The sequence below is a fragment of the Candidatus Kosakonia sp. 282A-S69 genome (genome assembly GCF_029433855.1).
Taxonomy (GTDB): Bacteria; Pseudomonadota; Gammaproteobacteria; order Enterobacterales; family Enterobacteriaceae; genus Kosakonia; species Kosakonia cowanii_A.
This window is the reverse complement of the sequence record NZ_JAROAU010000003.1, coordinates 1,929,735-2,042,291: the sequence shown is the minus strand read 5'-3', so window position 1 is coordinate 2,042,291 and position 112,557 is coordinate 1,929,735. Positions and strand designations below refer to the sequence as shown.

Here is a 112,557-nt window from a genome sequence, read left to right as displayed (position 1 = left end):
GCCGTGACTGGTAAAGCCGGGTCATCGCCAGCGAGGCGGAGTAGAGCGCGAAGCAGAGAAACTGATCGACGGTTACCGGCGCATCGCTCTGGGTTGGCAGATCATCTCGCTCATCACTGTCGTTATTTACGTCGATACACATAAGCAGTTCGGGCCTGTTGCAAAGATAGAGTTCTCTCTGAACAGCGGCAACGGATTCAGGGAGGCCGGCACGTTCACGTTCGGAGTAAAGAGGCGCAGGAGAAGAGGAAGAGACGGCCTGCGCGTCGGCTGTCAAGGCAAAGTATTGAGTCTAATTATGTTGACGTCAACATAATTAAGGCTGACGTATGAATCACAGGCAAAACCGCGCCGCCTTTACGCTCTTTTTCGGCGGCGCGCTGTACCACATTACAGGCGGAACGTGTCGACCATGCCGCGCAGCGCGTGCGCCTGGGCAGAGAGCGACTGCGACGCGCTGGATGACTCCTCCACCAGCGCGGCATTGTTCTGCGTGACGCCATCCATCTGGCTGACGGCCAGGCTGACCTGGCTGATCCCCTGCATCTGCTCAGAAGAGGAGAGGGAGATATCATCCATCGCGTCTGCCAGATCGCCCACCATGCCGACAACTTTCAGGATGTTGTCGCCGGTGTCGGCGGCTTCAGCTACGCCATCTTCCACCTGAGCGACCGCCTGTTCAATCAACGTTTTAATATCCGCTGCCGCACTGGCGCTGCGCTGCGCCAGGGTTCTCACTTCTCCGGCGACCACGGCAAACCCGCGCCCCTGCTCACCGGCGCGGGCCGCTTCAACCGCGGCGTTCAGTGCCAGAATGTTGGTCTGGAAGGCGATGCCCTCGATCACGCTGGTGATCTCGCGCACTTTTACCGCGCTCTGGGAGATGGCGTTCATCGTCTGCGACATGCGCCCAAGCTCCTCGCCGCCGCTGCGGGCAAGGTTAGCGGTGGTGCGGGCGGTATCGGCGGTCTGGCGTGCGCCCTCGGCATTGCTTTTCACCGTGGCGGTTAACTGCTCCATACTGGCGGCCGTCTCCTGCAGTGCAGCGGCCTGCTGCTCAGTACGGGAGGAGAGCTCAGTGTTGCCCTGCGAAATCTCATCTGCCGCGGAGGCTACCGAGACGGAAGCATCGCGGATGTCGGAGACCAGGCTGCGCAGATTGGACTGCATACCGGCAAGGGAGGCCAGCAGGCTGGTGGTATCGTTGCGTCGCAGCGTCACCGGCGAGCTGAGATCGCCCCCGGCGATGGCGGCGGCAATCGCCTGTGCCTGGGAGGGTTCGCCGCCAAGCTGGCGCATCAGCACACGCACCGTAAACATACAGGTTGCCACCGCCAGTAAAATTGACACCACCGCCAGCCCGATCAAGAGCTGCGACGTGAATGTAATATTTTCACCGTTCTCCGCCAGCGTATCGCGGCTTAACTTCATTTGCACATCAGTCAGATCGTTAATAGCATCCAGCAGCGCTTTTTGCGCCGGTCGGGCGGTGTTCATCAGGTAGGTGGTCGTCTCCTCCTGACGATTCGACAACCCGAGTTTGCCCGCCTCCATCAGCGTCGACAGGGCCGCAGGCTCTGCCGCAACAATGCGCCTGAGTACCGCTTTACCCTCGTCGGAGACGTTTGTTGCCATGCTCTGCTCAAGCATCTCACGTTTACGGATATAGAGCTCGCGCTGATCGTTCAGCCGCTTCCACTCCGGCTGCATCTGAGCCGGGTCCGTCAGCAGCGCCAGGTTACGCACGGCGATGGCCATATCGCGCACGCTGCCGCGCATGTCCAGCACCAGATCGTAGCGCTTCATCTTAGCGTTAACGGTGTCATTCATGCTGTCCCGCGCCTGCCATAACCCATGTAGGGAAACAGCCGCACAGAGGATAAATAACAGAATAAGCAGGCCAAAACCTGCGCTCAGACGTGCAGAAATTTTCATCGGTTTTCTCATCATATTTGTGGTGTCGAACACTATCGGCAGAGGGAAAAAGATCATTAGAGTTGAAAACAATCAAATTGTTTTCAATTGTGTCGTGCGTTAGTTAATTGCGGGGTTTGCTAATTCAGCGAGGGAATTTGTCACCTTTACGCAGTAGCGTAATTTTAAACAACTCGTCGGTGACATCGGCAATACGAGCATACCAGGACGAGGGTTTTCTCATCGAGCCCCTGCCACTGAGGAGAGACTGGGGAGGGCGAACGTCCGCATCCATCGCCCCGGAATGCGCATCTGCTTGCTGGCCATAAAGGAGTGAGAGCCACCACATACCTGCATTACGGTAAGTGTTTACTGCGCCTTCGCTCAAAGGTATCCGGTCAATCTGTGCCTTTATGATGGCACTCACTGCCCCGTACCGCTCCATACCAGACCGTCATACCCTTTGATCGCTTCGCGCAACCCGATCACTTTGGGAGCATCATCGGGCAGCGGCAAAAAACAGCCTGACCTTTATACCTGTCGCCATCAGCAGGCGAACCGCCTCTTTTGCGGCAAAACGGCTACAGGAACGTTCTCTTACCGGGCCAGAAAAAATAAGGGTGCATCGCGGCTTCTGTAGCTGGAGGTGATCAGCAATTTGCTGATCAAAACACGCACGGTTCTGGGCAGCAAAATCCTGCCTTTTTTTCTCCTGTGGGGGCGATGGTTTTAAACTTTTCACATATGATTTATCGTATGTGTGCGCTGAAATGAATGGAGTGGAAAATGTTACAGCCTGTTGAGCTTTTTAAGATCCTGTCGGATGAAACCCGCCTCGCTATTGTCATGCTTCTGCGGGAATCCGGTGAACTGTGCGTCTGTGATATCTCTGCCGCCACCAGGCAATCACAGCCTAAAGTATCGCGGCACATGGCAATTCTTCGTGAGTCCGCGCTGGTTCTTGACCGCAGGGAAGGCAAATGGATCCACTATCGTCTTTCACCGCACATTCCTGCCTGGGCTGCTGAGACGATCACCACCTCCTGGCAGTGTCTGCGTGAAGACGTGCGTCAGTGGCTGGAAAGAACAGCGTGCACCTCATGTTGATCTCTTTATTAATATCTGTTTAAGCGTATATATAGGAGTTCTGTATGTTACTGGCAGGGAGTATTTTTTTGCTGACGCTGGTACTGGTGATCTGGCAACCCAGAGGCCTCAGTATCGGATGGAGTGCAGGTATTGGTGCCGCGTTGGCACTGTTCACGGGAGTTATTCATATTGATGATATTCCGGTTGTCTGGAACATCGTCTGGAATGCAACAGCGGCATTTATCGCGGTCATCATTATCAGCCTGCTGCTTGATGAGTCCGGTTTCTTTGAATGGGCTGCGTTGCATGTTTCACGCTGGGGAAACGGACGTGGGCGGCTACTCTTCACCTGGATTGTGCTCCTTGGCGCTGCCGTAGCTGCGCTGTTTGCTAATGACGGTGCGGCCCTGATACTGACGCCGATCGTGATCGCCATGTTACTGGCGCTGGGTTTCAGCAGGAGTACAACCCTTGCCTTTATCATGGCGGCTGGATTTATTGCAGATACAGCAAGCCTTCCTCTTATTGTTTCTAACCTGGTCAATATCGTCTCGGCCGATTTTTTCCATCTTGGTTTTACGCAATACGCTTCAGTGATGGTGCCTGTGAATCTGGGTGCCATTGCGGCCACCCTTGTGATGTTGCATCTTTTCTTTCGTAAGGATATCCCGGCGACCTACGACGTCGCGCGTCTGAAACTGCCGGCTGACGCGATAAAGGATCCGGCGACATTCAGAGCTGGCTGGATTGTTCTCATACTACTTCTGGTTGGTTTCTTCATTCTGGAACCACACGGAATTCCCGTCAGCGCGATAGCCGCAACAGGTGCCATTGTGCTGTTGGTGGTGGCCAGAAGAGGTCACGCCATCAGCACCGGGAAAGTGCTGCGCGGGGCACCATGGCAGATCGTGGTTTTCTCTCTGGGTATGTACCTGGTGGTCTATGGGCTACGGAATGCGGGGCTGACGGAGTATTTATCAGGGGTGCTGAACTTGCTGGCCACAAAAGGAGTATGGGCCGCAACGTTCGGTACAGGTTTCCTGACGGCGTTTATGTCCTCGGTGATGAATAATATGCCCACCGTTCTGATTGGCGCGCTGTCTATTGATGGCAGTACAGCGACCGGCATCGTGAAGGAAGCGATGATCTATGCCAATGTGATTGGCTGCGATTTAGGCCCGAAGATTACCCCGATCGGCAGTCTGGCCACCCTGTTGTGGCTGCATGTCCTGGCACAAAAAAATATGACGATTACGTGGGGATATTACTTCCGCACCGGCATTATCATGACCCTGCCCGTGCTCTTTGTCACACTGGCAGTGCTGGCGTGGCGACTCTCTTTCACTGTGTAAGAAGAAACTGATATGAGCAACGTAACTATCTATCACAACCCGGCCTGCGGTATCTCCCGCAACACGCTGGAGATGATCCGTAACAGCGGCATCGAACCAACCATCGTTTATTATCTCGATACGCCACCGACCGGCGAAGAGCTTATTAAACTCATTGCAGATATGGGGATTACGGTATGCGCACTGCTGCGAAAAAACGTAGAACCCTATGAAAAGTTAGGTATTGGTGAAGAAGATTTTAATGATGAGCAGTTAATCGATTTGATGCTTCAGAATCCGATCCTGATCAACCGGCCAATCGTCGTAACCCCGCTTGGCACGCGTCTTTGCCGCCCCTCGGAAATCGTGCTGGATATTCTCCCTGAAGGGCAGAAAGGCGCCTTTACCAAAGAGGATGGTGAAAAGGTCATTGACGAGGAAGGAAAGCGGGTAACGTAATCTGCACACTTGATATTATTGGGCGCCTGTTTATTTCATGTGGCGCCCGCGCATCGCTCTCAGAGGGGGGGAAGGATTATTTTTACACAAACCCCTTCATACTCTTTTTAAAACATACACAGTCACTCTTTGAAAGAGCACGCTCGCTGGGTGAGTTAAGGTTATGAAAACTCACCACAACGCACTGTTTTTTCGAAGCGAAGCAACGGATTTAAAACGTCTTGTTTCTGTCAAAAAACCACTGCCCAAAACCAGATGTAACATCCTGAGCTTATCAGGCATTTTTTCACGCCAAAAAGACGTAAATCAGCCAGTGAAAATAAATTAACTGGCTGATTTATCATTCAAATTTATGTTAATTTGCATTCTGCTTGTGGAACAGCTCGCGGAACACCGGGTAGATATCATCCTGGTCGCGGATATGCTGGATAGCGAAGTTATCAAACATCGTTTGCAGGTGTTCGTACTCGCGCCACAGCGTCTGGTGCGCCCGACGGGTGATCTCAATATAGCTGTAGTAACGCACCACCGGCAGGATCTTCTTCGCCAGGATTTCGTGGCACAGGGGGGAGTCATCTGCCCAGTTATCGCCATCGGAGGCCTGCGCGGCGTAGATATTCCACTGCCCTGGGTCGTAGCGCTCCTTCACCACCTCATCCATCAGTTTCAGGGCGCTGGAGACAATGGTGCCGCCCGTCTCCTGCGAGTAGAAGAACTCATGTTCATCCACCTCTTTGGCCTGCGTGTGATGGCGGATATAGACCACTTCCACGTTTTTATAAGTCCGGCTCAGGAAGAGATAGAGCAGGATATAGAACCGTTTGGCCATATCTTTGGTGGCCTGATCCATCGAGCCTGAAACGTCCATCAGGCAGAACATCACCGCCTGGCTGGAGGGTTCCGGGCGTTTTTCATAGTTCTTGTAGCGTAAGTCGAAGGTGTCGATAAAGGGCACGCGCTCGATTTTCGCCCGCAGCTCGGCAATCTCCTTGCGCAGGCGCTCCTCCTCCAGCAGTTGCGCCGGCTCGCTTTTGGCGACGGTCTCAAGATTACTCTCCAGCTCGCGCAGTTCGCGGCGCTTGCCGGCCGTCATCGCGGTGCGGCGGGCCAGCGAGTTCTGCAGCGATCGCACGACGCTGATATTGGCCGGCACACCGTTGGCGGTATAGCCGGCGCGGTGCGTTTTGTACTCATTCATCTGCCGCTGCTGGTTTTTCTGCAGATTGGGCAGGGCGAGATCTTCAAACAGCAGATCGAGGTACTCATCTTTCGAGATCTGGAAAACAAACTCATCCTGGCCTTCACCATCCTGACTGGCGTCGCCCTGGCCGCTGCCACCACCGCCACCGCCACCCTGCGGGCGTTCAATGCGATCGTTGGGTACGAAATGGTCGTTCCCCGGGTGAACGCGATGGCGTAAACCGCCGCGCCCCTGGTGGAACATCGGTTCGCTAATATCTTCCGTCGGGATTGAGACAGACTCGCCGCTCTCGACATCCGTGACCGATCGTTTATTGATCGCCCCGGAGATGGACTGCTTTATTTGCGCTTTGTAACGGCGTAAGAAGCGCTGGCGGTTCACCGCGCTCTTGTTTTTGCCGTTCAGACGCCGGTCAATGAACCAGGTCATAGTTCCCTCCCGCTGCGTATGCCAACTTTGCAACAGACCGCGCACGTGGCGCGGCCGGGGTAGTGCTGTTATGAAGATTTACGAACCCGCAGATACCATTCGCAGAGCAGGCGCACCTGCTTACGGGTATACCCTTTCTCCATCATGCGGTCGACAAAGTCATCATGTTTTTTCTGCTCGTCAGTCGAGGTTTTGGCGTTAAACGAAATGACCGGCAGCAGCTCTTCGGTATTGGAGAACATCTTCTTCTCAATTACCGTGCGCAGTTTTTCGTAACTGGTCCAGTTCGGATTGCGGCCGCTATTATTGGCGCGGGCGCGCAGCACGAAGTTGACGATCTCGTTACGGAAATCTTTCGGGTTACTGATCCCGGCGGGTTTCTCAATCTTCTCCAGCTCCGCATTGAGGGATTCACGGTCAAATAGCTGGCCGGTATCAGGATCGCGATACTCCTGATCCTGAATCCAGAAATCGGCGTAGGTGACATAACGGTCGAAAATGTTCTGCCCGTACTCCGAGTAGGATTCGAGATAGGCCGTCTGGATCTCTTTGCCTATAAACTCGGCATATTTCGGGATCAGGTAGCCTTTCAGGAACTCGAGATAACGCTCGGCCTGCTCCTGCGGGAACTGTTCGCGCTCAATCTGCTGCTCCAGCACATAGAAGAGGTGTACCGGGTTGGCCGCCACTTCCACATGGTCGAAGTTGAAGACCCGCGAGAGGATCTTAAAGGCGAAACGCGTCGAAAGGCCGTTCATTCCTTCGTCCACCCCCGCGTAATCTCGATACTCCTGGTAGGATTTCGCTTTCGGATCGGTGTCTTTCAGGCTCTCGCCGTCATACACGCGCATTTTGGAGTAGATGCTGGAGTTTTCCGGCTCTTTCAGGCGCGACAGGATAGAGAAGCGCGCCAGCGTTTCCAGCGTTCCTGGCGCGCATGGCGCGTGGGAAAGCTCAGAGTGATTAAGCAGTTTTTCGTAAATCTTCATCTCTTCCGAGATGCGCAGGCAGTAAGGCACCTTGACGATGTAAACACGGTCGAGGAACGCCTCGTTGTTTTTGTTATTACGGAACTGCACCCATTCCGATTCGTTGGAGTGGGCAAGGATGATGCCGTTAAACGGCAGGGCGGAGATCCCCTCGGTGCCGTTGTAGTTCCCCTCCTGAGTAGCGGTCAGCAGCGGGTGCAGCACCTTGATCGGCGCTTTAAACATCTCGACGAACTCCATCACCCCCTGGTTGGCGCGGCAGAGCGCGCCGGAGTAACCGTAGGCGTCCGGGTCGTTCTGCGCGTGGTTCTCCAGTTTGCGGATGTCGACTTTACCCACCAGCGCAGAGATATCCTGGTTGTTCTCATCGCCTGGTTCGGTTTTAGCGATGGCGATCTGCTCAAGGATTGACGGCCACACTTTTACTACGCGGAATTTACTGATATCGCCGCCAAACTCATGCAGCCGTTTTGCTGCCCACGGCGACATAATGGTGCCGAGATAGCGGCGCGGCACGTTGTACTCTTTTTCGAGGATCTGCGCATCTTCCTGCGGATTAAACAGGCAGAGCGGATGGTCATTGACCGGGCTGCGCTCGCCGTTAGCGCTCAGGACGTAGATCGGCACGCGCTGCATTAAGGATTTCAGGCGTTCCGCCAGCGACGATTTACCCCCACCGACCGGACCGAGCAGATAGAGGATCTGTTTCTTCTCTTCAAGCCCCTGCGCGGCATGCTTGAGATAGGAGACAATCTGCTCGATAGCTTCTTCCATACCATAGAACTCTTCAAACGCCGGGTAGCGTCCGATAACCCGGTTCGAAAAGAGACGGGAAAGCCGTGGCTCCTGAGCGGTGTCAACCATCACGGGCTCACCAATGGCCATCAATAGCCGTTCTGCCGCGTTAGCATAGGCACTGCGATCCTGCTTACAGATGGCAAGAAACTCCTGCAGTGTGAACTCTTCGTCCTTGGCAGCTTCATAGCGCTGGCGATAGTGATCGAATATATTCATGGCATGCCGTCCTTTCGTTTTTTAGCACAGGTTAAGAGCCGTTCGTATGAGTAATGGAGGCTCCCGGAAGCGTTAGCTGAACGACGCTTTTAGTCACCGAGCAACCCTTATGCCAGGTTGCATGCCAACAACTGAGCGCGGATCAGGTAAATCATCTTCTTAATTTAAGCGTAGAAGGCTTTGCAAATCTTGCATGCGCCCCAAAACCAATTTCAATGGCATATCAATAACTCATCCTAAAAATCCTGTTTTTGTCATAAGCCGTGGTCAGCGCTTTCATCGTTGTTTCATAACGCTGTAATGGGAGTGTCATAACTCGGCTTCAGAGTGGAAAGTTAATTTTTTGTAATCTTCAGACAAAAAGAGTTGGGCAGGGTGCGCGGGGCGACTACACTTCATCCGCCAATTATTTGACGAACAGGAAAGAAAGGACTGTGACCAAATTCAAACTCCTGGCACTGGGCGTAGTGACGGCGATCTCTGCCTGCGCGGCCAATGCAGAAAGCAATTTTTCTCTCGGCGCGGGTGTGGGCGTGATGGAGTCTCCTTATAAGGAGTACGACACGCGCGTAACGCCGCTTCCGGTTGTAACTTATGAGAGCGATGACTTCTGGTTCCGCGGCATCGGCGGCGGCTACTACTTATGGAATGACGAAGCGGACAAACTGTCGGTGATGGCCTTCTATTCACCCTGGCAGTTCAAGCCGAAAGATAGCGACAACATCCAGCTGCGCCAGCTCGATCGCCGCAAATCAACGGCGATGGCGGGTTTAAGCTATATCCACAATACGCAGTATGGTTTCCTGCGCACCACCCTTGCCGGTGACGTGCTGGATAACAGCAACGGCGTGGTGTGGGATCTGGCCTGGCTCTACAACTACACCAACGGCGGTCTGACCGTGACGCCTGGTATCGGCGTCGAGTGGAGCAGCGATAACCAGAATGAATACTACTACGGCGTATCGCGTTCAGAATCTCGCCGCAGCGGGTTGCCGGGCTACGATCCGGACAGCAGCTGGGATCCTTACCTTGAGCTGACCGTCAGCTACCGTTTCGCGGACAACTGGAGCGTTTACGGCACCGGCCGCTACTCGCATCTCTCTGATGAGATTAAAGACAGCCCGATGGTGGATAAATCCTGGTCCGGTCTGCTCTCAACGGGTGTGACCTACCGCTTCTGATTGTGCACGTCTACAGTGCATGTTGTGCATTCCAACAGGGCCTATGGCCCTGTTTTGTTTTATGGTGGTGCGTTCAACGCAGGAGAAGAAGATGGCAGAGAAAACGGTACGCCTCGGCAACGCGCTACTGCCCGCTATCGGGCAGGGCACATGGTATATGGGTGAAACCCCCAACGCCCGGCAGCAGGAGGTTTCTGCCCTGCGGGCGGGAATCGAGCTGGGGCTGACGCTTATCGACACCGCAGAGATGTACGCCGATGGTGCAGCAGAAGAGGTGGTCGGCGAGGCGCTACAGGGCGGGCTGCGCGACAAGGTGTTTCTGGTGTCGAAGCTCTACCCGTGGAATGCGGGCGGTGAGAAAGCGATTGCCGCCTGCGAAGCGAGCCTGCGACGGCTCAAAACCGACGCGCTCGATCTCTATCTGCTGCACTGGCGCGGCAACTACTCGCTGGCAGAAACCGTTGAGGTGATGGAGAGACTTATCCAGCAGGGGAAAATTCGCTGCTGGGGTGTCTCCAATCTGGATTACAGCGATATGCAGGAGCTGATGCAGGTAAGCGGCGGTGATGCCTGCGCGACCAATCAGGTGCTCTATCATCTCGCTTCGCGCGGTATTGAATACGATCTGTTGCCGTGGTGTCAGCAGCAGGCGATGCCGGTGATGGCCTACTGCCCGCTGGCGCAGGCCGGGCGGCTGCGCGACGGGCTGATGGAAAACAGTGTAGTGCAGCAGGTTGCCGCGGCGCATGGTGCCAGCGCGGCACAAATCTTACTGGCGTGGGTGATTCATCATCAGGGCGTGATGGCGATTCCGAAAGCGTCGAGCGTGAAACATGTGGAGGAGAATGCCGCCGCGCTCACTATCGTGCTCAGTGATGAGGAGATGGGAAGACTTGACGCGGCGTTTCCGGCGCCGAAGGGGAGAACCCCGCTTGATGTGGTGTAAGAGAGGCAACTCCCTCTCCCGAAGGGAGAGGGAGGGCAGGGCAATCAGCGTTTAACGACACGGATGGTCTGTGCAAGGCGGGAAGGCTTCTCTTCGCTCGCTTTCTGCGCGACGGTCGCATTGACCGACTCGACGCAAACAAAGGTTTTGTAGCCATCATCAGGCATGTCCGCCATGCTGACGGAGAGTGCCGGACCCGGGTTCCAGGCAACGACGTTGGCGTTGTGGTGGTGGGTCACTTCAATCGCGCGCTTGAGCTTCGCGTCGTGGATCAGGCTGCAACCCTCGGCGTTGAGGTAGACACGGTCGACGCGATCCGGGAAAGTCTGCACACCGTCGGCCAGCACATCCTCTTTTGCGTCATTCACTTTATCAATAAAGCGATCGCCGAGGCCGCTCACTTTGACCTCGGCAATATCGCCCACGTTGAAGTAGGTGTGCAGGGCGGAGGTGGTTTCAAACTCGCCGTGCGCTTCCAGCTCCATTTCGCAGGTCGCCGCCAGTTTGAAGCGGGCAAAGAGGGTAAAGTCATGCGGCCAGTGCTTGTGCGACGCTTCGCTGCTCTGCAGTTCAAAGGTCAGCACTACGCTGCTCTCATCTTCGTTATGCGCCTGCAGCTCCCAGGGCAGGTTACGGGCAAAACCGTGCGCCGGCAGACCCTGCTCCTTCGCCGGGCCAAACCACGGCCAGCAAATCGGCACGCCGCCGCGGATCGCCACACCCTCTTTAAACGGTGTATTGCCGCTCAGCCATAGTACTTCTTCTTCACCCTGCGGTTTCCAGCACAGCAGATGCGCGCCCTGGTAAGCAAACGCGGCTTTCACCTGCGGATGGTCGACAACCAGCACGTCGAGGTCATCCAGCGTGCGGCGCGAGAGCGTTGGCGTGATTTGTTCGACTACCGGAAGTGCAAAAATTTTGTTAATCATTAACGCAATCCTCTGTCTTCAAAACAAAAAAAGAGCGACCGAAGTCGCCCTTTCAGAAAGCTTACCATCTCAATTTATTTGGAGATGTGAGCGATCAGATCCAGAACTTTGTTAGAGTAGCCGGTTTCGTTGTCGTACCAGGAGACCAGTTTCACGAAGTTGTCGTTCAGTGCGATACCTGCTTTAGCATCGAACACGGAGGTGCATACTTCGCCGTTGAAATCGGTAGAAACCACGTCGTCTTCGGTGTAACCCAGAACGCCTTTCATTTCGCCTTCAGAAGCGGCTTTGATGGCTTTCTTGATCTCTTCGTAGGACGCTGCTTTTTCCAGACGAACGGTCAGGTCAACAACGGATACGTTCGGAGTCGGAACGCGGAACGCCATACCGGTCAGTTTGCCGTTCAGTTCCGGCAGCACTTTACCTACTGCTTTAGCAGCGCCGGTAGAGGACGGGATGATGTTCTGAGCTGCGCCGCGGCCGCCGCGCCAGTCTTTGTGAGACGGGCCATCAACGGTTTTCTGAGTTGCGGTGGTCGCGTGAACGGTAGTCATCAGACCTTCGATAATGCCGAAGTTGTCGTTGATAACTTTCGCCAGCGGAGCCAGGCAGTTGGTGGTGCAGGATGCGTTGGAAACGATGTCCTGGCCAGCATATTTCTCGAAGTTAGCGCCACGCACAAACATCGGAGTGTTGTCTTTGGACGGACCGGTCAGTACAACTTTTTTCGCGCCGGCAGTGATGTGCTTACGAGCAGTTTCGTCGGTCAGGAAGATACCGGTAGCTTCAGCAACAACGTCAACGCCGATTTCGTTCCACTTCAGGTTAGCCGGGTCTTTCTCAGCAGTAACACGGATGGTTTTGCCGTTAACAACCAGGTGGCCGTCTTTCACTTCAACGGTGCCGTTGAAACGACCGTGAGTGGAGTCGTACTTCAGCATGTACGCCATGTAATCCGCATCTAACAGATCGTTGATACCAACGATTTCGATGTCAGAACGCTCTTGAGCAGCACGGAAAACAATGCGACCGATACGGCCAAAACCGTTGATACCTACTTTGATAGTCATATATTCCACCAGCTATTTGTTAGTGAATAAAAGGTTGGCTGTAAAATTACAAAAACCTTACGCAGCGTCAAGCGGAATCGTGTCAATCATTGCGACAAATCAATCATCCGCATGTCCGTGGTCAGACTGATTAATCTCACTTTCCCTTTGAGCATCTTCCCCATATGGGGTGTCGCCGGAAATTTTAAAGGCCACTCGAGATAAAAATGTGAGACTCATCACAATTCCCTGGCTGCTTTATCGCAACTGCTAAGTTTAGAACAAAAGTCGAACCCTGAGTGTTAATGTTTTGTTAGAATCATGCTGATAAGTTGTCGAATCATGACCGCGAGATGTAAATAAATGACCAACAATTCTTCCCACGACGATCTGAAAAACGATCTGACCGAAATGCAGTTCTACGTAACGCAAAATCATGGCACCGAGCCGCCGTTTAGCGGACGCCTGCTGCACAACAAGCGTGATGGTGTCTACCACTGCCTGGTGTGCGATGCCGCGCTCTTCAACGCCGAGACCAAGTATGATTCTGGCTGCGGCTGGCCGAGCTTCTATGAGCCGGTGAGCGAAGAGGCGATCCGTTATATCAATGACTACTCCCACGGCATGCAGCGTGTGGAGATCCGTTGCGGTAAGTGTGATGCGCATCTGGGACATGTGTTTCCGGACGGCCCACAGCCTACCGGTGAGCGCTATTGCGTTAACTCCGCATCGCTGAGCTTCACCGATCAAGAGAATGGCGACCAGACACGCGGTTGAAAAATCGATTCAGCTATTATTCCAGAGAGCAGAGTAAGATGAATATTGATGAGATCGTGAGCAGCATGACGCCGGAGATCTACCAGCGTCTGGCGACGGCAGTTGAACTGGGAAAATGGCCCGATGGCGTCGCGCTGACGCCCGAGCAGAAAGAGAACAGTCTGCAACTGGTGATGTTGTGGCAGGCGCGCAATAACGTGCAGGCGCAGCATATGACCATCGATACCAACGGCCAGATGGTGATGAAGAGCAAACAGCAGCTGAAAGAGGAGTTTGGCATTACGCCAAAACCGATCGCCACCTTCAAATCCTGACGATCTGCCGGATGGCGGCATAAATGCCTTATCCGGCCTACGGAGTTGCATGCCGTTGTAGGCCTGCTAAGCGCAGCATGATCAGGCAGGTATTCGGGACCGGAGCGAAGTGCCGGATGGCGGCATAAATGCCTTATCCGGCCTACGGGGCGGCACGCCTTTGTAGGCCTGCTAAGCGCAGCATGATCAGGCAGGTTTTCGTGCCCGGAGCAGAGTGCCGGATGGCGGCATAAATGCCTTATCCGGCCTACGGAGTGGCACGCTTTTATGCCGTTGTAGGCCTGATAAGACGTAGCCGCCATCAGGCAACGTTTACCCCTGCGTTTCCAGCCAGTCCGCCAACGTATAGAGCGTCGCGCCGCCGCTTGCCATCGCCATAAACGCCTGCGCGCTATCGTCGGCGTGCAGGTTTACGCCACGGCAACCATCGGTAATCACATTGACTTCATACCCCAGCTGCAGCGCATCCTGCACCGTAAACTTCACGCAATAATCGGTGGCTAACCCCATCACCATCAGTTCACGGATGCTGTGCGCCTGCAACCAGCCATGCAGCGCTGTCTGCTGACGGTGACCGTTATCAAAAAAAGCACTGTAGCTGTCGATAAGCGGGTTTTCTCCCTTATGGAACACCGCATCGATGGCCTGCTGATCGAGCAGCGGATGTAGCGCCGCCCCCTCGCTCCCTTGCACACAGTGATCGGGCCAGAAGGTTTGCGGCAACCCGTCCAGCTCACCGATGACAAAGGGCTCAACGCCGTGCTGACTGGCGAAACTGCCATGATTGACCGGATGCCAGTCCAGGCTGGTCAGTACCGGCTCGCCGCGGCTTTTAAACCAGGGTATTAGCCTGTTTGCCACATCCACGGTGCTGTCGCCGCCCGCGACGGCCAGCGCGCCACCGGCGCAGAAATCGTTCTGCAGATCGACCAGCAGCAGAGCGCGTGCTTTCATCATGAACTCCTTACTCATCCGGCGTCAGTTCACCGCGCAGGTTTTGCGTCATTGCGGTGCGGATCGCATTCGCGTCCAGATCCTGACTTAACAGATAGTGCAGTTTGGTCAGCGTCGCTTCGACCGTCATATCCGCACCGCCAATCACGCCTGCGTGGGCGAGGGCGTTACCGGTGGCATAACCGCCCATATTGACCTTACCGGACATACATTGTGTCAGGTTGACGACCACGATACCGCGCTCGCTCGCTTCCTGTAGCGCCTTAAGGAACGCACGGTTTTGCGGCGCGTTACCCACGCCATATGAACGCAGGATCAGCGCTTTTACCGGCTGGAGCAGGAAGTTACGTACCACATCGGCAGAAATGCCCGGGTAAATTGTCACGACGCCAATCGGTTGCGGGGTGATCGGATGCACGATCAATTCGCCCACGGTGCTTGGCGCAGGCGGTGTGCCGAGGCGGCGAATATGGATACCCGCTTCCAGCAACGGTGTGAGATTCGGTGACGCAAAAGCATCAAAGCCATCGGCATGTGCTTTAGTCGTGCGGTTACCGCGATAGAGGCGGTTGTTGAAGAAGAGGGTCACTTCGTTAATCGGGAAATTCGCCGCCACGTAGAGGGCGTTAAGCAGGTTGATCTGCCCGTCTGAGCGCAGCTCTGCCAGTGGAATTTGTGACCCTGTCACAATAACCGGCTTGCCGAGATTTTCAAGCATAAACGACAGCGCCGACGCGGTGTAGGCCATGGTATCGGTGCCGTGCAGGATCACGAAACCGTCATACTCGTCATAGTGCGCCTGCACATCATCAGCAATATGCTGCCAATCCTCTGGCGTCATATCGGAGGAGTCCATCAACGGGGCATATTCGTGGATGGTGAAGTCGGGCATCTCCGGGCGATGGAACTCTGGCATCAGCGCCAGCTGGCGTTGCAGATGACCGGAAACCGGCACATAGCCATGCTCTGAACGCTGCATGCCGATGGTGCCGCCCGTGTAGGCTACATAAATGGATTTTTTTTGCATGGTAAGTAGGTTCTGACTAAATCAAAAAAATCCCCTCCGGCGGAGGGGATGCGTAAGGAAAAATTAGCGAACGGTGGCGCAGTTCAGGCAGAGCGCATAACGGTTCTGCGGATCGTTAAACACCGCCAGTTTATCCGTCTCGGCTTTCACTTCCTGCGCCGCGCTGGCCAGCGGTGCCGGCAGGTAAGCCTGCAACGCCTGCGGCAACATCGCGTGCACCGAGCCGGTCATGCTGTCCACCACGCGGTCCAGTAAACCTGGCTCCTCTTCGTAGTAATCAACATGCCAATGTTTCAGCTTCGCCAGCTCTGCGGCCTTGGCAATCGCATCATCGAAGTCGCCCAGCGCATCGACCAGACCGTTGTTTTTCGCATCCTGACCGGTCCAGACGTGGCCCTGTGCGATTTTATCCACCTGCTCCGGCGTGCTATTGCGCGATTTCGCCACCAGCGTGATAAAGCGCTTATAGCCGTTCTCGATGCTCAACTGCATCATCTGCTGCACTTCATCAGGCAGCGCTTTGGTCATGCTCACATCCGCCAGCGGAGAGGTGGCAACGCCATCCGTATGCACCCCGATGCTGTCGAGGCTGTTCTCCAGCGTATTGATCACGCCGAAGATGCCGATGGAGCCAGTCAGCGTGCTCGGGTTAGCAATAATGTAGTTGGCTGGCGTCGAGATCCAGTACCCGCCGGACGCTGCCATACCACCCATCGAAACGACAACCGGTTTCCCTGCCGCGCGGGCAGCGGCCAGTTCGGCACGGATCACCTCGGAGGCGCTGACGCTGCCGCCAGGGCTGTTCACGCGCAGGACAATCGCTTTGACCTTATCATCCAGACGCGCATCGCGGATCTGCGCTGCGGTGGTATCACCGCCCACGTTCCCCGGCGTCTCTTCGCCATCCATAATGGCCCCATTAGCAAAGATCACCGCCACGGTGCCGCCGACATCGGCTGGCGTTTTGGTTGAGTAGTCATAGAAGCTGACGGCACGGAAGTTTTTATCTGCTTCACTCCAGCCAAACTGTTTCACCATCGCTTTTTCAGCGTCAGCCGCAGAGCCCAGCTCATCGACCAGCTTGTTATCCAGCGCATATTTCGCTGTATCACCGTCCACTTTACGCAGACCATCAAGCATCGCCTGCGCGCCAGGGAAGAGCTGCTGAGCGGTGATCTGGCGGTTAGCCGCCACGGTGTTGAGGTAGTTTTGCCACAGCTCGCCAATCCAGCGGCTGTCCGCTTCGCGCGCGGCAGGGGACATATCGTCGCGTATGAAAGGCTCAACGGCAGATTTGTAGGTGCCGACGCGGAAGACGTGGGTCGTCACTTTCAGTTTGTCGAGCAGCGCCTTGTAGTAGAGACCGTTGGTAGCAAAACCATGCAGATCGACTACGCCCTGTGGCGAGAGCCAGATTTTATTGGCAAAACTCGCAAGGTAATACTGACCCTGGCTGTAGTTATCGCCCACCGCGTAGACCGGTTTGCCGCTGTCACGGAATTCGCGCAGGGCTTTACCGATGTACTGCATTGAGGGCTGATCGGCCCCGGCGAAATTCTTCAGATCGAGCACAATGCCGGTAATGTTGCGATCCTGCTGCGCCTGACGGATGGTTTCGACGATATCGAAGAGTGAGTTCTCCTGCAGACGATCGGAGCTGGCGCCGAACAGCTGGCGACCCAGTGCGCCGAGGCGACCGCTGGCGGAGGTTTTATCGACCACCACGCCGGAGATATCCAGCAGCAGCGCGCCGCGCCCGCTGCGCTCCGCTTTGCTGTCGCTCATCTGCATCCAGACGCCGACTGCAACTAATATCAACACGATGAAGATAACGTTCATCACCAGGTTGCGGGTAAAGTTCAGCAGTCGCCAGCACCACTTAAAAAAACCGGCAATAATACGCCAAAGGGTTTGCATGTATTCTCCCTGCGAGTTAACGGCCACCGCTGCCCGAGCGGCAAAGTGTGGTTATCCTAATTATCCCGCTGCCTCTTGTCAGCAGGAATCGCCTCCGGCGCTGTAACAATTTCTACGCCCATGTTAATTTTATGAACAAATTTCACAACAAGAGGTTAACTAATGGACGCACTTGAACTTCTCGTCAACCGACGCAGTGCTTCTCGCCTGGCAGAACCGGCTCCGGCAGGCGAACAGCTGGATAACATTCTGCGCGCCGGCATGCGTGCGCCAGACCACGGCACACTCCAGCCGTGGCACTTTTTTGTGATTGAAGGGGAAGGGCGCGAGCGCTTCAGCCAGACGATGGAGCAGGCGGCGCGCGCCGCAGGCCAGGATGAGAAAGGCATTGAGAAAGCGCGTACTTCGCCGTTTCGTGCGCCGATGATCATCACCGTGGTGGCAAAATGTCAGCAGCACCACAAAGTGCCGCAGTGGGAGCAGCTGCTCTCTGCCGGGTGTGCGGTGATGGCGATGCAGATGGCGGCGCTGGCGCAGGGCTTTAACGGCATCTGGCGCACCGGCCCGCTGACCAACAGCCCCGAGGTTCGCCAGGCGTTTAACTGCGGTGAGCTGGATCAGGTTGTTGGCTTCCTCTACCTCGGTACGCCGCAACTGAAAGCCTCTACCACAGTGACTGTGCCGGATCATACGCCGTTTGTAACCCACTTCTGAGTGCTGCTTTCGCCGCATGGCGCTGAATGCTTATCCGGCCTGGGCAACCACTCTGGTTTTGCAGGCCGGATTAAACGCTGCCGTCATCCGGCAGCCAGGTTACTTATGACTCGCGGCAAACTCCTCTTTGGCTTTTTGCAGCTGCTGCTGGAAAGCCGGATTAGTGTGCAGCGTGGCGACAACCGCCGAGCCGACAACGCGTGCGGCATCAACGTCGCTCTGCCAGTGGTATCCACAAATTACGCGGCTTTGGCCCAAGTCGAAGCCGCGTTTCAGGATCTCATTCTGTCGCTGCGGGTTGATTTCAGCCAGCACCAGCGCCGTGGCCCAGCCAATCGAAGTATGGCCTGACGGGTAGGAGCCATTTTTCGACAGCTCATCCTGATCTTTGGTGTTGCAGGTCGGCACGTTGTAGAAGGCGAAAGGCCGGATACGCATATATTTCTGTTTTGCGCCGCGCGTCGCCAGATCGCCCGCGTCTTCAATCATATTGGTCAGCAGCTTGTGCAACTGCGGGGCATCTTTTTCTGTGATCGGCGAACCGAACGCGCCGGAGAAGGCGTTGGCCACGCCGCCGCTGCTCAGGTTAGCGTCCTCCGCGGCAAGCTTGCCGCGTTCGGTATTGCGCAACAAACGACCCTGCTCATACATCGCCTGATCGTTCAAAAAAGCGATGCTGCCCACTTCCGGCGGTGGTGGCAGCAGCGCCAGGCTATCTATCGCCTGATCGTTTTTCAGGTAGTAGAGATTGGGTTTGGTGGTGGCATCATTTCCCGCTGGTACAAGAGCAAAGGCATTGGCAGAAAGTAAACCCGCAAGACAAAGGGTGATAAGGCTTTTTTTCATTAGAGGTTCCTTAGATTTTTGACTGCAGCAGCCATGGGTGGCTGCTGTCATATTTCTGTCATAATCTGCGCGAAATAACATTGCGGTGAATCGCAAAACGCGTTCTGCACCGTTTCGAGCGGGTGTGGGCGCTCAAAATATAACCACGGATTATCACTCTTTCGCTCGCTTAGTGAGCAAGGGCGCGCGAAATCAGATTGTCGCACTTACCACCTTACGGTTTGGGCGCTACCATAGCGCCATTGCAATGACAGGAGATGTCCATGAGCGAGCAAACTATTCGTTTAACGCAATACAGCCACGGAGCCGGTTGCGGATGTAAAATTTCCCCCAAAGTGCTGGATACCATTCTGCACAGCGAGCAGGCCAGGTTCCTCGATCCCAACCTCCTGGTCGGCAATGAGACGCGTGACGACGCCGCGGTTTACGACCTTGGGAATGGCACCTGCGTTATCAGCACCACTGACTTTTTCATGCCTATCGTCGATAACCCCTTCGACTTTGGCCGCATCGCTGCGACAAACGCCATCAGCGACGTCTTCGCGATGGGTGGCAAACCGATCATGGCGATCGCCATCCTCGGCTGGCCGCTCGATAAGCTCCCCCCGGAGGTTGCCCGTGAAGTGATCGAAGGTGGTCGTTTTGCCTGCCAGCAGGCGGGCATTGCGCTGGCTGGGGGGCACTCGATTGATGCGCCAGAGCCTATTTTTGGCCTCGCCGTCACCGGTGTGGTGCCGACCGGGCGCGTGAAGAGGAACAGCACCGCGCAGGCGGGCTGCAAACTCTTCCTCACCAAACCTCTGGGCATTGGCGTACTCACCACCGCCGAGAAGAGATCCCTGCTCAAACCCGAGCATGTCGGGCTGGCGACGGAGGTGATGTGCCGGATGAACCTCGCCGGTGCGGCGTTTGCCGATATTGAAGGCGTGAAAGCGATGACCGACGTTACCGGCTTTGGTCTGCTGGGGCACCTGAGCGAGATATGCCAGGGCGCAGGCGTACAGGCGCAACTCACCTACGCTGATGTGCCGAAGCTGCCGGGCGTGGAAGAGTACATTGCTCAGGGCGCAGTACCGGGTGGCACGCAGCGTAACTTTGCCAGCTACGGCCACCTGATGGGCGAGATGCCTGACGCAGTGCGCAATCTGCTGTGCGATCCGCAAACCTCCGGCGGTCTGCTGCTGGCAGTGACGCCGGACGCCGAAGCGCAGGTAAAAGCCACGGCGGCGGAGTATGGCATTGAACTGAGCGCCATTGGCGAGCTGGTTACCGCCCGCGGCGGTCGCCCGATGATTGAGATCCGATAAGTCGATGCGGTTATTTATTGCCGAAAAGCCCAGTCTGGCGCGCGCTATAGCCGATGTGTTGCCCAAGCCACATCGCAAAGGCGACGGCTACATTGAGTGCGGTAATGGCCAGGTGGTGACCTGGTGTATCGGTCACCTGCTGGAGCAGGCGCAGCCGGATGCCTATGACAGCCGCTATGCGCGCTGGAACCTGGCGGACTTGCCTATTGTACCGGAGAAGTGGCAGCTGCAACCGCGCCCGTCAGTGCTCAAGCAGATCAATGTCATTAAGCGTCTGCTTGCCGATGCCGACGAAGTGGTGCATGCCGGTGACCCGGATCGCGAAGGGCAACTGCTGGTCGATGAGGTGATTGACTACCTGCAGCTGCCGGCGGAAAAGCGCCAGCACGTGCAGCGCTGCCTGATTAACGATCTCAACCCGCAGGCGGTGGAGAGAGCGATTGGACGGCTGCGCGCCAACAGCGAGTTTATTCCGCTCTGTGTGTCGGCGCTGGCCCGTGCTCGCGCTGACTGGCTGTACGGCATTAATATGACCCGCGCCTATACGCTCTTAGGCCGCAATGCCGGGTATCAGGGTGTGCTCTCCGTTGGGCGCGTCCAGACCCCGGTGCTGGGGCTGGTGGTGCGGCGTGATGAAGAGATTGAGAACTTCGTCGCGAAAGATTTCTTTGAAGTAAAAGCGCACATTGTGACGCCCGCCGGGGAGCGGTTCACCGCCCTCTGGCAGCCGAGCGATGCCTGCGAGCCTTATCAGGATGAAGAGGGGCGTCTGCTGCATCGCCCGCTGGCGGAGCACGTGGTTAACCGCATTAGCGGTCAACCGGCGATGGTCACCGCCTATAACGATAAACGGGAATCAGAACTGGCACCGCTGCCGTTCTCCCTCTCATCACTGCAGATTGAGGCAGCGAAGCGTTTTGGCCTGAGCGCGCAGAACGTGCTCGATATTTGCCAGAAGCTGTATGAAACCCACAAACTGATTACCTATCCACGCTCCGACAGCCGCTATCTGCCGGAGGAGCACTTCGCTGGTCGCCATGCGGTGATGAATGCGATTGGCGTGCACGCCGCCGATCTGCTGCCGCAGCCGGTGGTCAATCCTGATACACGCAACCGCTGCTGGGATGACAAGAAGGTGGATGCTCACCACGCCATCATTCCGACCGCGCGCAGCTCGAAGGTGAGCCTTAGCGATAACGAGGCCAAAGTCTACAACCTGATTGCGCGGCAATACCTGATGCAATTCTGCCCGGATGCTGTGTTCCGCAAATGTCAGATTGACCTGGATATCGCTAACGGCAAGTTTATCGCCAAAGCGCGTTTTCTTGCGGAAGCGGGCTGGCGTACGCTGCTCGGTGCGAAAGAGCGCGATGAAGATGATGACGGTACGCCGCTGCCGGTGGTGGCAAAAGGCGATGAGCTGTTGTGTGAAAAGGGCGAAGTGGTGGCGCGCCAGACGCAGCCGCCGCGTCACTTCACTGATGCGACGCTGCTCTCTGCGATGACGGGGATTGCGCGCTTTGTGCAGGATAAGGATCTGAAAAAGATCCTGCGTGCCACCGATGGATTAGGTACGGAAGCGACGCGCGCAGGCATTATCGAACTGCTGTTTAAGCGCGGCTTTCTGGTGAAGAAAGGGCGTTATATTCACTCATCGGAGGCTGGTCGGGCATTGATTCACTCGCTGCCGGAGATGGCGGCGCGACCGGATATGACCGCGCACTGGGAGTCGGTGCTGACGCAGATCAGCGAAAAAGAGTGCCGTTACCAGGATTTTATGCAGCCACTGGTCGGCACGTTGCATGAGTTGATCCACCAGGCGCGCAGCACGCCGGTACGGCAGTTCCGTGGGCTGGTCGCACCCGGCGGCGAGAAGAAAAAATCCTTCGCCAAAGGACGCAGTAAGAAACGCCCGCCCGCCGCGGAAGCGCCTGCCTCGTAATTCGGTTAGCAATGCCTGATGGCGCTGCGCTTATCAGGCCTACAAAGCGTGCAACTCGTAGGCCGGATAAGGGGCTTGCGCCGCCATCCGGCAGTGCGCTGGGGTTAAATCACCCCCTGGGCGATCATCGCATCGGCAACTTTGACAAAGCCCGCGATATTCGCGCCGCGCACATAATGCGTCTGCTTCTCGCCGCCGCCGTACTGCACGCAGGCCTGGTGAATATCCAGCATGATATGCTGTAAACGGGCATCCACCTCTTCGGCTTTCCAGCTTATGCGGCCTGCGTTCTGCGCCATCTCCAGACCGGAGGTAGCGACACCGCCGGCATTCGCCGCTTTGCCGGGGGCAAACAGCACGCCCGCGTCAAGGAGGAGATCCGTCGCGTCGATGGTGGTCGGCATATTGGCTCCTTCGGCCACCGCTTTGACACCGTTGGCGATAAGCGCCTGCGCGGCCTCAACGTCCAGCTCATTCTGCGTGGCGCAGGGCAGCGCAATATCGACCGGCACCGACCACGGCTGCTTCCCTTCCAGATAGGTCAGGCCAAACTCCCGCGCGTAATCAGCGATCCGGCCGTCGCGGCTCGCCTTGATCTCGCACAGGCGTGCCAGTTTCTCCGTCGTGAAGCCCGCTTCGTCAACCACGGTTCCCGCAGAGTCCGAGGCGGTAACGACGCGCGCGCCGAGGGACATCGCTTTTTCAATTGCAAACTGCGCAACGTTGCCGGAGCCGGAAACCGCCACGCGCATCCCTTCAAAGCCAAGGCCGTGGCGCTCCAGCATCGCCTGGGTGAAGTAGACCAGGCCGTAACCGGTCGCTTCCGGGCGGATCAGGCTGCCGCCAAAAGAGAGTCCCTTACCGGTAAAGACACAGGCGGTGTTGTTGGAGAGTTTCTTCATCATCCCGGCCATAAAGCCCACTTCGCGCCCGCCCACGCCGATATCACCCGCAGGCACATCGGTGTCTGCGCCGAGGTGGCGATAAAGCTCGGTGATCAGGGCCTGGCAGAAGCGCATCACTTCACCGTCGCTTTTGCCTTTAGGATTGAAATCGCTGCCGCCTTTACCGCCACCCATGGGGAGCGTAGTGAGGGCATTTTTGAAGGTCTGTTCGAAGCCGAGGAACTTGAGAATCGATAAGTTCACCGAGGGGTGAAAACGCATGCCGCCTTTATAGGGGCCGATAGCGGAGCTGAACTGCACGCGCCACGCGCGGTTGACCTGCACCTGGTTACGATCGTCCACCCAGGCGACACGGAACTGAATCACGCGCTCCGGCTCTACCAGACGCTCTAACAGTGAAAGCTGACGGTAGCGCGGGTTGGCTTCGAGAAAGGGCCAGAGGGTGCTCATCACTTCGCGAACGGCCTGGGAGAACTCCGGCTGGTGCGGATCGCGCTGATGAACAGTGTCGAGGAATGTTGCAAGAGAGGGGGTCTGATCCATAGATATAAGCGTCTCTTATTATGTTGATGAGTGTTGTTGTGTTTGCAATGCGCAAAAAACGGGCGCTTTTCGACTATAACATCGGCGCTACGCCACGCCGCAAGGGAAAATCACCCTCATCAGAGAAATTAAGAACCTGTTTACCGTCATAATAAAAAACGATGAGGCGGGAAACTAAAGTACCTGGAAATAGATCCGTTATAGTAATTAGTGCAGTCAATCAAAAAGGAGAGGCTATGAGCCGATTTACAGGCGTTGCCGCCGCGTTGTTGCTGGTCGCATCGGGCTGCGCGCTGGCGGATCGCTACCCGTCACCGGGTGTGGAAGTGAATGTGCCTGCCGAAGTGTTCAGCAGCGGCGGGCAGACGCAAACGACACAGCCCTGCATGCAGTGCTGTGTCTATGGCAATCAGAATTACAGCGAAGGGTCGGTGATAAAAATGGAAGGGGTTCTGCTGCAGTGTCAGCGCGATGAACGCACCATTTCCACTAATCCGCTGGTCTGGCGGCGCGTAAAACCGTAAACGCCTCCAGCAGGGGAATATCCGCCGGCGCCAGCGCAGAGTTGCGCGCCTCGGCGGGTGTCACCCACTTGAGCGCGCTGTGCCAGTGGCGCGTTGGCTCGCCTGCGAACGCCTGAACATGCCAGGCGTGGAGCGTGATCAGTCGCCCGGAAACTTCGCGCTGATGGCTGGCAACAAAGCGCGCCGGCAATGCCTCGATACCCAACTCTTCACGCAGTTCGCGCACCAGCGCCTGTGGCTGCGTTTCACCGGCTTCCACCTTACCACCCGCGAACTCCCATAGACCGGGTTGATCCGCGTGCGGCGGGCGCTGGGCGAGCAGAATATGGCCATCACGTTCAATGATGGCGGCGACCACATCGATGCTTTTTGGCGTCTGTGTCATCAGAGTTTAAACGTCGCCCAGACCGGCGCATGGTCAGAGGGTTTTTCCATGCCGCGGATATCGTAATCGATACCCGTCTCAATGCAGCGCTCTGCCAGCGGCTGGCTCGCCAGCAGCAGATCGATGCGCAGCCCACGGTTATCATCAAAACCTCTTGAGCGGTAATCAAACCACGAGAAGCGATCTGTGGTATCCGGGTTGGCTTCGCGGTAGGTATCCACCAGCCCCCAATTTTTCAGGCGCGCCATCCACTCACGCTCTTCCGGCAGGAATGAACACTTGCCGGTACGCAGCCAACGCTTACGATTCTCTTCCCCGATTCCGATATCAAGATCCGTCGGGCTGATATTCATATCACCCATGATCAGCACCGGGTTCTCGCGCTTCAGTTCGGTATCCAGAAAGTGTTGCAGATCCTGATAGAACTTCTCTTTTGCCGGGAACTTGGTCGGGTGGTCGCGACTCTCGCCCTGCGGGAAGTAGCCATTGATCACGGTGATGTTACCAACCGGAGAGGGGATCTCTGCCATGATGATGCGACGCTGTGCCTCTTCGCCATCTTCCGGGAAGCCGCGACGCACCAGAACAGGCGTCTCTTTGGTCAGCAACGCCACGCCGTAGTGGCCTTTTTGCCCGTGGTAGAAGACGTTGTAACCGAGACGTGCCACCTCTTCGAGAGGGAACATATCGTCATGGACTTTCGTCTCCTGCAAACCAATCACATCGGGCTGGTGTTGTTCGACGATAGCCTGAAGCTGGTGGGGTCTGGCACGCAGGCCGTTGATATTGAACGAGACAAATTTCATAGTCGCAGCCACTTAATGGAGTGAAAGATGCAGGAATGTTATCAGAGTTTACTTTCAATCACTGCCACTAATTCCCACGCCCGTTGCGTCTGCGCAAAAATCACGCCAGATGCCTCTTTTCAGGGCGCGTTGCGCCAAAATGGGGCGCTTTGGCAGAATTAATTTCGCGGACGATCACAGTTCCAGAATTAAATTTTATAAATGCATAAACTATCGCTAAATCCCGCCCAGCTTCGCCGCAACATCTAAAATTATTCACTTTTTATGCATGATAAGTGAATAGCGATCGGTTGTAAGTTATTGAAATAACGTTGATGCCCGCCGTTTATGCATTTTTCCCTCTGGCTGGCACGAAGCGTGCAATCTACATTAAGGGCGAAAACGTCATTTTTATTAACATTTATTCAACCATTTATTTACCGGTGAGGTCGCTATGTCTCTGTCTGTTACACGTGAAAATTTCGATCAATGGATGCTGCCGGTCTATGCGCCTGCACCGTTTATTCCGGTTCGCGGCGAGGGCTCACGTCTGTGGGATCAGCATGGCACCGAGTATATCGACTTCGCTGGCGGCATTGCGGTAAACGCACTGGGACACGCTAATCCGGTGCTGTGCAACGCGTTGAGCGAGCAGGCGGCGAAATTCTGGCATACCGGCAATGGCTACACCAACGAGCCGGCGCTGCGGCTGGCAAAACGGCTGATTGATGCCACTTTCGCCGATCGCGTCTTCTTTTGTAACTCCGGGGCGGAAGCCAACGAAGCTGCGCTGAAACTGGCGCGGAAGTATGCTCACGACACGTTTGGCGCGCAGAAGAGCGGCATTGTTGCCTTCAAAAATGCCTTCCATGGCCGCACGCTCTTTACCGTCAGCGCCGGTGGTCAACCCGCCTATTCACAGGATTTCGCGCCGCTGCCGCCGCAGATCCAGCATGCCACCTTTAACGATCTCGCCTCTGCCAGCGCTCTGATCAACGACGACACCTGTGCGGTGATTGTCGAGCCGATGCAGGGTGAGGGCGGCGTAGTACCGGCCGATGCGGCCTTTTTACAGGGGCTGCGCGAAATCTGCTCGCGTCACAATGCGCTGCTGATTTTTGATGAGGTACAGACCGGCGTCGGCCGCACCGGCGAACTCTATGCCTATATGCACTATGGCGTCACGCCGGATGTGTTAACCACCGCGAAAGCGCTGGGCGGTGGCTTCCCGATTGGCGCGATGCTCACCACCGAGACCTTTGGCAAGGTGATGAATGTGGGCACCCACGGCACCACCTATGGCGGTAACCCGCTGGCGGGCGCGGTAGCAGGCGCGCTGCTTGATAGCGTCAACACCCCGCAGATGCTGAACGGCGTGAAACAGCGTCATGAGTGGTTTACCGAGCAACTGACTGCCATCAACGCCCGCCACTCATTGTTCAGCGATATTCGCGGCCTTGGGCTGTTAATCGGTTGCCAGCTGGTGCCTGCCTTTAACGGTAAAGCGAAGCAGATTTCGCAGCTGGCGGCGGCGGAAGGGGTGATGGTGCTGATTGCCGGTGGCAACGTGCTGCGCTTTGCCCCGGCGCTGAACATCAGCGAAGAGGAGGTGCGCATCGGCCTTGAACGCTTTGCCCGCGCCTGTGAAAAATTCCTCCAGGAGAGCACAACATGATGGTGATTCGTCCGGTCGCGGCAAGCGATCTCGCAGCCCTGATGAAACTCGCCGGCAAAACCGGCGGTGGTTTAACCTCGTTGCCCGCTGATGAGGCAACGTTGGCTGCGCGTATTGAGCGCGCCCGCCAGACCTGGCAAGGCACTCTGCCGAAGGGTGAGCAGGGCTATGTGTTTGTGCTGGAAGATACGCAGAGCGGTGAAGTGGGTGGCATCTGCGCCATTGAGGTCGCCGTCGGGCTTAACGACCCGTGGTACAACTACCGCGTCGGCACCCAGGTGCATGCCTCTAAAGAGCTCAATGTCTACAACGCCCTGCCGACGCTGTTTCTCAGTAACGATCACACCGGCAGTAGCGAACTCTGCACGCTGTTTCTCGATCCCGCCTGGCGCAAAGCGGGCAATGGCTACCTGCTGTCGAAATCGCGTTTTATGTTTATGGCGGCGTTTCGGGATCGCTTCAATGAAAAAGTGGTCGCCGAGATGCGCGGGGTGATTGATGAGCATGGCTACTCTCCCTTCTGGGAGAGCCTCGGTAAGCGCTTCTTCTCAATGGCGTTCAGCCGCGCCGATTATCTCTGCGGCACCGGGCAGAAAGCCTTTATCGCCGAGCTGATGCCGAAACATCCAATCTATACCCACTTCCTCTCGGAGGAGGCGCAGTCGGTGATTGGTCACGTCCATCCGCAGACCGCGCCTGCGCGCGCAGTGCTGGAGAAAGAGGGGTTCCGCTACCGCAACTATGTCGACATCTTTGATGGCGGGCCGACGCTGGAGTGCGATATCGACCGCGTGCGGGCGATCCGCAAGAGCCGCCTGGTCGCGATTGGCGAAGGGCAGCGCGCGCCGGGCGAGTGGCCGGCCTGCATGGTGTCGAATGAACGCTATGACGATTTTCGCGCGATGCTGATCAACGTCGACCCGCAGACCGAACGGCTGCTGTTGTCGGCGGGCGAGCTGGATGCGCTCAAGTGTCAGCCCGGCGATAGCGTCCGGCTGGTGCGCCTGTGTGCGGAAGAGAAAAGTGGTGAGGAGAGAGCGCAATGAGTTTATGGATCAACGGTGAGTGGATAAAGGGGCAGGGTGCACGGCGGGAGAAAACCAACCCGGTGAACCATGAGGTGCTATGGCAGGGCAATGATGCGGACAGCGCACAGGTTGAGGCGGCTTACCAGGCCGCACGCGCGGCGTTCCCCACCTGGGCGCGCCACCCTTTCAGCGCCCGCCAGGCGATCGTGGAAAAATTTGCCGCGCTGCTGGAGAGCAATAAAGAGGCGTTAACGACCATCATCGCCCGCGAAACCGGCAAACCACGCTGGGAGGCTGCTACCGAAATTACCGCGATGATCAACAAAGCGGCAATCTCGGTGAAGGCGTATCACGTGCGCACCGGCGAGCAGCAGACTGCGATGGCGGACGGGGCAGCCACCCTACGTCATCGCCCGCACGGCGTGCTGGCGGTGTTTGGTCCCTACAACTTCCCCGGCCACCTGCCAAACGGGCATATCATCCCGGCACTGCTGGCGGGCAATACGCTGCTGTTTAAACCGAGCGAACTGACGCCGTGGATCGGTGAGGCAGTGGTGAAACTCTGGCAGCAGGCTGGCTTACCGGCTGGCGTGCTCAACCTGCTCCAGGGCGGGCGGGAAACCGGGCAGGCGCTGAGTGCGCTGCCAGGGCTGGACGGGCTACTGTTTACCGGCAGTGCCAATACCGGCTATCAGCTGCATCGCCAGCTCGCGGGTCAGCCAGAGAAGATCCTCGCGCTGGAGATGGGCGGCAATAACCCGCTGATTGTTGAAGATCCTGACGATATTGATGCGTCAGTTCATCTGGCGATCCAGTCTGCCTTTGTTACCGCTGGCCAGCGCTGCACCTGCGCGCGGCGGCTACTGGTGAAACGCTCAGCTTCGGGCGATGCCTTTCTGAAGCGGCTGGTGGAGGTTGCCAGCAAGCTGACACCGGCTGCCTGGGATGCCGAGCCGCAGCCCTTTTTCGGCGGGTTAATCTCGCCGCAGGCGGCAGAGCAGGTCTATCACGCCTGGCAAGAACATGAAGCGCGCGGCGGCAAAACGTTACTGGCTCCGCGTCTGCTGGCAGCGGGAACCTCTCTGCTGACGCCGGGCATTATTGAGATGACCGCAGTCGGCAATGTGCCCGACGAAGAGGTGTTTGGTCCGCTGCTCTGCGTCTGGCGCTACGATGAGTTTGACGATGCGATCACGCTTGCGAATAACACGCGCTATGGTCTGGCCTGCGGCCTGATTTCGCCGCAGCGGGAGAAGTTTGATCGCCTGCTGCTGGAGGCGCGCGCCGGGATCGTTAACTGGAATAAGCCGTTGACCGGCGCTGCGAGTACCGCGCCGTTCGGCGGCGTTGGGGCGTCCGGCAACCATCGCGCCAGCGCCTGGTATGCGGCCGATTACTGCGCCTGGCCGATGGCGAGCCTTGAAACAGCGGATCTCACCCTGCCGCAGAGTCTCAGCCCGGGTCTTGGCCATTTGCGTGAGGAGCAGCCATGAGCGCGCGTGAAGTGAACTTTGATGGCCTGGTCGGGCTGACGCACCACTATGCGGGCTTATCCTTCGGTAATGAAGCCTCGACCAAACACCGCTTTCAGCGCTCCAATCCGAAGCTGGCGGCGAAGCAGGGGCTTTTGAAGATGAAAGCGCTGGCGGATGCCGGTTTTCAGCAGGCGGTCATTCCGCCTCATGAGCGCCCGAACATTGCTGCACTACGTCAGTTAGGCTTTCGTGGCAGCGATGAGCAGGTGGTTGAAAAAGCCGCCACTCAGGCTCCGGAACTGCTCTCTGCCGCCAGCTCCGCCTCGGCGATGTGGGTAGCGAATGCCGCCACCGTCTGTCCATCAGCGGATGCCGGAGATGGCAAAGTCCACCTGACGGTGGCGAACCTGAATAACAAGTTCCATCGCTCAATCGAAGCGCCGACCACCGAAGCGCTGCTGCGGGCAATTTTCCGCGATCCGCACACCTTTAGCGTGCACGGCGCGCTGCCGCAGGTGGCGCGTTTTGGCGATGAGGGTGCCGCCAACCATAACCGCTTCGGCGGCAGCTATGGCGATGCGGGCGTGCAGCTCTTCGTTTATGGCCGCGAAGAGGGCAACGAACTGGCACCCGGGCGTTACCCGGCGCGCCAGACTCTGGAGGCGAGCCAGGCGGTTGCCCGCCTCAACCAGGTGCGCGCGCATCAGGTGGTCTATGCTCAGCAAAACCCGGCGGTTATCGATCAGGGCGTGTTTCATAATGATGTGATTGCGGTCTCCAACCGCCAGCTGCTCTTCTGTCACGAGCAGGCGTTTGCCGGACAGCCTCAGTTGCTGGCTACCCTTGCAGCAAAAGTGCCGGGCTTTATGGCGATCGAAGTGCCGCAACAGGCGGTATCGGTCACAGACGCGGTGGCAACTTATCTGTTTAATAGTCAATTACTGAGCCATGATGATGGCCGCATGACGCTGGTCTTGCCGCAGGAGTCGCAGGAGCATGCGGGCGTCTGGCGTTACCTCAACGACCTGCTGGCGCAGGATAACCCGATCAGCGCCCTGCAGGTCTTCGATCTGCGCGAAAGTATGGCGAACGGTGGCGGGCCAGCCTGCCTGCGTTTGCGGGTGGTGCTGAGCGAGGCGGAGCAGCAGGCGGTTAACCCGGCGGTGATGATGAACGATACGCTCTTTGCCGCGCTCAATGCGTGGGTGGATAAATACTATCGCGACCGTCTTACGCAGGCCGATTTAGCCGATCCGCAACTCCTGCGTGAAGGGCGTGAAGCGCTGGATCGCCTCACTCAACTGTTGGATCTCGGGTCAGTTTATCCTTTTCAGCGTTAAGCGGAGGCGGTATGGAGAACTTTCTGGCAGCAACCATTGCGGGCGATATTCCACGCAAGATGTCCGGTGAGGCGGGCGGGATTCACTGGTTGTGGCATGAGCAGGGGATCCTTGAACTGGTGCCGCCCCAGCCGACAGGACGTTCGCTGGTGGTCTCCTGCGCCATTCACGGCAATGAGACGGCACCGGTAGAGCTTATCGATCAGCTGCTGCACAACCTCTTCTCCGGTGAGCAGCCGCTGAGCTGGCGACTCCTGATTATTCTGGGCAATCCGCAGGCGCTGGCGCAGGGCAAGCGCTATATCAAAAGCGATCTTAACCGCATGTTTGGCGGGCGCTGGCAGCAGCTGCCGCCGAGTGATGAAACCATCCGCGCGGCGCAGCTTGAGCGGGCGGTGACGCACTTCTTCGCTGAGGGCGATGAGACGCGCTGGCATCTCGATCTGCATACTGCCATTCGCGGCTCGCACCACGTGCGCTTTGGTGTGCTGCCGCAGCGCGCTATGCCGTGGGATGAATCTTTCCTGACGTGGCTTGGCGCCGCCGGGCTTGAAGCGCTGGTGTTTCACCAGGCGCCCGGCGGGACCTTTACCCACTTCAGTTGTGAAAGCTTCGACGCGCTTGCCTGCACGCTGGAGCTGGGCAAAGCGTTGCCGTTTGGTGCTAACGATCTGAGCCAGTTTCAGCGCACCGCCTGGGCGCTGGCGGCACTGCTCGCCGGTGAAGCCGCGCCCGATAGTGAGCATCCTCCGCTGCGTTACCGGGTGGTGCAGCAACTCACCCGGCGCAGCGAGGCGTTTACCCTCTACATGGACAATGAGACGCTCAACTTTACCCCGTTCAGCGAGGGGACGCTGCTGGCGGAGGATCGCGGCGAGCGCTATGTGGTGACGCACCCGCAGGAGTATGTGCTATTTCCCAATCCCAATGTTGAGATTGGATTACGCGCCGGATTAATGCTGGAAAAAATAGCCTGACGTTAAGCCCTGCACCTGCAGGGCTTATTTTTAATCTTTAAATCTATTACGGAATTATCTTGTTGAGTGCTGAAAAAAATAGCATACTCAGTTTTTGCTTATCTCCATAAAAAACTTATATTTCAGTTGCTTGTTTATTTTTATTTCCACTCTTCACCGTTTATCCTTATTTCCTTCATATTTGATTAAATTCTCACTTTTACACTTTCACTGTTTTACTATCGCTCTGATTAATTGACGCTTGAAGCGCTAAAGTGATTAGCGTCAACACGGCAACCGCCGTATATAAAACTGAAGTAAGGAAGATGATTATGCGTAAATTGACTGCCCTGTTTGTTGCCTCTACCCTGGCGTTTGGTGCTGCAAGCGTTGCGCACGCTGCTGATGCTCCGGCTGCACCGGCCGATGCCAAACCGATGATGCATCATCACAAAGGAAAAGGGCCGCATGAGATGATGTTCCATGGCCTGAACCTGACCGATGCGCAGAAAGCACAGATCCGCGACATCATGAAGAGCCAGCGTGAAGAGATGAAGCGTCCGCCTGTCGAAGAACTGCGTGCGATGCACAACATTGTCGCCAGCGACAGCTTCGACAAGGCTAAAGCCGAAGCGCAAATCAATAAGATGGATGAGCAGCGCAAAGCCGACATGCTGAAACATATGGAAACGCAGAACAAGATTTACAACATTTTGACGCCGGAACAGAAAAAACAGTTCAATGCTAATTTTGAGAAGCGTCTGACAGAACGTCCTGCCGCAGGCGATAAAATGCCCCCTGCACCGGCTGAATAATGTAGCCAACCCCTCTTAAGACCGCCGGTTTTGCCCATCGCCAGTAGCACATGATGGGCAGAACCGGCGGTTTTTTCTCGCCTGCCTCTTGCCAGCCGCTACCGGCGCGGTATCCTCGTTGTTCCTGTGTGCCCGAAGTTGCTACTTATCTGAAGTTTATACTTTTTTACATCTCTGGTTACCTCGTAGCCTAAGGCATCGCTGCCTGGCTGCCGATAACCTGTTTATAGCAATGTGAACAAGAACAAGAATGCACGCTGTTTCAGAAGCAGCGGCGCAGCGTATTGCTGTGCTATTCAGGAGTGATGATGGAATTCTTTGATATTCGCAAAATGCCGGTCAATCTCTGGCGAAATGGCGCAGGCGAAACGCGAGAGATTTGCTGCTTTCCGCCCGCTACCCGCGAATTTAACTGGCGCGCCAGCATTGCCTCGCTGGCCGGAAACGGCGAGTTTACGCCATTCCCCGGCGTCGATCGCGTGATCACGCTGATAGAGGGCGGGGAGGTGACACTCAACGGCGGCAGCGTGCGCCATACGTTGAAGCGTCACCAGCCTTTCACCTTCTCAGGGGATCAGCCGGTTAAGGCCGAGCTTTGTGAAGGCCGTATGTCGATGGATTTTAATATCATGACCCGCCGCGATCGTTGCCAGGCGAAAGTGCGCATTGCCGATCGCACCTTCACCACCTTCGGCTCGCGCGGCGGTGTGGTGTTTGTGCTGAGCGGCGCGTGGCAACTGGGCGACAAACTGCTCACCGCCGATCAGGGGGCATGCTGGCAGGAGGGGAGACAGACCCTGCGGCTGCTTCGCGCCGAAGGGCAGTTACTCTTTAGCGAAATCACGTGGCTGGCCGGGCATTAAGCCAGCTCTACGATCTCGTGTTCGCCCGACAGCAGGGGTTTACAAAGAATTTTATAGCCATCGTGATCGAAGCCGGCGGGGGTGCGCAACAGGGCTGCCGCCTCGCCTGGCGTATTGACCGAACCCAGCCAGAGCCAGTTATGGATGATGTGGTACTGCGTCATCTCGCCAAAGCTCTCTTTTAAGCCGATCGGCCCCTGCCACGGCCAGCACACCAGTTGCATGCGCGCCATCGCGGTGAGAAAACGGCTGTTGTGCTCTTCAACGCTCTCTTTCCCGCAACAGGCACCGGCGCAGCGTTTTAACGCCGAGCGAAAACAGGGGCGACCGCGGCTCAGTGGCTCAAGACCGAGCAAGCCGTAACAGAGCTTCTCTTCATCGGCGATAGATTGCAGCGCCTGCAGCGCCGCACGCCGGTTGGCAAACAGGCCAAAAAGATGCGGCGATGAGGAGAAGTCCACTTCGCGGGCGTAAACCACCTGCGGTTTACCCCCCTCCACGCGCAGCGAGCAGAGCTGGCGATTACGACGCAGGCGTTTATTAAACAGCGGTTGCTGCTCTTTGATAAGCCTGGCTTCCAGTAGCAACGCGCCGATCTCACCAGCGGTGCAGATCCAGCTAACGCGCCGGGACTGGCGCAGCATGGAAGCTTCATCCGGGGTACGGAAATGGGACATCACCCGGCTGCGGATATTGACGCTTTTGCCGATATAGAGCGGCATTGCCTCGCTGTCACCGTGAAAAATATAGACGCCAGGGTGCCTGGGCATGGCCTCAAGCCACTGACGCAGATGCTCTGGGTATTCATAGATTGCCGCCGCCTCAAATGAAAGACGCGGGGCGGATTGACGCCTTGCCACACGGAACTCCTGATACTGGTTACTTGTACAGTGTAGCAGGGTGTTTAAGGTTAAAAAAGAAACATTTGGAAAGATCAGATAAGTGTGGTTGGAAGAGAGAGGCTGACACCGCTTCGCTTAGCAGGCCTACAACTTATCTGTAGGCCTGGAAGGGCGTCACAATTTACTGTTTTTTCCAGAAATCGTCGAAAACGGTGATCGGTGGACGGCGCTTGTGCTCGGTCTTCACATACCAGCCCTCGATAATGCGGGCGGTTGCTTCATCCAGCGTTTTACCTTCCAGATAATCGTCGATATTTTCGTAGGTTACGCCGAGTGCGGCTTCATCAGGCAGGGAAGGGCGATCGTCTTCCAGATCGGCGGTCGGCGCTTTCTTATAGAGATGTTCCGGGCAGCCAAGGTGGGCCAGCAGCTGCTTGCCCTGACGCTTATTGAGGCGAAAGAGCGGGTTAATGTCGGTGCCGCCATCGCCATACTTAGTGTAGAAACCGGTGACCGCTTCGGCAGCATGGTCGGTTCCGACGACAATCCCTTTGCACATCCCGGCGATGCTGTACTGCGCTTTCATACGCTCGCGCGCTTTCTCATTCCCACGCACAAAGTCGCTTAGCTCAATGCCGGTATCGCGCAGCGCCTGCTCGCTTGCCAGCACCGACGCTTTGATATTCACGGTCAGGACGCGGTCAGGCTTGATAAACGCAATCGCATCCTGGCAATCCTGCTCATCTGCCTGCGCGCCGTAAGGCAGGCGCACAGCGATAAACTGTAACTCGCTGTCGCCGTTCTCTTCACGCAGTTCCGAGATAGCTAACTGGGAGATTTTCCCCGCCAGCGTCGAGTCCTGACCACCGCTGATGCCGAGCACCAGTGATTTGATAAAGGGATAGGTTTTCAGATACGTTTTCAGAAAGTCCACGCTGCGGCGAACTTCTTCTTCGGCATTGATGGTTGGCTTGACGCCCAGTGCCTGAATAATCTCTTGTTGCAGAGCCATTAACCCCTCCGTTGTTGAATCCTGCTGTACAGGTTGCAAATTGTTATCCATTAAAGCTAACCCCTTCGTGAGAAAACGACAAGGTTCACAGTTTTACGTGCCGTAATTTACGTCGATTCAGGTCGTTTACGCACTTTTATTAGATTTTTCTGAAAGATATATCATTTTCTGTCCCGAGTTGAAAAATCCAATATTATATTCCAGGCTTAGTTAACACGCTGATACAGAAGCGGATACTAAAGAGGATGGAATATGAATAAGAACATCGCAGGAATTCTGGGCGCCGCAGCAGTACTGACTATGCTGGCTGGTTGTACCGCTTACGATCGCGCGAAAGATCAGGTTAGTCAGCCAGTCGTTAAAGATGTGAAAAAAGGGATGAGCCGCCAGCAGGTGATGCAGATTGCAGGCCGTCCTTCTTCAGAAGTGAGCATGGTTCATGCCCGTGGTACTTGCCAGACCTATATCCTGGGTCAGCGTAATGGCAAAACTGAAACCTACTTCGTTGCCCTGGATGACACCGGTCACGTGCTGAACTCGGGTTATCAGACCTGTGCCGAATACGACACCGACCCGCAAGCACCGCAGCAGCAGTCTCAGCAGAAAAAACCTCTGCAGTAATTTTCCTGAATTTGCCTGAGCATAAAAAACCGGCCAGTTGGCCGGTTTTTTTTACGCCTTATGCCGGCACATTATCGATCTTGCTGATACGTGACCAGACGCGGTGCGCTGCGAGCTGTTCAATAAAATCCTCGACCAGCGCGGTGGAAGCGATATCGCCTTCAATAATGCCCTCTTCACCCTGCGCGTTGACATGTAACACCCCTTTAAACTGACGGGCATCACCGGCAAGGGCAATGGTTTTAAGGTGCTTATAGGCTTCCAGCAGGTAATATTTCGCATCACCATTTTGCAACAGCGTGCTCACATCACCGCCGGGCACAAAAACGCCATCCACCGTCAGTGAAGGCGAACCGGCGAAGGTTGCCGCCACCGGCAGGCGGGATCCATCATCAGCCACCACTTCGCCCATACGCGAGTAGAGCAGTTTGGCGTGTACGCCTTTGTTCTTCAGCCCCTGCAACAGGGTAAGCACATCCTGCGCACGAACATTGTCATGCAGCAGTACCGCCACCACCCGGCCTTTCACATCACCATCCGGAATGGCATACAGGCTGAGGGAGGGATCTTTCTCCACGCCGTTTACCGCAGGAGGCGGCGTAATGTTGCACTGCTCTTCCGTCAGGGTGATACCCAGATTTTCCGCGACGGAGTGTGCCAGATTGACATCAATATGCGCCAGCAGATCGACCACGCGCTCACGAATATAGGGGCGCGCCACTTTACTTAGCTCAAAGCTGAAAGCATCGACGATATGGCGTTGTTCAAATGGCGTCTGGCTCAGCCAAAAGAGGCGCGGATGGGCGTAATACTCACCAAACGAGGGGCTGCGCTCGCGCACTTTATGCCCTTCAACACGCTCCTGATAACTCTCAAATCCGCCGCGTTTCGGCCCCGGCGGCGTTTCGCGCGGCCAGTTATCGTTGATAGAGTTCGGCTCATAGTTGGCCGGATTAGTGTCGATATCCATGCGGTGCATGCCGTCACGCTGGAAGTTGTGGTACGGGCAGGTCGGGCGGTTAATCGGAATTTCGTGGAAGTTTGGCCCGCCGAGACGGCTGATCTGCGTATCGGTGTAGGAGAAGAGACGCCCCTGCAGCAGCGGATCGTTGGTGAAATCCAGCCCCGGGACAATGTGGCCCGGATGAAAGGCAACTTGTTCGTTTTCGGCAAAGAAGTTATCCGGGTTGCGGTTGAGCACCATTTTCCCGACTCGCTGCACCGGTACCAGCGCTTCCGGGATCAGTTTAGTCGGGTCGAGCAGGTCGAAATCGAATTTGAACTCATCCTCCTCCGGAATCAGCTGTAGCCCCAGCTCATACTCCGGGTAGTCGCCCGCTTCGATCGCCTCCCACAGCTCACGACGGTGAAAATCGGGATCGCGCCCGGTTAACTTCTGCGACTCGTCCCACACCAGCGAGGCTTTACCCGCCAGCGGTTTCCAGTGGAAGCGCACAAAAGTCGCTTTCCCTTCGGCGTTAATCAGGCGGAAGGTGTGAATACCAAACCCTTCCATGGTGCGATAGCTGCGCGGAATGCCGCGATCGGACATCGCCCACATTACGTTATGCAGGGTTTCCGGCTGCAGAGAGACGTAATCCCAGAAGGTGTCATGCGCGCTCTGACCCTGCGGGATAGCCCAGTGCGGCTCCGGTTTCACCGCATGCACAAAATCAGGGAATTTGTGCGCATCCTGCAGAAAGAAGATCGGCGTATTGTTGCCGACAAGATCGAAGATCCCCTCTTCGGTGTAGAACTTGGTGGCGAAGCCGCGAATGTCACGCACGGTATCGGCTGAACCGGCACCGCCCTGCACGGTCGAGAAGCGCACGAACACGGGGGTGATCTTCTCCGGGTCGGAGAGGAAATCGGCTTTAGTGATATCTTGCAGGCTGCGGTAGGGCTGAAAGTAACCGTGCGCCGCCGAACCGCGCGCATGCACAATACGTTCAGGGATGCGCTCATGGTCAAAATGGGTGATCTTCTCGCGCAGGATAAAATCTTCCAGCAGCGTCGGGCCGCGCGTTCCGGCGCGCAACGAGTTCTGATCGTCGCTAATGCGCACGCCCTGGTTGGTGGTTAGCGCGGCATTCTCACCACCTTTGCGGAATGTCTCCAGCGCATTCAATTTCTCATTGGCGGTATCGGGTGATTTCAGGCTGCCAGGTGCAGTGGGCTCTTCACCGGGAGCGGTCGGTTTTGGCGAAGGGCGGTGAGAGTTATCTTGCGGGGCGAGGGAATCCAGTCCCGGGCGGGCTTCGTTTTCATCATCAACCGGGGCGCGGGAAGGTTGCGTCTCTTTCTCATGTTGCGACATTGAACTCGTCTCCTGTTTTCCATGACTAAAAAGGCAGGTAGTTGCCATTAACCCTTCTAACTATAGAACAATGTCCCGGTCACGCCTGTTTACCGGCCAGGCCTGGAAAACGCGCAGATGCTCACGCCGGGCGCGACGCGCGGGGTCACAATCGGCTATCATTGGCTTTCATGTGTGTGAAATTTGTCTTTAGTGAATGCATCGCTTATGAAAACGCTTCGTCAACAGAATCGAGTCATTATCAGCTATGTTCCACGCGTCGAACCGGCGCCCCCTGAGCATGCGTCTAAGGTCGACGGTTATCGTGATGTCTGGAGGCTGCGTGGAAAGTATGTCGCGTTTGTGTTGATGGGCGAGCACTTTCGCCGCTCGCCAACCTTCACCACCCCGGATGCGGCACAGCGCTGGGCGACGCAGATGCGTCAGGAAGGCGAGATAGAGGAGTAAAAAAACGCCTGCAGTGTGCAGGCGTTTTGTTTTTACCAGCGAAACTTAGAACTTAGCGATGCGCCAGTTCGGCGTGCTCTTCGCTATCCAGAATGGTTTTATCCGTCTGCTTCAGCCACTGGCTGGTCAGCGTCCCGGCGGTCATTGAGCCGCTGACGTTCAGCGCGGTACGGCCCATATCGATCAGCGGTTCAACAGAGATCAGCAGCGCCACCAGCGTAACGGGCAGGCCGAGCGCTGGCAGCACAATCAGTGCTGCGAAGGTGGCACCGCCGCCCACGCCCGCCACACCGGCGGAACTGATGGTGACAATACCGACCAGCGTCGCGATCCACATCGGGTCCAGCGGGTTGATGCCGACCGTCGGTGCAACCATCACCGCCAGCATTGCCGGGTAGAGACCCGCACAGCCGTTCTGCCCGATGGTCGCGCCAAAGGAGGCGGAGAAGCTGGCGATCGATTCCGGTACGCCAAGGCGACGGGTCTGCGCTTCCACATTCAGCGGAATAGAAGCGGCGCTGGAGCGGCTGGTAAACGCAAAGGTCAGCACTGGCCATACTTTACGGAAGAACTTCAGCGGGCTTACGCCATTGAAGCCCAGCAGCACGCCATGTACCACGAACATAATACCGAGGCCGAGGTAAGAGGCGATAACGAAGCTGCCCAGCTTGATGATGTCGTGGATGTTGGAGCCAGCAACCACCTTAGTCATTAGCGCCAGCACGCCGTAAGGCGTCAACTGCATCACCAGACGCACCAGCTTCATTACCCAGCTCTGCAGCGTATCGATAGCCGACAGCACGCGCTGGCCCTTCGGCGCATCATCTTTCAGCAGCTTCAGCGCGGCAACGCCGAGAAAAGCGGCAAAGATAACGATGCTGATGATTGAGGTCGGGCTTGCGCCAGTCAGATCGGCAAACGGGTTTTTCGGCACGAACGACAGCAGCAGCTGCGGCACCGTCAAATCGGCCAGTTTTCCTACGTAGTTGCTCTGAATGGCGTTCAGACGCGCGGTTTCTGCGCTGCCCTGCACCAGCCCTTCAGCGGTAAGGCCAAACAGATTAGTCACCAGCACACCCACCAGCGCGGCGATAAGCGTGGTGAAGAGCAACGTTCCGATGGTTAAGAAACTGATTTTGCCCAGCTGCGACGCATTATGCAGACGCGCAACGGCGCTGAGGATTGAAGCAAAAACCAGCGGCATCACAATCATTTGCAGCAGCTGTACATAGCCGTTACCGACAACGTTAAACCACTGAATAGACTCTTTCAGCACCGGATTATCGGCACCGTAAATGGCCTGCAGCGCGAGGCCAAACGCCACGCCAAGCCCGAGACCAACCAGTACTTTTTTGGCCAGGCTCCACTGTTTGTGGCGCGCCTGCGCCAGCAAAAGCAGCAGTGCGGCGAACACGACAACGTTCGCGATTAATGGAAAATTCATCCCCGTTCTCCTGATTTCATTATCGTGATGACATCAAGGTCATCCTGTGGCGCAAGGTTAGCAGAAGTGTCCGGAGCGGCTTATATCCAAATGGAATGCTTTATAGCGAAGTGTTCAAAATCGACTATTTATCGCGCAGACTGGCGATCTATAAAGCGATTAAACTCATTTTGCAGGATATTTATCGCTTCAGATGACCAGCGGATTGCACCATTATCGGGCAGGGTTTGCGGCATCCACACGGCATAGGTGAGCAAGGCCATACAGAGTACGCGCTCAAGCTGGTTGCCTTTTTGGGAGGCGAGAATCGGCAGGCGAAAGCGCCAGCGGCAGGGCCATAGCAGCGGCACACCGGCGGGCGTGAGCATATCTGCAACGATATGGCTGAGATAGCCGACAACCATGCCCTGCAACGCATCCGCCGGCAGGAACCAGCTGTCCGGGACTTTTAAGGCAAACAGCGTCAGAGCAAGAAAGACCGCCAGCAGGCTATGGGTAAACCCACGGTGACCAAAGGCGCGCGCAACGGGTTTTGAGATCCACTTTAACCGCTGGCCAAGAAAGGACTTGGGGTGATCGATGTCCGGCAGCAGGCAAGTGAGGATGGCTGAAGGCACAATATGCCACCAGTCGCCCTGTGCAAGCACGGGCGTCAATTCGGCATTCTTGGTAAACACCGCGCAGGCTATGGAAAAAAGCAGGTGTCCTTCCGCCGTCATGATCAAACTCGCTAAACTGTCGATGCATACAGTATAGGATGTTTGTACAGTAGGCGGAAGAGGTGACGGTGTAACTCTTTGTCACAATCCTGTTAATTTAGCGCGCCAGCCAGCCGCCATCGACCGCCAGAGTGTAACCATTAATGTAGTTGGCCGCAGGCGAGGCGAGAAAAATCGCCGCACCCTGCAAATCCTCCGGCGTGCCCCAGCGGCCCGCAGGAATGCGATCGAGGATCTCCTGATTGCGTTCAGCATCTTCGCGCAACTGCCGGGTATTATTGGTCGCCATATAGCCCGGTGCGATGGCATTCACGTTAATGTTATGTTTTGCCCACTCGTTTGCCAGCAGGCGGGTAAGGCCCATCACGCCGCTCTTTGAGGCGGTATAAGAGGGCACGCGGATGCCGCCCTGCCAGGAGAGCATTGAGGCGATATTGATAATTTTGCCGCCACTACCCTGAGCGATAAATTGTCGGGCGACGGCTTGTGACAGGAAGAAGAGCGATTTCAGATTGAGATCCATCACCTCATCCCAATCCTTTTCACTGAAATCGATGGCGTCACAGCGGCGGATTGTTCCGGCATTGTTGATGAGAATATCGAGGTGTCCCATCTTCGCCACCGCTTCATCAACAATCGTTGTAAGCTGCTGGTCGCGCAGATCGGCCTGTATCGCATGAAAGCGGCGACCGAGCGCTTCCACGCGTTGCGCCGTTTCATGGGGGATTTTCCGGTTAACTCCGACAATGTCGCAGCCTGCTTCCGCCAGACCCACTGTCATTCCCTGGCCCAGACCGGTATCGCATCCGGTTACAAGAGCCACCTTACCCGTTAGCTTAAAAGCATCCAGTATCATATCTACTCCGGCGTGATGTCATGTCGTGACGGGCGTCAATGCCTGCAGATCAGAATAGAGGGCGGGAGTGCAAAATACAAACAAATGAAATTGCGTTTCAATATTTTTGTGATGCAGGAGCGGCTTTTCGCCGCTCCTGCACTTAATTAACCCAACAGGTGTGCGGCGGTGAGCTGCTGCAAGCTGTCAAGTTTGACATTCGCCAGCACGTAACGCGGATCGGCGCGATGCTCCTCATCGGGTACGACAATTGAACGCATGCGCGCCGCTTTGCTGGCAATCATCCCGTTGACGGAATCTTCAAGAGCCACGCAAGCTAAAGGATCAACACCCAGCTTCGCTGCGCAATCAAGATAAACCTGCGGATGCGGTTTGCTGTAGGGCAGGCTCTCAGCGGAGGCCAGCGCATCGAAGCTTTCGCGCAGGTCAAACATCGCCAGCACTTTCTCCAGCATATGCAGCGGCGATGCGGAGGCCAGCCCGACGCGCAAGCCATTCGCTTTGCAAAGTGCCAGCGCTTCACGCACGCCGGGCAGCAGCGGACGCTCTGCTTCTACCAGCGCAATAGCGCGCTCAATGATCCGTGCGGTGACCTCCTGGCGGGAAGGGCCGCTCCACGGCTGTTGCGCATACCATAAATCAACCACCATATCGATGCGCAGGCCCAGCGTGTCTGGCAGTTCACCGCGGCGTGAAGTATCGACGCCAAGGCTTGCGATGACTTCAAGTTCGGCGCGATCCCACAGCGGTTCCGAGTCAATTAATAAACCATCCATATCAAAAATTGCTGCAACTGTTTGGCGCGGGGCAGACATAACACCTCTCCGGTTAGCAAAATAAAACAGGGTGAAGGTAGTGAGTATGACAAGGGGTTCACCCTGACGTCTTTAAAAATCAGGCGAAAATAGTTATCAGCAGGTAGACTAAGGCACAAACAGTGCGTCAACAACAAGGGGAATCCATGACGTATCAACAAGCTGGACGCATCGCCGTACTGAAACGCGTTCTGGGTTGGGTGATTTTTATTCCGGCCGTTATTTCGACCGTTATTTCGATCCTGAAGTTTATGTATGAGCATAGTGATAAACAGCCCGGTATCAACGCCGTGATGCTCGATTTTGCCCATGTCATGATTGAGATGATGCGGTTCAACACGCCTTTCCTCAATCTCTTCTGGTACAACTCGCCTACGCCCCATTTTCAGCAGGGTCTGAACGTTCTCTTTTGGATTATCTTCGCACTGATCTTTGTTGGCCTGGCCTTACAGGCGTCCGGTGCGCGCATGAGCCGCCAGGCACGATTTGTGCGCGAAGGGGTGGAAAACCAGCTGATCCTCGAAAAAGCCAGGGGCGAAGAGGGGCTTACCCGCGAGCAGATTGAAGCGCGCATCGTCGTGCCAAACCACACCATTTTCCTGCAGATTTTTCCGCTCTATGTGCTGCCGGCCATTATCATTGTGGCGGGCTACTTCTTCTTTAAGCTGCTCGGATTCCTTTAACGCTACAGCGCCCGATGGCAGTCGCGATCGGGCTTTTCAGCCTTTCACTTTCACGCGGTCAATACCCGATCCAGCGCCTTCTGCGCATTCATCAGATGTTCACCACCAAAGAGAATGGCGCGGTTGAAGAGGGTGTAAAGCTGGTAAATCGGTTGGCGGTCAAGGAAATCGGGCGGGAGCGGAGAGATGGACTGGTAACCGTCGTAAATCTGCGGCGGCTGATCCGGATGGAGCGGCAGCATCGCCAGATCGCACTCCCTGTCGCCCCAGTAGCAGGCGGGATCGTAGATATAGGGACCTTCCGGGCCGAGCGCGCAGTTGGCAGACCAGAGATCGCCATGCAATAAAGAGGCCTGCGGCTGGTGACCAGCTAACCGCTGCTGAACATGTTCAACAATCGCATCAATATTGCCGAACTGGAGCCCTTTCTCCGCCGCCAGCTCAAGCTGCCAGCCAATACGCTGCTCGGCAAAAAAGGTGGACCAGCGCCGCTGCCAGGCATTCGGCTGCGGCGTGGTGGAGAGATCGTTATCGAAGTCGAGGCCGAACTGCGGCTGATCGCTCCACTGATGAAGATGCGCAAGCTGCTGACCCAGTAAAAAGGCGCTGTGCATATCCAGCGGACGGGCTTCGAGATATTCCATCACCAGAAAGCTGTAGTCGCGATCGCTGCCGACCGCCCACACTTCAGGAACCCGTACCGTATTGCTGCGCGCCAGCAGCGCCAGCTGATCGGCTTCGGCAGTGAAGATGGGAAGCAGGGCGCGCTCATCGCACTTAACGAAACAGTCGCGTCCTGCGTAACGTATGCGCCATGCAGCGTGAATTTCGCCGCCTGGTAGCTCATCGCGTTGTTCAATTTCGCCTTCACCCAGTTGCTCGCTTAACAGACCACTTATCGCTTGCCACATGATATTTCTCCCATGTAATCAGCCAGATCATTAGGTTAGCGCACTAAAGCTGTGAAAAAATTCGACTTAACGCACACCAGGCGCACGCACGACGCAGGATGGCATTTATTGCTCTTGTTGCCGCCACGTCTCCCAGGTGGAAACCGTGACATCCGTTTTTCGCCCGACGGCACTCTCTGCGAGGCCGCTGGCAAGCTCATGAACTTCCTGCTCACTCAAGGCACTAATCAGGCCGAAGGTGTTGGTGCCAAGATCGTGCACCTTGCCATCGTCATCCGCCATGGTGATAAGAAAGCCCGCAAGTGTAAAGTGGTTATTCAGCTCATTAATATCCGTTAACGTCTCATCGTGAAATTTCACCGTGACGACGTAGCGGGTGATGCCATCGTTACTCATACTTCACCTCATTGTTATTGCGAATTTTTTGAGCATAGTCGGCGACAAACATTTGTCGACCGCTGCCGGAGGCTCTCGCTGCGTTAATCCGCTTAAACACCGCGTAGATAGTCGTAGATCTTCTGCGTATCCTCGCTGGCGCACAGGCGGGTGCCCTGATTGATCGTGGCCGCACTGCCGGCCGCGACGCCGAAGCGCACCATATCGTCGAGCGGGACATCCTCGGCAAGCTTAAGCGTCATGGCACCGACCATGCTGTCGCCCGCGCCAACGGTGCTCTGGCTTTTCATCGGCGGCGGTACAACCTGTACATGGCCCTGCTGGTCTACTCCCAGCGCCCCTTGCGGCCCCAGCGAGACCACTACGCGACGCGCTTTGCCACTGTTTATGATCTCCTGCGCCGCACGCAGCACGTCATGGGGTTGGTTGAGGGGGCGGCCCACCAGCGCGCTCAGCTCTTTCTGATTGGGTTTGACCAGTTCGATATTGCCAATCTCCAGCGCAGCGGCCAGCGCGTCGCCTGAGCTGTCAATAATGCAGCGAATTCCCTGTTTTTGCGCGACGGTAATCAGCTGCGTCAGCTTTTCAAGCTGAACACCCGGCGGAAGGCTGCCGCTGATGACCAGAATGGCACCGTTCTCTATTGTCAGCACTTTCTCTTCAATCTGGCGGAACTCATCTTCGCTGAGGGCTGCGCCTGGCATTACAAAGCGATACTGCTCGCCGCTCGCCTCAACGTGCACATGCAGGTTTTGTCGCGTCCAGTCGGCGGTCTGCACGCTGAGGGTCGGGACATGCTCATCGGCGAGCAGGGCAGTGAGGTGTTCGCCGGTCGCGCCGCCGGCAGGAAAAATCGCGGTGGCTTTTCCACCGAGGTGGGCAATGGCGCGCGCAACGTTAATGCCACCGCCGCCCGGCTCAAATACCGGTGAGGTGCAACGCAGTTTTCCTTCCGGGTAAATTTGCGGCGTTATTGTCGCGCTATCGAGGGATGGCGCGAGCGTTAGCGTATAAATCGATACCATATTGACCTCCTGTTACGTAGCGTGCAGTAAGCCTGGCACCATTTACGGGGAAGGGAAAGTAAATAACAGTATGATTTTAAATACGATATTATTTTCGGGGTGATATTTCGGAATCTATAACAATTATTCTGAGATCTCTCTTATTCAAAAAATCAAATAAGATTTCATTGATATGTTTAAGCGGTCTTTTTATAATTTGTTACCTTTCTACGGACCGTTGGTCATTGATCCATAAGAAAGTTTCCGGGACCGTGTTGGTCTCATTTACTGTACGGATTTAAAAAAATGAAGCTTTTTAAGACAGTACCCGCGCTGGTTATGGCTGCGGGCGTGCTTGCGTCGATGAATGCTGTCGCAGATGATACCGTTTTTACTGTCATGGATGACCCCGCCTCCGCCAAAAAACCGTTTGAAGGTAGCGTTAACGGTGGCTATCTCGGTCAGTCAGGTAACACAAAGAGTTCCTCTTTGACGGCTGACTCTACCCTGACATGGTATGGCGATACTACGGCCTGGTCCCTGTGGGGCAACGCCAGTAATACCTCGTCTAACGACGAACGTTCTTCTGAGAAGTATGCTGTTGGTGGCCGTAGCCGTTATAACATGACTGACTACGACTACCTGTTCGGCCAGGCGAGCTGGTTAACCGATCGGTACAACGGTTATCACGCTCGTGATATCGCAACCGCCGGTTATGGTCGTCAGTTCCTGAATGGCCCGGTTCACAGCTTCCGTCTCGAATTCGGTCCGGGTGTACGTTATGACAAGTACACGAACGGCGATACTAAAACGACGGCGCTGGGCTATGCGTCTGGCACTTACGCGTGGCAATTCTCTGACAATGCGAAGTTCACCCAGGGCGTTTCGGTGTTTGGCGCCGACGATACCACCGTCAACTCCGAAACCGCACTGAACGTGGCGATTAACTCCCACTTCGCGTTGAAGGTTGCCTATAACGTGACCTGGAACTCTGAGCCGCCGTCATCGGCACCGGATCATACCGATCGCAGAACGTCGATTACCTTAGGTTATAAAATTTAATTGGACGGGCCGGATTATCCGGCCCGTTTTTATTTATGTTAAGGGCGCTCTCAATTTTATTTAGGTAATCTCCTGCTCCTTCTCTCCACCTTCGTCCTCAGAAACCTATTCAGTTTATTTGACACGAACGGCTAAATAAATTGACTGGGCAGAAGTGTGATCCAGATCTACAATTCTTGTTGTGGGCGTTTTACTGCCCGGCCAGTTACATCTATTTCAGGTAAGAGAATTCGATCATGAAAACAATCAAAACAACCGCCGCCGCGCTGGTTATTTCCGCGCTCTCTTTCAGCGCATTCGCGGCATCGTCTGCACAATCCACAAACCACATCACTACCATCGAAGCAGGTTCAAATATGGTTCCTGGCGCTCATGCCGTAAAAGGATCTAACGACGCTGCGTTTAATATGCATACGCTGGTGGCCGGTGAATGGGAATAAAGAGTATTTGAGTTATTTCAGCTGCTTAATTTAAAAACCGGATAAAGCGGTACCGGTTTTTAAATTCGCCAGGCTGGATATGGATTCTGCGTTCATTCTGACACGTTATTAGCAAAAGATGCGCTAACAAGACTTCTCGCTTTGGGTTAAATCTCAATCCATCAACTACGCAGGAGCGAAAGAATATTCTCCGCCGCCTGGTTAGCCACTTTGAGCACGGCATCCTGACCCTGCTGTAAGAGTTGCGCTTTCGCCATTTTGCTCGCCTCCAGTGCGTAATCAGCATCTTCAATCCGGCTTCTTGCCGCCTGCGTGGCAACACTCTGCTGGGCCAGCACCGCTTTGTTCGACTCAAAACGATTAATAAAAGCGCCATATTGCGCACGATAACCACTCACTTTCTCCAGCGCCTGATCGAGCTTGCCCATGGCCACGCCGGCGGTTCTCTCTGACAGCAGTTCCGTGCCGGTTAAGCCAAGGGATTTAACATCCGCAGGGGTGGTTGGGATAGTCGTTGATTTGATCTCATCCCCGACAGTAGCACTGGTCACCACTTCCCACGGCCTGCTCTGTTTGGGTGGCACTTCCGGCGTAATGGTCGGTTTGGGGAGATCGCCCCAGGTCAGGTTGCTGGTAAAAGAGCCGCTACCCACGACCATTACGACAAGATCTTCGGTGACATTATCAATAGTTAATCGCTCAAGGCGGTTTGAGCCATTGCTGCCGTCATTGTAAGCCGCAGCAGACTCGTAACGATCGCCATCACCACTGTATTTAATGGTCATGCCATTGTAGGGGAGCGTCGCGCTACCATTTAAGGCCCAGGATGATCCCCCCTCAATCAGCAGAGAGTCATCGTAGGTGGCACCACTCTTAAAACCGTTAGATGTGGTCAATACGCGGCTGGTTGCCTTCGCAGAATCCGTGATGCCGCGACTTTTCCAGGTGTAGTCCGGGTCGCTGCCGTTAATTGGCGTGCCCGCCAGATGCTTACCATCGCGTGTAAAGAGCTGGATATCGTCATCTAACCCCAGCGAGTCGATAGTGAGAGTGATATTCTTCGCACCCGCCGGGATATAGGCCAGTGAGACGATCCCGGAGCTGAACGAATAGTCTGTACCCTTCACTGGAAATTTAGTGCTCAGCGGCGGGACATCGCCGATAAGCTCCGGCGGTAGTTCCGGGGAGTCCGTTGCCAGCGGGTAGGTGCCGAAAATCTCCGTATCTTCAGAAATCGACTGAATAGTATCCAGAATACTTTTATATTCATTCTGAATGCTCTGTCTGTCGCTTTCTGAAAGCGTACTGTTGCCTGCCTGGATAGCGAGGCTTTTGGCGCGAATCAGCCGTTCGCTAATGGTATTCAGGCTGCCATCGGCGGTCTGCGCCATGCTGATAGCGTCATCCAGCCCACGGGAAACCACGGTGTCCGCGTTGCTGTTTGAGCGCATACGGTTGGCGATGGCCTGGCCTGCCGCATCGTCTTTTGCGCCATTAATTCGTAAACCTGACGACAAACGCTCAATTGACTCCTGCAGAGTCGATGAGGTTGTTTTTCGAACCGTCAGGTTCAATCCCGTCATCTCGTTGTAATTGATCGCTTGCATTACCGTCGCTATATCATTCAAACCACGAATGCTCTATTTATCGGCAACAGGAGTAAGTTTCTTTAAGGTAAATCGATAAGGAAATTTAACTTTGTGCAACTGTATAAAAAACAAGTTGTTTTACTTTTTGACTATGCGTTTGCTGAGATATGGCACACTTGCAAAGGGCTGACATGAAGGAAAGTTGCGTTTTACTCAAGGCTTTCTAATGAAAAAAGAGGGGAGAAGCGGGCGATATGGGCAAGCTTAATGATGAAGCGTTATACGATGAGATGTGCCGGGTAGTAGGAAAGGTTGTGCTTGAGATGCGTGATCTGGGGCAGGAGCCTAAGCATATTGTCATTGCGGGTGTGATAAGAACCATGCTGGCTAATCAGAAAATTAAACGCACTGCGCTGACAGAAGCGGCGATGGAGGAGGTGATTCGCGCGCTGGGTTTCAAAACCTGAGCCTCGTTTCAACAAGGCACGCATTGCTGCGTGCCCGGAAAAAGCGAAAAGCCCTAACGTCGTTTTCTCGGCGAAACCGGAAGGGTTTGCGAATATTTCACTTTGCTGTGTTTGTAGAAGGCAAAAATAACAATAGCAATCAACAGAATAATGGCTAAGACATAAAATATTACCATGATTTATCAGCGGTTTAGGAGTTGTTGGGAAGCCAAATAGACTGCTTCGACCCCTGTTGTGTCAAGATGGCAAAGAAAAATCAGATAATACCTTTGTTGCGCAACCGCAGATCGATGGTGCCTCCTCTCCAAAGCGATGGAAAAGGGCGCAAAAATGATCCACATCACACTAGTCCTTTCAACACCGAGTGCAAATGTGTACTATTGTCGGGTACTTAACAGCAGCGGGTAAGGGTAAAGTGCGGTCATCACCGCCCGATACATATTCCGCAGAGTGAAGCGAGAAAACTTATCTAAGCGGCTGTTATATCTTTGAAATCTCATTTTGCATGTGCTCTTTCGTGTGGCGCACCACTGCAAATTAAGGAAATGAAATGCCTGTAATTACGCTTCCTGATGGCAGCCAACGCCATTATGACCACGCCGTAAGCCCCCTGGATGTCGCGCTTGATATTGGACCTGGTCTGGCGAAAGCCTGCATCGCCGGTCGAGTTAATGGTGAACTGGTCGATGCTTCAGATATCATCGACAGTGATGCAAACCTTGCCATCATTACCGCCAGGGATGAAGAGGGACTGGAGATTATCCGTCACTCCTGTGCGCACCTGTTAGGGCATGCGATTAAACAGCTGTGGCCGCACACCAAAATGGCGATTGGTCCGGTTATCGACAACGGCTTCTATTACGACGTTGATCTTGACCACACCCTGACTCAGGAAGATATCGACGCGCTCGAAAAACGTATGCACGAGCTGGCCGAATCCAACTACGACGTTATCAAGAAAAAAGTAAGCTGGCAGGAAGCGCGTGAAACGTTTGTCGCACGCGGTGAAAACTACAAAGTCTCCATTCTTGATGAGAATATTGCCCATGATGACAAGCCTGGCTTGTATCATCATGAAGAATACATCGATATGTGCCGCGGTCCGCACGTACCGAATATGCGTTTCTGCCACCATTTCAAACTGATGAAAACGGCGGGCGCTTACTGGCGCGGCGACAGCAACAACAAGATGCTGCAGCGCATTTATGGTACCGCATGGGCCGATAAAAAAGCGCTTAACGCCTATCTGCTGCGTCTGGAAGAAGCGGCGAAACGCGACCACCGTAAAATCGGCAAGCAGCTTGACCTGTACCATATGCAGGAAGAGGCGCCGGGTATGGTTTTCTGGCATAACGATGGCTGGACTATTTTCCGCGAACTGGAAACTTTCGTACGCTCTAAACTGAAAGCGTATCAGTACCAGGAAGTGAAAGGCCCGTTCATGATGGACCGTGTGCTGTGGGAAAAAACCGGCCACTGGGACAACTACAAAGATGCTATGTTTACGACCTCCTCGGAGAATCGTGAGTACTGCATCAAACCGATGAACTGCCCGGGACATGTGCAGATTTTCAACCAGGGGTTGAAATCCTACCGCGATCTGCCGCTGCGTATGGCGGAGTTCGGTAGCTGCCATCGTAATGAACCTTCGGGTGCGTTACACGGTCTGATGCGCGTGCGCGGCTTTACGCAAGACGATGCGCACATCTTCTGTACGGAAGAGCAGGTTCGCGATGAAGTGAACGCCTGCATCCGTATGGTCTACGATATGTACAGCACATTTGGCTTCGAAAAGATCGTCGTCAAACTCTCCACCCGTCCCGAGAAACGTATTGGTAGCGACGAGATGTGGGATCGTGCTGAGGCGGATCTGGCGGTTGCGCTGGAAGAGAACAATATCCCATTTGAATATCAACTGGGTGAAGGCGCATTCTACGGTCCGAAAATTGAATTTACCCTTTATGACTGCCTCGATCGTGCATGGCAGTGCGGAACGGTACAGCTGGACTTCTCCCTGCCGTCTCGTCTGAACGCCTCTTATGTGGGCGAAAGTAACGAGCGTCAGGTTCCAGTTATGATTCACCGCGCAATTCTTGGGTCGCTGGAGCGCTTTATCGGCATCCTGACTGAAGAGTTTGCTGGCTTCTTCCCAACCTGGCTTGCGCCGGTGCAGGTGGTGGTCATGAACATTACTGATTCACAGTCTGAATATGTCAACGAATTGACCCAGAAACTGCAAAATGCAGGCATTCGTGTAAAAGCAGACTTGAGAAACGAGAAGATAGGCTTTAAAATCCGCGAGCACACTTTACGTCGTGTCCCTTATATGCTTGTTTGTGGTGACAAAGAGGTTGAAGCCGGCAAAGTTGCTGTGCGTACCCGTCGCGGTAAAGACCTGGGTAGCCTTGACGTAAATGAAGTTATCGAGAAGCTGCAACAAGAGATTCGCAGCCGCAGTCTTCAACAACTGGAGGAATAAGGTATTAAAGGCGGAAAACGAGTTCAAACGGCGCGTCCCAATCGTATTAATGGCGAGATCCGCGCCCTGGAAGTTCGCTTAACTGGTCTGGAAGGCGAGCAGCTTGGTATTGTGAGTCTGCGAGAAGCTCTGGAAAAAGCTGAAGAAGCCGGGGTTGATTTAGTCGAAATTAGCCCTAACGCCGAGCCGCCCGTATGCCGTATAATGGATTACGGCAAGTTCCTCTATGAAAAGAGCAAATCTTCTAAGGAACAGAAGAAGAAGCAAAAAGTTATTCAGGTTAAGGAAATCAAATTCCGACCTGGTACAGATGAAGGCGACTATCAGGTAAAACTCCGCAGCCTGATTCGCTTTCTCGAAGAGGGCGATAAGGCCAAGATCACGCTGCGTTTCCGCGGTCGTGAGATGGCCCACCAACAGATCGGTATGGAAGTGCTTAACCGCGTGAAAGACGATCTGAATGAACTGGCAGTTGTCGAATCCTTCCCTACGAAGATCGAAGGCCGCCAGATGATTATGGTGCTTGCTCCGAAGAAGAAACAGTAAGGCCATCAAGTAATTAAACCTGTGGGCCTCGTGCTCGCGGGTTTAGTTCGCCTTTGTTTCGTTTATTAACAATGCGAAGTGGAAATTGAAAAATGCCAAAGATCAAGACCGTACGCGGTGCTGCTAAGCGCTTCAAAAAAACCGGTAAAGGTGGTTTTAAGCACAAGCATGCTAACCTGCGTCATATTCTGACCAAAAAAGCTACCAAGCGTAAACGTCACCTGCGTCCGAAAGCCATGGTTTCTAAAGGCGATCTGGGCCTGGTCATCGCGTGCCTGCCGTACGCATAAGTCGTTAACCTTTTAACTTTTTAATTAGAATATACAGGAGAGCATATGGCTCGCGTAAAACGTGGTGTGATTGCACGTGCACGTCATAAGAAAATTTTGAAACAAGCTAAAGGTTACTACGGCGCGCGTTCACGCGTTTACCGTGTTGCCTTCCAGGCTGTTATCAAAGCTGGTCAGTACGCTTATCGTGACCGTCGTCAGAAAAAGCGTCAGTTCCGTCAGCTGTGGATTGCACGTATCAACGCAGCAGCACGTCAGAACGGTATTTCTTACAGCAAATTCATCAACGGCCTGAAAAAAGCCTCTGTTGAAATCGACCGTAAGATCCTGGCTGACATCGCCGTATTCGACAAAGTGGCATTCTCTGCCCTGGTTGAAAAAGCGAAAGCAGCTCTGGCGTAAGCCAGTTTAAGAGAGGGAGCCTGGCTCCCTCTTTTGCTTTAACAGTATCAATACATTGACTTTTTGCCGTGATGCGTTTTCAATAGCCCATCGTCGCCACGTAGCCGATTAAGGTAATGCAAGCATGAATGCTGCTATTTTCCGCTTCTTTTTTTACTTTAGCACCTGAACTCAGGGGGCTCGCGCGTGAAAGAAGAAACGGAAAACAGCGCCAGAAAGCCTCCCTTGTGGAGGCTTTTTTTGTATCTGCCGCGTGTAAATATCGTCATATAACGAGGAAAACCATGTCACATCTCGCAGAGCTGGTTGCCAGTGCGAAGGCAGCCATTAACGATGCCTCAGATGTCGCCGCGCTGGACAACGTACGCGTCGAATATTTGGGTAAGAAAGGGCATCTGACCCTTCAGATGACCACCCTGCGTGAGCTGCCGCCAGAAGAGCGCCCGGCTGCCGGAGCGGTAATCAATGAAGCGAAAGAGCAGGTTCAGCAAGCGCTGAACGCACGTAAAAACGATCTTGAGAGTGCCGCGCTGAATGCCCGCCTTGCCGCGGAGACCATCGATGTCTCTCTGCCGGGGCGTCGTATTGAAAATGGCGGTCTGCATCCGGTGACCCGTACTATCGATCGTATCGAGAACTTTTTTGGCGAGCTGGGCTTTACCGTCGCCACCGGGCCAGAGATCGAAGACGATTACCACAACTTTGACGCGCTGAACATTCCGGGTCATCACCCGGCGCGTGCCGATCACGACACCTTCTGGTTCGACGCCACGCGTCTGCTGCGCACCCAGACTTCTGGCGTGCAGATCCGCACCATGGAACACCAGCAGCCACCGATCCGCATTATTGCCCCGGGCCGCGTCTATCGTAACGATTACGATCAGACCCACACCCCGATGTTCCACCAGATGGAAGGGTTGATCGTTGATAAAAATATCAGCTTTACCAATCTGAAAGGGACGCTGCACGACTTCCTGCGTAACTTCTTTGAAGAGGATCTGCAAATTCGCTTCCGCCCCTCCTACTTCCCGTTCACCGAACCCTCCGCCGAAGTGGATGTGATGGGTAAAAACGGTAAATGGCTGGAAGTGCTGGGCTGCGGCATGGTTCACCCGAATGTGCTGCGTAACGTTGGCATCGACCCGGAAATTTACTCCGGCTTCGCGTTTGGCATGGGGATGGAGCGTCTCACCATGCTGCGCTACGGTGTGACAGATTTGCGCGCATTCTTCGAAAACGATTTGCGTTTCCTCAAACAGTTTAAATAAGGGCAGGCGAAACAATGAAATTCAGTGAACTGTGGTTACGCGAATGGGTGAACCCAGCGATTGATAGCGAAGCGCTCTCCGGACAGATCACCATGGCCGGGCTGGAAGTAGACGGCGTTGAACCGGTCGCCGGCGCGTTTCATGGCGTGGTGGTTGGTGAAGTAATGGAGTGCGCCCAGCACCCGAACGCCGACAAACTGCGCGTAACAAAAGTGAACGTGGGCGGCGATCGCCTGTTGGATATCGTCTGCGGCGCGCCAAACTGCCGTCTCGGGCTGAAAGTGGCCGTGGCGACCGTCGGTGCGGTTCTGCCGGGCGATTTCAAAATCAAAGCGGCAAAATTGCGCGGCGAACCCTCTGAAGGGATGCTCTGCTCCTTCTCTGAGCTGGGTATTTCCGACGATCACAACGGCATCATTGAACTGCCGGCAGATGCACCGATCGGCACCGATATTCGTGAGTACCTGAAGCTTGACGACAACACCATCGAAATCAGCGTTACGCCAAACCGCGCCGATTGTCTGGGTATTATCGGTGTTGCCCGCGACGTGGCGGTGCTGAACAAATTCCCGCTGAGCGAGCCGGAAATCGCGCCGGTGGCGGCCACCATTAACGATACGCTGCCAATCGTCGTCGAAGCGAAAGAGGCCTGCCCGCGCTACCTGGGCCGTCTGGTCAAAGGTATCAACGTCAGCGCCCCGACGCCGCTGTGGATGAAAGAGAAGCTGCGTCGTTGCGGCATTCGCTCAATCGATGCCGTTGTGGATGTCACCAACTACGTTCTGCTTGAGCTCGGCCAGCCGATGCATGCTTTCGACAGCGATCGCCTTGAAGGCGGCATTGTGGTGCGCATGGCGAAAGAGGGCGAAACGCTGGTGCTGCTCGACGGCAACGAAGCGAAGCTGAGCAGTGACACGCTGGTGATTGCAGATCAGAACAGCGCGCTGGCGATGGGGGGGATCTTCGGCGGTGAGCATTCCGGTGTGAATAGCGAAACGCAAAACGTTCTGCTGGAGTGCGCGTTCTTCAATCCGCTCTCTATTACCGGTCGCGCGCGTCGTCACGGTCTGCACACCGATGCTTCTCACCGCTATGAGCGCGGCGTCGATCCGCAGCTGCAGTATAAAGCGATGGAGCGTGCCACGCGTCTGCTGCTTGATATTTGCGGCGGTGAAGCGGGTCCGGTCATTGACGTTACTGATGAAGCGTCGCTACCGAAACGCGCTACGATCCGTCTGCGTCGCAGCAAGCTGGACCGTCTGATTGGTCATCACATCGCCGATGAGCAGGTGAGCGATATTCTGACCCGTCTTGGCTGCGAAGTGACCGCAGGCCAGGATGAGTGGCTGGCAGTGGCGCCGAGCTGGCGTTTCGATATGGAGATCGAAGAGGACCTGGTGGAAGAGGTTGCCCGTGTCTACGGTTACAACAATATTCCTGACGAGCCGGTGCAGGCCGGTCTGGTGATGGGCGAGCATCGCGAAGCCAACTTGTCCCTTAAGCGAGTGAAAACTATGCTTAACGACAAAGGCTATCAGGAAGTGATCACCTACAGTTTCGTTGACCCGAAACTGCAGCAGTTGATCCACCCAGGCGAAGAGGCGCTGGTGCTGCCAAGCCCGATCTCCAGCGAGATGTCGGTAATGCGTCTTTCTCTGTGGACAGGTCTGTTAGGCACGATTGTCTATAATCAGAACCGTCAGCAGAGCCGTGTGCGCATTTTCGAAACCGGTCTGCGTTTCGTACCGGATACCCAGGCGAACCTCGGCATCCGTCAGGACGTGATGCTGGCGGGCGCCATCTGCGGTAACCGTTATGAGGAGCACTGGGACCTGGCGAAAAGCAGCGTTGACTTCTTCGATCTGAAAGGCGATCTGGAGTCTGTGCTGGATTTGACCGGCAAGTTAGAGGCTATTGAGTTCCGCGCTGAGACCAATCCGGCGCTGCATCCGGGTCAATCTGCCGCGATTTATCTGAAAGATAAGCGCATTGGCTTTATCGGTGTGGTGCATCCGGAGCTGGAACGTAAGCTTGATCTCAACGGCCGCACACTGGTGTTTGAGCTGGAGTGGAATGCCCTTGCAGACCGCGCCGTGCCTCAGGCTCAGGAGATTTCTCGCTTCCCGGCGAACCGCCGCGACATCGCTGTTGTGGTCAATGAAAATGTACCCGCAGCAGATGTTTTGGCTGAATGTAAGAAAGTTGGCGCAAATCAGGTAGTTGGCGTAAACTTGTTTGACGTGTACCGCGGTAAGGGCGTCGTGGAAGGGTCGAAAAGCCTTGCCATCAGTCTGATCCTTCAGGATACCGGCCGTACACTCGAAGAAGAGGAGATTGCCGCTACCGTTGCCAGATGTGTAGAGGCATTAAAAGAGCGATTCCAGGCATCATTGAGGGATTGAACCTATGGCGCTTACAAAAGCTGAAATGTCAGAATATCTGTTTGATAAGCTTGGGCTTAGCAAACGGGACGCAAAAGAGCTGGTAGAGCTGTTTTTCGAAGAGATCCGTCGTGCTCTGGAAAATGGTGAGCAGGTCAAACTCTCCGGCTTCGGCAACTTTGATTTGCGTGACAAAAATCAACGTCCGGGCCGTAACCCAAAAACCGGCGAAGATATTCCCATTACAGCACGGCGCGTGGTGACCTTCAGACCCGGCCAGAAGTTAAAGAGCCGCGTTGAAAACGCTTCGCCCAAAGCTGAATGATTTTTGCATTAACCAAAAAGGCCGCCTCGCGGCCTTTTTTCTTTTCAGCCTTCGCTCTCCCTCTTAGAATCAGTCACCTTGGCTGATGAGTAAATGTGAAACCATGCTGGCATACGCCCATCTTCAACAGCAACGCAATCGCCGCTGGCTCGGCGCGATGGCGCTGCTCTTACTGCTTGCGCTGACCTTAAGTCTTTGCGCAGGGGAGCAGTGGATAGCTCCTAATCGCTGGTTCACCGCGGAAGGTGAGCTTTTTGTCTGGCAGATACGCTTACCGCGCACGCTTGCCGTGCTGCTGGTCGGTGCCGCGCTGGCGCTGTGCGGCGCTACCATGCAGGCATTGTTTGAAAACCCGCTGGCGGAGCCTGGGCTGCTTGGCGTTTCAAGCGGCGCGGGTGTCGGGCTGATTGCGGCGATCTTTCTCGGCGGCGGCATGATGCCCGGCTGGGCGCTTAGTCTCTGCGCCATTGCCGGCGCGCTGACGGTAACGCTTATTCTGCTGCGCTTTGCGCGCCGCCATCTCTCTACCAGCCGCCTACTGCTGGCCGGTGTGGCGCTCGGCATCATCTGCACCGCTATAATGACCTGGGCGGTCTATCTCTCCACCTCGCTTGATTTACGCCAGTTGATGTACTGGATGATGGGCGGCTTTAGCGGCATCGACTGGCAGCAGGGCTGGCTTATGGCGGCCCTGCTGCCGGCGATGGTGTGGATCTGCCTGCAATCCAGCGCACTGAATGTGTTAGCGCTGGGAGAGATTTCCGCCCGTCAGTTGGGGCTACCGCTCTGGTTATGGCGTAATCTGCTGGTGGCCGCCACCGGCTGGATGGTCGGCGTCAGCGTCGCGCTAGCCGGAGCTATCGGCTTTATCGGCCTGGTCATCCCGCATATTTTGCGCTTATGTGGCTTAAGCGATCATCGCGTTCTCCTTCCGGGCTGCGCGCTGGCGGGGGCGGTCGCGTTACTTTTTGCCGATATCGTTGCACGCCTCGCACTCAGCGCGGCAGAGCTGCCGATAGGCGTAGTAACATCGACACTAGGTGCGCCGGTCTTTATCTGGCTATTATTGAGGGCCGGGCATTAAGTCCGGCCACCATCACATTCATTAAGGGGATGTTATGCAACAGGATATTCTGGATACCGAAGTGACCACCATTGATGGCGAAAAGAGCTCACTCAGCGCCTGGCGCGGCAAAGTGCTTTTAGTGGTTAACGTCGCGTCAAAATGTGGCCTGACGCCGCAGTACGAACAGCTGGAAAATCTGCAAAAAGAGTGGGAAGGGGAGGGTTTTAGCGTGCTGGGCTTCCCGTGCAACCAGTTCCTTGGGCAGGAGCCGGGCTCGGAAGAGGAGATCAAAACCTTCTGTAGCACCACCTATGGCGTTACCTTTCCGCTGTTCAGCAAGATCGACGTCAATGGCGACGCCCGCCATCCTCTCTTTGAAAAACTGATTACTGCCGCGCCCACTGCACTGGCGCCTGCGGACAGCGAATTTTATGCGCGCATGGTAAGCAAAGGTCGTGCACCGCAAGCGCCGGGTGATATTTTGTGGAACTTCGAAAAGTTCCTGATTGGCCGCGACGGCCAGGTGATCCAACGCTTTTCGCCCGATATGACGCCGGACAACCCGCTGCTGGTCAACGCCATTAAGCAGGCCGTATCGAAGTAATGTCGATGCTGATGCAACTACAGGACGTTGCTGAGCCGGGCAGGCTGGAGCCGATGAGCGTGTCGCTGTCCCACGGGCAGATGGTGCATCTTGCCGGACCTAACGGGGCAGGCAAGAGCACGCTGCTAGCGCGTATCGCCGGGCTTTCCGGCGGGCCGGGAAATATTACGCTTAGCGGCCAACCGCTGGAGCAGTGGTCGGCGACGGTGCTGGCCCGACATCGTGCTTACCTGGCCCAACAGCAGAGTGCGCCGTTTGCCATGCCGGTGTGGCACTACCTGTCGTTGCATCAGCCTGATAAAAGCCAGCATACCCTGCTGACCCACGTTGCCGGTCAGCTTGGCCTGCAGGATAAACTGGCGCGGTCAACCCACCAGCTCTCCGGCGGTGAGTGGCAACGGGTGCGCCTGGCAGCGGTGATTTTGCAGATCCACCCGCAGGGTAACGATCGCGGGCAGCTGTTGCTGCTGGATGAGCCGATGAACAGCCTTGATGTGGCACAGCAGGCGGCGCTGGATGGGGTGCTTGGTGAACTGGTGAGCGCAGGCATTACGGTGGTGATGAGCAGCCACGATCTGAACCATACATTGCGCCAGGCCCATTGCGTCTGGCTATTGCGTGGCGGAAGGTTAGTTATGAGCGGCGCAAAAGCAGAGGTGATGACGCCTGCGCATCTGGCCGACGCCTACGGTATGGCTTTCCAGCAGGTTGAGGTGGAAGGCCATCGAATGCTGATCCCGGCCGTGTAACGCAATGGTGACTTGCCACAGCTCGCGCTCCCACTGTAGATTAATCCGATAAAAAGAGATAACGAGGCGTATTGCAGAATGCGTATCTGGTTTTTACTGGCGGCGGCGCTTTTCCTTGCAGGATGTAGTTCTCACCGCGCCCCTCCGCCGAACCCAAGGTTGTCGGACTCGATTACGGTGATTGCCAATCTGAACGATCAGCTGAGCGAATGGCGCGGGACACCCTATCGCTATGGCGGCATGGCGCGTTCAGGCGTTGATTGCTCGGGCTTCGTGATGATGACGTTCCGCGATAAATTTGCGTTGCAGCTGCCGCGTGAAACGCGTCAACAGGCGAAGCTCGGCACCGAAATCGATAAAGAGGATCTGTTGCCAGGTGATCTGGTCTTTTTCAAAACCGGCTCTGGCGAGAGCGGGCTGCATGTCGGCATTTACGACACCGATAACGCCTTTATTCACGCCTCAACCAGCCGGGGTGTGATGCGCTCTTCGCTGGATAACGTCTACTGGCGCAAAAATTTCTGGCAGGCACGGCGTATCTGATTTTGCCTCGACAGGTAAAGGAAAAAAGGGAGCGCGCGCAATGCAGGCCTCCCTTTTTTGTTTGTGCCAGCGGAAAATTTTCATATAAACCAGGACGTTTCCACTAATTCATTTTTTAAAGTTTAATTATGCTTGTCGCAACTCACCGCCAAGGGGCAGGAGAATGCGGGAGCAAACGAATAACAACGGAGGGGAGGGTAAAAAAATAGAACGGGAAAAAAATGAAGCCAATCTCATTAAAATCAGTAAATATGGAATATCGTCAAACAGGTTCGTTATCGCCGGATTTAACCCATAATGCGGGGCTGGCAAAATGATAGTTTCACTCGATTACAGCTATCGCTCTGAGCTTTTATTACTGCCGGCAAGAAACGGTAACGGCGTGCTTCAGGGTGTCGAAATTATCGTTAACTTTGTTGGAGAGGACAGTACCGTCCGCGCCCCGACAGAGCTGGTTTTGCCGCGCCTGACAAACGCTGAAAAAGTGACGCTGTTTTGCGAACAACTCGCCCTAATTGAAGCCTGCCAGCTCTTTTTAATTCAGCATCACCTGACTGCCTGGATTAATATTTCGCCGGAAATAACCGAGCAATTACTGACAGATGAGACTCTGGCGGCGCAGGTCGGAAAATTCCCGTGCCTCGAATTGGCCATCAATGAGAATTATCCAGATCTGAATAGTGGAAAAGAGCACAAACTCCTGTCTCTGTTGGCGAAACAATATCCGCTGGTGTTATGGAATTTCGGCGTTGGCAATGCCTCAACCAAAGCAGTATTTGACGGGCTGTTTAAACGGGTCATGCTGGATAAGAACTTTATTCATCAGCGTTTATCCACACTTGCCTTCGAACCCTTTATGCGCGCCATCATTTCACAGGTTAAACCCTATTGCGACGCAGTGATGATTGCCGGCATTGATGATGAGGCGTCGCTCAAGCGCGCCAGCGCATTTCAGTTCAGCGCTATGCAAGGCGCACTCTGGCCAGCGGTTACCGCCGCGCAGCTGACTTCACTGATCCACCCATAGCCCTTGTGTTGTCCGGTGTTTAAACACCGCGTTAGGAACTACACTAAAAGGCTGGAGGATCTATGACCCTGACTTTTACCACTCGCTGGCGTGATGAACTGCCAGATTACTACACCGCGTTAACGCCCACTCCGCTCAGCAATGCGCGCCTTATCTGGCGCAACGCCCCGCTGGCAGAAACCCTCGGTGTACCCGAGGCGCTCTTTCACCCTGAATCCGGCGCCGGTGTCTGGGGCGGCGAAACGCTGCTGCCCGGCATGTCGCCGCTGGCGCAGGTCTATAGCGGGCATCAGTTTGGTGTCTGGGCCGGGCAACTGGGTGACGGACGCGGCATTCTGCTCGGTGAACAGCAGCTGGCGGATGGCTCTACCCGCGACTGGCACCTGAAAGGGGCCGGGCTGACGCCATACTCGCGCATGGGCGATGGCCGCGCGGTGCTGCGCTCGACTATCCGCGAAAGCCTGGCTTCCGAAGCGATGCACTATCTTGGCATTCCAACAACCCGTGCGTTAACCATTGTCACCAGCGACACGCCGGTGATGCGCGAGACCCGCGAGCAGGGGGCGATGCTGATGCGCATTGCAGAAAGCCATGTCCGTTTCGGTCATTTCGAACACTTCTACTATCGTCGTCAGCCTGAGAAAGTGCGCGAGCTGACCGATTTCGTCCTTCGCCATCACTGGCCGCACCTGCAGGAGGAGCCCGACCGCTACGTCGCCTGGTTCCGCGATGTGGTGCGGCGTACGGCTATCATGATTGCCCGCTGGCAGGCAGTCGGTTTTGCCCATGGTGTGATGAACACCGACAATATGTCGATCCTCGGTTTGACGATGGATTATGGTCCCTATGGTTTTCTCGACGACTACAACCCGGCGTTTATCTGTAACCACTCTGATTACCAGGGGCGCTACAGTTTTGAAAATCAGCCGGTGGTCGCGCAGTGGAACCTGCAACGCCTGGCGCAGTCCCTGTCGCCGTTTATTGCCGTCGATGATTTGAATGCGGCGCTGGAGACGTATCAAGCCGCGTTGCTGACGGAGTATGGCAGCCTGATGCGCAGCAAGCTCGGCCTGTTTGTACCGCAGGAGGGGGATAACGAGATCCTCAACACGCTGTTTGCACTCATGGCGCGCGAAGGGAGTGACTACACGCGCACCTTCCGCATGCTAAGCCACACCGAACAGCAGAGCGCGGCCTCGCCGCTGCGCGATGAGTTTATCGATCGCGGCGCGTTTGATAGCTGGTTCGCCACCTACCGTCAGCGTCTCCAGCAGGAAGGGATTGACGATGCGCAACGTCAACAGCAGATGCAGGGCATTAACCCGGCGGTCGTGTTGCGCAACTGGCTGGCGCAGCGCGCCATCGATGCGGCGGAACAGGGCGACATGGCAGAGCTTGAAAGGCTGCATGAGATCCTGCGCCAGCCCTTTAGCGATCGCAGCGATGACTACGCCCGCCGTCCGCCGGACTGGGGCAAACGGCTGGAGGTGAGCTGCTCCAGCTAGCTTATTTGGTGAGGATCAGCTTTCCGGCATGGGTTTCGCGCAGCAAATAGCGCTGGCCGTTATGCTCAATCACAATACGGCGCTGTTCACCGAGCAGCGCCTGGCTGGTGATAAGCCTGTCGCTTTCATGAATATGATTGGGTTTTTCGTGCGGGCTGGTGGGCGTGGCGGGGCTATCCATAGTCAAAGTCGCGCTTAAAGATAAATCAACAATGAGAATCATTGTCAATAAACTGCGCGGCGAGGCAAGCAGCTTGCAGGGGGATCGCGCCGATCCCCCTAAATTTGGTAGGCCACCCTTTATCGCTGCCAGGATTAGCTGAATTTAACCGCGCGTCGCGACGGCCGCGGCCAGCTTCTCCAGCAACAGAACGCTGTCATCCCAGCCGAGGCACGGGTCGGTAATCGATTGACCATAGATCAGCGGCTGCCCGGCAACGATCTTTTGCGTCCCCTCCTTGAGGAAACTCTCCGCCATGACGCCGGCAATGGCCGTTGAACCATTGCGAATTTGCGCACAGATCTCATCACACACCTCAAGCTGGCGGCGATGCTGCTTCTGACAGTTACCGTGGCTGAAGTCGACCACCAGCTGTTCCGGCAGATCGAACTCGCGCAGTGTGTCGCAGGCGTTGGCGATATCCTGCGGGTAAAAGTTCGGCTGTTTGCCGCCGCGCATAATGATATGACCCCACGGGTTCCCGCTGGTCTGGTAGACGGTCATCTGGCCATCTTTATCCGGTGACAGGAACATATGGCTGGCGCGAGAGGCGCGGATCGCATCGACAGCGATACGGGTATTGCCATCGGTGCCGTTTTTAAAGCCTACCGGGCAGGAGAGTGCCGAGGCCATTTCGCGGTGGATCTGGCTTTCGGTGGTGCGTGCGCCAATGGCACCCCAGCTAATCAGATCGGCGATAAATTGTCCGGTCACCATATCAAGAAACTCGGTGGCGGTTGGCACACCCAGCTCGTTGACCTGCAACAGCAGCCTGCGTGCCAGTTCGATCCCGTGGTTCACGCGATAGCTGCCGTTAAGATCGGGATCGGAGATTAACCCCTTCCAGCCGACGACCGTGCGCGGTTTTTCAAAATAGGTGCGCATCACGATCTCGAGGTGCGCCTCGTGCTGCAGGCGCAGGGCTTGCAGACGGCGGGCGTACTCCATCGCCGCATCCAGATCGTGAATAGAGCAGGGGCCGATAACCACCAGCAGGCGGTGATCTTCACCGTTAAGGATTTTTTCGATACGCCGCCGCGCGGCAGTGACATTTGCGGCGACTTCCGGGCTGACAGGGTAGCGCTGTGCCAGCGCTGCAGGCGTCACCAGGCTATCGATACGCGCGGTGCGAAGTTCATCTGTTTTGTTCATCAAAGATCTCGAAATTAGGGCTTCAGCGGCAAAGGTGCCGGAAGTGATGCGCTCACCATAAACCAATCGCGGCTGAAAACAAGCCTGCTACGGGGCGCAACACATCAGTGAGAAGCATGATAGCGCAGAATGCATTCGTGTACTAGCTTATTAGTACATGCGGCGGCTTAATCCCATCATATCGAGCATCTTGGTGGCGATCTCCTCCACGGAGTAGTTGGTGCTGTTAAGGCAGGGGATTTGATGGCGGCGGTAAAGCGCTTCCACCTCGGCGACCTCCATGCGGCACTGGCGTAACGACGCATAGCGGCTGTTCTCCCGGCGCTCTTCGCGAATGGCAGCAAGGCGTTCAGGGTTAATGGTCAGACCAAAAAGCTTATGCTGCAGCGGCTTGAGTGCGGCAGGCAGCCCGAGGTTATCCATATCATCAGCAATAAAGGGATAGTTAGCGGCACGAATACCAAACTGCATCGCCAGATAGAGGCTGGTGGGTGTTTTACCGCAGCGGGATACACCGAGCAGAATCACCTGCGCCTGATCGAGATTACGCAATGAAATACCATCATCGTGCGCCAGCGTGTAATCGATAGCGGCAATGCGGGCGTCATACTTGGTCAAATTCCCCGGCGTCAGGCCGTGCGTACGATGGGCAATTGGCGTCGGGTCGAGTTTTAATTCCTGCTGCAGCGGGGCCACCAGCGCCTGCACGATATCCTGACAAAAGCCCTCGCTTTGCAAAATAATGGCGCGTATTTCCGGCAACACAATGGAGTAAAAGACCAGCGGGCGATTGCCGGTTTGCTGATAGAGCGCATCTATCTGCTCCTTGACCGCGCGGGCGCGGCTCTCGTTTTCAACGAAAGGCAGGGTGATGCTGCTGACGGCGACCGGAAATTGCGACATCACCGCATGGCCTAATACTTCAGCGGTGATAGCGGTTCCATCGGAAATATAAAACACATGACGATCGACTGCGTTGTCCATTAATCCCATCCTGAATGTGATGCGCAATTATCTGAAAGCTTAAATTAAAAAGCTCTTCACTGCGTATAACCTTTATCTCATTTTAAAATGAAATGCCGTTTTTATTTTTAATGAACTGCACAGTTCACTTTAAGTGCTGACAAGTAATGGGCGATGAGAATTAACCTGGTCGCCATTTATTGATGGGTATCTGTCCGAAAAACCGGTAAGCGTAATTGCTTACACGATTCACCGTTTTTTCAACGCAATTTATTATGCCAGGATAAAAAACGCTGTAAGACGTTATGTACCTCTTCATATATCACAAAAGGATTGTCTCGATGTCCAACAATGGCTCGTCACCGCTGGTGCTTTGGTATGACCAACTCGGCATGAATGATGTAGACAGAGTTGGAGGCAAAAATGCCTCCCTGGGTGAAATGATTACTAATCTGTCCGGTATGGGTGTCTCCGTACCGAATGGATTTGCGACCACCGCCGACGCGTTTAATCAGTTCCTCGAACAGAGCGGTTTAAATCAGCGTATTTATCAACTGCTCGATAAAACCGACATCGACGACGTCTCCGAACTGGCAAAAGCCGGGACACAGATCCGTCAGTGGATTGTGGACACGCCATTCCCGCCTGCGCTGGAGCAGGCGGTACATGAAGCTTACGCCCAACTTTCCGCCGATGACGCGCAGGCCTCTTTTGCCGTGCGCTCCTCTGCCACCGCAGAAGATATGCCGGACGCCTCGTTTGCCGGTCAACAAGAAACTTTCCTTAACGTACAGGGCTACGACGCCGTGCTGGTGGCAATCAAGCATGTCTTCGCCTCGCTCTTTAATGACCGCGCCATCTCCTATCGCGTGCATCAGGGCTACGATCACCGCGGCGTGGCGCTCTCGGCGGGCGTCCAGCGCATGGTGCGTTCCGATCTCGCCTCCTCAGGCGTGATGTTCTCCATTGATACCGAGTCCGGTTTCGACCAGGTGGTATTTATCACCTCCGCGTTTGGGCTTGGTGAGATGGTTGTACAGGGCGCGGTCAACCCGGACGAGTTCTATGTGCATAAGCCAACCCTCGCCAACGATCGTCCGGCGATTGTGCGCCGCACGATGGGCTCGAAAAAAATTCGCATGGTCTATGCGCCAAATCAGGAGCATGGCAAGCAGGTACAGATTGAAGATGTGCCGCAGGCCGAGCGCGATCGCTTCTCCCTGACCGATGAGGAAGTGCAGGCGCTGGCGAAACAGGCGGTGCAGATTGAAAAACATTATGGCCGCCCGATGGATATCGAATGGGCGAAAGATGGCCATACCGGCAAGCTCTTTATCGTGCAGGCGCGGCCGGAAACCGTGCGTTCGCGCGGCCAGGTGATGGAGCGTTACACGCTGCATGCACAGGGCAAAATCATCGCCGAAGGGCGTGCAATCGGCCATCGCATCGGCGCGGGCACGGTCAAAGTGATCCACGATATCAGCGAGATGAATCTGATTGAGCCGGGCGACGTGCTGGTAACCGACATGACCGACCCGGACTGGGAGCCGATCATGAAAAAGGCGGCGGCGATTGTCACCAACCGCGGCGGGCGCACCTGCCATGCGGCGATTATCGCCCGCGAGCTCGGCATTCCTGCGGTGGTCGGCTGCGGCGATGCGACCGATCGCATCAAAACCGGTGAACAAGTGACGGTCTCCTGTGCCGAAGGCGACACCGGCTATGTCTATGCCGAGCTGCTGGACTTCAGCGTTAAAAGCTCAAGCGTTGACACCATGCCGGATCTGCCGCTGAAGATCATGATGAACGTCGGCAACCCGGATCGCGCTTTTGACTTTGCCTGCCTGCCAAACGAGGGGGTAGGGCTGGCGCGTCTTGAGTTTATTATTAACCGCATGATTGGCGTGCACCCGCGGGCGCTGCTGGAGTTTGACGATCAGGAGCCGAAGCTGCAGAACGAAATTCGCGAAATGATGAAGGGCTTCGATTCGCCGGTTGAGTTCTATATCGGTCGTCTGACGGAGGGGATCGCGACGCTCGGTGCGGCCTTCTGGCCGAAGCGCGTTATTGTGCGTCTCTCCGACTTCAAATCGAACGAATATGCCAACCTGGTGGGTGGCGAGCGCTACGAGCCGGAAGAAGAGAACCCGATGCTCGGCTTCCGCGGCGCGGGTCGCTATGTGGCAGAGAGCTTCCGCGACTGCTTTGCGCTGGAGTGTGAAGCGGTAAAACGCGTGCGCAACGAGATGGGGCTGACCAACGTCGAGATCATGATCCCGTTTGTACGTACCGTTGACCAGGCCAAAGCGGTGGTGGACGAGCTGGCGCGCCAGGGACTGAAGCGCGGCGAGAATGGGCTGAAGATCATTATGATGTGCGAAATCCCGTCGAATGCGCTGCTGGCTGAGCAGTTCCTTGAGCACTTTGACGGCTTCTCCATCGGTTCAAACGACATGACTCAACTGGCGCTCGGTCTCGATCGCGACTCCGGCGTGGTATCCGAGCTGTTTGATGAGCGTAACGAGGCGGTGAAAGCGCTGCTGTCGATGGCGATCCGCGCGGCGAAAAAGCAGGGCAAATATGTCGGTATCTGCGGCCAGGGGCCGTCTGACCATGAGGACTTTGCTGCGTGGTTGATGGATGAGGGGATCGACAGCCTCTCGCTCAATCCCGATACGGTGGTGCAGACCTGGCTCAGCCTCGCCGAACTGAAAAAATAACGGCGAAAACGAAATCCCCGACACAATGTCGGGGATGAAAAGTTAAAAATCAGCAGCTTAAATAGTCTTGGTGTCCCCTTGGGGTGCTGATGAATGACTAAATATGCGACAATAGGCTCAAATAGTATAAAAAAACCGGGCTAAGCCCGGTTTCTTCACTTATTGTTCATTTGTCTAAAAACCTCAATCCCTGCCGCCCTTTGCTTCTCAATGTAATCGGCAAGGTCTTGAATGTGAATCATCCGTGGCGCTTTCTGGCTTTCACCTGCCCGAAATGTTGGGATAGGCAATTGCCCCAATGCCGCTTTTTTGTCTGCAGTTGCCGGTTTCATACCAAAATATTTTTCGCACACATCAGAAAGCGGGATCGACGCTGTTTCAAACTCAGCCATTAGCAAAAAAATCGTATTCATTTTTACCTAACACTCCTCAGGTCAGATGCTGAGACCGGTGCAAACTCACTTCTCATAACCATGTTGATCAGCCTCGTTAAGTTCAATTCCCTGCTCATTTGCTATTAGCGCAATCCTTCTGGTTTACTGGACTGCAGGGCTTCAACGTCTTTAACATATCGGTCATGCATGGCATCCCACTGCTGGCACCACTTTTCCATTCCACGCTTATGGGCCAGAATGCGGCGCAGACGGCGTACACAGCGCTGGTGGGCTGCCAGATACTCTGGCTTTGTCTCACCGTCACGCCAGACCTCCATATCGTCAAGATCAATACGTACTCGCGGGTAACGCTGCTGAAAGCCGGAGCGCTCGAAAGCCCAGGTGGTCATGAAGAAAGCCAGATAGCGGATCGCCGTATCGCGGGTGAAACACTTTTTGATGCGGCCGTGACGGCGTGCCACGAACAACGGACCTGCCGGGGTATCGTGTTTCTGTAATGCCAGGTCGATTGCGCTGGCGATGCGTTTATCAGTCATTTTCTGTCCTTCATTTTTGAATAGCGTTCGTGGCTCATCACTTCCCAGTTCTGGCCACCGTCGCGGGAAAGCAGGCGCCAGCGGAGATTCACATTCAGGCTCAAATAGCCTGTCTTGTGCATGCGGCGCGGGTGTATTCGCCCGGTGCGGTGCTGGCGCAGCACACGCACAGCCCTTTCGTGAACCCATTCAGGGATTCGGATCGCAGTAAGTGTCATGAATGCTCCTGCGTGATGGATGCCGTTTTCTTCGCATGTTCGACCAGTTCAGCCACAAGCTCATCAACCAGCAGCTTTCCGCTTTCTGTCAGATATTCGCCATGACCATTCACATCAACTGCATTCCGGTACAAATCGCGGATAGCTTTATCGCCATCGACGCTTCCATGCTCTTTCCGGGCGATCTTTTCGAAGCGAACCAGAAGCCCATCCAGAACAATTTCAGTAAGCTCCAGCGTTGCTATACCGCCTTTAGGAAGACTGATAACAATGCAGGTGCTACCAGTTTTGCGCTGGTGGCGAAGCAGGGCCGCTTTTAATATCCGGCGGCGGTAAGTTGAAATTAATTTATCCATGCGCCTTACCTTTCCTTTCTACCTCATCGTTCGCCAGAACGATTTGCTCTTCTTTTTCTATCCAGTCGAAAACCGAGCCAGCAATATCGTAAGCCAGACCTAAAAGCGCATTAAGTTGAAAGCAGTCAAACTGCTCATGGTGAGCATGGATTGTTTGCATAAGGAAATTAAGTTGCTCTGCCTGAACCTTAACGTTCATAATATTCTGACGCTGCTGAGTCATTTGTTATCTCCCATATGCTTTATTTAAATATAAATTTGCGATAACCCAATAGCCGGCGCCGCACATCATTTTTGCTGTCTTAAAAGCATCTTTATTTTTCATGATGAACCCCATAAAAAGTTTGTGAGATTCCACAGCTATTAAGCTGGAATAAATTATTTGAATAAATATTATTTAGTTCTTATCTTTAAGAGCTTGCTCCTCTATGAGCCAGGAGCATACGTCGCCAGTTAACTTGCTAAGCAGAGAGGCTACAGCTTCAATCTCAGTGCAATCCATTTTGTTTGGGTACAGTTCCATCATGCGGCAAATAATTTCTGCTTGATGGGCCTTCTCTTTAACTTGCTCTAAAGACATTTCATGCGCCATGATCACAGTCCTTCAAACCAGAAAGATATGAGGCTGAATGTGATATTTTGTTTGTTGCAATTCCAAGTTCTGCAAGATCAGCGATGATGCAGGAAAGTTTTCCAATCTTTTCTTTATCCACTCCCTCATCTTCTGCAAGCGCGAATATGCTCAGGCCAATATGATTTATGGCTTCCAGAATAGAAATTGTTTTAGTGTCACAGTCACAAGCTAAATCACCATAATCGATATCTGAGCAATTATTGCTATAACGAAAATCATCAATATCTACGAGCTGATAAAACTTCTTTGTTTTTAGTGAGGTTATCATTTCATGGCTCCGTTGTTTGCCGATAAAATGAGAATACTTAAGTATTAATTAAAGGTCAATGGTATTAATACAAAAAGATTAATACTCTTCTTATGTATTTGTTATTTTGGGTTATTTTAGTAATAAAAAAGCCGGCGCAGTGGCCGGCTAGGTGGTTTTCAATCTCACATCAGAATATCGTTGATACCCAAAAAAGCCTTCCTAAAACTTCCAGGCTGTCCATGTCCACTTCTTCATCAGGGTATTCTTCAGAGTTGTAACTTCTGATAGTGATTTTCTCTGGTCCTGACCTGTAAAGAATCTTCAACCGTTTCCATCCGCCTTGATTTATGCCGTAAATTTTACCGTCTACAATACGCTTATCATGGCAGTTGATGGCTACGGTAGAGCCGTCTGCAATTACAGGCTCCATACTATTCCCATGCGCTGCAAAGCAGAGAACGCCGTCACCATCGCTATTGGCACCTACTTTTCGCAATGTTGCTTTGGAGAATCTCAGTTTCTTGCCGTTGTAGTCGTCACTTATGCAACTGCCATCTCCGCATGCGAACTCAATATCCTTCAGGTAAGGCACCTCTACTTCATCTTCCTCAAGTGGAGTTTTTTTATCCCAGGGATCGACACCATACAAACGTTGTTCTGGTGTTTTAGCTGGTCCCATCTTTCCTTCTCCGGTGCTCAGCCATACAGGGTCAACATCCAATGCCTTAGCGATATCGACAATTTTTCCACTAGATTGAGCTTTTCCTGATGTTAGTTTTTGTATTGCGCCTTGGCTGACGCCAACCCTGTGGGCTAACTGGCTCTGTGTAAAATTAGCGCTAGCCATTGCTAGCCTGAGTCTTTCTGAAAGTGTAGTCATCCCATAATCTCCGATTTTTTTTCATATTTAATACTACAGGATTAACCATAGCAAGCGGGTATTACTTGATTAATTATTCCTTTGGTATTATTTTATGTCTTTAATATTAATACTAAGGGCCGAGTTATGAGTGATGAGGTTTTCGATTCCCCAATGGCGAAAGCTGTTTACGTTGCTGGCGGACAAAGTTCGCTTGCCAAAAAGGTTGGAGTTACACAAGGCGCGGTATGGAAGTGGGTTAGGGGGATCAAAAAGGTGTCTCCTGTCCATGCCGTGGCTGTCTCCATTGCTGTAAATGGAGTGGTGAAGCCGCATGAACTGAGACCTGACCTGCCAACTCTCTTCCCACATCCGTTTCCAGAGGTGTGACATGAGCATGGATCTGATGGTCAAGGCCATGAAGATTAAAGTTGGCAACCCACTGCGCAAGCTTGTTCTGTTGAAACTGGCGGACAATGCGAGTGATCTTGGTGAGTGCTGGCCCAGCTTCAGTCACATCGCTGAACAGTGCGAAATCAGTCGTCGCTCAGTCATCAGTCATATCGATGCTCTTTGCGAAATGGGCTTGCTGAACAAAGAACATCGCCCGGGAGTGAAGGGAAATTCCAGCAATCTCTACGCTATTAATTTTTCTGGTGCAGCAGTTTCACCACATGGTGCAGCAGTTTCACCACATGGTGCAGCAGTTTCACCACATGGTGCAGCAGTTTCACCAGGGGGTGGTGCAGGAGTTGCACCCAGAATCAGTCACTCTTTTGAATCAGTCAAAGAATCAGTCAATGAACATTTAAATCATTCTGGCGCACCGGCTAAAGCCGCTGAGCCGTCATGCACTAGTAAGCAGGATTATTCACCTGATTTCGAAACCGCCTGGCAGGCATATCCAAAACGCGCTGGTGGTAATTCCAAAGCCTCGGCGTTTAAGGCGTGGAAAGCCCGCCTGAAAGAGGGCGTAAGCCCGGCAGACATGCTGGCAGGCGTTGAGCGCTATGCGGCATACGTCCGAACCACTGGCAGCACTGGGACGCAGTTCGTTAAACAGGCAGCAACGTTTTTCGGTCCCGATCGTCATTTCGAAGAGTCATGGCAGGCACCATCCACAAACGGAGGTGGTCACCGCAATGCACTGCCGGTCTCCGGGTTCAGTGAACAGAACTACGGCGACTCAGACTGCAACTGGTAATTTCAGGGGAAGCAACATGCTGACTATCAAACAACGCGAAGAAAAAGACAGCCTGCTGGCTAAGCGCGACGCATTGACCGAAGAACTCGAATTTGCCGTGGAGCATAAAAAACCATGGCGGTGGGGCAGCTGGGAAGCGGGGGGGGTTACCACAGCGTTATGCGCCATCCACGGGGATTATGAAAGCCTGGCGCTGTCCGGAAAATCCCTGCGTGGCGCTGAAAACGTCGTTCACTCGCCCTGCCCGGCGTGCATCAGGGATCAGATTGTCCAGACAGAAGCCGCGCTGCGGGAACTGCGCGTGTGCGACCTGCTGGACAATGCCGGCATTGCGCGCCGCTTCGAAGCCTGTGAGTTTGGCAATTACCAGGCTATCAACCACGCTGCGGCGAAAAATCTGGCTGCCTGCCAGCGGTATGCCGCCACATGGCCAGAGCGTCTGCAGGCGGGCACCGGGCTTGTCATGACGGGCACATGCGGTACCGGCAAAAACCATTTAGCCGTTTCGCTGGTGAAGAAAATTATCCGCAATCACCTCGCTAAGGTGGAGATCACCGATGTCATGCGTCTTATCCGTGCGGTGAAAAGCACCTGGCGCCACAACGCCGAAAGCAGTGAGGAGCAGGTCATTGAGCACTTTGCCACCCTGGACCTGCTCATCATCGACGAGGTTGGGGTGCAGTTCGGCAGCGCGACAGAGATGACCATCCTCCAGGAGGTGATCAACGCCCGGTACGAAAGCATTCTGCCGACGATTCTTATCAGCAACCTGACATTTGAGCAGCTGAAGGAAACTATCGGCGAACGCATTGTTGACCGGGTCACGGACGGGGGCATTAACAAACTGGCTTTCAGCTGGGAAAGTTTCCGCAGTAACCGCGGGGCCGCAGCATGAGTCAGGTCTGGCGAAATGACGATCTGGAAGGTGCTGTTATCGGCGCTATCTTCCTACGCGGCGCCGATCCCGAAGTGCTGGATATTCTCTCCCGCGTGCCGGGGAGCGTGTTCTCTGTGCATCAGTACCGGGAAATCTATGCGGGAATCTGTCGCCAGGCGCGCAGCGGGGTAATCGACCCGTTGTTGCTCTGCGAGGTTCTCCCGGATCTTAGTGCCACAATTATGGCCTCGTCGAGTATTGCCTGGGCTAAATCAGCACTTAACTCGTACGCGTCCATGCTGACACGCAATGCCGCTGTCCGTGACGCTGAAAAAGCCATGACAGAAGCCCTTGCAGGGATCCGGGATGCAAAAACAGGTGATGCCGCGGTTGCCGCCCTCGAATCCGCCAGGCAGGTGATGTCGTTAATCGATGTCAGCGCCGACACCGTTAACCCTGTTCACATTGATGAATTGCTTCCGGAGGTGGTGGCACGCGTGGAAGCGCGCATGGAGGGCAGGGAAGAGGGGCGCAGCCTGCTCACCGGTATCGACGACCTCGACGCGAAAACGGGCGGGATCGATATCACTGACCTGGTGTTTATCGCCGCGCGGCCTTCGATGGGTAAAACCGAGCTGGCGCTGGATATCATCGATAAGGTCTCTGCGCAGGGGCATGGTGTGCTGTTCTTCAGCATGGAAATGGCAAACATTCAGATCGGCGAACGCATGGTTTCAGCGGCGGGCGGTATGCCTGTTTCCCGCCTGAAAGCCGCCGATCGCTTTGAAGATGAGGACTGGGCACGGCTTACAAACGGCGTGGGCCACCTGACGGGCCGCAACATCTGGATGGTCGACGTTAACGATCTGACTGTTGAGCAGATTTGCCAGACAGCAACCCGCTGGAAGCTTGCCCATCCTGAAATCGCGCTGGTGGTGGTGGATTACCTCGCACTTATCAAAATTCAGAGCGCCGCCCGGTACGATCTCGCGGTCGGTGATGTGTCGAAAGGCCTGAAGCGTCTGGCAAAAGCAAACAAAACACCGGTTATCGCCCTGAGCCAGCTTTCGCGCGGCGTTGAATCGCGCCCCAATAAACGCCCGATGAACTCTGACCTTAAAAACTCCGGTGAAATCGAGGCCGACGCTGATCTGATCATGATGCTTTACCGTGACGAGGTTTATAACCCCGAATCCCCGGCGAAAAACATTGCCGAGATCAATATTACCAAGCAGCGCAACGGTGAGCTGGGCACTGTATACCGCCGGTTCTTCAACGGCCATTTCCTGCCGATCGATCAGGATGAGGCAAAAGCCCGGTCTGCGCCGCCGGTCAGGGCTCAGGCGCGTCGCTATGCGAAAGGGAGCCACCCGGCATATGAAGATTTTTAATATCACTCCGATGGGTAAGCCACGCATGACCCGCGCAGATAAATGGAAAAAGCGGGATGCGGTTCTGCGTTACCGGGCCTTTTGCGATGAGGTTCGCCTGCATGGACTGGTTATGCCGGAGTCCGGAGGACATATCACTTTTGTCATTCCCATGCCCGCCAGCTGGAGCCTGAAGAAACGCGCTGCGATGAGTGGTCAGGCGCACCAGCAAAAACCGGACGTCGACAACATGATTAAGGCGCTCATGGATGCTCTGTTTACTGATGATGCACATATCTGGGATGTGAGGGTAACCAAGCAGTGGGGTGAGACAGGGCAGATTTTAATTTCAACAAACGAGAGGGCGGCGTAATGCGTGATATTCAACTGGTTTTGGAACGCTGGGGTGCGTGGGCAGCATGCGAGGGAAGTCAGGTCGGATGGTCACCGACCAGCCCGATGTTCAGAAGCTTACTCCCACAGGAAAGTAAATCTTCCCGGAATTCTTGCAGTGACAACGATGGGATCATTATCGACACTGCTGTTGGCATGCTGAAGAAGACAGATCGCCATGACGAGCTGGAGCTGGTGATGCTGCACTACATGTATGACGTGTCCAAATCAACCATTGCTCGCTGGCGTAAGTGTTCTGAAGGGAGGGTCAGACAGCAGTTGATGATTGCGGAAACCTTTATCGACGCCTGCATCATCATGACCGGTGTACGGCTTGAGATGGATGAGTGGACCCGAAAGATTATTTTCAGGAAATCTGCATAATCCGCTTTTCGTTACGAATTTTGCTGTGTATCGTGCTAAGAGTCGTAACAACGCAACGCCGCTTAACATCAAAACCTCGCTTCGGCGGGGTTTTTTGCATTTCAGGGCCGGAAGCTCATTTGGTATGAGCGATCCCCTCATAAGGGAAGGGTAGACAGGTTCGAATCCTTCACGGCCCACCAAATTTAGCCACGACGCCGGGCGAGCGCCGGTCTCCAAAACCGAGTGAAGAAGGTTCGACTCCTTCCGGGGCTGCCAGATTGTGGTGAAAGAACATATAGCATCAAAAATGCTGCCGATAACGGATGGTTGCGTTTAGCGACGCCGTTGAGCGTGAGATGGGCGCACGCCACCACATACCGAAAACTAAAAGGTAACTACCATGAAATTTATGGAATTGTCTTCTGAATCTCGTTCACAGGCTCAAATCGCACTGGGCCAGCTTATTGTGGCGCGCGCTACTTCTGGGCAGTCCGATTGCGAAAATCTTGGTCGTTGCGTGGCCGCCGCGTTTATTGGAATGGAGCGCCACGATAGCGCTCAGGGTGATGAGAAAGTCAAAATTGGTGATGGAGCAGATTCCCATAAGACTGGTCGTTCAGGAAGCAGCAGCAGTCTTTAGTCGTCAGCCTCGAACAGATACCATGCGCAGTTATTAAACTCGCAGATAAATACTGACGCATTCGTCTTCCCGAGTCTGTCTGCATACAATGATATCCTTTTACGCACGCTTTCCAGGTCTTCGTTCCTGTCTGAAATGTAGGTTGCATCGGGTAGCTGATTAAATGTGCCGTCACCTTGCGGAATTTCTCTTATAAAACCCTGTGCCGCCATATGCTTGTGAAGCAACTCATAAGCTTCTTCATCAGCACCATGCAGTTCAACCCTAGCGAGTATGTTTGACATGTCTACCTCATATTTGATGTGGTTACTTTTGGCGATTTAACAATATCAGGATGGGGGTAGCGCTGCCAGACGTATTCTGGCAACTCCTTTCAGAGCTTCGCTATGGCGAGGCTTTTTTATTATCAGGCCACGGGCAATCAACTCCAGATCGCTTTGTCGTTAAATGCAGCCCGATGGCCTGACCCTTTTACTCACGCACAGCACCGACCCCTCAAAGGCGGAGGTGGAGATGAAACGTATGCCGGACAAAGACGCTGGTTTCTGGGCAAGTCTTATCGCCTGGCTATACAGCCACAAAACAGAATGGGGATATGCAGGTGTGGCGGGCATGTTTTCTCTACTGCGCAGCGCCTATGCACAGTCCTCATGGAGTAAGCGTGTTCTCGACGCCGTATCGTGCAGCGCGCTGGCATTCTTCGCAGCGCCAACGCTACAGGTGGTCGGGGGCGTTCTTAACTGGAATGTCCCCGATACAGCCGCTCAGGTTCTTGCGGTGTACATCGGGTATGTCGGCAATGACTACATAAGCGAGAAGCTGCGCGGGTGGATCAGCCGCAGAACGGGAGATAACAGTGAAAATCAGTCCTGATGGTATCGCCCTGATTAAGCGCGAAGAAGGCGAACGCCTGAAAGCGTATCTCGACACCAAAGGCGTTCTGACGATCGGCGTCGGTCATACCGGGCCGGTGGATGGCCGGGCCATCACTCCAGAGCTTTCAATCAGCAAAGAGAAATCAACCGCGTTGCTCCTGGCTGATATCGCCTGGGCTGAGAAAGCTATCAACGCCAGCGTTAAGGTGCCGCTCACCCAGAATCAGTATGACGCGCTATGCAGCCTGGTATTCAATATCGGCAAAAATGCCTTTGAAGATTCCACCGTCCTTAAGCGGCTTAATGCCCACGAATATCACGGTGCGGCCGATGCTTTCCTGATGTGGAAACGCTCCGGTAACGATCCGGAGATTCTCCTGCCGCGCCGCCAGCGTGAAAGAGAGGTGTTTCTGACATGAACCCGATCAACTTCATAAAGAACTATTCGCACATCATCGTTATCGGCCTTATTTGCGTTGCGCTGTGGGGACTGAATGCCCGTAACGCCCAGTTAACAGCCACTAATGAGCGGCTGGAAAAGCTGGCGAACAGCAAAGACGACCAGATTAACGATCTGCGGTCAAAAAATGACGGCCTGGCCGCCAGCGTGGGCGAACTGGTTACCGCCGTCAGGCAGCAGAACCAGGTAATGTCTCAGGTCACTGAACAGCGCGCTGTAACCGCACAGCAGAACCGGAAGCTACAGAATGAAATCAAGCAATACCTTGAAGCTGATAAGTGTGCCCAGTCTCGCGTGCCTGACAATGCTGCTGACCGGCTGCGCGCCGCAGCAAAAGCCGCTGGTGGAGTACCGGACAGTAAGCCAGCCGCAAATCAGCCTGCCGGCAGAGCTGACCTCCCGCATTGATGCACCTGAGCCGCCGGACGGAATGACGTTCGGCGACAGCGTTCAGCTCAGTGCGCAGTTATATGGGCTGGTGGGGCAGTGCAATATCGATCGCGCTGCCATCCGGCAGATTGAAGAGAGCAGACAGAATGTTGCGGGTGGGCTTGAAAAAATGTCCCCTCCGAAATGAAATCCAGCACTTCGGAAGGGAGGGCAAATGCCCTTCATTACAAGTGAGTTGATAATAGTCCTTTAACCCTTTTTGGGTAGAGGCAGTAGTTTATTTTCTTAAACACCATTTAATTGAACGCAACCTTATATTGAATCTACGTTTCAATTTGATTTATGGAAGGTTTTCTCGGGCACTAAAGCATGAAGAACGCCGCAGGATATGCTTCATCCGGGGGCATTGTGTGGATGGAGATGAGCTACCTGAACATAAAAAAAGCCCTCCAGGTGAGGGCTGCAATAAATACATGCTTGATTTGAACGGTCAAATCTCATTGCTTCGACGAGCTCATCCTTGAGCTACCTCTGAGTGGGTAGGAGCCACAGTGAGGAGATTTAACTGTTGCACACAATTCCCAAACAACAAGCGTAACTAAAGGCTATTAAGAAAAATCTTACCTCGCCAGTAAATCTGTTAGCTCATGAACTGCCAGTGTTTGTGTAGTCTCCTATAATTTCCCGATATTACTACGGAGGCAACTATGACGTTCTTCATTGTCTGGGAAGCATACACACGCGACTGGCAACTGATGCAGAAGGGCTCACGCTTCATGAGCACTGACGATCCTGACATCATTGATGTTGATCTGGCTGAATATGTGGCAGACATGGCAAAAGCGCTTGGTATTGAGGAAAAGTACTTCGTCATTACCTCCATACAGCAAATATGCGTGCTGAAATAAAGGGCACGCTATTATAGGAAGTATCGCTACAGTGACAAAGCAGCTTGGCTATTTGCAGGAATACGTCAGGGATAAGTGCCTGAGATAGATGCAAAGAAGGGAATGGGAAAAATTGCCCCCTTACGAGGGCAACAGGAGTGAAATCATTTATGACTACTTATCGTTTTAACTCAGTCATGCTCATCCCTGAGCTTTCCCCGGTGTGGGTAGGAGCCACATTAAGGAAATTTAACTTTTGCACATAATTGCTAATCAACAAGCGTAAGCGGTAAGTATTAAGAGTAATCCCAGGATTGCTTTCTGAATACAAACACCTCAGTGAACAATCGGACTGATGATTGCAGGTCTATATCAGGAAGAAGTGCCTGAAATCATTCGCCTGCAATATTGATAAGCCCATTTAGTTGCAGACTGGATTGCGCTGACTAAGAGCAGGACTACGACATCACTAACAATATGTTGAAGCATGAAACCTCCGTTTCGCGTTTAGTTGCTTTAGGGGTGCACATTTGACTGGCATCCCTTTCTTACTAATCGCTAGTGATGCTTAACGAGATTTATTACAGATACATCTGCAGAACCAATCCCTTCGCGCCTCGCATGCGCTAAACAATCGAGAGTCTTTCAGTCGTGAGCGTTGGGAAAGCTGCTTTCTCGGGCGGCTGTCCTATGCGACAGGCTCACATCTAAAAGGAAGCTTTATGCAGGTCACTATCGATGGTGTCCCGTACGCGCCTGTCTGCACTCCGGCCACCAGCCGTATCGGCATAGCCATCTCTACGCACAATCGCTCTGCTGTTCTAAGCAAGGCGCTGGAGCATCATCTTCGACATTTACCTGTCGGCGCGCTGGTGGTCGTCATTGATGATGGTTCACAGCCACCAGCGGTAGTGCCCGACGGTGTGAAGTTAATCCAGCACGAAAAATCTCTTGGCATTGTGGCCTCGAAGAACGCCAGCCTTGCCGCGCTTTGTGCTGCTGGGTGTGAGCATCTCTTCCTGTGGGACGATGACGCCTGGCCGATCGCTGATAGATGGTGGCTGCCTTACATTGAATCACCCGAGACACATCTGGCTTATCAGTTTCTCGATCTGGCTGGCGCGCGCAAGCTGAACGATATCGCGGTGCTGTATCGCGACGATCAGCATATCGCCTACACCGGCCAGCGCGGCGTGATGCTCTATTACCACCGCAGCGCGATTGAGCGTGTCGGCGGCTTCGACCCGATTTATGGTCGCGGCATGTATGAGCACAGCGATCTCGCCCTGCGCATCCACAATGCCGGACTAACGTCGTGGGCGTTCGCTGATGTGGTCGGCTCTGCAAAGCTGATCCACTCCCTCGATGAGCATGAGCTGGTGGAGCGTTCGGTACCACGTCCGGACAGGGAAGAGCAGGTGAAGCGGAATGTGCGTATTCACAACGAGCGGCGCGACACCGGTTATACCGGCTACGCCCCATATCGACCGCAACGTAATGTTGTGATCACCACGCTGCTGACCAGTGAGCCTGACCCGCAGCGCGGTGCCAGAATGACAGCCTCACCTGACCTGCTGGCGAAGTGGGCCGGTTCGTTGCGCGGTTGCGGACGGATTGTGCTGGCTGATGAGCTGGCAACCGCACCGGCTGATGTTGAACGGTGTCGCGTTCCCGCGGTGAAGATGAACGTTTACTTTCGGCGCTGGCTGCATATCTGGCAGCACCTGCGCGATCACCCTGAATATCATCTGGTCTGGTGCACTGACGGTACCGATGTCGAAATGCTTCGCGAGCCATGGGCAGATATGGTGCCGGGCATGGTGTATGTCGGATCTGAACCAAAGACATATGCCGATGCGTGGGCGCGCCAGCACCACCCTGAGCGCATCTATCAGGCCTTCCTCGATGAGCATCGCAACGATGTGATGCTTAATGCCGGGCTGCTTGGCGGGTTGCGTGCTGACGTGATGGACTTTGCGCACGGCATAGTGCGGCTGTATTACCTGCTGGAGTGTCATCGTTTCTGGAAGACGGAGAAAGCACCGGCAGCGGTCGGCGATATGCTGGCGTTTGGCATTGTGGCTCAACGCTTTGGCGATCGCATCGTGACCGGGCCGCAGGTTCATACCATTTTCAAATCTGACGGCATCGGTAAGGAGTGCGCCTGGTGGAAACACAAGTGAGCTTTGTAGTGGTCGGGCACCATGCCCGGCGAGAGCAGGCCGAAAGGCTGGCTGACTATCTTGGCGCTCACCTGCTGATGGATGAGCACGACAGAGGTGCCAACTGGAATCACCGTCGCGCGCTGGAGTGGGCAGCAGTGCAATCAGATCGTGTGGTCGTGCTGGAGGATGACGCGATGCCGGTAGCGGGGTTTGGGGAAAAGGTTGCTCTCTGGCTGTCCCTCTTCCCTGAAGAAATGCTGAGCTTTTATCTCGGTACCGGTCGCCCGCCACAATATCAGATGCTGATTGCCGAGCGGCTGATAGTGGCTGACAAGGCGCGGGCCGATTACATCGCGCTACCAAAGCTCATTCACGGTGTGTGCTACAGCGTGCCTTCCTCTCATATCTCCAGAGTGCTGGCGCACTGGGACAGCGGCAAGCCTGCTGATTACGCCGTGGGCGATGCGTGGGGTTGCGCGGTCATTTATCCATGCTGGTCACTTGTGGATCACGCAGATGGCGAACCCGTTGAGCAGCACCCTGATGCAGTACCGCGCACTGAACGCCGACGAGCATGGAGGATTGCCTGATGCCAGCAGCAATACCGCGCGCATGCCGTAAAAGGGGTTGCGCTGGTACCACCACTGACCGCTCAGGTTATTGCGAGCAGCACCGCTATGAGGGCTGGCAGCAGCACCAGCGTGGCCAGAGCCGCCACCAGCGCGGTTACGGCAGGAAATGGGACGTGCTCAGGGCTGAAGTGCTGGCACGCGACAAGCACCTCTGCCAGAACCACAAACGCAACGGCGAGATCGCTGCGGCAAAGACTGTGGATCACATCATAGCCAAAGCGAATGGCGGCACCGACGACCCTTCGAACCTCGAAGCGCTTTGCTGGCCCTGCCACAGGGCGAAAACGGCTCGGGAAAGATGCAAGTGAGGATCGATATCATTAAATGGTTTCATTTGAAATGATTTCATTTGCAATGAAAATGATTCTCATCTGCATGGGGGCGGGTGAAAAGTTCAGGGCCTTGCCCTCACGGGACCGCCGCCTCAGTCAGATTTTCACACCCGCGAAATATAAAATTTAACTGGAGTGTCTATGGCTGGAGCGACGGGCCGATCCGGACGCCGCGCCAAGCCGACCGCCCGGAAGTTGCTGGCCGGTAATCCGGGTAAGCGCGCCCTCAATAAAGAAGAGCCTTCCTTCACCCCGATCACCGGCGTTGACCCGCCGGAATGGCTCAGCGAAGACGCTGCGACAATGTGGAAAATGGTCTCTGAGGAGCTGTGCGCGCAGGCGGTTTTATGCGCGACAGATTTACACAACCTCGAAATGTTTTGTGTGGCCTATGCCAACGCCCGCGCTGCGCAGAGTCACGTTGCTGACAACGGTATAACCGTGACCGGCGCAATGGGCGGTGTGATCAAAAACCCGGCGTTGACGGTACTAAACGAAGCGATGCGGCAAATGGCATCCTTCGGCGGCATGCTCGGGCTGGACCCCAGCAGCAGGCAGCGGCTGATGGGCGCAAACAAAAAACAGTCTGATAACCCATTCAAAAACCTATGACCCGTAAATCCTATCCGAACGTGAACGCCGCAAATCAGTACGCCCGCGACATCGTGCGGGCAAGGACTGTGGCCTGCAGGTATGTGGTTGATGCGTGCCAGCGTCATCTTGATGATCTGGCGAAAGAGAAAACAAAGAAATTCCGGTACCGCTTTGACAAGGATCTGGCTGAAAAGGCAGCCAAGTTTATCCAGCTGCTACCCCACACAAAGGGGGAATGGGCATTTAAGCGGATGCCGATCACGCTGGAGCCATGGCAGCTTTTTATCGTGTGCTGTGCATTCGGCTGGGTACAGAAGGGGACCAAGCTTCGCCGGTTCCGTGAGGTGTACACCGAGATCCCCCGTAAAAACGGCAAGTCGGCGATTTCCGCTGGTGTGGCGCTTTACTGCTTCACCTGTGACGACGAGTTTGGTGCTGAGGTCTATTCCGGTGCCACGACAGAAAAGCAGGCCTGGGAGGTTTTCCGCCCGGCCCGACTGATGTGTAAACGCACTCCTGCGCTGTGTGATGCCTTTGGCGTTGAGGTAAACGCGTCGAACATGAACCGGCCAGAGGACGGCGCCCGTTTTGAACCCCTGATAGGCAATCCCGGTGACGGTTCGTCGCCAAGCTGCGCGGTAGTTGATGAATACCATGAGCATGATACCGATGCGCTCTATACCACGATGCTGACCGGTATGGGTGCACGGCGCCAGCCCCTGATGTGGGCAATCACCACGGCGGGCTACAACATCGAGGGACCATGCTACGACAAGCGTCGGGAAGTGATCGAGATGCTTAACGGCACGGTACCGAACGAAGAGCTTTTCGGCGTGATCTACACCGTTGACGAAGGCGATGACTGGACCGACCCGGCGGTACTCCGCAAGGCAAACCCCAACATGGGGATCTCGGTGTACAGCGATTTCCTTCTGAGCCAGCAGAAGAGGGCGATGAACAACGCCAGGCAGGCCAACGTATTCAAGACAAAGCACCTGAATATATGGGTTTCAGCCCGCGCAGCTTTCTTCAACCTCGTCAGCTGGCGCAACTGTGAGGATGAAACGCTCTCGCTCGAGCAGTTTGAGGGGCAGCCCTGTTATCTGTCTTTTGACCTTGCGCGTAAGCTCGATATGAACAGCATGGTGAGGATTTTCACCCGCGACATTGACGGTAAACGGCATTATTACTGCGTGGCGCCACGCTTCTGGGTGCCATACGACACGGTTTACAGCACCGATACGGATCAGCAGCGTACCGCTGAACGATTCCAGAAGTGGGTGAACAGCGGTCACCTGCAGTTAACGGATGGCGCAGAGATCGACTACCGGGTGATCCTTGAGGAGGCGAAAGCAGTCAACCGCCAGAACCCCGTGGAAGAGTCCGCAATAGATCCACATGGCGCCACAAACCTTTCACATCATCTGGCCGATGAAGGTCTGAGCCCGATAACGATTGTGCAGAACTACACCAACATGTCAGACCCAATGAAGGAGCTCGAGGCGGCGATAGAGGCCGGGCGCTTCCATCATGATGGTCACCCGATCCTCACCTGGTGTATTTCCAATGTCGTGGGTAAACACCTGCCTGGTAATGATGATGTTGTGCGCCCCATTAAGGAGCACAGCGAAAACAAAATAGACGGGGCAACTGCCCTGATTATGAATATCGGTCGCGCCATGCTGCCTGATACGCGGCAGGATCTGAGTGGCTTCTTCGATAACCCCATCATGGTAGGTTTCTGATGAATAAAAATAAGCAGCCGGGCAGGGTGAAAAGCGCTCTGCTTAACTGGCTGGGTGTGCCCATCAGCCTGACCACCGGAACGTTCTGGGAGGAATGGTTTGGTACCAGCAGCAGCGGCCAGGTAGTGACTGCTGACAAAGCCATGCGGCTTTCAGCGGTATGGGCCTGCGTCAGGCTGCTTAGCGAGTCTGTTTCTACCCTGCCGCTTAAGATTTACGAGCGGCAGGCGGACGGTTCCCGCAAAGCTGCAACGAACCATCCGGCCTATTCCGTACTTTGCCGCCGGCCAAATGCAGAAATGACGCCATCGCGCTTCATGCTGATGGTGGTCGCCAGCATCTGCCTGCGCGGTAATGCCTTCGTCGAAAAGAAGTACATCGGGCAGAAGCTGGTATCGCTGGTGCCTTTATTGCCACAGAACATGGTGGTTAAGCGTCTCGACAGCGGTGCGCTGGAATACACCTATACCGAGAACAAAGCAAAGCGCGTCATTCCGGTAAAAAACATCATGCATATCCGGGGATTCGGCCTCGACGGGGTTTGCGGGATGATGCCCATGATGACCGGTCGCGATGTGATTGGTGCGGCGCTGGCGGTGGAGCAGTCGGCCGCAAAAATCTTCGAAAATGGCATTCAGAGCTCGGGGTTTCTCACTTCCGATACAGCGCTCAATGACGATCAGCGCGCGCGTCTGCGCAGCTATATGCAGGCGTTCACCAGCTCGAAAAACGCCGGAAAAATCATGGTGCTTGAGGGCGGCATGAAGTACCAGGGTGTCACGATGAACCCTGAAGACGCGCAGATGCTGGAAAGCCGCTCATTCAGTATTGAAGAGATCTGCCGCTGGTTTCGCGTCCCGCCGTTTATGGTCGGGCACGCCGACAAACAGAGCAGCTGGGCATCCAGCGTCGAAGGCATGAACCTGCAGTTTCTGACCAACACGCTGCGCCCGCTGCTGGTGAATATTGAGCAGGAGATTTCACGCTGTCTCCTGGACAGTGATGATGAGCTTTTCGCCGAATTCTCTGTAGAAGGCCTGTTGCGCGCCGACAGCGCGGGGCGTTCCGCCTACTACACCACAGCGCTGCAGAATGGCTGGATGTCCCGCAATGACGTGCGCCGGCTTGAAAACCTGCCACCGATTGAGGGCGGTGAAATTTACACAGTCCAGCTGAACCTGACGCCGCTTGATCAGCTGCGTGAGAACAACGTCGGGGCGCAGGCCAGCAACATCATGAAGCTTCACGCCTTCCTTTTCCCGGATATTCCACCGGAGCAGTCACCGCTTAAAAAAGCGGCTTAGGAGAACCAATGAAGAAGATGAGCACTCTTCCGGCGGCGCCGGAGGGGCGGATTTCTGCGTCCGGAAAACGCGATCTGCCTGCAGCCGCTATTGAACGCTGGGACGGCAGCATTCGCGCTGCGGCGCAGCCGGGTGAGAACACTATCACCATCTTCGATGTGATCGGAGAGGACTGGTGGGGGGACGGCGTGAGCGCTAACCGGATTGCAGCAGCGCTCCGCTCGCTTGGCGGCGAGGATGTGACAGTCCACATCAACTCGCCTGGCGGGGATATGTTCGAAGGTCTCGCCATTTATAACCTTTTCCGTGAATACCAGGGGAAAGTCACCGTGAAAGTGCTGGGCCTCGCAGCGTCAGCTGCATCCATCATCGCAATGGCGGGAGATGAGGTCCAGATAGGCCGCGGCGCGTTTCTTATGATCCACAACGCCTGGATCATGGCCGCCGGAAACCGGAATGATTTCCGGGAATACGCTGACTACCTGGAGCCGTTCGATAAGGCAATGGCCGACATCTATGCCGCGCGTTCCGGCATGCCAGTCGAAGAAATTCAGTCGCTGATGGACAAGGAGTCCTTTATCGGCGGCAGCGACTCAGTGACCAGAGGCCTGGCCGACGCGCTGCTCTCCTCCGATGAAATTACCAGCGATGAAGAAAGCCCTGCAGCGGCTATCCGCAAAATTGATGCTTTTCTGGCAAAGGGCGGCATGCCCCGCTCTGAGCGACGGAAGCACCTGAAAGCTTTGGGCAGCATGCCGGGCGCTGCTGCCGAAGAAAACGACAAGCCGGGCGCTGTCGATGAAGTAAGCCCTGAAGTACTTAACTCCCTCAAATCTGCGCTGGCATCGCTCGGCGAATAAGGAAAAAGCATGTCTCAAGTAAACGAACTCCTGCAGAAGGTAACGGCCAAACTGGAAGAGGTGTCCTCTGATTTCAGCAAGAAGGCGGAATCAGCGCTCAGCGAAGCCCGCAATTCAGGCACGCTGTCTGCTAAAACCAAAGAATCGGTAGATAAAATCGCGCTCGAGCACAACGTGCTCAACGAATCCCTGAAAACGCTGAAAGCGTCAGTTGGCGAGCTGGAGCAGCACGTTGCCAGCATGCCGCTAAACGCGGCGAAAGAGGCCATTCAGTCTGTTGGCCAGCAGCTGGTGTCGGCGGAAGTGATGAAGGACATCCGCTCAAGCATGGAAGGCGGCAAGCGCCTGAGCGTGCCGGTTCAGGCGGCGATCACCACCGTTGACGTTCCGGGGCAAATTATCGCGCCGACGCGTCTGCCTGGTATCGATCAGACGCCGAAACAGCGTCTTTTCATTCGTGATCTGATTGCACCGGGTCGCACCCAGTCGAACACCATCTACTACGTGAAGCAGACGGGCTTCACCAACAACGCCGCCGTTGTGCCGGAAAACACCACCAAGCCTTACAGCGATATCCAGTTCGCTGAAGAGACGACGCCGGTTCGCACCATCGCCCACATGTTCAAGGCATCCAAGCAGATCCTGGATGACTTTGCACAGCTGCAGTCAACGGTGGACGCGGAAATGCGTTACGGCCTCAAGTACGTCGAAGAGCAGGAAATTTTGTTCGGCGACGGTACCGGCGCGCACCTGAAGGGGATTATCCCGCAGGCGGTTGCGTTTAACCCGGCGTTTGCGGTGGAAAAACAGTCCGGTATCGATGTGCTCCGTCTGGCAATGCTGCAGGCGCAGCTGGCGCGCTTCCCGGCGTCCGGCCACGTCCTGCACTTTACCGACTGGGCACGCATTGAGCTGACCAAAGACGAGCTGGGCCGCTATATCCTGGCGAATCCGGCGCAGCTCACCACCCCGACACTGTGGGGCCTGCCCGTGGTTGCGACTGAAGCTGTTCAGTTCCTGGGTAAATTCCTGACCGGCGCATTTAACTCCGGCGCGCAGTTGTTCGATCGCGAAGATGCCAACGTTGTGATCTCTACCGAGAACGCCGACGACTTCGAAAAGAACATGATCTCCATTCGCTGCGAAGAGCGCGTGGCGCTGGCGGTATACCGTCCGGAAGCGTTCGTGTTCGGTGCCCTGACGGGGGCGGGCAGCTAAACACCACAGCGGCCTGCGGGCCGCTATTTCTGAGGCTAAACCATGGCGTTTCTTGAACCGTCCTTAGTCCGGAGCCATTGCCGTATCGATGATGATTTTACAGGTGACGACAACCTGCTTGAAATCTACACCGGCGCGGCGGCGCGCTACGTTGAAACCTGGACGCGGCGAAAGCTTTACAAAACCAATGATGAGCCGGGCTTTGCTGATGATGAAGATCGCCTGCTTCTCAATGACGATGTGCGCACGGCGATGCTGCTGCTTATCGGGCACTGGTACGCCAACCGGGAGGCGGTGGTAAGCGGTAATGCGCCGGCTGAATTGCCGCTGGCTGTCGAGGCTTTGCTGCAGCCTTACCGTATTTATGGTGTGTAGGAGGCCAAATGCAGGCGGGAAGGCTTAATCAGCGCGTCCGGATCATGAATTTCACTTCCACCCGGACACCATCCGGTCAGCCACAGAAAACGTGGCATGATGGCCGTGAGATTTTTGCCGAGATAAAGGGGATCAGCGGTCGGGAACTCATTTCCTCCAGCGCTGAGCTTGCGGAAGCTACTATCCGCGTATGGGTGCGGTTTCGCAGTGACATTACATCAGCGTCGAAACTCAAAGTGCTGACTGGTCCGTATAAAGGGCAGTTCCTCGACGTGACCGGCCCGCCGGTTGCTGATTCAAAAGGTACTCAGCTCGAAATTCTCTGCAAACAGGGGGTAAAGCCATGATCGACACACGCCTTGATTTCTCCGGCCTGCTTGATTTGTCGGACGACCTCAACGCCCTGAGCAAAGCGGAAAACCGCAAGGTTATGCGCGATGCCACTCGCGCGGCGGCAACGATTTTTAAGGATGAAGCTGTGAAGCAAGCGCCGGTTCGCACCGGCAAACTGAAGAAAAATATCGTTGTGATGACGCAGCGCGATCGCAACGGCAATATTTCATCTGGTGTGCACATCCGCGGAACGAACCCGCGCACCGGCGGCAGTGACACCACAATGAAAGCCAGCAATCCCCGGAATGCGTTTTACTGGCGATTTCTTGAACTTGGTACATCGACTCAGGCACCTGTGCCATTTGTACGGCCCGCTTACGATGCCCGACAGGAAGACGCGACCACAGCCGCTTTTGCTGAAGCGAACCGCGCCATTGACAGGGTGCTTTCGAAATGACTGAAGCTGATGTGTACGCGCTGATCGGCGCGCTGGCTGACGGGCAGGTTTATCCCGGCGTGGTGCCTCTCAACAGCGAGGGGGAACCGGCTGTCGCGCCGCCGTGGATCACATTCACGCTGGTGGATCAGGTTTATGGCGATACACTCTGTGGCCCGGCGGAGGAAGACACAGCCCTGCAGGTCGATGTTTATGCGTCCTCGGTGGATGACGCCCGCGCGCTGCGTGAGCAGGCGATCGCCGCACTGATGCCGCTGCGCTTCACCCGGATGACCAAAACTGGCGGTTATGAGCCAGAGACGGGCCTGCGCCGCGCAACGCTTGAAGTTCAGATCCTTCAGTAATCATACCCCACTCAACCATCCTGACCGCCGAGAGGCGGTTTTTTTATGCCTGGAGCAACCATGACCAGCAAGTATGAAGTAACGAAAGGCACGCAGATTGGCATTTCTGATGCTCCTGTCAGTGCCGCAGATTTTCAGTCGTCCGGCTTCCCCGGCGTCGGTGTAAGTTTTCTTGTGGCAGAGTGCGCCACCAAAGAAATCAGTTTTACCGGTGGGCAAAAGGGCGACATCGATGTCACCACGCTTTGCTCGCTTGAGCAGGAGCAGACCAACGGTCTGGCCGCACCGGCAGAAATGACCATCAGCCGTAACTGGGTCGGCGATGAAGAGGCACAGCTGGCTCTGCAGACTGCTTACGATAACGATGAACTGCGCGCACTGCGGGTAATTTTCCCGTCCGGCAACGGCTTTTACATGCTGGTTGAAGTTCGCCAGAGCTCCTGGTCTGCAGCGACGTCTGCCGTCGTGAGCGCGACCTATTCGCTGCGCGTGCGTGGTAAGCCGAAACGCATTGTCGCTAACCCCGGTTCCTGATCTGAAGCGGCTCCGGCCGCTTTCTTTTTCCCTTCCACGCCTGAGAAAAAATAATGAGCAACCCGAAAAAATCCCTGCGCGACCTGGCGCTGACTGCGGCGACCGCCTTTCGTACCAAAACCGTATCTGTCCCTGAATGGAATGGCGCAAGCGTAACGCTGCGCGAACCGTCCGGCGAAGCCTGGCTGACGTTCCGCGAATTTCTGGACGCCACGCCGGATGGCGATGATGAAACCCCGCCATCCCCGACGCAGAAATTCCTGCGTAATAAAGAGGCTGATGTGATCCTCTTTCTTGATGTCCTGCTTGATGAATCCGGCGCGCGCGTTTTCAGCGACACCGATCGCGCCACAGTAAGTGAAATTTATGGCCCGGTACATGCCCGCCTGCTGCGTCAGGCAATTGAGCTGGGTATGACGCAGGATGTGGCCGAAAAAAAGTAAAGGAGCCGCTGACGTTCTTCCTGATGTCGCTGGCGCTCCGGCTGGGGCGCACACTCCATGAGTTAGGCCAGACCATCACCGCCCGCGAACTGAAAATGTGGATTGCCTACGATCGCATCAGTCCAATAGGAGACTGGCGGGCTGATGCGCAGGCGGCGCAAATCGCCGTGGCCACGCTCAATGCGCAGGGTGGTAAATACGAAATCAAGGATGTGATATTGCGGTTTGGTGATCAGGCGGAAGCCGAAGAGGTCAGCGAACTTGAAGAATGGATGTCCAGTCTCTGATACCCGCCAAGCGCGGGCTTTTTAATGGGTGAAACATGGCAACCCTGCGCGAACTTATAATCAAAATTTCGGCAAACTCCCAGTCATTTCAGTCTGAGATTTCCCGCGCATCACGCATGGGGGCCGATTATTACAAAACGATGGAGAGCGGCGGCAAGAAAGCCGCTGCGGCCACCCGTGAAACCCAGCGCTCTGTCGCTGCGCTCAATAATGAGCTGGCGACAATTAAATCCACCGCCGCTGGCGTGGCAGGTGCGTTTGCCGGTGCGTTCGCGACCAGCGAGTTAATTCGCTACGCAGACACCTGGAACCAGTTATCCGGGCGCCTGCGCCTTGCCAGTACAGGGGCTGACGACTTCGCGGACTCTCAGCGATCGCTGATGGATATAAGCCAGCGTACGGGCACCTCTTTTGAGGCCAATGCGAATCTCTACTCACGTATTGCATCTGCGCTGCGCGATGCAGGGTATGCCTCAGCTGACGTGGCTAAGGTAACTGAAACCGTCGCGACGTCCCTGAAGCTCTCTGGCGCAAGTACGGAAGAAGCCAGCTCCGTTATCACTCAGCTGAGTCAGGCGCTCGGCTCTGGTGTACTGCGTGGGGAAGAATTCAACGCGATCATGGAGAACGGCGGCCGGCTTGCCAAACTGCTGGCGACCGGGCTCGGTACCACCGTCGGCGGCCTGCGCAACATGGCGAACAACGGTGAGCTGACGACGGATAAAATCATTCCGTTGCTGACCAACGTTGAACTGCTGCGCAAGGAGTTTGACACACTTCCGGCCAGCATCAGTGGATCGGCGCAGAAGGTGGATAACGCCTTCATGGCCTGGGTGGGCGGGGCGAACAATGCTGTCGGTGCGTCTTCCGCGCTGTCGGGCATTCTCGATGGACTGGCAGCAAACATTGATACCGTTGCCAATACAGCTGGCGCACTGGTCGGGATCGGGCTGGCGCGCTTCTTCGGCAATATGGTCGGCAGTGTTGCCGGCGCGACAACGGAGATCGTGAAAAACACTGCGGCAGAAGTGGCGCAGGCGCAGGCGCAGGTGCGCGGTGCACAGGTCAGCGTGGCAGCAGCACGGCAGGCTGTTTACCGTGCGCAGCAGGCCAGGGCGTCTGCGGTGTCAATTGAAGCGCAGATCATCGCTGAGCGTAAACTCGCTGCTGCCCAGGCCGGACTGAATAACGCTGTTTCAGCCCGCAGCAGCGCGTTCAACAACCTGACTAACAGCGCCTCGCTGATGTCCCGCCTGGGTTCCGGCGTGCTCAGTGTGCTGGGCGGCTGGCCGGGGCTGATTATTGGCGCCGGTGCGGCGATGTATGGGCTTTATGAGCATACGCAGCAGGTGCATAAGGAAGCGGTCGCCTTTGCTGATAACCTCGATGACATCAACAGCAAGCTGCAGAAAATGTCTGTGGCCGGTCTGCGTTCGACAGCTGTTGATGCCACTTCATCTCTCGCCGCTCAAAAGAAAGACCTGGCGGATCTGGATGAACAGATCCGGAAGGTCAAAGACAGCCAGAAGAATCTCGCGAACATTCAGGCCAGTTATGACAAATCGCCGCGGCTGACCTACCTGAATACCTTCATGGATCAGGCAGATATCACCGAGCAGAATATCGAGCTGACCGGGCGTTTAAACAAGCTTGAATATGAACGTGAGCAGGTGGCATCAAAGATTGAAGGCACGCAGAAACTGGTTAATCAGGCCAGCGATCTTGCCACGCAAAAAGCCATTGAGCAGGCGGGCGCAGTTTCCATCCTTAAGGGCGCTTACGAACTACTTAACAGCACAATGGCGGTCACGCCGACGGCGACGCCAAAGTTTGTTTCACCTGTCATTGATACTTCTAAGCTGACACCCCAGCAGCAGTCCGCACTTCAGAGAGCCTCCCGCGCTAATGTGCTGGAGGGGATGGACGGGCTTCAGAAATCACATCAGCAGACGCTCTATGAGGCTCAGGATCTTGGGCTGGTGGGCGCAGCGTATACCAAATATGTCGCCGACATGGATGCGGCTGACCGTAAGGCTAAAGAGCTCGCCGACACCAAGAAAGCCAGTACCAAAGCGACGCAGGAGCAGAGTAAAGCGGAGAGAGAAGCAGCTTCGCTCGCGGAGCAGTATGGCCGAAAAATGGCTGATCTTTCTGTAGCGCTTGAGGTTCAGAAAGTCAGAGCTACAGAGGGCGAGAAGGCCGCGGATTTGTATGCCGCGGCTAATCAGGCGGGTGTGAAGTGGACTGATGAGCAGCGAAAAGCGATTCGCGCCTCTGCTGCTGAGCTGGCGCGCTGGACACAGCGGGCTGACGATAATGTTAAAAAGCAGCGTGAGCAGGCCGACGCGCTGAAAGACCTGACCGAAGCCGCGCGTAAGTTCCGGGACGAAACGGAACTCACTACGGCAACTGCCGGGCTCAGCGATCGCCAGCGGCAGCGGTTTGATGAAACGCAGCAGATTTACAGGGTATTTGCAAAAACAGATGGCGGCATTGCTGCTGTTTCGGCCCGTACTGCGGCGCTGGATGCGCTCGATAAAAAATACAAAGCCCTGGCTGCATCAGAGGCTGACTGGCGAATTGGCGTTTCGAAGGGATACAACAACTGGTTTGATGAAATGACCAACATCGCCGGTACCGTTTCTGATGGTGTCAGGTCATCACTTGATGGCGCATTCAGTAATGTGACCTCCATGCTTGAAGGGAATAAGGTTTCCTGGAAGTCGTGGGGGATCTCTGTCCTGCAAATCATCGAAAAAGTCGCCCTGCAAATGGCTGCTGTTAATGCCATAGGCAGCGCTTCTTCCTCGTCAGGTCTCATCGGTTCTCTGGTGGGGGGCGTAGCAAGCTTTTTCGGCGGCGGGGCGGCCTCGGCCTCTGCGGGGGCTACGGCAACACAGTCTTTCGCGGTGCCTTCTTTCCGGCCGAACGCTCTCGGCGGCGTTTACGATTCCCCCTCTCTCAGCGCATACAGCGGTGGGGTCTACAGCACTCCGCAGTTTTTTGCGTTCGCGCAGGGGGCGGGCGTTTTCGGTGAAGCAGGGCCGGAAGCCATCATGCCACTCACGCGCGCATCGGATGGTTCTCTCGGCGTGCGCGCCGTCGGTTCAGGTGTGAACAATGTTTCGGCAACGGGGGCCGCACCGCAGGTGAATGTCTATATAACGGACAGCGGGAACAGGAGCTCGGCGGCGCCGGGTTACGAACAGCTTGGGCGGGATGCGGGTGCGTATATCGATCGCCGCTACCGGGAGCTTCTCGGACGTGACCTGGCACCGGGGGGCAATATCTGGAATCTGGCTAAAGGTAATCGCTGATGGATACTGAAGAGTTTACGTGGTGTCCGCGCATCAACGCTGAGCAGGAGGTGACCTTTCGCACCCGCTCAGCGCAGTTTGGCGACGGTTATAAGCAGGTCTCGGGTGACGGAATTAACACCCGTTCGCAAAAATGGACGCTGGAATTCACAGGGGATAAAGAATACATCGCTGCAATAAAAGCTTTTCTGGATCGCCACCAGGGAACCCGGTCTTTTTCCTGGCGCCCGCCGCTCGAGCCGCTCGGGTTATACCGGTGCAATACCTATACCCCGACGGCTCTGGGTGCCGGAAAACACAGTCTCTCCGCAACTTTTGAACAGGCGTTCGCACCATGAGCTTAAACAGCGATTACCAGAAGCTGGAACCCGGCGATGAAGTCAGGCTTTTTGAGGTGGATGGCACGGCATTTGGTACAGGCGAGGTGCTCCGGTTCCACAGCTACAGCCTCGCGCACACTGAAGTGGAAATTACTGCTGCTGGCGGGGATGAAAATAAGCTGCCCGCAAAATCGATCTGGTGGCAGGGAGAAGAGTATAAAGCGTGGCCCTGTAAGATAGAGGGTATTGAGGCTTCTACGAGCGGAAGCAGCGCGCAGCCTAAATTATCTGTGGCGAACCTCGACAGCTCAATCACAGCTCTGTGTCTGGCGTATGACGACATGCTGCAGGCGAAGGTGATTATTCACGATACCCTGGGCAAATATCTCGATGCCAGAAACTTCGCTGAAGGAAACCCGTCAGCCGATCCGACACAGGAAAAGCTGAAGGTTTTCTATATTGATGCAAAGAGTAGCGAAACCAATGAGGTGGTCGAATTTACGCTCTCGAGCCCGATGGATCTGCAGGGGCTGATGATACCGACGCGCCAGCTCCATTCTCTGTGTACCTGGTGCATCCGGAATAAGTACCGCACCGGCGACGGTTGTGACTATGCCGGAACCCGCTATTTCGATAAAAACAACAATCCCGTCAGCGATCCGTCGCTGGATGAGTGCAACGGTACGCTGACGGCTTGCAAACTGCGGTTCGGTGAAAATAACGAGCTCTCGTTTGGTGGCTTCCCGGGCACGTCGTTGATCAGGAGCTGACATGCGTCAGAAAACCATTGATGCCATTCTGGCACATGCCGCCAGTGAATATCCGCGCGAGTGCTGCGGCGTGGTGGCGCAGAAGAGCCGTGTTGAGCGTTATTTTCCGTGCCGGAATCTTGCCGCGGCGCCGGAGGACAATTTTGTCCTCTGCCCCGAAGACTATGCAACTGCTGAGGACTGGGGAACGGTGATCGCCATCGTTCACAGTCACCCTGACGCAACGACGCAACCAAGCGAACTGGATAAAGCGCAATGCGATGCAACGCTTTTACCCTGGCATATTGTGAGCTGGCCGGAGGGGGATTTACGCACCATTCAGCCGCGCGGAGAACTGCCGCTGCTTGAGCGTCCGTTTGTGCTTGGTCACTTCGACTGCTGGGGGCTGGTAATGAGTTATTTCCGGCAAACGCATAGTATCGAGCTCCACGATTACCGGGTGGATTATCCCTGGTGGGAAAACGACTATCCGGACAACTTCTATCAGGATTGCTGGTATGAGTGCGGTTTCCGTGAATTCGACGGGCCACCGAAACCCGGCGATATGGTGATCATGCAGGTCCAGGCTGATAAGTGGAATCACGCGGGGATACTGCTGGAAGGAAACATGCTGCTTCACCATCTGTACGGTCACCTGAGCCAGCGAGTGCCCTATGGCGGCTACTGGCAGGAAAGAACGATGAAGATTCTACGTTATAAATCTCTGTGCTAACCTTCCTCTTACTTCTGAAGGGGAATCGATATGAAAAAACTATTGTTTGCTTTAGCTATTTTTGGAATAGCTGGCTGTTCAAGCATGCAGGATCTTAGAAAAGAGCCTCCATCTAATACATATCAGTCAAAAAAGCAGATAGATGCTGTTGCTGAATGCATACTTACTGGATGGCAGGAGCAAAGTCAAAAATATGGAAGCGTTTATATTCAGCCACATGATGGTGGTAAAACTATATTCACCCAATCTCAACTTGAGATGGCGGATTTGAAACCGGAAGGTGAAGTTACAAATATAGAATTCCGTCATCAGGGTGGGCTTTTTAATTATCGAATTGACAGTAGAATCAAGGCAATAGAGCGCTGTATATAACCAATAGTTAACCCGCGATAAAGCGGGTTTTTTATGGTGAAACTATGACAGAAGTAATGACAACAATTGAGCTTGGTGGCGTGTTAGGTAAGACCTTTGGGAAAAAGCATCAACGACTTATAACTCGAACTGGTGAGGCAGCGATTGCTCTCAGCAAAACCTTGCCCGGCTTTGAGAGTTTTATGATCAGTAGTAAACGCCGGGGGCTAACTTTTGCCGTATTTAAAGGGAAAAGGAATATAGCTGTGGATGAGATGGGCTTTCCGTCTGAAGGCAATGTAGTAAAGATTATTCCTGTAATCATCGGCAGTAAGCGGGCAGGGCTTTTACAAACCATTTTAGGAGCAGTTTTGATTACTGCTGCTGTCTTTGTTTCTGGAGGCATTGGTGCTGCGTTTACTGCTGGTGGCTTAACGGGTTTCGCTGCAGCTACTGGCGTATCGTTGGCTATCGGTGGGGTTATCCAGCTTCTTTCCCCTCAGCCAAAAGGTTTAGCCAGTAAACAGAGCGCTGAAAACCGCGCTTCATACGCTTTCGGAGGCGTTACGAACACTGCGGCGCAGGGCTATCCCGTGCCCCTTCTCTATGGACGGCGCCGGATAGGCGGGGCGGTTATTTCCGCCGGAATTTACGTCGAAGACCAGCAGTAAAAATAAACCTTTCATTCTGGTCACCCTCCGGTGGCTTTTTTTATGGGCGCTATATGGCACACGCTACCGTAATCAGAGGCCGCAAGGGCGGCGGTTCTAAATCACGCACGCCTACCGAACAGCCAGACGATCTTCAGTCTGTCGCCAAGGCGAAAATCCTGATCGCGCTGGGAGAGGGTGAGTTCTCAGGCCAGTTAACCGGCAAGGACATTTATCTTGATGGTACCGCGATTGAAAACGCTGACGGCTCTCAGAACTTCAGCGGTGTCATGTGGGAGTTTCGTCCGGGTACACAGGCGCAGAATCACATTCAGGGAATTCCCGGTACCGAGAACGAAATCAACGTCGGGACCGAAGTCTCCAGCGCAGTAGCCTGGACTCGCACGTTTACCAATACCCAGTTGTCAGCCGTTCGCCTGCGCCTGAAGTGGCCCTCGCTTTTTAAACAGGAGGACGACGGCGATCTGGTCGGTTACTCAGTAAATTATGCGATTGACCTGCAGACCGATGGCGGCACATGGCAGACAGTACTTAATACCAGCGTGACCGGTAAAACCACGTCCGGTTACGAGCGCAGCCACCGCATCGATTTACCTCAGGCAGGTAGTACCTGGACAATTCGCCTCCGCAAAATCACCCCTGATGCGAACAGCGCAAAGATCGGCGATACGATGACGCTGCAGAGCTTTACTGAAGTGATTGACGCAAAGCTGCGCTATCCAAATACCGCGCTGCTGTACATCGAATTTGACTCCAGCCAGTTCAACGGCTCTATCCCGCAGATTTCCTGCGAGCCGCGCGGGCGAGTGATCCGCGTACCAGATACCTATGATCCGGAAACACGCTCTTATAACGGCATCTGGCAGGGTGCTTTCAAATGGGCATGGACAGATAATCCCGCGTGGATTTTTTATGATCTGGTTGTGACCGATCGCTTTGGCCTGGGTCAACGGCTTACAGCGGCGAACATCGATAAATGGACGCTGTACCAGATTGCCCAGTATTGCGATCAGCAGGTTCCAGACGGAAAGGGCGGGAGTGGTACTGAGCCCCGCTACACCTGTAATGTTTACATCCAGGACCGAAATGAGGCCTATACGGTTCTGCGTGACTTTGCCGCCATATTCAGAGGTATGACCTACTGGGGCGGTGATCAGATCGTTGCGCTAGCTGACATGCCGCGTGATGTGGATTACAGCTATACCCGAGCCAACGTAGTGGGCGGACGGTTTGCGTATTCGAGCAGCACAACGAAAAGCCGCTACACCACAGCGTTGGTTTCATGGTCAGATCCTGGCAACGCCTACGCAGACGCGATGGAACCGGTATTTGAGCAGGCACTGGTTGCGCGGTACGGCTTCAATCAGCTGGAAATGACAGCCATCGGTTGCACCCGTCAATCAGAAGCGAACCGAAAGGGGCGCTGGGGTATTCTCACCAATAACAAAGATCGCGTAGTTTCGTTCGACGTTGGTCTAGACGGTAACATCCCGCAACCTGGCTACATCATCGCCGTGGCTGATGAAATGCTGTCTGGCAAGGTTATGGGTGGGCGCATTAGCGCCGTCAACGGCAGGGTTATCACTCTGGATCGTAAACCAGATGCCGTCGCCGGCGGCCGTCTTATCCTGAATTTACCTTCCGGGGCTTCTCAGATCCGTACCATTCAGTCGGTCAACGCAAATCAAGTTACAGTCACGACGGCTTATAGCGAAACGCCAGAACCTGAGGCTGTCTGGGTTGTTGAGTCTGACGAACTTTACGCGCAGCAGTATCGTGTTGTCAGTGTGTTCGATAACGATGATGGCACTTTCTCAATTTCTGGTGCCTGGCACGATCCGGATAAATATGCCCGCATCGATACCGGAGCGGTCATTGACCAGCGGCCAGTGAGCGTCATCCCTCCTGGTAACCAGACACCGCCGGCTAACATCGTGATCAGCTCCTTCTCGGTGGTTCAGCAAAATATCAGCGTGGAAACCATGCGCGTGAGCTGGGACCAGGCGCAGAACGCTATCGCCTACGAGGCTCAGTGGCGCCGTAACGACGGGAACTGGGTTAACGTGCCGCGCAGCTCCACCACGTCATTCGACGTGCCGGGTATCTATGCCGGTCGCTATCTGGTGCGTGTTCGTGCCATCAATGCCGCCGAAATTTCCTCCGGGTGGGGCTATTCAGAAGAGAAAACGCTCACCGGGAAAGTGGGCAGTCCGCCGAAGCCGGTGGGTTTTACCGCCTCGGAAACTGTTGTGTTTGGTGTCGAGCTGAACTGGGGATTCCCGGCGAACACGGACGACACGCTGAAAACGGAGATCCAGTACAGCCTGATCGGCAGCGATGACGATGCCATGCTGCTGGCCGACGTGCCTTACCCGCTGCGCAAGTATCAGCAGATGGGGCTCAAGGCAGGTCAGGTTTTATGGTACCGCGCGCAGCTGGTGGACCGGACCGGTAACGAGTCCGGGTATACCAGCTGGGTACGCGGCCAGTCCAGCTCCGATGTGACCGATATTACAGAGGCCGTGCTCGCGCAGATCAAGGATACGGAGCTTTTCAAAGACCTCATCGAGAACGCTGTGGACAGCAGTGCGAAGGTTGCGGAGCTGGCCGAGGCAGTGAAGCAGAACGCCGACGGCCTGGCTGCGGCAGCAGGCGCAACACGCCAGACTGCAGAGGCCATTATCGGCAATGCGCTGGCGATCGCGGATGTTGTTGTCCGGCAGTCAGCCCAGCAGGGCGCTAACTCGGCGCGGTTCGAACAACTGCGCGAGGTTATCGCCACCGAAACCGAAGCGCGCGTTACTGATGTGATCCGCCTGGAGGCAAAGACAGATCAGAACGCCGCAGGCATTACCGAAGTGCGCCAGGCGCTGGCAAAAGAAACCGAGGCACGGGCGACAGCTGTCGATCAGCTTACCGCGCAGACGGAAGAGAACAAGGCCAGTGTCACGGAGCTGACGCAGACCGTGACGGATCTGGACTCATCCACTGCGTCTCGCTTTGATGAGATTTCTGCAGAGATAGCGGGCATAGATGGCAGCGATATCAGAGGGGGAATACAGAGCAATTCCATTGCGCTTATCACCAACACGCTGGCGCAGGTCAGTCAGTCCACCCGAATGAGCGTGCAGTACGGTGCTAACGCCGCAGGTATCAAGCGCGTTGACAACGTGATGGCGGACGCCAGCCAGGCCGTTGCCGAATCGCTCAGGGTGCTGGATGCCAGCGCGGGCGGCGGCACGGCAAATGTCACTGACTTTGCGAAAACGATGGCGGATTTTTCGCAGGTCTCCGCGACCAGAATCAACTCCCTGTCAGTGACGGTAAACGGTCAGCAGGCGGCAATCGTCCAGAATGCTCAGGTTTCGGCCGACATTAACAACAACCTTTCTGCGATGTACAGCATCAAGGTAGGGGTGGATGCCAATGGCCGTCAGTACGCCGCGGGCATGGGGCTCGGGGTGCAGAACACCCCGGCGGGCATGCAGTCGCAGGTGCTCTTTGTGGCGGATCGTTTCGCCGTGATGTCGCAGGCAGGCGGAACGGTGAGCCTGCCGTTTGTTATCCAGAACGGGCAGACGTTCATCAACGATGCCTTCTTCAGGGATGCCAGCATTCAGTTCGGTAAAATCACCGATTCACTGAAGTCGGACAACTATGCCGCCGGCGCGGCGGGATGGAATCTACCTAAAAGCGGAAATGCCGAGTTCAACCAGGTAACCGTTCGCGGCGCAATTTACGCCACTAACGGTAATTTCAACCTCACGGGGCCGGGAAATGCGACCGTTATTAACGGGCTTGGCGTCACGGTTAACCTTGCAAATGGCGGTCTTATAAGGCTGGGGAGCTGGTAAATGCCGTCAGGCTTACTGATTGATTTTAACGACGGGTACCGGATGGAAATTACGGCGGGGCTGCGGGCCCCGTTTTTCTGTCGGGCGACGACTCAGGGCTATTGGGGAAAATCTGTGCCGATAGACGGGTATGACAGCGGGGACATAGCTGTTTTCATCCCGACCGAAAGCGTCAGGATTTTTGATTTTGGCACCGCGCTTTTTCCCTACACCCAACGGCTGGTTTCTGTGACGCAAAACGGCGGGACACTGACGATGAATTCTCAGGGAGACAGGGAGGGGGCATCTGACACCTACCAGTGGCCCGGCCAGGTATGGCGAATCACACCCGCAAGCCAGTCAGGAAACAGCGGCCTGCTGATTTCTGACTCCACAGATTTTACTGCCCTGACCACGAACGGGAATCTTGGTAGCTGCACCTGGTACGGTACGGTAACCATCAACGGGGAATGGACGCCGCCTGTTACCGGGATAGTTTTCGCTTCGTGGGACAGCCCGACTGCAGTGCTGGAGAATATCGGCGGAACACTATATTGCTCGTCTGATTCAGGTGCCTACGAAGATATACCCGCCCCGGTTACCGCACGCATCGCGATATTTTCCAATGACGCACCTGTCCCGGGGCCGGGCCTGACTTTCATCAACCCTCAGGGGCAGTGCACCTTCTCAACGACCCGGAAGCCCTTCGTTATCAAGAGTTTCTTTACACCCACTCTTGTCTGGCAGGCGGTCGGGGGCATGGTTCCTGTAGGTCGTTATGGATGGGAGGTCAGGAGAGCCGAAAACTCAACGTCCTGGAATGTCGGGCGCGGTCGTGGGCTGATGATGAGCGGGGGAAGTGTCAAAGGCGGCCGGGGGCGCGTTGTTACACGAAACGAACGGCAAAAATGGGATTTTGACAGCAGCGGGATGAGCGCGATCAGTCTGCCGGTTATTCCCTCCATGTATTAATTAATTCACTAAACCGCTTAGGCGGTTTTTTTATATCCGGAGCAGCAATGATTTATACAACAGGCTCTATCGCCGTCAGCGGCAACACGCTGACCGGCACCGGCACGAATTTCACCCAGGCAGGCTCACTCATTCGTAACGGCTGCACGGTGCTTGCACTGACCACCCCGGTACAGGCTTTCCAGATCACCGCAATCAACAGCGCGACCAGCCTCACGGTGACCCCGGCGGCCAGCCCGGACGTTCCTGCCGGCACAAAGTTCGCCATTCTGCTGAGCGACAGCCTTTCTGTTGACGGTCTGGCACAGGACATCGCCGAAACGTTAACGATGTACCAGCGTTACATGGGCGGCTTTGCTGACGTGATGAATGGTGCTGGAGATGTGACCATCACCATCAACGGGCAGGCGGTCACGGTACCTGGCCAGATGTCACTGGCGAAGAAAGGCGCTAACTCCGATATCACCTCACTCAGCGGTCTGACCTCGGCCCTGAGCGTGGAGCAGGGAGGCACCGGCGCAAAGAATAAAGCTGATGCGCGCCTGGCATTATCTGCTGCATCCTCTGGTGCTAACTCAGACATCACCAGTCTGTCAGGACTGACCACGGCTCTCAGTATCGCGCAGGGCGGTACGGGCGCAACCAGTGTTTCCGGAGCGCGCTCTGCCCTTGGTATCGGTGCGGCAGCGTCTCTCGGTGATGCGCTGGCAGCAGGCGCGGTGCTCAAGAGAGAGCCGGGTAACGCAAACACGACGCTGAACAACCCGACAGCTATCTTCAACTGGCTCAAGTCTGTCGGGTTCGGGAGTTATCAGTTCACGGCAGCTCAGGCAGGGGCGATCGTCCGGTACTACCCCTCTTTATATTTTAATGCGGGTAACCTGCACGCTCTTCTGCAGTCGAATTACTCGACGGGTGAGCTCATCTCCTGGGGGGCTGTTGATAACGGCGGTTCATGGTCTTTTGCGCAAAATATTTTATACGGAACGGCGAACACGACCAAAGGCAGTGATGGCACCATTAAAGCCGCATCGCCGGTGGCGCGCATCGTACAGAGTCAGGAAGCATGTCAGCGCGCTGACGTCGATGACGATGGCTTTATGTGGTGTGGGTGCGGAACAGCAAACCGAGAAGCGGAAGGGATCACCATCTCCCGGCTCGACACCGGAGTGTATACGCTTACGGGCTCGTCAGGGCTTGCTTCATCCGGCTGGCAACTGCTCCCGCCCCGCGACCCGCAGGGATCGGGTGATATGGGGATCGTTGAGGCGGAGCAGACCGAAAGCGGCGGCCTGACGATTCGGCTTTACAGGCGGCGGTATGTTCTTACCGAAAGCGGGGAGATCGAAGTGCAGAAAGGTGCTGCGATTGACGTTCCCCCGACTAGCTGGATCGACGTCCGTCTTGATATGCCGGAAACCAGCATCTGGAATCAGCGCAATGCAGGTTCGCAGGAGCAATAAAAAAGCCCCGGCGACGGGGCAGTTACATTCCGCGCCTGTCTGGTGCAGGCTACAGGGCTGTTTTAATTTTAGTCGAAAGACGATTTAACTTAAGAAAAATTCCCGGCGGTTCAGGCCGTTGACAAATCTTCTTGCCGCTTCGCCTTGATAACGCTCTCGCTTATGAATACTGTATATTTAAACAGTAATTAAGCGAGGCTACTATGACACATCCTCTATTTTCCATCAGCGGTCTGTCACCGCAAGCGCAGTACATAGAAATCGGCTCGGACGTTCTGGCTGTGGAGCAACGTGCCGAAGCCGACGCCGGTTCTATGCTGCTGATAGCTTTCATGGGCCGCAGGCAGATCGCGCGGTTATGCGGAACGTCGTTGATCACGGAAGAGGGGGAGGCGATTGAGGGCGACGCCCTGGATGACGTGGAAATGCTTGGCGTGGTTACGCACATCATTCGTCCCGCGGCATTCGACGACTATCCGGTGATGTGAGATGTTCGCCCTCGTCGATGCAAACAGCTTTTATGCTTCATGTGAGCAAGCCTTCCGGCCTGAGCTTGACCTGGTGCCTGTAGTTGTGGCTTCGAACAATGATGGCTGCGTGATCGCCCGGTCAGCGCTTGCCAAAAAGCTGGGCATCAAAACCGGTGATCCAATTTTCAAGAATACCGACCTTTTCCGGCGCCACGGCGTTGTCTGCTTTAGTTCAAATTACGAGCTCTATGGCGATATGAGCTACAGGATGATGTCGACCCTGGAAGAGATATGCCCGCGCGTATCGGTTTACAGCATTGACGAGGCTTTCTGCGATCTGACCGGCGTGCGGAACTGTCGTGATTTGAGCGATTTCGGGCGGGAGATTAAGCAGACGGTCTATCAGCGCACGCTGTTACATGTGGGGGTGGGCATCGCACCTACAAAGACGCTTGCCAAGCTGGCGAACCACGCCGCGAAGACATGGAAGGCAACCGGCGGCGTGGTGGATTTATCAAACATCTCCCGCCAGCGGAAGCTGATGGCGCTGCTGCCCTGCAACGAAGTATGGGGGATCGGGTCGCGGATCAGCAAGAAGCTGGAGGCTATGGGGATAAAAACGGCGCTTCAGCTGGCAGATGCCGATATACGCTTTATCCGCAAACACTTTAGCGTGGTGATGGAAAGAACGGTGCGCGAGCTGCGCGGTGAATCTTGCCTGGAGTTCGATGAGTTTCAGCCGGCGAAGCAGGAGATCTGCTGCAGTCGGTCTTTTGGTCAGCGCGTCACCGACTATACGGAAATGCGCCAGGCCATAGTGAGTTATGCCACGCGCGCGGCAGAGAAGCTGCGCGGAGAACATCAGTTCTGCCGTTACGTCTCTGCCTTCGTTAAAACCTCGCCTTTTGCTCTTGATGAACCCTATTACGGCAAGCATGCCGGAACAAAGCTCCTGACCCCTACGCAGGACACACGCGACATTGTGGCCGCTGCTGTGCGTTGCCTTGATGCGGTCTGGAAAGATGGTCACCGGTACCAGAAAGGCGGGATCCTTCTGGGAGACTTTTTTAGCCAGGGCGTGGCGCAGCTAAACCTCTTTGACGACAACGCTCCAAGGGCAAACGCCAAGGCGCTGATGGATATCCTGGACTCAGTGAATCAACGGAACGGTCGGGGCACGCTGTTTTTTGCGGGGCAGGGGATCGAGAAGAAATGGCAGATGAAACGGGAGATGCTGTCGCCCCGCTGGACAACGCGACTGACGGATGTGCCGCGGGTGTTTTAGCTAATGAAGTCGCTGCTGAAATGAGGGAGATCATGACAGGGGTTTTACCTTCATTTTACCTTCGTTTTACCTTTGGCAAATTTCAGGAATAAAAAAACCAGCCGTAAGAGGCTGGTTTAATTGGGGAATTTTGGTCGGCACGAGAGGATTTGAACCTCCGACCCCTGACACCCCATGAAACCCGAAATCTAAACAAATGCTGATTTACGCTTGGCGAGAACATTCAATATGCCGAACTTCATTATTTTAATGCCATGATTCCAAATATTATTTTCAGATCATTGAAAATAAAAATATTGAAATGGAATTAAACTTTTTCTTCAGTCCATAAATTTGGATAGTGACTCTTTATTTTTTCGATACGTATTGCTCCAGATAACTTGGAACAAGCATCAATTATCGCATTAAGCAAAGCCTCGAGTTTGGAAGTGTCGTATTTAGTTTCAATAAGCTTAACTTCTGATGTATTAAGAAATTTTTTAGCATAATGCTCTTTGTATTCAAGTGCGCCTTGATATAACCCTGTCTCTTTTTTATAATTAGTCCATCTAACAAAGTATGACTCATAATGACTATAATTTAAGTCCAAGTAACATTCTATAGCGGCGGCAGTTCTATTGATATTAGATAGCGTTTGGCCGTCCGGGCCGCAAGTAGGAAAACTCTCAAACTCATTTAGATCCGGAAGGCACATGCAACTCATGTTATGAGGGAGTTTCATATTTATTATTTTATTGAAGGCTTCAACCCCTTCACTATCATTGTCGAGCACAAAAATAATTTGGTTTTGTATATCAATTTTTACTAGTCCCTCAGCAAACTTTGATAATCCTCCAGTGCCTGGGAATGGATGGCCGGATTTTACATCGATGAAACGAAAAAAGTCACTAACGCTAGGCTTTATTAGCTTAAATGCCTTCTGTAGTATATGTGAGTCAGAGGAACCTTCAGTTGCAATGAGAAACGAATCTTCACGGCCAATTTCAGTCTTTATTTCATGAATATGAACCCATCCATTAGCAACTATCTCCCCATAGTCCCACTCGACATGCTCACTAAGATTATGTTTGTTTTCATTTAAAAGTCTGATCATTGAGTATGGATGAAGTATGTTTATTACACTGAAAAACGCGGTTTTTTCTGACCAGTAGAAATCACTATAAGGATCATAAAGAGGAATTCTTTTTAAAATATCGCTAGGGAATAACTTCAGGATGAAATTATCTTTTTCTGTTTTATTTGTGTAATCGAAGTCTAACCTTTTATCATCTAACTCGCTCAGGTTATAGCTCTTGAGTAAATTTAGAAACTCATCGAAAGTAAAAAGCTTTTCTAATGGTTCCCAATTATCGGGAAAGGCTTCAATCATCTCATTTCTTTGGTTAGTCTCATGCTTTACAAGATTTTCATATTCCGCACGAATAGCATTAAGAGAAAAGCCAAGTAATTCAACGCGTTCAGCTACATCTGAAAGAGGCTTTCTAAGAACAGTCCACTGAAGGCGTCTTTCTTCATCAATTTCAGCGTTTTCTTCCAAACCATAGCGTTCATGCTGAGGTATCATTATATGATCGGTCGATTGAAACAATGCACCATGATCAATACCTAAGCTATTTTTACTCCAGTCGAGCGTTGCACCTGAAACCTTAAGTGAAATTTCCGTACCCATAATTCCTCTTATTTACAGATAGTAATCACTGAATTAAACCATCATAAATATGATCTGTCATCAAATATGCACTGCAATTACAAGCGACCTAGTGTCGGTAAAATTCAGTATGGATATTAGTCAGTTGAGGCTAGACTAAGGGCAAAGAAAAGTGGCCGGTTCGTCGCAGATTATCGCAATTTAAGTTACATATTGCACCATTGGAGGTGAAATCGCCTCTTAAATAAGCCATTTTCTGGGGCAGCAAATACATTAATCAGAGGCATGTCTTTCTTTCATAAGTTGGTTTAGCCTGTCGTGTAGAGACTTGGGGAAAAGCTCAGTATAAACCTGCCAGAGTATGTTCAGAGATTTATGTCCGGTGACTTGCGCAACTTCTTCGATAGTGAAACCAGCTTCGAATAGTCTGCTGGCACCTTCCCTTCGTAGGTCATGATAGCGCAAATCTTCAATGCCTAAAGCATCCCTTACCTGGCGGTAAGTTTGTGTGACACTTCGACTGTTGAAAGGGAAAACTCTATCTGAAGTTCTTGGCTGCCTCTGCAGTATGTCCCAAGAGTCTCCAAGTAGTGGTACCAGCATATGGTTGCCGACTTTTTTTCTAGGATCTTTCCTATCCCTCACAAGAACAGCTTTTTGCTCAATATCCACATCATCCCACAAGATATTGCAAACCTCCCCAATACGCATGCAAGTAAGTATCGAAAATAAAAAAATATCAGAGAAAGGAGTGTTCTTGTATGAAGTCTTTTCTCTTTGCTTCAAGCCAGCAAGAATCTGATCAGATTCGGAGCGTGTGGGGCGTCGACTCCTCTTCTGTGTCGGGCCGATAACATTCATCTGTGTAAGGTTTTGCCTTGCCAGGCTATATGCTTGCAGATCTGCATCGATACCAAAAATGGGCTTAGCAGTTTTCAAAACGGAGCCTATATATGCTAAATCCTGAGCAACTGTTGCGGCTCCTGCGCCCCCTGCGCGTCTATGCTCGCAGTGCTCAATGAGCGCAGAAGTTGATAAATCAGATAGCGGCATGGCGGCTATGGATGATTTTGCCAAAAGCCTCAAAACATCAGCCTTTGAACGTCCGTACTTTATATTTGGATGACTTATATACAGTTGGATCAGTTCTCCTAGCGTGGTCTTTTCTGAATCTTGATCAGCAGGAAGTCCATTCGCTTCGATGAATGCAACCCTGTTAATCCCCCAAGCTTTCGCGAGTGATAACTTTCCAAATGTTTTACTTTCTCGAAATATATATTTCCCTTCGCTCTTGACCCCGACTGTGCAGCGATAGCGGATAGTGCCATCTGCTTTGGTTCTTTTTTCAACAGTGTAAAAAGCCATTTCTCATCATATCCTGGGGTGCTGGGTGGGGGACTGGAAAGACAAAATTAGCCTTAAATGAGAAAAAATGCACTAAAAAAATACTGTTCATAGTGTCAGTATTGTCTGTATGTTATTGATATTATTTATCTTGTTTTTTGGTGGAATCATGTCACTGCCGACACAATGTCGGGGATTTTTTTATTTCAGCCGCGAATATGTGGCCGATCACAATAACTAAAAAACGTAAAAAGCCTGGCAATTATTGCAATTGTTCCAATGCTGCCTTCTTCTAATACTTGAGCCTGTAGTGAGCGGTGCGATAAGAAATAACGCATCAGGATGAAATAATTTTTCACCTCACAAGGCTAATAAAAATGACAATTTCCTCTGTCCTGCGTACGAAAGACAAAATAGGCTACGGCCTCGGCGATATGGCAAGCGCCCTGGTGTGGCAAACGGCGACGCTATTTCTCGCCTATTTTTATACCGATGTTTTTGGTTTACCCGCCGCCATTATGGGTACCATGTTTTTAGTCGTTCGCGTTATTGATGCGTTTATCGATCCCTGCATCGGCGCGCTGGTGGATCGCACGCAAACCCGGCACGGCCGTTTTCGCCCCTGGCTGCTCTGGTTTGCCATTCCCTTCGGCGTCAGCTGCGTCATCACCTTCTATGTGCCTGACGCAGGCGCCACGGCGAAAATCATCTATGCCTGCGTCACTTACGCCATTCTCAGTTTTATCTACTCCGCGATTAACGTCCCTTACTGCGCCATGCCCGGTGCGCTGACCATGGATCCGCACGAGCGTCATTCGCTGCAATCCTGGCGCTTCGGTCTGTCGTTTATCGGTGGACTGATTGTGACCGTAATTGCCCTGCCGCTGGTGGCGCACCTCGGCGACGGCAACATGCAGAAAGGCTACTTTTACGCCATGAGCATGATGGGTGTATTGGGGATTGTGCTCTTCTTTAGCTGTTTCTTTATGACCCGCGAACGCTTTACGCCGCGAAATGACACCTCCGGCTCGCTGGTGAGCGATCTCAAACTGCTGGCGGCAAATAGCCAGTGGCGCATTGTTTTTCTGTTTAATATTTTGCTGTTGACCGCTGTCGTCACCCGCGGTTCAGCTACCATGTATTACGTCAAATATGTGTTACTGCGTCCGGAAATGGTCTTTACCTTTATTGTCTCCGGGATGATTGCTTCACTCACCGGCGCACTATTATCGGCGCGCCTGCTCGGAAAATTCGATCGCGTGCGCGCTTACCAGTGGACGATTATTACTTTCGTTATTTTTGCCGCGCTGATCTTTATCATTCCGCCCTCTCAGGTGTGGCTTATTTTCACCCTCAATATTGTCTTCAGCTTTATTCAGAACCTGACCACGCCGCTGCAATGGACGATGTTTTCCGACGTGGTGGATTATGAAGAGCACCGCAGCGGACGCCGCCTCGACGGGCTGGTTTTCTCCACCGCGCTCTTCGCCATTAAATTTGGTCTCGCCCTCGGTGGCGCCGTGGTTGGCTGGGTGCTTGGCGCGGTTGACTATATTCCGAACCAGGCCCAGCAGAGCGCGACCGTGCTTACCACCATCAATGCGCTGTTTACCCTGATCCCCTGCCTGTTATTTATCTGCATGGTGCTGCTGCTGACCCGTTACAAACTCAACAGCAGCACCGCCGACAGCATCGCACAAGAGCTTCTGCGCAAACGCGGCGGCAGCAGTGAGGTCGCCGATGCGCAAACCACCCCGGATCTCAGCAACACAGGAGTGACCCGATGACCGCAATTTACAAAGACGCCAACCGCCCCGTCGCCGAGCGCGTGGCCGATCTTCTCGCCCGCATGACGCCAGAGGAGAAGTTTGCCCAGATGCACGGCCTGTGGCTGGTGCTCTCAGAGGAGGGCGACCACCGCGAGCGAACCGATTTAAGCGATGAATTTGCCGGTGTCAGCGCGCAGGACGCGCTGGCAGAGCGGCTGAAGCTTGGCGTCGGGCAGATCACCCGCCCGCTGGGCACGCATATTGTTGAAGCGAAACAGGGCGTGCGCGCCGCCAACCGGCTGCAAAAAACGCTGATGGAGGAGACGCGCCTCGGCATCCCGGCGCTGTTCCATGAGGAGTGCCTGGTAGGGCTGCTGTGTAAGGACGCCACGCTGTTTCCCTCCTCCCTCAACTACGGTTCGACGTGGGACCCGGCGCTGATTAAACGCGCCGCACAGCACATAGGAGATGAAGCGCGCTCGACCGGCTGTAAACAGGGCCTCGCGCCGGTGCTGGATGTCTCCCGCGATGTGCGTTGGGGGCGCACGGAGGAGACCTTCGGCGAGGATCCGTGGCTGGTCGGCGTCATGGCCTGCGCCTACGTCGAGGGGTTGCAGGGCGAGAAGGGCGATATGCTGGCGACGCTCAAGCACTATGTTGGCCACTCGTTTAGCGAAGGCGCGCGCAACCACGCGCCGGTGCATCTCGGCTTTTGCGAGCTTAATGACACCTTCCTGCTGCCCTTTGAGATGGCGGTCAAGTGCGCGAATGCCGGATCGGTCATGCCGGCCTATCACGATATCGATAATCAGCCGGGCCACAGCGACGCTTTCCTGCTGACCACCGTGCTGCGTGAGCAGTGGGGCTTCGAAGGGATTATTGTTGCTGATTATGGCGGCGTCAGCCTGCTTCACCAGCATCACGGCGTCACCCACGATGCCGCCGAGTCGGCGGCGCTGGCCTTTACCGCCGGGCTGGATATCGAGTTGCCAAAAGATGACTGCGCGCGCCATCTGGCGCAGGCGGTTGAACGCGGTCTGATCTCGATGGAAAAAGTGGATGAGATTGTCGCGCGGGTGCTGGCGGTGAAGTTCCGCCTTGGCCTGTTTGAACACCCCTACAGCGACGAGCAGAAGATTGTTCTGCAATCGGAGGCGACGCGGCAGGTGGCGCGCGACGTGGCGACCCGTTCGCTGACGCTGCTGGAAAATAACGGGCTGCTTCCCCTGAGCGGCTCGCCGAAGGTGGCGGTCGTGGGCCCGACCGCTGATGATCCGCTGGCTTTATTGAGCGGTTACAGCTTCCCCGTGCACCTGATTATCAGCGATATGCTGGAGGAGACTTCGCAGGTCACCACACCTCTTGCCGCGCTGCGCCAGACTCTCGGTGAGGCGCAGGTTCGTTACGCCAAAGGGTGCCATATCATTGAAAAACGAATGGCGGGTGCGCCGGTCTTTCCGGGCGACGCCTCAGGAAAACCGATGCAGGCGTCGCCGGTGTCAAAGGATATGAGCCTGATCCCTGATGCGGTGCGCGTAGCGCAAGAGAGTGAGGTGGTGATTGCCTGTGTCGGCGATCTCGCCGGGCTATTTCAGAGTGGCACAGTTGGTGAGGGGTCCGATACCGACAGCCTGACGTTGCCGGGCGTTCAGCAGCAGCTGCTGGAGGCGCTGGTTGAAACCGGCAAGCCGGTGGTGGTGGTGATGACCGGTGGACGCCCGTATAACCTGCAGGGGCTGGAAACGCGCATCGCCGCACTGCTGATGGCATGGGCTCCGGGCCAGGAGGGGGGCTGGGCGATTGCCGATGTGCTCACCGGGCGCGCGGAGCCGCAGGGCCGGCTGGTGGTGAGTGTGCCGAAAAGCGCCGGCGCGATGCCCTATTACTACAACCACAAACTGAAGAGCGGCGGGACGCCTTTCGCCTTTCACTTTGGCTCACGTTACCCCTTCGGCTATGGGCAGAGCTGGACGCAGTTTGCCTACGGCGAGCCGAAGCTGGCAACGACGCAGGTCCCCATTGATGGCGAGATTACGCTGCGCGTGACGGTAAGCAACACCGGAGAACGCAGCGGCAGCGATGTGGTGCAGCTCTATGTGCGCGATAAGGTCGCCTCAATGGTGCGACCGGTGCAGGAGTTAAAAGCGTTTCAACGCGTGGCGTTAAGCCCCGGCGAGACGGCGACACTCACCTTTACGCTGCCGGTCGATATGCTTAACTTTACCCGCCGGGACGGACAGCGCATTGTCGAGCCAGGAGAGTTTGAATTGCAGGTTGGCGCCTCTTCAGCGGATATTCGCGGGCGCGCAACCGTAACGGTAACCGGGCAGACAAAAGTGCTGCCGCAGCGATGGCGAATGATGAGCAATTGTGAAGTAAGTCGCTAATTTCAGACGAAACCCGCTACGCAAAGCGGGTTTCTTTTTTATCAGAATTATCGATAAAAAAAGGATAAAAAAAAGCCCACCGTGGGAGATGGGCAAAGACTACACACAGCAATTCGTTGTTTCACTCAGGGGATTTCCATGCTTATAAATCAAGGTGTTGATTTATAACCGTGCTCTTATAGTAGGCATACGGAATTTTTGCGTCGATCAGATTCGTCTCATTAGTTAAACGCACGTAAAGAATATATGCTGAAAAAGAGGCGATATACCGGATTTTCTACAGAGCGAGTGCTACAGCGGTGTTAAAATGATAAGTAATGCTTAATGATTGTTAAGGCGGGCTACCCCGCCTTAAGGGGATCAGGCGGGGGTATCTAAATCGTCGACTTTTGCCAGCGCGTCGTCTGCGGGTGTCTTCGGTGCCGGGACTTCGTTAACCCAGGCAGAGAAGAGACGCCATGAGACCGCCAGCAGCACCGGGCCAATAAAGAGGCCGATCATGCCAAAGGCTACCAGCCCGCCAATAACGCCGGAGAGGATCAGGATCAGCGGAAGATCGGCACCGAGGCGAATCAGTACCGGGCGGATAAAGTTATCCAGCGTTGCCACTATCGCACTCCACACCAGCAGCACCGTTCCCCACGTCGAATCGCCGCTCCAGTAGAGCCAGATAATCGCCGGCACCAGCACCAGCAGAGGACCAATCTGGATCAGACAGGTCATCAACATCAGCACGGTAAAGAGGGTGGCGTAAGGCACGCCGGAGACGGCCAGCCCGATACCGCCCAGCACCGCCTGTACCAGCGCCGTCACAACCACGCCGAGCGCGACGGCGCGAACGGCCTGGCCTGCCAGCAGCACCGCGGCATCGCCGCGCTCAGCCGCCAGCCTGAAGGCGAAGTGGCGAATACCCTGCGCCACCTGCTCACCGCGCCAGTAAAGCAGGGCGCTGAACAGCAGCATCAGACCGCAGTGCAGCATCAGGCGACCAATATGCGCGGCCTGGCCGACAAACCACGTTGTCGTGGTACCGACGTAGGGGCGCAGCTTCGCCATAATCGCGCTACCGCCCATATCGAGCAGGCTGTGCCAGCCAGCGTAGAGTCTGGCACCGACCAGCGGAATGCTGTTCAGCCAGGCCAGATCTGGCGGTGAGGAGACGCCGCTGGTGACGGCATGGATCACCGTACCGCTGGAGTCGACAAGACTGTTAACCAGCAAGGCGACCGGAATAATAAACAGCAGGATCAGCAGCAGCATCATCGCCAGCACCGCCAGCGAGCGGCGGCCAAAGAGTAACCGCTGCAGACGCAGCAGCAGCGGCCAGGTGGCGATCACCACGGTCCCCGCCCAGGCGAAGCCGAGAATAAACGGCTGCACCACCCACAAGCAGGTAATGATCATAAGGGCTAAAAACAGTACCG

117 protein-coding genes, 1 tRNA gene, 1 other RNA gene, 1 pseudogene and 1 other annotated feature (2 of these 121 running past the window's edge) are annotated in these 112,557 nt (G+C 54.8%); of the genes and pseudogenes, 79 read left to right on the top strand and 41 right to left on the bottom strand.

Annotation, left to right across the window (positions count from 1 at the left end; all coding sequences use genetic code 11):
• The 3 genes and pseudogenes from PU683_RS15395 to PU683_RS15385 all read right to left on the bottom strand — a co-directional run.
• Window positions 1-142: the 5' end (the start) of a MarR family winged helix-turn-helix transcriptional regulator gene (locus PU683_RS15395; protein ID WP_277172980.1), read on the bottom strand. Its footprint begins 353 nt before the window's first position; only the first 142 of its 495 coding nucleotides appear in the window; it begins with the start codon at window positions 140-142; its stop codon lies beyond the left edge, outside the window.
• 248 nt (window positions 143-390) lie between these two features.
• A complete protein-coding gene (locus PU683_RS15390; protein WP_277172978.1) occupies window positions 391-1,935 on the bottom strand; it encodes a methyl-accepting chemotaxis protein in 1,545 nt (514 codons plus the stop codon).
• Between the two features lie 142 nt (window positions 1,936-2,077).
• A pseudogene (locus PU683_RS15385) lies at window positions 2,078-2,656 on the bottom strand (NAD(P)H-dependent oxidoreductase); the annotation flags it as partial.
• 44 nt (window positions 2,657-2,700) lie between these two features.
• Between PU683_RS15385 and PU683_RS15380 the strand changes: the two are divergent.
• From PU683_RS15380 to arsC, 3 genes are read left to right on the top strand one after another with little or no spacing between them, the layout of a single operon-like run.
• Window positions 2,701-3,021, top strand: coding sequence for a metalloregulator ArsR/SmtB family transcription factor (locus tag PU683_RS15380; RefSeq protein WP_277172976.1), 321 nt, complete (start codon window positions 2,701-2,703; stop codon window positions 3,019-3,021).
• A gap of 44 nt (window positions 3,022-3,065) precedes the next feature.
• Entirely contained in the window at window positions 3,066-4,355 is a 1,290-nt protein-coding gene (locus tag PU683_RS15375) for an arsenic transporter (RefSeq protein WP_277172974.1), read from the top strand.
• Between the two features lie 12 nt (window positions 4,356-4,367).
• Window positions 4,368-4,793 carry a glutaredoxin-dependent arsenate reductase gene (arsC, locus tag PU683_RS15370; RefSeq protein ID WP_277172972.1) on the top strand — a complete coding sequence of 142 codons (426 nt, stop codon included), beginning with the start codon at window positions 4,368-4,370 and terminating at the stop codon, window positions 4,791-4,793.
• 355 nt (window positions 4,794-5,148) lie between these two features.
• On the opposite strand, the gene PU683_RS15365 is transcribed toward arsC, so the two are convergent.
• Together PU683_RS15365 and yeaG are read right to left on the bottom strand one after the other, a co-directional pair.
• Window positions 5,149-6,423, bottom strand: coding sequence for a YeaH/YhbH family protein (locus PU683_RS15365; protein WP_124968526.1), 1,275 nt, complete (start codon window positions 6,421-6,423; stop codon window positions 5,149-5,151).
• A 68-nt stretch (window positions 6,424-6,491) separates the two neighbouring features.
• Window positions 6,492-8,426, bottom strand: a complete 1,935-nt coding sequence (gene yeaG / locus PU683_RS15360) for a protein kinase YeaG (RefSeq protein ID WP_187802232.1) — start codon at window positions 8,424-8,426, stop codon at window positions 6,492-6,494.
• Between the two features lie 434 nt (window positions 8,427-8,860).
• On the opposite strand from yeaG, the gene PU683_RS15355 reads away from it, so the two are divergent.
• Window positions 8,861-9,607 (top strand): MipA/OmpV family protein, encoded by a 747-nt coding sequence (locus PU683_RS15355; RefSeq protein WP_277172969.1) that lies wholly within the window; start codon window positions 8,861-8,863, stop codon window positions 9,605-9,607.
• A 91-nt stretch (window positions 9,608-9,698) separates the two neighbouring features.
• Window positions 9,699-10,553, top strand: coding sequence for an aldo/keto reductase (locus tag PU683_RS15350; protein WP_277172967.1), 855 nt, complete (start codon window positions 9,699-9,701; stop codon window positions 10,551-10,553).
• Between the two features lie 44 nt (window positions 10,554-10,597).
• On the opposite strand, the gene PU683_RS15345 is transcribed toward PU683_RS15350, so the two are convergent.
• Complete coding sequence (locus tag PU683_RS15345) at window positions 10,598-11,482, bottom strand: D-hexose-6-phosphate mutarotase (RefSeq protein ID WP_277172966.1); 885 nt, start codon at window positions 11,480-11,482, stop codon at window positions 10,598-10,600.
• A 74-nt stretch (window positions 11,483-11,556) separates the two neighbouring features.
• Window positions 11,557-12,552 carry a glyceraldehyde-3-phosphate dehydrogenase gene (gene gapA, locus PU683_RS15340; RefSeq protein ID WP_023481291.1) on the bottom strand — a complete coding sequence of 332 codons (996 nt, stop codon included), beginning with the start codon at window positions 12,550-12,552 and terminating at the stop codon, window positions 11,557-11,559.
• 342 nt (window positions 12,553-12,894) lie between these two features.
• Here gapA and msrB point away from each other — a divergent pair, with 342 nt between their 5' ends.
• Both msrB and PU683_RS15330 read left to right on the top strand, forming a co-directional pair.
• Window positions 12,895-13,308, top strand: a complete 414-nt coding sequence (gene msrB, locus PU683_RS15335) for a peptide-methionine (R)-S-oxide reductase MsrB (protein WP_277172963.1) — start codon at window positions 12,895-12,897, stop codon at window positions 13,306-13,308.
• A gap of 38 nt (window positions 13,309-13,346) precedes the next feature.
• Entirely contained in the window at window positions 13,347-13,622 is a 276-nt protein-coding gene (locus PU683_RS15330; RefSeq protein WP_277172961.1) for a YeaC family protein, read from the top strand.
• Window positions 13,623-13,934: 312 nt separating this feature from the next.
• Here PU683_RS15330 and pncA read toward each other — a convergent pair whose 3' ends face one another.
• The 3 genes from pncA to sppA all read right to left on the bottom strand — a co-directional run bounded on the left by pncA (window position 13,935) and on the right by sppA (window position 17,520).
• Window positions 13,935-14,576: a bifunctional nicotinamidase/pyrazinamidase gene (pncA, locus tag PU683_RS15325; RefSeq protein ID WP_277174303.1), complete on the bottom strand. Its 642-nt coding sequence runs from the start codon at window positions 14,574-14,576 to the stop codon at window positions 13,935-13,937.
• Window positions 14,577-14,586: 10 nt separating this feature from the next.
• The gene (ansA, locus tag PU683_RS15320) at window positions 14,587-15,603 is read right to left on the bottom strand and encodes an asparaginase (RefSeq protein ID WP_277172959.1); all 1,017 of its coding nucleotides are present in this window, start codon (window positions 15,601-15,603) and stop codon (window positions 14,587-14,589) included.
• Between the two features lie 63 nt (window positions 15,604-15,666).
• Entirely contained in the window at window positions 15,667-17,520 is a 1,854-nt protein-coding gene (gene sppA / locus PU683_RS15315) for a signal peptide peptidase SppA (protein ID WP_277172957.1), read from the bottom strand.
• A gap of 162 nt (window positions 17,521-17,682) precedes the next feature.
• On the opposite strand from sppA, the gene PU683_RS15310 reads away from it, so the two are divergent.
• The gene (locus PU683_RS15310) at window positions 17,683-18,234 is read left to right on the top strand and encodes an NAD(P)H nitroreductase (protein ID WP_042712397.1); all 552 of its coding nucleotides are present in this window, start codon (window positions 17,683-17,685) and stop codon (window positions 18,232-18,234) included.
• A 99-nt stretch (window positions 18,235-18,333) separates the two neighbouring features.
• On the opposite strand, the gene phoC is transcribed toward PU683_RS15310, so the two are convergent.
• Window positions 18,334-19,080: an acid phosphatase PhoC gene (gene phoC / locus PU683_RS15305; protein WP_277172955.1), complete on the bottom strand. Its 747-nt coding sequence runs from the start codon at window positions 19,078-19,080 to the stop codon at window positions 18,334-18,336.
• Window positions 19,081-19,343: 263 nt separating this feature from the next.
• On the opposite strand from phoC, the gene selD reads away from it, so the two are divergent.
• Complete coding sequence (gene selD, locus PU683_RS15300; protein ID WP_277172953.1) at window positions 19,344-20,387, top strand: selenide, water dikinase SelD; 1,044 nt, start codon at window positions 19,344-19,346, stop codon at window positions 20,385-20,387.
• Between the two features lie 4 nt (window positions 20,388-20,391).
• A complete protein-coding gene (locus PU683_RS15295) occupies window positions 20,392-22,329 on the top strand; it encodes a DNA topoisomerase III (RefSeq protein ID WP_277172951.1) in 1,938 nt (645 codons plus the stop codon).
• A 104-nt stretch (window positions 22,330-22,433) separates the two neighbouring features.
• Here the strand turns inward: PU683_RS15295 and gdhA are convergent, their stop codons facing one another.
• Window positions 22,434-23,777 (bottom strand): NADP-specific glutamate dehydrogenase, encoded by a 1,344-nt coding sequence (gene gdhA, locus PU683_RS15290; RefSeq protein WP_277172949.1) that lies wholly within the window; start codon window positions 23,775-23,777, stop codon window positions 22,434-22,436.
• Window positions 23,778-24,013: 236 nt separating this feature from the next.
• Here gdhA and PU683_RS15285 point away from each other — a divergent pair, with 236 nt between their 5' ends.
• Window positions 24,014-24,301: a DUF1496 domain-containing protein gene (locus PU683_RS15285; protein ID WP_277172947.1), complete on the top strand. Its 288-nt coding sequence runs from the start codon at window positions 24,014-24,016 to the stop codon at window positions 24,299-24,301.
• Here PU683_RS15285 and PU683_RS15280 read toward each other — a convergent pair.
• Entirely contained in the window at window positions 24,267-24,686 is a 420-nt protein-coding gene (locus PU683_RS15280; RefSeq protein ID WP_277172945.1) for a pyrimidine (deoxy)nucleoside triphosphate diphosphatase, read from the bottom strand. The two genes, PU683_RS15285 and PU683_RS15280, sit on opposite strands and share 35 nt — an antisense overlap.
• Window positions 24,686-25,492 carry an exodeoxyribonuclease III gene (xthA, locus tag PU683_RS15275; RefSeq protein WP_277172943.1) on the bottom strand — a complete coding sequence of 269 codons (807 nt, stop codon included), beginning with the start codon at window positions 25,490-25,492 and terminating at the stop codon, window positions 24,686-24,688. Before xthA ends, PU683_RS15280 begins: the two co-directional genes overlap by 1 nt.
• A 433-nt stretch (window positions 25,493-25,925) precedes the next feature.
• Here xthA and PU683_RS15270 point away from each other — a divergent pair, with 433 nt between their 5' ends.
• The 7 genes from PU683_RS15270 (at window position 25,926) to ves (ending at window position 33,623) form a co-directional block, all read left to right on the top strand.
• Window positions 25,926-27,146 (top strand): aspartate aminotransferase family protein, encoded by a 1,221-nt coding sequence (locus tag PU683_RS15270; protein ID WP_277172941.1) that lies wholly within the window; start codon window positions 25,926-25,928, stop codon window positions 27,144-27,146.
• Window positions 27,143-28,192 carry an arginine N-succinyltransferase gene (gene astA / locus PU683_RS15265; RefSeq protein WP_277172939.1) on the top strand — a complete coding sequence of 350 codons (1,050 nt, stop codon included), beginning with the start codon at window positions 27,143-27,145 and terminating at the stop codon, window positions 28,190-28,192. The genes PU683_RS15270 and astA overlap by 4 nt, the downstream gene beginning before the upstream one ends.
• Window positions 28,189-29,667 (top strand): succinylglutamate-semialdehyde dehydrogenase, encoded by a 1,479-nt coding sequence (astD, locus tag PU683_RS15260; protein ID WP_277172937.1) that lies wholly within the window; start codon window positions 28,189-28,191, stop codon window positions 29,665-29,667. Before astA ends, astD begins: the two co-directional genes overlap by 4 nt.
• Entirely contained in the window at window positions 29,664-30,989 is a 1,326-nt protein-coding gene (astB, locus tag PU683_RS15255) for an N-succinylarginine dihydrolase (RefSeq protein ID WP_277172935.1), read from the top strand. Before astD ends, astB begins: the two co-directional genes overlap by 4 nt.
• Window positions 30,990-31,000: 11 nt before the next feature.
• Window positions 31,001-31,966: a succinylglutamate desuccinylase gene (gene astE / locus PU683_RS15250; protein ID WP_277172933.1), complete on the top strand. Its 966-nt coding sequence runs from the start codon at window positions 31,001-31,003 to the stop codon at window positions 31,964-31,966.
• A gap of 311 nt (window positions 31,967-32,277) precedes the next feature.
• On the top strand, window positions 32,278-32,760 hold the full coding sequence (gene spy, locus PU683_RS15245) for an ATP-independent periplasmic protein-refolding chaperone Spy (RefSeq protein ID WP_277172932.1): 483 nt from the start codon (window positions 32,278-32,280) through the stop codon (window positions 32,758-32,760).
• Window positions 32,761-33,068: 308 nt separating this feature from the next.
• Window positions 33,069-33,623 carry an environmental stress-induced protein Ves gene (gene ves, locus PU683_RS15240; protein ID WP_277174302.1) on the top strand — a complete coding sequence of 185 codons (555 nt, stop codon included), beginning with the start codon at window positions 33,069-33,071 and terminating at the stop codon, window positions 33,621-33,623.
• Here ves and cho read toward each other — a convergent pair.
• Both cho and nadE read right to left on the bottom strand, forming a co-directional pair.
• Window positions 33,620-34,483, bottom strand: coding sequence for an excinuclease Cho (cho, locus tag PU683_RS15235; protein WP_277172930.1), 864 nt, complete (start codon window positions 34,481-34,483; stop codon window positions 33,620-33,622). The two genes, ves and cho, sit on opposite strands and share 4 nt — an antisense overlap.
• A gap of 163 nt (window positions 34,484-34,646) precedes the next feature.
• Window positions 34,647-35,477 carry an NAD(+) synthase gene (nadE, locus tag PU683_RS15230; RefSeq protein ID WP_277172928.1) on the bottom strand — a complete coding sequence of 277 codons (831 nt, stop codon included), beginning with the start codon at window positions 35,475-35,477 and terminating at the stop codon, window positions 34,647-34,649.
• Window positions 35,478-35,729: 252 nt separating this feature from the next.
• Here nadE and osmE point away from each other — a divergent pair, with 252 nt between their 5' ends.
• Window positions 35,730-36,098, top strand: a complete 369-nt coding sequence (gene osmE, locus PU683_RS15225; protein WP_187802254.1) for an osmotically-inducible lipoprotein OsmE — start codon at window positions 35,730-35,732, stop codon at window positions 36,096-36,098.
• Window positions 36,099-36,156: 58 nt separating this feature from the next.
• Here the strand turns inward: osmE and katE are convergent, their stop codons facing one another.
• Complete coding sequence (katE, locus tag PU683_RS15220) at window positions 36,157-38,415, bottom strand: catalase HPII (RefSeq protein ID WP_277172925.1); 2,259 nt, start codon at window positions 38,413-38,415, stop codon at window positions 36,157-36,159.
• Window positions 38,416-38,607: 192 nt separating this feature from the next.
• Between katE and cedA the strand changes: the two genes are divergently transcribed.
• The gene (gene cedA, locus PU683_RS15215) at window positions 38,608-38,862 is read left to right on the top strand and encodes a cell division activator CedA (RefSeq protein ID WP_277172924.1); all 255 of its coding nucleotides are present in this window, start codon (window positions 38,608-38,610) and stop codon (window positions 38,860-38,862) included.
• Window positions 38,863-38,914: 52 nt separating this feature from the next.
• Here the strand turns inward: cedA and PU683_RS15210 are convergent, their stop codons facing one another.
• The 4 genes from PU683_RS15210 to hxpB all read right to left on the bottom strand — a co-directional run bounded on the left by PU683_RS15210 (window position 38,915) and on the right by hxpB (window position 42,696).
• On the bottom strand, window positions 38,915-40,306 hold the full coding sequence (locus PU683_RS15210; protein ID WP_277172922.1) for an L-cystine transporter: 1,392 nt from the start codon (window positions 40,304-40,306) through the stop codon (window positions 38,915-38,917).
• Window positions 40,307-40,434: 128 nt separating this feature from the next.
• Complete coding sequence (locus PU683_RS15205) at window positions 40,435-41,025, bottom strand: metal-dependent hydrolase (RefSeq protein ID WP_277172920.1); 591 nt, start codon at window positions 41,023-41,025, stop codon at window positions 40,435-40,437.
• A 97-nt stretch (window positions 41,026-41,122) separates the two neighbouring features.
• Window positions 41,123-41,881, bottom strand: a complete 759-nt coding sequence (gene kduD, locus PU683_RS15200) for a 2-dehydro-3-deoxy-D-gluconate 5-dehydrogenase KduD (protein WP_277172918.1) — start codon at window positions 41,879-41,881, stop codon at window positions 41,123-41,125.
• A gap of 146 nt (window positions 41,882-42,027) precedes the next feature.
• Window positions 42,028-42,696, bottom strand: a complete 669-nt coding sequence (gene hxpB / locus PU683_RS15195; RefSeq protein WP_277172916.1) for a hexitol phosphatase HxpB — start codon at window positions 42,694-42,696, stop codon at window positions 42,028-42,030.
• A gap of 146 nt (window positions 42,697-42,842) precedes the next feature.
• Between hxpB and PU683_RS15190 the strand changes: the two genes are divergently transcribed.
• Window positions 42,843-43,379 carry a YniB family protein gene (locus PU683_RS15190; RefSeq protein WP_277172914.1) on the top strand — a complete coding sequence of 179 codons (537 nt, stop codon included), beginning with the start codon at window positions 42,843-42,845 and terminating at the stop codon, window positions 43,377-43,379.
• A gap of 50 nt (window positions 43,380-43,429) precedes the next feature.
• On the opposite strand, the gene PU683_RS15185 is transcribed toward PU683_RS15190, so the two are convergent.
• The 3 genes from PU683_RS15185 to pfkB form a co-directional block, all read right to left on the bottom strand.
• Entirely contained in the window at window positions 43,430-44,290 is an 861-nt protein-coding gene (locus PU683_RS15185; RefSeq protein WP_277172912.1) for a fructosamine kinase family protein, read from the bottom strand.
• A 105-nt stretch (window positions 44,291-44,395) separates the two neighbouring features.
• Window positions 44,396-44,686: a type V toxin-antitoxin system endoribonuclease antitoxin GhoS gene (gene ghoS, locus PU683_RS15180; RefSeq protein ID WP_277172909.1), complete on the bottom strand. Its 291-nt coding sequence runs from the start codon at window positions 44,684-44,686 to the stop codon at window positions 44,396-44,398.
• A gap of 92 nt (window positions 44,687-44,778) precedes the next feature.
• Entirely contained in the window at window positions 44,779-45,711 is a 933-nt protein-coding gene (gene pfkB / locus PU683_RS15175) for a 6-phosphofructokinase II (RefSeq protein ID WP_277172907.1), read from the bottom strand.
• A 285-nt stretch (window positions 45,712-45,996) separates the two neighbouring features.
• Between pfkB and PU683_RS15170 the strand changes: the two genes are divergently transcribed.
• Complete coding sequence (locus PU683_RS15170) at window positions 45,997-46,752, top strand: DUF481 domain-containing protein (protein ID WP_277172905.1); 756 nt, start codon at window positions 45,997-45,999, stop codon at window positions 46,750-46,752.
• A 236-nt stretch (window positions 46,753-46,988) separates the two neighbouring features.
• The gene (locus PU683_RS15165) at window positions 46,989-47,192 is read left to right on the top strand and encodes a hypothetical protein (RefSeq protein WP_277172903.1); all 204 of its coding nucleotides are present in this window, start codon (window positions 46,989-46,991) and stop codon (window positions 47,190-47,192) included.
• A 161-nt stretch (window positions 47,193-47,353) separates the two neighbouring features.
• Here the strand turns inward: PU683_RS15165 and PU683_RS15160 are convergent, their stop codons facing one another.
• Complete coding sequence (locus PU683_RS15160; protein ID WP_277172901.1) at window positions 47,354-48,799, bottom strand: flagellin N-terminal helical domain-containing protein; 1,446 nt, start codon at window positions 48,797-48,799, stop codon at window positions 47,354-47,356.
• 236 nt (window positions 48,800-49,035) lie between these two features.
• Between PU683_RS15160 and fumD the strand changes: the two genes are divergently transcribed.
• The 15 genes from fumD to selO all read left to right on the top strand — a co-directional run bounded on the left by fumD (window position 49,036) and on the right by selO (window position 62,433).
• The gene (gene fumD / locus PU683_RS15155; protein ID WP_277172900.1) at window positions 49,036-49,248 is read left to right on the top strand and encodes a fumarate hydratase FumD; all 213 of its coding nucleotides are present in this window, start codon (window positions 49,036-49,038) and stop codon (window positions 49,246-49,248) included.
• Between the two features lie 550 nt (window positions 49,249-49,798).
• Window positions 49,799-51,727, top strand: coding sequence for a threonine--tRNA ligase (thrS, locus tag PU683_RS15150; protein ID WP_277172898.1), 1,929 nt, complete (start codon window positions 49,799-49,801; stop codon window positions 51,725-51,727).
• Between the two features lie 3 nt (window positions 51,728-51,730).
• A complete protein-coding gene (gene infC / locus PU683_RS15145) occupies window positions 51,731-52,273 on the top strand; it encodes a translation initiation factor IF-3 (RefSeq protein WP_071532057.1) in 543 nt (180 codons plus the stop codon).
• Window positions 52,274-52,365: 92 nt separating this feature from the next.
• Complete coding sequence (gene rpmI / locus PU683_RS15140) at window positions 52,366-52,563, top strand: 50S ribosomal protein L35 (protein WP_001124225.1); 198 nt, start codon at window positions 52,366-52,368, stop codon at window positions 52,561-52,563.
• A 45-nt stretch (window positions 52,564-52,608) separates the two neighbouring features.
• Window positions 52,609-52,965, top strand: coding sequence for a 50S ribosomal protein L20 (gene rplT / locus PU683_RS15135; RefSeq protein ID WP_007374646.1), 357 nt, complete (start codon window positions 52,609-52,611; stop codon window positions 52,963-52,965).
• A gap of 119 nt (window positions 52,966-53,084) precedes the next feature.
• Window positions 53,085-53,209: a sequence feature (Phe leader region), on the top strand.
• Entirely contained in the window at window positions 53,090-53,134 is a 45-nt protein-coding gene (pheM, locus tag PU683_RS15130) for a pheST operon leader peptide PheM (protein WP_001386830.1), read from the top strand. Its footprint overlaps the feature before it by 45 nt.
• A 40-nt stretch (window positions 53,210-53,249) precedes the next feature.
• Window positions 53,250-54,233: a phenylalanine--tRNA ligase subunit alpha gene (pheS, locus tag PU683_RS15125; RefSeq protein ID WP_277172896.1), complete on the top strand. Its 984-nt coding sequence runs from the start codon at window positions 53,250-53,252 to the stop codon at window positions 54,231-54,233.
• A 14-nt stretch (window positions 54,234-54,247) separates the two neighbouring features.
• The gene (pheT, locus tag PU683_RS15120; RefSeq protein ID WP_277172894.1) at window positions 54,248-56,635 is read left to right on the top strand and encodes a phenylalanine--tRNA ligase subunit beta; all 2,388 of its coding nucleotides are present in this window, start codon (window positions 54,248-54,250) and stop codon (window positions 56,633-56,635) included.
• Between the two features lie 4 nt (window positions 56,636-56,639).
• Window positions 56,640-56,939: an integration host factor subunit alpha gene (gene ihfA, locus PU683_RS15115; protein ID WP_006820203.1), complete on the top strand. Its 300-nt coding sequence runs from the start codon at window positions 56,640-56,642 to the stop codon at window positions 56,937-56,939.
• A gap of 103 nt (window positions 56,940-57,042) precedes the next feature.
• Window positions 57,043-58,023, top strand: a complete 981-nt coding sequence (gene btuC, locus PU683_RS15110) for a vitamin B12 ABC transporter permease BtuC (RefSeq protein ID WP_277174301.1) — start codon at window positions 57,043-57,045, stop codon at window positions 58,021-58,023.
• 34 nt (window positions 58,024-58,057) lie between these two features.
• Window positions 58,058-58,609: a glutathione peroxidase gene (locus PU683_RS15105; RefSeq protein ID WP_277172890.1), complete on the top strand. Its 552-nt coding sequence runs from the start codon at window positions 58,058-58,060 to the stop codon at window positions 58,607-58,609.
• Window positions 58,609-59,358 (top strand): vitamin B12 ABC transporter ATP-binding protein BtuD, encoded by a 750-nt coding sequence (btuD, locus tag PU683_RS15100; protein WP_277172888.1) that lies wholly within the window; start codon window positions 58,609-58,611, stop codon window positions 59,356-59,358. The genes PU683_RS15105 and btuD overlap by 1 nt, the downstream gene beginning before the upstream one ends.
• Before the next feature lie 78 nt (window positions 59,359-59,436).
• Window positions 59,437-59,901 (top strand): C40 family peptidase, encoded by a 465-nt coding sequence (locus PU683_RS15095; RefSeq protein WP_042715841.1) that lies wholly within the window; start codon window positions 59,437-59,439, stop codon window positions 59,899-59,901.
• Between the two features lie 313 nt (window positions 59,902-60,214).
• Window positions 60,215-60,928 (top strand): EAL domain-containing protein, encoded by a 714-nt coding sequence (locus PU683_RS15090; protein ID WP_277172885.1) that lies wholly within the window; start codon window positions 60,215-60,217, stop codon window positions 60,926-60,928.
• Between the two features lie 62 nt (window positions 60,929-60,990).
• Window positions 60,991-62,433 carry a protein adenylyltransferase SelO gene (gene selO / locus PU683_RS15085; RefSeq protein ID WP_277172883.1) on the top strand — a complete coding sequence of 481 codons (1,443 nt, stop codon included), beginning with the start codon at window positions 60,991-60,993 and terminating at the stop codon, window positions 62,431-62,433.
• A 1-nt stretch (window position 62,434) separates the two neighbouring features.
• Here selO and hemP read toward each other — a convergent pair whose 3' ends face one another.
• From hemP to ppsR, 3 genes are all read right to left on the bottom strand, one after another.
• Window positions 62,435-62,656, bottom strand: a complete 222-nt coding sequence (hemP, locus tag PU683_RS15080) for a hemin uptake protein HemP (RefSeq protein ID WP_277172881.1) — start codon at window positions 62,654-62,656, stop codon at window positions 62,435-62,437.
• A 102-nt stretch (window positions 62,657-62,758) separates the two neighbouring features.
• Window positions 62,759-63,805: a 3-deoxy-7-phosphoheptulonate synthase AroH gene (gene aroH, locus PU683_RS15075; RefSeq protein WP_277172879.1), complete on the bottom strand. Its 1,047-nt coding sequence runs from the start codon at window positions 63,803-63,805 to the stop codon at window positions 62,759-62,761.
• Between the two features lie 150 nt (window positions 63,806-63,955).
• Window positions 63,956-64,789, bottom strand: a complete 834-nt coding sequence (ppsR, locus tag PU683_RS15070; protein ID WP_277172877.1) for a posphoenolpyruvate synthetase regulatory kinase/phosphorylase PpsR — start codon at window positions 64,787-64,789, stop codon at window positions 63,956-63,958.
• Between the two features lie 320 nt (window positions 64,790-65,109).
• Between ppsR and ppsA the strand changes: the two genes are divergently transcribed.
• Window positions 65,110-67,488, top strand: coding sequence for a phosphoenolpyruvate synthase (ppsA, locus tag PU683_RS15065; protein ID WP_277172875.1), 2,379 nt, complete (start codon window positions 65,110-65,112; stop codon window positions 67,486-67,488).
• 155 nt (window positions 67,489-67,643) lie between these two features.
• Here the strand turns inward: ppsA and PU683_RS15060 are convergent, their stop codons facing one another.
• From PU683_RS15060 to PU683_RS15025, 8 genes are all read right to left on the bottom strand, one after another.
• Window positions 67,644-67,901 (bottom strand): pyocin activator PrtN family protein, encoded by a 258-nt coding sequence (locus PU683_RS15060; RefSeq protein ID WP_277172873.1) that lies wholly within the window; start codon window positions 67,899-67,901, stop codon window positions 67,644-67,646.
• 104 nt (window positions 67,902-68,005) lie between these two features.
• Window positions 68,006-68,419: a hypothetical protein gene (locus PU683_RS15055; protein WP_277172871.1), complete on the bottom strand. Its 414-nt coding sequence runs from the start codon at window positions 68,417-68,419 to the stop codon at window positions 68,006-68,008.
• Window positions 68,416-68,637: a ParE family toxin-like protein gene (locus PU683_RS15050; RefSeq protein ID WP_277172869.1), complete on the bottom strand. Its 222-nt coding sequence runs from the start codon at window positions 68,635-68,637 to the stop codon at window positions 68,416-68,418. Before PU683_RS15050 ends, PU683_RS15055 begins: the two co-directional genes overlap by 4 nt.
• Window positions 68,634-68,993, bottom strand: a complete 360-nt coding sequence (locus tag PU683_RS15045) for a hypothetical protein (protein WP_277172867.1) — start codon at window positions 68,991-68,993, stop codon at window positions 68,634-68,636. Before PU683_RS15045 ends, PU683_RS15050 begins: the two co-directional genes overlap by 4 nt.
• The gene (locus PU683_RS15040) at window positions 68,986-69,216 is read right to left on the bottom strand and encodes a hypothetical protein (RefSeq protein WP_277172865.1); all 231 of its coding nucleotides are present in this window, start codon (window positions 69,214-69,216) and stop codon (window positions 68,986-68,988) included. Before PU683_RS15040 ends, PU683_RS15045 begins: the two co-directional genes overlap by 8 nt.
• Before the next feature lie 174 nt (window positions 69,217-69,390).
• The gene (locus PU683_RS15035; RefSeq protein WP_277172863.1) at window positions 69,391-69,585 is read right to left on the bottom strand and encodes a hypothetical protein; all 195 of its coding nucleotides are present in this window, start codon (window positions 69,583-69,585) and stop codon (window positions 69,391-69,393) included.
• Window positions 69,575-69,895 carry a hypothetical protein gene (locus PU683_RS15030; protein ID WP_277172861.1) on the bottom strand — a complete coding sequence of 107 codons (321 nt, stop codon included), beginning with the start codon at window positions 69,893-69,895 and terminating at the stop codon, window positions 69,575-69,577. Before PU683_RS15030 ends, PU683_RS15035 begins: the two co-directional genes overlap by 11 nt.
• Before the next feature lie 169 nt (window positions 69,896-70,064).
• On the bottom strand, window positions 70,065-70,757 hold the full coding sequence (locus PU683_RS15025; RefSeq protein WP_277172859.1) for an XRE family transcriptional regulator: 693 nt from the start codon (window positions 70,755-70,757) through the stop codon (window positions 70,065-70,067).
• A gap of 126 nt (window positions 70,758-70,883) precedes the next feature.
• On the opposite strand from PU683_RS15025, the gene PU683_RS15020 reads away from it, so the two are divergent.
• From PU683_RS15020 to PU683_RS14985, 8 genes are all read left to right on the top strand, one after another.
• Window positions 70,884-71,126 (top strand): transcriptional regulator, encoded by a 243-nt coding sequence (locus PU683_RS15020; protein WP_277172857.1) that lies wholly within the window; start codon window positions 70,884-70,886, stop codon window positions 71,124-71,126.
• A 1-nt stretch (window position 71,127) separates the two neighbouring features.
• Window positions 71,128-71,940, top strand: coding sequence for a helix-turn-helix domain-containing protein (locus tag PU683_RS15015; protein WP_277172855.1), 813 nt, complete (start codon window positions 71,128-71,130; stop codon window positions 71,938-71,940).
• A 16-nt stretch (window positions 71,941-71,956) separates the two neighbouring features.
• Window positions 71,957-72,835, top strand: coding sequence for an ATP-binding protein (locus PU683_RS15010; protein WP_277172852.1), 879 nt, complete (start codon window positions 71,957-71,959; stop codon window positions 72,833-72,835).
• Window positions 72,832-74,208, top strand: coding sequence for a replicative DNA helicase (locus PU683_RS15005; RefSeq protein ID WP_277172850.1), 1,377 nt, complete (start codon window positions 72,832-72,834; stop codon window positions 74,206-74,208). The genes PU683_RS15010 and PU683_RS15005 overlap by 4 nt, the downstream gene beginning before the upstream one ends.
• Complete coding sequence (locus PU683_RS15000; protein WP_277172848.1) at window positions 74,195-74,560, top strand: RusA family crossover junction endodeoxyribonuclease; 366 nt, start codon at window positions 74,195-74,197, stop codon at window positions 74,558-74,560. The genes PU683_RS15005 and PU683_RS15000 overlap by 14 nt, the downstream gene beginning before the upstream one ends.
• Window positions 74,560-74,964, top strand: a complete 405-nt coding sequence (locus PU683_RS14995) for an antiterminator Q family protein (protein WP_277172846.1) — start codon at window positions 74,560-74,562, stop codon at window positions 74,962-74,964. The genes PU683_RS15000 and PU683_RS14995 overlap by 1 nt, the downstream gene beginning before the upstream one ends.
• A gap of 187 nt (window positions 74,965-75,151) precedes the next feature.
• Window positions 75,152-75,222: transfer RNA gene (locus tag PU683_RS14990), tRNA-Trp, on the top strand.
• A 124-nt stretch (window positions 75,223-75,346) separates the two neighbouring features.
• Complete coding sequence (locus tag PU683_RS14985; protein ID WP_277172844.1) at window positions 75,347-75,586, top strand: hypothetical protein; 240 nt, start codon at window positions 75,347-75,349, stop codon at window positions 75,584-75,586.
• Here PU683_RS14985 and PU683_RS14980 read toward each other — a convergent pair.
• On the bottom strand, window positions 75,583-75,870 hold the full coding sequence (locus tag PU683_RS14980) for a hypothetical protein (protein ID WP_277172842.1): 288 nt from the start codon (window positions 75,868-75,870) through the stop codon (window positions 75,583-75,585). The two genes, PU683_RS14985 and PU683_RS14980, sit on opposite strands and share 4 nt — an antisense overlap.
• Before the next feature lie 229 nt (window positions 75,871-76,099).
• Between PU683_RS14980 and PU683_RS14975 the strand changes: the two genes are divergently transcribed.
• The 30 genes from PU683_RS14975 to umuC all read left to right on the top strand — a co-directional run bounded on the left by PU683_RS14975 (window position 76,100) and on the right by umuC (window position 103,985).
• Window positions 76,100-76,459 (top strand): phage holin, lambda family, encoded by a 360-nt coding sequence (locus PU683_RS14975; protein WP_277172840.1) that lies wholly within the window; start codon window positions 76,100-76,102, stop codon window positions 76,457-76,459.
• Window positions 76,443-76,880: a lysozyme gene (locus tag PU683_RS14970; protein ID WP_277172838.1), complete on the top strand. Its 438-nt coding sequence runs from the start codon at window positions 76,443-76,445 to the stop codon at window positions 76,878-76,880. The genes PU683_RS14975 and PU683_RS14970 overlap by 17 nt, the downstream gene beginning before the upstream one ends.
• Window positions 76,881-77,201: 321 nt before the next feature.
• Window positions 77,202-77,498: an Rz1-like lysis system protein LysC gene (lysC, locus tag PU683_RS14965; protein ID WP_277172836.1), complete on the top strand. Its 297-nt coding sequence runs from the start codon at window positions 77,202-77,204 to the stop codon at window positions 77,496-77,498.
• Between the two features lie 520 nt (window positions 77,499-78,018).
• Window positions 78,019-78,219: a hypothetical protein gene (locus PU683_RS14960; RefSeq protein WP_277172834.1), complete on the top strand. Its 201-nt coding sequence runs from the start codon at window positions 78,019-78,021 to the stop codon at window positions 78,217-78,219.
• Between the two features lie 701 nt (window positions 78,220-78,920).
• Window positions 78,921-80,381 (top strand): glycosyltransferase family 2 protein, encoded by a 1,461-nt coding sequence (locus PU683_RS14955; protein ID WP_277172833.1) that lies wholly within the window; start codon window positions 78,921-78,923, stop codon window positions 80,379-80,381.
• On the top strand, window positions 80,363-80,953 hold the full coding sequence (locus PU683_RS14950) for a hypothetical protein (protein ID WP_277174300.1): 591 nt from the start codon (window positions 80,363-80,365) through the stop codon (window positions 80,951-80,953). The genes PU683_RS14955 and PU683_RS14950 overlap by 19 nt, the downstream gene beginning before the upstream one ends.
• Window positions 80,953-81,303 (top strand): HNH endonuclease, encoded by a 351-nt coding sequence (locus tag PU683_RS14945; RefSeq protein WP_277172831.1) that lies wholly within the window; start codon window positions 80,953-80,955, stop codon window positions 81,301-81,303. Before PU683_RS14950 ends, PU683_RS14945 begins: the two co-directional genes overlap by 1 nt.
• Window positions 81,304-81,468: 165 nt before the next feature.
• A complete protein-coding gene (locus tag PU683_RS14940) occupies window positions 81,469-81,939 on the top strand; it encodes a phage terminase small subunit P27 family (RefSeq protein WP_277172829.1) in 471 nt (156 codons plus the stop codon).
• Window positions 81,936-83,666 carry a terminase large subunit gene (locus PU683_RS14935; RefSeq protein WP_277172827.1) on the top strand — a complete coding sequence of 577 codons (1,731 nt, stop codon included), beginning with the start codon at window positions 81,936-81,938 and terminating at the stop codon, window positions 83,664-83,666. Before PU683_RS14940 ends, PU683_RS14935 begins: the two co-directional genes overlap by 4 nt.
• Window positions 83,666-84,970 (top strand): phage portal protein, encoded by a 1,305-nt coding sequence (locus PU683_RS14930; RefSeq protein WP_277172825.1) that lies wholly within the window; start codon window positions 83,666-83,668, stop codon window positions 84,968-84,970. The genes PU683_RS14935 and PU683_RS14930 overlap by 1 nt, the downstream gene beginning before the upstream one ends.
• An 8-nt stretch (window positions 84,971-84,978) precedes the next feature.
• Window positions 84,979-85,830 (top strand): head maturation protease, ClpP-related, encoded by an 852-nt coding sequence (locus tag PU683_RS14925; RefSeq protein ID WP_277172823.1) that lies wholly within the window; start codon window positions 84,979-84,981, stop codon window positions 85,828-85,830.
• Between the two features lie 9 nt (window positions 85,831-85,839).
• Window positions 85,840-87,048 carry a phage major capsid protein gene (locus tag PU683_RS14920; RefSeq protein ID WP_277172821.1) on the top strand — a complete coding sequence of 403 codons (1,209 nt, stop codon included), beginning with the start codon at window positions 85,840-85,842 and terminating at the stop codon, window positions 87,046-87,048.
• Between the two features lie 42 nt (window positions 87,049-87,090).
• The gene (locus tag PU683_RS14915; protein WP_277172819.1) at window positions 87,091-87,423 is read left to right on the top strand and encodes a head-tail connector protein; all 333 of its coding nucleotides are present in this window, start codon (window positions 87,091-87,093) and stop codon (window positions 87,421-87,423) included.
• 8 nt (window positions 87,424-87,431) lie between these two features.
• Window positions 87,432-87,770 (top strand): phage head closure protein, encoded by a 339-nt coding sequence (locus PU683_RS14910; protein ID WP_277172817.1) that lies wholly within the window; start codon window positions 87,432-87,434, stop codon window positions 87,768-87,770.
• Window positions 87,767-88,213 (top strand): HK97-gp10 family putative phage morphogenesis protein, encoded by a 447-nt coding sequence (locus PU683_RS14905; RefSeq protein ID WP_277172815.1) that lies wholly within the window; start codon window positions 87,767-87,769, stop codon window positions 88,211-88,213. Before PU683_RS14910 ends, PU683_RS14905 begins: the two co-directional genes overlap by 4 nt.
• Window positions 88,210-88,557 carry a tail completion protein gp17 gene (gene gp17 / locus PU683_RS14900; protein WP_277172814.1) on the top strand — a complete coding sequence of 116 codons (348 nt, stop codon included), beginning with the start codon at window positions 88,210-88,212 and terminating at the stop codon, window positions 88,555-88,557. Before PU683_RS14905 ends, gp17 begins: the two co-directional genes overlap by 4 nt.
• 60 nt (window positions 88,558-88,617) lie before the next feature.
• Entirely contained in the window at window positions 88,618-89,091 is a 474-nt protein-coding gene (locus PU683_RS14895) for a phage tail protein (protein ID WP_277172811.1), read from the top strand.
• 53 nt (window positions 89,092-89,144) lie between these two features.
• Window positions 89,145-89,534, top strand: coding sequence for a phage tail assembly chaperone (locus PU683_RS14890; RefSeq protein WP_277172809.1), 390 nt, complete (start codon window positions 89,145-89,147; stop codon window positions 89,532-89,534).
• A 23-nt stretch (window positions 89,535-89,557) separates the two neighbouring features.
• Window positions 89,558-89,821, top strand: a complete 264-nt coding sequence (locus PU683_RS14885) for a phage tail assembly protein T (RefSeq protein WP_277172807.1) — start codon at window positions 89,558-89,560, stop codon at window positions 89,819-89,821.
• A gap of 35 nt (window positions 89,822-89,856) precedes the next feature.
• Window positions 89,857-93,138 carry a phage tail tape measure protein gene (locus PU683_RS14880; RefSeq protein WP_277172804.1) on the top strand — a complete coding sequence of 1,094 codons (3,282 nt, stop codon included), beginning with the start codon at window positions 89,857-89,859 and terminating at the stop codon, window positions 93,136-93,138.
• Window positions 93,138-93,476: a phage tail protein gene (locus PU683_RS14875; protein WP_277172801.1), complete on the top strand. Its 339-nt coding sequence runs from the start codon at window positions 93,138-93,140 to the stop codon at window positions 93,474-93,476. Before PU683_RS14880 ends, PU683_RS14875 begins: the two co-directional genes overlap by 1 nt.
• Complete coding sequence (locus PU683_RS14870) at window positions 93,473-94,228, top strand: phage minor tail protein L (RefSeq protein WP_277172799.1); 756 nt, start codon at window positions 93,473-93,475, stop codon at window positions 94,226-94,228. Before PU683_RS14875 ends, PU683_RS14870 begins: the two co-directional genes overlap by 4 nt.
• Before the next feature lies 1 nt (window position 94,229).
• Window positions 94,230-94,940: a C40 family peptidase gene (locus tag PU683_RS14865; protein ID WP_277172796.1), complete on the top strand. Its 711-nt coding sequence runs from the start codon at window positions 94,230-94,232 to the stop codon at window positions 94,938-94,940.
• A gap of 30 nt (window positions 94,941-94,970) precedes the next feature.
• On the top strand, window positions 94,971-95,312 hold the full coding sequence (locus PU683_RS14860) for a hypothetical protein (RefSeq protein WP_277172794.1): 342 nt from the start codon (window positions 94,971-94,973) through the stop codon (window positions 95,310-95,312).
• A gap of 44 nt (window positions 95,313-95,356) precedes the next feature.
• Window positions 95,357-95,962: a tail assembly protein gene (locus PU683_RS14855; RefSeq protein ID WP_277172791.1), complete on the top strand. Its 606-nt coding sequence runs from the start codon at window positions 95,357-95,359 to the stop codon at window positions 95,960-95,962.
• Window positions 95,963-96,015: 53 nt separating this feature from the next.
• Complete coding sequence (locus PU683_RS14850) at window positions 96,016-99,816, top strand: TipJ family phage tail tip protein (protein WP_277172788.1); 3,801 nt, start codon at window positions 96,016-96,018, stop codon at window positions 99,814-99,816.
• A complete protein-coding gene (locus PU683_RS14845) occupies window positions 99,817-100,767 on the top strand; it encodes a DUF6453 family protein (RefSeq protein WP_277172785.1) in 951 nt (316 codons plus the stop codon).
• Between the two features lie 47 nt (window positions 100,768-100,814).
• A complete protein-coding gene (locus PU683_RS14840) occupies window positions 100,815-102,230 on the top strand; it encodes a phage tail fiber protein (RefSeq protein ID WP_277172783.1) in 1,416 nt (471 codons plus the stop codon).
• A 203-nt stretch (window positions 102,231-102,433) separates the two neighbouring features.
• Window positions 102,434-102,718: a hypothetical protein gene (locus PU683_RS14835; RefSeq protein ID WP_277172780.1), complete on the top strand. Its 285-nt coding sequence runs from the start codon at window positions 102,434-102,436 to the stop codon at window positions 102,716-102,718.
• Between the two features lies 1 nt (window position 102,719).
• Window positions 102,720-103,985, top strand: a complete 1,266-nt coding sequence (gene umuC / locus PU683_RS14830) for a translesion error-prone DNA polymerase V subunit UmuC (protein WP_277172777.1) — start codon at window positions 102,720-102,722, stop codon at window positions 103,983-103,985.
• 307 nt (window positions 103,986-104,292) lie between these two features.
• Here the strand turns inward: umuC and PU683_RS14825 are convergent, their stop codons facing one another.
• Together PU683_RS14825 and PU683_RS14820 are read right to left on the bottom strand one after the other, a co-directional pair.
• Window positions 104,293-105,654: a HEPN/Toprim-associated domain-containing protein gene (locus tag PU683_RS14825; RefSeq protein ID WP_277172774.1), complete on the bottom strand. Its 1,362-nt coding sequence runs from the start codon at window positions 105,652-105,654 to the stop codon at window positions 104,293-104,295.
• 252 nt (window positions 105,655-105,906) lie between these two features.
• Window positions 105,907-106,998 (bottom strand): tyrosine-type recombinase/integrase, encoded by a 1,092-nt coding sequence (locus PU683_RS14820; protein ID WP_277172771.1) that lies wholly within the window; start codon window positions 106,996-106,998, stop codon window positions 105,907-105,909.
• Between the two features lie 356 nt (window positions 106,999-107,354).
• Between PU683_RS14820 and PU683_RS14815 the strand changes: the two genes are divergently transcribed.
• Both PU683_RS14815 and PU683_RS14810 read left to right on the top strand, forming a co-directional pair.
• Window positions 107,355-108,764 (top strand): MFS transporter, encoded by a 1,410-nt coding sequence (locus PU683_RS14815; protein ID WP_277172767.1) that lies wholly within the window; start codon window positions 107,355-107,357, stop codon window positions 108,762-108,764.
• The gene (locus tag PU683_RS14810) at window positions 108,761-111,133 is read left to right on the top strand and encodes a glycoside hydrolase family 3 N-terminal domain-containing protein (RefSeq protein ID WP_277172764.1); all 2,373 of its coding nucleotides are present in this window, start codon (window positions 108,761-108,763) and stop codon (window positions 111,131-111,133) included. The genes PU683_RS14815 and PU683_RS14810 overlap by 4 nt, the downstream gene beginning before the upstream one ends.
• A 64-nt stretch (window positions 111,134-111,197) precedes the next feature.
• Here the strand turns inward: PU683_RS14810 and rprA are convergent.
• An RNA gene (rprA, locus tag PU683_RS14805) (antisense sRNA RprA) lies at window positions 111,198-111,305 on the bottom strand.
• Between the two features lie 188 nt (window positions 111,306-111,493).
• A protein-coding gene (gene ydiK / locus PU683_RS14800) for an AI-2E family transporter YdiK (protein WP_277172761.1) crosses the window boundary here: on the bottom strand, window positions 111,494-112,557 show its 3' portion. The gene runs 52 nt beyond the window's last position; 1,064 of the gene's 1,116 nt are visible here — the last part of the coding sequence; the start codon falls outside the window, past its right edge — the gene reads right to left on this strand; its stop codon occupies window positions 111,494-111,496.

Excerpts from the sequence above, each read along its gene's own strand:
- PU683_RS15205 (WP_277172920.1), bottom strand. The coding sequence starts at position 41,025 with ATGACGGCGGAAGGACACCTGCTTTTTTCCATAGCCTGCGCGGTGTTT.
- PU683_RS14955 (WP_277172833.1), top strand. The coding sequence starts at position 78,921 with ATGCAGGTCACTATCGATGGTGTCCCGTACGCGCCTGTCTGCACTCCG.
- PU683_RS15345 (WP_277172966.1), bottom strand. The coding sequence starts at position 11,482 with ATGATTAACAAAATTTTTGCACTTCCGGTAGTCGAACAAATCACGCCA.
- PU683_RS14825 (WP_277172774.1), bottom strand. The coding sequence starts at position 105,654 with ATGGGTACGGAAATTTCACTTAAGGTTTCAGGTGCAACGCTCGACTGG.
- PU683_RS14865 (WP_277172796.1), top strand. The coding sequence starts at position 94,230 with ATGCGTCAGAAAACCATTGATGCCATTCTGGCACATGCCGCCAGTGAA.
- PU683_RS15380 (WP_277172976.1), top strand. The coding sequence starts at position 2,701 with ATGTTACAGCCTGTTGAGCTTTTTAAGATCCTGTCGGATGAAACCCGC.
- nadE (WP_277172928.1), bottom strand. The coding sequence starts at position 35,477 with ATGGCTCTGCAACAAGAGATTATTCAGGCACTGGGCGTCAAGCCAACC.
- PU683_RS14845 (WP_277172785.1), top strand. The coding sequence starts at position 99,817 with ATGCCGTCAGGCTTACTGATTGATTTTAACGACGGGTACCGGATGGAA.
- PU683_RS14880 (WP_277172804.1), top strand. The coding sequence starts at position 89,857 with ATGGCAACCCTGCGCGAACTTATAATCAAAATTTCGGCAAACTCCCAG.
- PU683_RS15060 (WP_277172873.1), bottom strand. The coding sequence starts at position 67,901 with ATGAATACGATTTTTTTGCTAATGGCTGAGTTTGAAACAGCGTCGATC.
- PU683_RS15270 (WP_277172941.1), top strand. The coding sequence starts at position 25,926 with ATGTCTCTGTCTGTTACACGTGAAAATTTCGATCAATGGATGCTGCCG.
- selD (WP_277172953.1), top strand. The coding sequence starts at position 19,344 with ATGAGCGAGCAAACTATTCGTTTAACGCAATACAGCCACGGAGCCGGT.
- xthA (WP_277172943.1), bottom strand. The coding sequence starts at position 25,492 with ATGAAATTTGTCTCGTTCAATATCAACGGCCTGCGTGCCAGACCCCAC.
- PU683_RS14915 (WP_277172819.1), top strand. The coding sequence starts at position 87,091 with ATGGCGTTTCTTGAACCGTCCTTAGTCCGGAGCCATTGCCGTATCGAT.
- arsC (WP_277172972.1), top strand. The coding sequence starts at position 4,368 with ATGAGCAACGTAACTATCTATCACAACCCGGCCTGCGGTATCTCCCGC.
- PU683_RS15090 (WP_277172885.1), top strand. The coding sequence starts at position 60,215 with ATGATAGTTTCACTCGATTACAGCTATCGCTCTGAGCTTTTATTACTG.
- gapA (WP_023481291.1), bottom strand. The coding sequence starts at position 12,552 with ATGACTATCAAAGTAGGTATCAACGGTTTTGGCCGTATCGGTCGCATT.
- PU683_RS14980 (WP_277172842.1), bottom strand. The coding sequence starts at position 75,870 with ATGTCAAACATACTCGCTAGGGTTGAACTGCATGGTGCTGATGAAGAA.
- PU683_RS14995 (WP_277172846.1), top strand. The coding sequence starts at position 74,560 with ATGCGTGATATTCAACTGGTTTTGGAACGCTGGGGTGCGTGGGCAGCA.
- PU683_RS15000 (WP_277172848.1), top strand. The coding sequence starts at position 74,195 with ATGAAGATTTTTAATATCACTCCGATGGGTAAGCCACGCATGACCCGC.
- selO (WP_277172883.1), top strand. The coding sequence starts at position 60,991 with ATGACCCTGACTTTTACCACTCGCTGGCGTGATGAACTGCCAGATTAC.
- pheS (WP_277172896.1), top strand. The coding sequence starts at position 53,250 with ATGTCACATCTCGCAGAGCTGGTTGCCAGTGCGAAGGCAGCCATTAAC.
- ansA (WP_277172959.1), bottom strand. The coding sequence starts at position 15,603 with ATGCAAAAAAAATCCATTTATGTAGCCTACACGGGCGGCACCATCGGC.
- PU683_RS14940 (WP_277172829.1), top strand. The coding sequence starts at position 81,469 with ATGGCTGGAGCGACGGGCCGATCCGGACGCCGCGCCAAGCCGACCGCC.
- PU683_RS15330 (WP_277172961.1), top strand. The coding sequence starts at position 13,347 with ATGAATATTGATGAGATCGTGAGCAGCATGACGCCGGAGATCTACCAG.
- PU683_RS15280 (WP_277172945.1), bottom strand. The coding sequence starts at position 24,686 with ATGACACAGACGCCAAAAAGCATCGATGTGGTCGCCGCCATCATTGAA.
- ves (WP_277174302.1), top strand. The coding sequence starts at position 33,069 with ATGGAATTCTTTGATATTCGCAAAATGCCGGTCAATCTCTGGCGAAAT.
- PU683_RS15050 (WP_277172869.1), bottom strand. The coding sequence starts at position 68,637 with ATGACACTTACTGCGATCCGAATCCCTGAATGGGTTCACGAAAGGGCT.
- PU683_RS14905 (WP_277172815.1), top strand. The coding sequence starts at position 87,767 with ATGATCGACACACGCCTTGATTTCTCCGGCCTGCTTGATTTGTCGGAC.
- PU683_RS15170 (WP_277172905.1), top strand. The coding sequence starts at position 45,997 with ATGAAGCTTTTTAAGACAGTACCCGCGCTGGTTATGGCTGCGGGCGTG.
- gp17 (WP_277172814.1), top strand. The coding sequence starts at position 88,210 with ATGACTGAAGCTGATGTGTACGCGCTGATCGGCGCGCTGGCTGACGGG.
- PU683_RS15020 (WP_277172857.1), top strand. The coding sequence starts at position 70,884 with ATGAGTGATGAGGTTTTCGATTCCCCAATGGCGAAAGCTGTTTACGTT.
- PU683_RS14870 (WP_277172799.1), top strand. The coding sequence starts at position 93,473 with ATGAGCTTAAACAGCGATTACCAGAAGCTGGAACCCGGCGATGAAGTC.
- PU683_RS15005 (WP_277172850.1), top strand. The coding sequence starts at position 72,832 with ATGAGTCAGGTCTGGCGAAATGACGATCTGGAAGGTGCTGTTATCGGC.
- PU683_RS14935 (WP_277172827.1), top strand. The coding sequence starts at position 81,936 with ATGACCCGTAAATCCTATCCGAACGTGAACGCCGCAAATCAGTACGCC.
- kduD (WP_277172918.1), bottom strand. The coding sequence starts at position 41,881 with ATGATACTGGATGCTTTTAAGCTAACGGGTAAGGTGGCTCTTGTAACC.
- PU683_RS14945 (WP_277172831.1), top strand. The coding sequence starts at position 80,953 with ATGCCAGCAGCAATACCGCGCGCATGCCGTAAAAGGGGTTGCGCTGGT.
- PU683_RS14890 (WP_277172809.1), top strand. The coding sequence starts at position 89,145 with ATGAGCAACCCGAAAAAATCCCTGCGCGACCTGGCGCTGACTGCGGCG.
- PU683_RS15285 (WP_277172947.1), top strand. The coding sequence starts at position 24,014 with ATGAGCCGATTTACAGGCGTTGCCGCCGCGTTGTTGCTGGTCGCATCG.
- ghoS (WP_277172909.1), bottom strand. The coding sequence starts at position 44,686 with ATGAGTAACGATGGCATCACCCGCTACGTCGTCACGGTGAAATTTCAC.
- PU683_RS15350 (WP_277172967.1), top strand. The coding sequence starts at position 9,699 with ATGGCAGAGAAAACGGTACGCCTCGGCAACGCGCTACTGCCCGCTATC.
- PU683_RS15310 (WP_042712397.1), top strand. The coding sequence starts at position 17,683 with ATGGACGCACTTGAACTTCTCGTCAACCGACGCAGTGCTTCTCGCCTG.
- PU683_RS15210 (WP_277172922.1), bottom strand. The coding sequence starts at position 40,306 with ATGAATTTTCCATTAATCGCGAACGTTGTCGTGTTCGCCGCACTGCTG.
- PU683_RS15015 (WP_277172855.1), top strand. The coding sequence starts at position 71,128 with ATGAGCATGGATCTGATGGTCAAGGCCATGAAGATTAAAGTTGGCAAC.
- PU683_RS15160 (WP_277172901.1), bottom strand. The coding sequence starts at position 48,799 with ATGCAAGCGATCAATTACAACGAGATGACGGGATTGAACCTGACGGTT.
- umuC (WP_277172777.1), top strand. The coding sequence starts at position 102,720 with ATGTTCGCCCTCGTCGATGCAAACAGCTTTTATGCTTCATGTGAGCAA.
- aroH (WP_277172879.1), bottom strand. The coding sequence starts at position 63,805 with ATGAACAAAACAGATGAACTTCGCACCGCGCGTATCGATAGCCTGGTG.
- ppsA (WP_277172875.1), top strand. The coding sequence starts at position 65,110 with ATGTCCAACAATGGCTCGTCACCGCTGGTGCTTTGGTATGACCAACTC.
- katE (WP_277172925.1), bottom strand. The coding sequence starts at position 38,415 with ATGTCGCAACATGAGAAAGAGACGCAACCTTCCCGCGCCCCGGTTGAT.
- PU683_RS15185 (WP_277172912.1), bottom strand. The coding sequence starts at position 44,290 with ATGTGGCAAGCGATAAGTGGTCTGTTAAGCGAGCAACTGGGTGAAGGC.
- PU683_RS15055 (WP_277172871.1), bottom strand. The coding sequence starts at position 68,419 with ATGACTGATAAACGCATCGCCAGCGCAATCGACCTGGCATTACAGAAA.
- pncA (WP_277174303.1), bottom strand. The coding sequence starts at position 14,576 with ATGAAAGCACGCGCTCTGCTGCTGGTCGATCTGCAGAACGATTTCTGC.
- PU683_RS15035 (WP_277172863.1), bottom strand. The coding sequence starts at position 69,585 with ATGGCGCATGAAATGTCTTTAGAGCAAGTTAAAGAGAAGGCCCATCAA.
- PU683_RS15095 (WP_042715841.1), top strand. The coding sequence starts at position 59,437 with ATGCGTATCTGGTTTTTACTGGCGGCGGCGCTTTTCCTTGCAGGATGT.
- PU683_RS14975 (WP_277172840.1), top strand. The coding sequence starts at position 76,100 with ATGAAACGTATGCCGGACAAAGACGCTGGTTTCTGGGCAAGTCTTATC.
- PU683_RS14960 (WP_277172834.1), top strand. The coding sequence starts at position 78,019 with ATGACGTTCTTCATTGTCTGGGAAGCATACACACGCGACTGGCAACTG.
- PU683_RS14815 (WP_277172767.1), top strand. The coding sequence starts at position 107,355 with ATGACAATTTCCTCTGTCCTGCGTACGAAAGACAAAATAGGCTACGGC.
- PU683_RS14810 (WP_277172764.1), top strand. The coding sequence starts at position 108,761 with ATGACCGCAATTTACAAAGACGCCAACCGCCCCGTCGCCGAGCGCGTG.
- PU683_RS15295 (WP_277172951.1), top strand. The coding sequence starts at position 20,392 with ATGCGGTTATTTATTGCCGAAAAGCCCAGTCTGGCGCGCGCTATAGCC.
- phoC (WP_277172955.1), bottom strand. The coding sequence starts at position 19,080 with ATGAAAAAAAGCCTTATCACCCTTTGTCTTGCGGGTTTACTTTCTGCC.
- btuD (WP_277172888.1), top strand. The coding sequence starts at position 58,609 with ATGTCGATGCTGATGCAACTACAGGACGTTGCTGAGCCGGGCAGGCTG.
- PU683_RS14850 (WP_277172788.1), top strand. The coding sequence starts at position 96,016 with ATGGCACACGCTACCGTAATCAGAGGCCGCAAGGGCGGCGGTTCTAAA.
- hxpB (WP_277172916.1), bottom strand. The coding sequence starts at position 42,696 with ATGTCTGCCCCGCGCCAAACAGTTGCAGCAATTTTTGATATGGATGGT.
- PU683_RS15030 (WP_277172861.1), bottom strand. The coding sequence starts at position 69,895 with ATGATAACCTCACTAAAAACAAAGAAGTTTTATCAGCTCGTAGATATT.
- PU683_RS15365 (WP_124968526.1), bottom strand. The coding sequence starts at position 6,423 with ATGACCTGGTTCATTGACCGGCGTCTGAACGGCAAAAACAAGAGCGCG.
- yeaG (WP_187802232.1), bottom strand. The coding sequence starts at position 8,426 with ATGAATATATTCGATCACTATCGCCAGCGCTATGAAGCTGCCAAGGAC.
- PU683_RS14985 (WP_277172844.1), top strand. The coding sequence starts at position 75,347 with ATGAAATTTATGGAATTGTCTTCTGAATCTCGTTCACAGGCTCAAATC.
- PU683_RS15190 (WP_277172914.1), top strand. The coding sequence starts at position 42,843 with ATGACGTATCAACAAGCTGGACGCATCGCCGTACTGAAACGCGTTCTG.
- PU683_RS14920 (WP_277172821.1), top strand. The coding sequence starts at position 85,840 with ATGTCTCAAGTAAACGAACTCCTGCAGAAGGTAACGGCCAAACTGGAA.
- PU683_RS15105 (WP_277172890.1), top strand. The coding sequence starts at position 58,058 with ATGCAACAGGATATTCTGGATACCGAAGTGACCACCATTGATGGCGAA.
- PU683_RS14910 (WP_277172817.1), top strand. The coding sequence starts at position 87,432 with ATGCAGGCGGGAAGGCTTAATCAGCGCGTCCGGATCATGAATTTCACT.
- fumD (WP_277172900.1), top strand. The coding sequence starts at position 49,036 with ATGGGCAAGCTTAATGATGAAGCGTTATACGATGAGATGTGCCGGGTA.
- PU683_RS14820 (WP_277172771.1), bottom strand. The coding sequence starts at position 106,998 with ATGGCTTTTTACACTGTTGAAAAAAGAACCAAAGCAGATGGCACTATC.
- thrS (WP_277172898.1), top strand. The coding sequence starts at position 49,799 with ATGCCTGTAATTACGCTTCCTGATGGCAGCCAACGCCATTATGACCAC.
- sppA (WP_277172957.1), bottom strand. The coding sequence starts at position 17,520 with ATGCAAACCCTTTGGCGTATTATTGCCGGTTTTTTTAAGTGGTGCTGG.
- astA (WP_277172939.1), top strand. The coding sequence starts at position 27,143 with ATGATGGTGATTCGTCCGGTCGCGGCAAGCGATCTCGCAGCCCTGATG.
- PU683_RS15025 (WP_277172859.1), bottom strand. The coding sequence starts at position 70,757 with ATGACTACACTTTCAGAAAGACTCAGGCTAGCAATGGCTAGCGCTAAT.
- hemP (WP_277172881.1), bottom strand. The coding sequence starts at position 62,656 with ATGATTCTCATTGTTGATTTATCTTTAAGCGCGACTTTGACTATGGAT.
- astB (WP_277172935.1), top strand. The coding sequence starts at position 29,664 with ATGAGCGCGCGTGAAGTGAACTTTGATGGCCTGGTCGGGCTGACGCAC.
- gdhA (WP_277172949.1), bottom strand. The coding sequence starts at position 23,777 with ATGGATCAGACCCCCTCTCTTGCAACATTCCTCGACACTGTTCATCAG.
- rplT (WP_007374646.1), top strand. The coding sequence starts at position 52,609 with ATGGCTCGCGTAAAACGTGGTGTGATTGCACGTGCACGTCATAAGAAA.
- PU683_RS14885 (WP_277172807.1), top strand. The coding sequence starts at position 89,558 with ATGTCGCTGGCGCTCCGGCTGGGGCGCACACTCCATGAGTTAGGCCAG.
- ppsR (WP_277172877.1), bottom strand. The coding sequence starts at position 64,789 with ATGGACAACGCAGTCGATCGTCATGTGTTTTATATTTCCGATGGAACC.
- PU683_RS15045 (WP_277172867.1), bottom strand. The coding sequence starts at position 68,993 with ATGGATAAATTAATTTCAACTTACCGCCGCCGGATATTAAAAGCGGCC.
- PU683_RS15040 (WP_277172865.1), bottom strand. The coding sequence starts at position 69,216 with ATGACTCAGCAGCGTCAGAATATTATGAACGTTAAGGTTCAGGCAGAG.
- PU683_RS15165 (WP_277172903.1), top strand. The coding sequence starts at position 46,989 with ATGAAAACAATCAAAACAACCGCCGCCGCGCTGGTTATTTCCGCGCTC.
- PU683_RS14860 (WP_277172794.1), top strand. The coding sequence starts at position 94,971 with ATGAAAAAACTATTGTTTGCTTTAGCTATTTTTGGAATAGCTGGCTGT.
- PU683_RS15390 (WP_277172978.1), bottom strand. The coding sequence starts at position 1,935 with ATGAAAATTTCTGCACGTCTGAGCGCAGGTTTTGGCCTGCTTATTCTG.
- PU683_RS14840 (WP_277172783.1), top strand. The coding sequence starts at position 100,815 with ATGATTTATACAACAGGCTCTATCGCCGTCAGCGGCAACACGCTGACC.
- PU683_RS15010 (WP_277172852.1), top strand. The coding sequence starts at position 71,957 with ATGCTGACTATCAAACAACGCGAAGAAAAAGACAGCCTGCTGGCTAAG.
- msrB (WP_277172963.1), top strand. The coding sequence starts at position 12,895 with ATGACCAACAATTCTTCCCACGACGATCTGAAAAACGATCTGACCGAA.
- ihfA (WP_006820203.1), top strand. The coding sequence starts at position 56,640 with ATGGCGCTTACAAAAGCTGAAATGTCAGAATATCTGTTTGATAAGCTT.
- rpmI (WP_001124225.1), top strand. The coding sequence starts at position 52,366 with ATGCCAAAGATCAAGACCGTACGCGGTGCTGCTAAGCGCTTCAAAAAA.
- PU683_RS14855 (WP_277172791.1), top strand. The coding sequence starts at position 95,357 with ATGACAGAAGTAATGACAACAATTGAGCTTGGTGGCGTGTTAGGTAAG.
- osmE (WP_187802254.1), top strand. The coding sequence starts at position 35,730 with ATGAATAAGAACATCGCAGGAATTCTGGGCGCCGCAGCAGTACTGACT.
- pheT (WP_277172894.1), top strand. The coding sequence starts at position 54,248 with ATGAAATTCAGTGAACTGTGGTTACGCGAATGGGTGAACCCAGCGATT.
- astE (WP_277172933.1), top strand. The coding sequence starts at position 31,001 with ATGGAGAACTTTCTGGCAGCAACCATTGCGGGCGATATTCCACGCAAG.
- PU683_RS14925 (WP_277172823.1), top strand. The coding sequence starts at position 84,979 with ATGAAGAAGATGAGCACTCTTCCGGCGGCGCCGGAGGGGCGGATTTCT.
- PU683_RS14835 (WP_277172780.1), top strand. The coding sequence starts at position 102,434 with ATGACACATCCTCTATTTTCCATCAGCGGTCTGTCACCGCAAGCGCAG.
- spy (WP_277172932.1), top strand. The coding sequence starts at position 32,278 with ATGCGTAAATTGACTGCCCTGTTTGTTGCCTCTACCCTGGCGTTTGGT.
- PU683_RS15375 (WP_277172974.1), top strand. The coding sequence starts at position 3,066 with ATGTTACTGGCAGGGAGTATTTTTTTGCTGACGCTGGTACTGGTGATC.
- btuC (WP_277174301.1), top strand. The coding sequence starts at position 57,043 with ATGCTGGCATACGCCCATCTTCAACAGCAACGCAATCGCCGCTGGCTC.
- PU683_RS14930 (WP_277172825.1), top strand. The coding sequence starts at position 83,666 with ATGAATAAAAATAAGCAGCCGGGCAGGGTGAAAAGCGCTCTGCTTAAC.
- PU683_RS14875 (WP_277172801.1), top strand. The coding sequence starts at position 93,138 with ATGGATACTGAAGAGTTTACGTGGTGTCCGCGCATCAACGCTGAGCAG.
- pfkB (WP_277172907.1), bottom strand. The coding sequence starts at position 45,711 with ATGGTATCGATTTATACGCTAACGCTCGCGCCATCCCTCGATAGCGCG.
- astD (WP_277172937.1), top strand. The coding sequence starts at position 28,189 with ATGAGTTTATGGATCAACGGTGAGTGGATAAAGGGGCAGGGTGCACGG.
- PU683_RS14895 (WP_277172811.1), top strand. The coding sequence starts at position 88,618 with ATGACCAGCAAGTATGAAGTAACGAAAGGCACGCAGATTGGCATTTCT.